The organism is SAR202 cluster bacterium, assembly GCA_016872355.1.
Taxonomy (GTDB): domain Bacteria; phylum Chloroflexota; class Dehalococcoidia; order Lucifugimonadales; family VGZY01; genus VGZY01.
Genome location: VGZY01000001.1, coordinates 1 through 115,343, shown reverse-complemented (window position 1 = coordinate 115,343; position 115,343 = coordinate 1). Strand labels below are relative to the sequence as shown.

The 115,343-nt window shown below is 62.8% G+C and carries 104 protein-coding genes, 1 tRNA gene, 1 other RNA gene and 6 pseudogenes (1 of these 112 running past the window's edge); 37 read left to right on the top strand and 75 right to left on the bottom strand.

Translation table 11 applies throughout. The features are described 5' to 3' along the window. On the bottom strand, positions 1–1,543 hold the 5' portion of the coding sequence (locus tag FJ319_00560; protein ID MBM3932794.1) for an ABC transporter ATP-binding protein. Its footprint begins 230 nt before the window's first position; 1,543 of the gene's 1,773 nt are visible here — the first part of the coding sequence; it begins with the start codon at positions 1,541–1,543; its stop codon lies off the left edge, out of view. A 300-nt stretch (positions 1,544–1,843) separates the two neighbouring features. Here FJ319_00560 and FJ319_00555 point away from each other — a divergent pair, with 300 nt between their 5' ends. Then, positions 1,844–2,470, top strand: a complete 627-nt coding sequence (locus FJ319_00555) for a type VI secretion system tube protein Hcp (GenBank protein ID MBM3932793.1) — start codon at positions 1,844–1,846, stop codon at positions 2,468–2,470. An 89-nt stretch (positions 2,471–2,559) separates the two neighbouring features. Here FJ319_00555 and FJ319_00550 read toward each other — a convergent pair whose 3' ends face one another. The 3 genes from FJ319_00550 to FJ319_00540 form a co-directional block, all read right to left on the bottom strand. Then, positions 2,560–3,204, bottom strand: coding sequence for a hypothetical protein (locus FJ319_00550; GenBank protein ID MBM3932792.1), 645 nt, complete (start codon positions 3,202–3,204; stop codon positions 2,560–2,562). Continuing rightward, on the bottom strand, positions 3,170–4,444 hold the full coding sequence (locus tag FJ319_00545) for a mandelate racemase/muconate lactonizing enzyme family protein (GenBank protein ID MBM3932791.1): 1,275 nt from the start codon (positions 4,442–4,444) through the stop codon (positions 3,170–3,172). The genes FJ319_00550 and FJ319_00545 overlap by 35 nt, the downstream gene beginning before the upstream one ends. A 143-nt stretch (positions 4,445–4,587) precedes the next feature. Next, positions 4,588–5,451 carry a fumarylacetoacetate hydrolase family protein gene (locus FJ319_00540; GenBank protein MBM3932790.1) on the bottom strand — a complete coding sequence of 288 codons (864 nt, stop codon included), beginning with the start codon at positions 5,449–5,451 and terminating at the stop codon, positions 4,588–4,590. Positions 5,452–5,608: 157 nt separating this feature from the next. On the opposite strand from FJ319_00540, the gene FJ319_00535 reads away from it, so the two are divergent. Together FJ319_00535 and FJ319_00530 are read left to right on the top strand one after the other, a co-directional pair. Further along, a complete protein-coding gene (locus FJ319_00535; GenBank protein MBM3932789.1) occupies positions 5,609–5,839 on the top strand; it encodes a DUF4160 domain-containing protein in 231 nt (76 codons plus the stop codon). A gap of 9 nt (positions 5,840–5,848) precedes the next feature. Further along, the gene (locus FJ319_00530) at positions 5,849–6,148 is read left to right on the top strand and encodes a DUF2442 domain-containing protein (protein ID MBM3932788.1); all 300 of its coding nucleotides are present in this window, start codon (positions 5,849–5,851) and stop codon (positions 6,146–6,148) included. Between the two features lie 158 nt (positions 6,149–6,306). Here the strand turns inward: FJ319_00530 and FJ319_00525 are convergent, their stop codons facing one another. From FJ319_00525 to FJ319_00460, 14 genes and pseudogenes are all read right to left on the bottom strand, one after another. Then, positions 6,307–7,176, bottom strand: a complete 870-nt coding sequence (locus tag FJ319_00525) for a hypothetical protein (protein MBM3932787.1) — start codon at positions 7,174–7,176, stop codon at positions 6,307–6,309. A 128-nt stretch (positions 7,177–7,304) separates the two neighbouring features. Further along, entirely contained in the window at positions 7,305–7,619 is a 315-nt protein-coding gene (locus tag FJ319_00520; protein ID MBM3932786.1) for a hypothetical protein, read from the bottom strand. Between the two features lie 252 nt (positions 7,620–7,871). Then, entirely contained in the window at positions 7,872–10,847 is a 2,976-nt protein-coding gene (locus FJ319_00515) for a DEAD/DEAH box helicase (protein ID MBM3932785.1), read from the bottom strand. A gap of 46 nt (positions 10,848–10,893) precedes the next feature. After that, positions 10,894–11,766, bottom strand: a complete 873-nt coding sequence (locus FJ319_00510) for an SMP-30/gluconolactonase/LRE family protein (GenBank protein MBM3932784.1) — start codon at positions 11,764–11,766, stop codon at positions 10,894–10,896. A 60-nt stretch (positions 11,767–11,826) separates the two neighbouring features. Continuing rightward, positions 11,827–12,261, bottom strand: coding sequence for a hypothetical protein (locus FJ319_00505; protein ID MBM3932783.1), 435 nt, complete (start codon positions 12,259–12,261; stop codon positions 11,827–11,829). Next, entirely contained in the window at positions 12,261–13,163 is a 903-nt protein-coding gene (gene ispE / locus FJ319_00500; GenBank protein ID MBM3932782.1) for a 4-(cytidine 5'-diphospho)-2-C-methyl-D-erythritol kinase, read from the bottom strand. Before ispE ends, FJ319_00505 begins: the two co-directional genes overlap by 1 nt. Next, entirely contained in the window at positions 13,124–14,098 is a 975-nt protein-coding gene (gene rsmA / locus FJ319_00495; GenBank protein MBM3932781.1) for a ribosomal RNA small subunit methyltransferase A, read from the bottom strand. The genes ispE and rsmA overlap by 40 nt, the downstream gene beginning before the upstream one ends. Then, positions 14,074–15,727 (bottom strand): annotated as a pseudogene (locus tag FJ319_00490) (response regulator). Before FJ319_00490 ends, rsmA begins: the two are co-directional and overlap by 25 nt. Positions 15,728–15,730: 3 nt before the next feature. Next, positions 15,731–16,195 (bottom strand): HAMP domain-containing histidine kinase, encoded by a 465-nt coding sequence (locus FJ319_00485; GenBank protein MBM3932780.1) that lies wholly within the window; start codon positions 16,193–16,195, stop codon positions 15,731–15,733. Further along, positions 16,196–17,476, bottom strand: coding sequence for a PAS domain-containing protein (locus tag FJ319_00480; GenBank protein MBM3932779.1), 1,281 nt, complete (start codon positions 17,474–17,476; stop codon positions 16,196–16,198). 48 nt (positions 17,477–17,524) lie between these two features. Continuing rightward, positions 17,525–17,788, bottom strand: an RNA gene (gene ffs, locus FJ319_00475) — signal recognition particle sRNA large type. A gap of 119 nt (positions 17,789–17,907) precedes the next feature. Beyond that, positions 17,908–19,767 carry an elongation factor 4 gene (gene lepA / locus FJ319_00470; GenBank protein ID MBM3932778.1) on the bottom strand — a complete coding sequence of 620 codons (1,860 nt, stop codon included), beginning with the start codon at positions 19,765–19,767 and terminating at the stop codon, positions 17,908–17,910. Positions 19,768–19,843: 76 nt separating this feature from the next. Further along, positions 19,844–20,629: a phospholipase gene (locus FJ319_00465; GenBank protein MBM3932777.1), complete on the bottom strand. Its 786-nt coding sequence runs from the start codon at positions 20,627–20,629 to the stop codon at positions 19,844–19,846. Positions 20,630–20,644: 15 nt separating this feature from the next. Next, a complete protein-coding gene (locus tag FJ319_00460) occupies positions 20,645–20,866 on the bottom strand; it encodes a hypothetical protein (protein MBM3932776.1) in 222 nt (73 codons plus the stop codon). Positions 20,867–21,207: 341 nt separating this feature from the next. On the opposite strand from FJ319_00460, the gene FJ319_00455 reads away from it, so the two are divergent. Continuing rightward, positions 21,208–22,188, top strand: a complete 981-nt coding sequence (locus FJ319_00455) for a hypothetical protein (protein MBM3932775.1) — start codon at positions 21,208–21,210, stop codon at positions 22,186–22,188. A gap of 21 nt (positions 22,189–22,209) precedes the next feature. Here FJ319_00455 and FJ319_00450 read toward each other — a convergent pair whose 3' ends face one another. Further along, positions 22,210–22,929, bottom strand: coding sequence for a hypothetical protein (locus tag FJ319_00450; GenBank protein MBM3932774.1), 720 nt, complete (start codon positions 22,927–22,929; stop codon positions 22,210–22,212). A gap of 210 nt (positions 22,930–23,139) precedes the next feature. On the opposite strand from FJ319_00450, the gene FJ319_00445 reads away from it, so the two are divergent. The 4 genes from FJ319_00445 to FJ319_00430 all read left to right on the top strand — a co-directional run bounded on the left by FJ319_00445 (position 23,140) and on the right by FJ319_00430 (position 27,791). Beyond that, positions 23,140–23,787, top strand: a complete 648-nt coding sequence (locus tag FJ319_00445) for a response regulator transcription factor (protein ID MBM3932773.1) — start codon at positions 23,140–23,142, stop codon at positions 23,785–23,787. Positions 23,788–24,423: 636 nt separating this feature from the next. Further along, the gene (locus FJ319_00440) at positions 24,424–25,224 is read left to right on the top strand and encodes a PDZ domain-containing protein (protein ID MBM3932772.1); all 801 of its coding nucleotides are present in this window, start codon (positions 24,424–24,426) and stop codon (positions 25,222–25,224) included. A gap of 115 nt (positions 25,225–25,339) precedes the next feature. Then, positions 25,340–25,966 (top strand): hypothetical protein, encoded by a 627-nt coding sequence (locus FJ319_00435; protein ID MBM3932771.1) that lies wholly within the window; start codon positions 25,340–25,342, stop codon positions 25,964–25,966. Positions 25,967–26,117: 151 nt separating this feature from the next. Continuing rightward, positions 26,118–27,791 carry an MFS transporter gene (locus FJ319_00430; GenBank protein ID MBM3932770.1) on the top strand — a complete coding sequence of 558 codons (1,674 nt, stop codon included), beginning with the start codon at positions 26,118–26,120 and terminating at the stop codon, positions 27,789–27,791. Positions 27,792–27,886: 95 nt separating this feature from the next. Here the strand turns inward: FJ319_00430 and FJ319_00425 are convergent, their stop codons facing one another. Then, positions 27,887–28,228, bottom strand: a complete 342-nt coding sequence (locus FJ319_00425) for a DUF2007 domain-containing protein (GenBank protein ID MBM3932769.1) — start codon at positions 28,226–28,228, stop codon at positions 27,887–27,889. A 1,741-nt stretch (positions 28,229–29,969) separates the two neighbouring features. Between FJ319_00425 and FJ319_00420 the strand changes: the two genes are divergently transcribed. Both FJ319_00420 and FJ319_00415 read left to right on the top strand, forming a co-directional pair. Beyond that, entirely contained in the window at positions 29,970–30,632 is a 663-nt protein-coding gene (locus tag FJ319_00420; protein MBM3932768.1) for a chromosome partitioning protein, read from the top strand. After that, positions 30,622–30,906: a hypothetical protein gene (locus FJ319_00415; protein ID MBM3932767.1), complete on the top strand. Its 285-nt coding sequence runs from the start codon at positions 30,622–30,624 to the stop codon at positions 30,904–30,906. The genes FJ319_00420 and FJ319_00415 overlap by 11 nt, the downstream gene beginning before the upstream one ends. Before the next feature lie 125 nt (positions 30,907–31,031). Here the strand turns inward: FJ319_00415 and rsgA are convergent, their stop codons facing one another. From rsgA to FJ319_00370, 9 genes are all read right to left on the bottom strand, one after another. Continuing rightward, a complete protein-coding gene (gene rsgA, locus FJ319_00410) occupies positions 31,032–32,312 on the bottom strand; it encodes a ribosome small subunit-dependent GTPase A (protein ID MBM3932766.1) in 1,281 nt (426 codons plus the stop codon). A 282-nt stretch (positions 32,313–32,594) separates the two neighbouring features. After that, complete coding sequence (locus tag FJ319_00405; protein ID MBM3932765.1) at positions 32,595–33,572, bottom strand: Fic family protein; 978 nt, start codon at positions 33,570–33,572, stop codon at positions 32,595–32,597. A 165-nt stretch (positions 33,573–33,737) separates the two neighbouring features. Next, positions 33,738–34,712 (bottom strand): DUF4392 domain-containing protein, encoded by a 975-nt coding sequence (locus FJ319_00400; protein MBM3932764.1) that lies wholly within the window; start codon positions 34,710–34,712, stop codon positions 33,738–33,740. A gap of 26 nt (positions 34,713–34,738) precedes the next feature. Then, positions 34,739–35,533 (bottom strand): putative hydro-lyase, encoded by a 795-nt coding sequence (locus FJ319_00395; GenBank protein ID MBM3932763.1) that lies wholly within the window; start codon positions 35,531–35,533, stop codon positions 34,739–34,741. A gap of 80 nt (positions 35,534–35,613) precedes the next feature. Beyond that, positions 35,614–36,585, bottom strand: a complete 972-nt coding sequence (locus FJ319_00390; GenBank protein MBM3932762.1) for an NAD(P)-dependent oxidoreductase — start codon at positions 36,583–36,585, stop codon at positions 35,614–35,616. A 94-nt stretch (positions 36,586–36,679) separates the two neighbouring features. After that, positions 36,680–37,204 (bottom strand): hypothetical protein, encoded by a 525-nt coding sequence (locus FJ319_00385; GenBank protein ID MBM3932761.1) that lies wholly within the window; start codon positions 37,202–37,204, stop codon positions 36,680–36,682. Then, positions 37,087–37,653, bottom strand: coding sequence for an NAD(P)-dependent oxidoreductase (locus tag FJ319_00380; GenBank protein MBM3932760.1), 567 nt, complete (start codon positions 37,651–37,653; stop codon positions 37,087–37,089). The genes FJ319_00385 and FJ319_00380 overlap by 118 nt, the downstream gene beginning before the upstream one ends. Positions 37,654–37,855: 202 nt before the next feature. Next, on the bottom strand, positions 37,856–38,947 hold the full coding sequence (locus tag FJ319_00375) for a LysR family transcriptional regulator (GenBank protein MBM3932759.1): 1,092 nt from the start codon (positions 38,945–38,947) through the stop codon (positions 37,856–37,858). 196 nt (positions 38,948–39,143) lie between these two features. Then, positions 39,144–39,554: a response regulator transcription factor gene (locus tag FJ319_00370; GenBank protein ID MBM3932758.1), complete on the bottom strand. Its 411-nt coding sequence runs from the start codon at positions 39,552–39,554 to the stop codon at positions 39,144–39,146. Positions 39,555–39,848: 294 nt separating this feature from the next. Here FJ319_00370 and FJ319_00365 point away from each other — a divergent pair, with 294 nt between their 5' ends. Next, positions 39,849–41,699, top strand: a complete 1,851-nt coding sequence (locus FJ319_00365) for an ATP-dependent metallopeptidase FtsH/Yme1/Tma family protein (GenBank protein ID MBM3932757.1) — start codon at positions 39,849–39,851, stop codon at positions 41,697–41,699. Positions 41,700–41,985: 286 nt separating this feature from the next. On the opposite strand, the gene lysS is transcribed toward FJ319_00365, so the two are convergent. Together lysS and greA are read right to left on the bottom strand one after the other, a co-directional pair. Continuing rightward, positions 41,986–43,494, bottom strand: a complete 1,509-nt coding sequence (gene lysS / locus FJ319_00360; GenBank protein ID MBM3932756.1) for a lysine--tRNA ligase — start codon at positions 43,492–43,494, stop codon at positions 41,986–41,988. A 152-nt stretch (positions 43,495–43,646) separates the two neighbouring features. After that, the gene (gene greA, locus FJ319_00355) at positions 43,647–44,117 is read right to left on the bottom strand and encodes a transcription elongation factor GreA (GenBank protein MBM3932755.1); all 471 of its coding nucleotides are present in this window, start codon (positions 44,115–44,117) and stop codon (positions 43,647–43,649) included. 275 nt (positions 44,118–44,392) lie between these two features. Between greA and rsmD the strand changes: the two genes are divergently transcribed. Genes rsmD through FJ319_00340 form a run of 3 tightly spaced genes read left to right on the top strand, consistent with a single transcriptional unit; the run spans position 44,393 to position 46,122 of the window. Further along, positions 44,393–44,947 (top strand): 16S rRNA (guanine(966)-N(2))-methyltransferase RsmD, encoded by a 555-nt coding sequence (gene rsmD / locus FJ319_00350; GenBank protein MBM3932754.1) that lies wholly within the window; start codon positions 44,393–44,395, stop codon positions 44,945–44,947. Beyond that, on the top strand, positions 44,948–45,433 hold the full coding sequence (coaD, locus tag FJ319_00345) for a pantetheine-phosphate adenylyltransferase (GenBank protein MBM3932753.1): 486 nt from the start codon (positions 44,948–44,950) through the stop codon (positions 45,431–45,433). A gap of 41 nt (positions 45,434–45,474) precedes the next feature. Beyond that, on the top strand, positions 45,475–46,122 hold the full coding sequence (locus FJ319_00340; GenBank protein ID MBM3932752.1) for a hypothetical protein: 648 nt from the start codon (positions 45,475–45,477) through the stop codon (positions 46,120–46,122). A gap of 84 nt (positions 46,123–46,206) precedes the next feature. Here FJ319_00340 and FJ319_00335 read toward each other — a convergent pair whose 3' ends face one another. Then, positions 46,207–46,584, bottom strand: a complete 378-nt coding sequence (locus FJ319_00335; protein MBM3932751.1) for a hypothetical protein — start codon at positions 46,582–46,584, stop codon at positions 46,207–46,209. A gap of 60 nt (positions 46,585–46,644) precedes the next feature. Further along, positions 46,645–47,805 (bottom strand): LLM class flavin-dependent oxidoreductase, encoded by a 1,161-nt coding sequence (locus tag FJ319_00330; protein MBM3932750.1) that lies wholly within the window; start codon positions 47,803–47,805, stop codon positions 46,645–46,647. 290 nt (positions 47,806–48,095) lie between these two features. Between FJ319_00330 and FJ319_00325 the strand changes: the two genes are divergently transcribed. The 4 genes from FJ319_00325 (at position 48,096) to FJ319_00310 (ending at position 51,292) form a co-directional block, all read left to right on the top strand. Continuing rightward, on the top strand, positions 48,096–48,632 hold the full coding sequence (locus FJ319_00325) for a sigma-70 family RNA polymerase sigma factor (protein MBM3932749.1): 537 nt from the start codon (positions 48,096–48,098) through the stop codon (positions 48,630–48,632). 143 nt (positions 48,633–48,775) lie between these two features. Continuing rightward, positions 48,776–48,955 carry a zf-HC2 domain-containing protein gene (locus FJ319_00320; GenBank protein MBM3932748.1) on the top strand — a complete coding sequence of 60 codons (180 nt, stop codon included), beginning with the start codon at positions 48,776–48,778 and terminating at the stop codon, positions 48,953–48,955. A gap of 177 nt (positions 48,956–49,132) precedes the next feature. Then, positions 49,133–50,167, top strand: a complete 1,035-nt coding sequence (locus FJ319_00315; protein MBM3932747.1) for a hypothetical protein — start codon at positions 49,133–49,135, stop codon at positions 50,165–50,167. Between the two features lie 60 nt (positions 50,168–50,227). Continuing rightward, the gene (locus FJ319_00310) at positions 50,228–51,292 is read left to right on the top strand and encodes an aryldialkylphosphatase (GenBank protein MBM3932746.1); all 1,065 of its coding nucleotides are present in this window, start codon (positions 50,228–50,230) and stop codon (positions 51,290–51,292) included. A 425-nt stretch (positions 51,293–51,717) separates the two neighbouring features. Here FJ319_00310 and FJ319_00305 read toward each other — a convergent pair whose 3' ends face one another. Then, the gene (locus tag FJ319_00305; protein ID MBM3932745.1) at positions 51,718–55,101 is read right to left on the bottom strand and encodes a hypothetical protein; all 3,384 of its coding nucleotides are present in this window, start codon (positions 55,099–55,101) and stop codon (positions 51,718–51,720) included. Further along, complete coding sequence (locus FJ319_00300) at positions 55,098–58,352, bottom strand: hypothetical protein (GenBank protein MBM3932744.1); 3,255 nt, start codon at positions 58,350–58,352, stop codon at positions 55,098–55,100. The genes FJ319_00305 and FJ319_00300 overlap by 4 nt, the downstream gene beginning before the upstream one ends. A 59-nt stretch (positions 58,353–58,411) precedes the next feature. On the opposite strand from FJ319_00300, the gene FJ319_00295 reads away from it, so the two are divergent. Beyond that, positions 58,412–58,798, top strand: coding sequence for a RidA family protein (locus tag FJ319_00295; protein MBM3932743.1), 387 nt, complete (start codon positions 58,412–58,414; stop codon positions 58,796–58,798). 62 nt (positions 58,799–58,860) lie between these two features. Next, positions 58,861–59,070 carry a hypothetical protein gene (locus FJ319_00290; protein MBM3932742.1) on the top strand — a complete coding sequence of 70 codons (210 nt, stop codon included), beginning with the start codon at positions 58,861–58,863 and terminating at the stop codon, positions 59,068–59,070. 9 nt (positions 59,071–59,079) lie between these two features. On the opposite strand, the gene FJ319_00285 is transcribed toward FJ319_00290, so the two are convergent. The 3 genes from FJ319_00285 to FJ319_00275 form a co-directional block, all read right to left on the bottom strand. Continuing rightward, positions 59,080–59,520 (bottom strand): DUF2283 domain-containing protein, encoded by a 441-nt coding sequence (locus FJ319_00285; GenBank protein ID MBM3932741.1) that lies wholly within the window; start codon positions 59,518–59,520, stop codon positions 59,080–59,082. Between the two features lie 13 nt (positions 59,521–59,533). Further along, positions 59,534–59,725 carry a hypothetical protein gene (locus tag FJ319_00280; protein MBM3932740.1) on the bottom strand — a complete coding sequence of 64 codons (192 nt, stop codon included), beginning with the start codon at positions 59,723–59,725 and terminating at the stop codon, positions 59,534–59,536. Between the two features lie 150 nt (positions 59,726–59,875). After that, positions 59,876–61,075, bottom strand: coding sequence for an aminotransferase class V-fold PLP-dependent enzyme (locus FJ319_00275; GenBank protein ID MBM3932739.1), 1,200 nt, complete (start codon positions 61,073–61,075; stop codon positions 59,876–59,878). 121 nt (positions 61,076–61,196) lie between these two features. Between FJ319_00275 and FJ319_00270 the strand changes: the two genes are divergently transcribed. Further along, positions 61,197–62,792, top strand: a complete 1,596-nt coding sequence (locus FJ319_00270; protein MBM3932738.1) for a hypothetical protein — start codon at positions 61,197–61,199, stop codon at positions 62,790–62,792. Here the strand turns inward: FJ319_00270 and FJ319_00265 are convergent. Together FJ319_00265 and FJ319_00260 are read right to left on the bottom strand one after the other, a co-directional pair. Beyond that, the gene (locus FJ319_00265; protein ID MBM3932737.1) at positions 62,789–63,124 is read right to left on the bottom strand and encodes an STAS domain-containing protein; all 336 of its coding nucleotides are present in this window, start codon (positions 63,122–63,124) and stop codon (positions 62,789–62,791) included. The genes FJ319_00270 and FJ319_00265 overlap by 4 nt on opposite strands. A 25-nt stretch (positions 63,125–63,149) precedes the next feature. Next, entirely contained in the window at positions 63,150–64,121 is a 972-nt protein-coding gene (locus tag FJ319_00260) for a response regulator (protein MBM3932736.1), read from the bottom strand. Between FJ319_00260 and FJ319_00255 the strand changes: the two genes are divergently transcribed. After that, positions 64,093–65,391, top strand: a complete 1,299-nt coding sequence (locus FJ319_00255) for a hypothetical protein (protein ID MBM3932735.1) — start codon at positions 64,093–64,095, stop codon at positions 65,389–65,391. The genes FJ319_00260 and FJ319_00255 overlap by 29 nt on opposite strands. Positions 65,392–65,451: 60 nt before the next feature. On the opposite strand, the pseudogene FJ319_00250 reads toward FJ319_00255, so the two are convergent. From FJ319_00250 to FJ319_00240, 3 genes and pseudogenes are all read right to left on the bottom strand, one after another. Continuing rightward, positions 65,452–66,603 (bottom strand): annotated as a pseudogene (locus FJ319_00250) (zinc-binding dehydrogenase). Positions 66,604–66,714: 111 nt separating this feature from the next. Further along, the gene (locus FJ319_00245) at positions 66,715–67,863 is read right to left on the bottom strand and encodes a hypothetical protein (GenBank protein ID MBM3932734.1); all 1,149 of its coding nucleotides are present in this window, start codon (positions 67,861–67,863) and stop codon (positions 66,715–66,717) included. A 3-nt stretch (positions 67,864–67,866) separates the two neighbouring features. Next, the gene (locus tag FJ319_00240) at positions 67,867–68,328 is read right to left on the bottom strand and encodes a hypothetical protein (protein ID MBM3932733.1); all 462 of its coding nucleotides are present in this window, start codon (positions 68,326–68,328) and stop codon (positions 67,867–67,869) included. Positions 68,329–68,426: 98 nt separating this feature from the next. Between FJ319_00240 and msrA the strand changes: the two genes are divergently transcribed. From msrA to FJ319_00215, 5 genes are all read left to right on the top strand, one after another. Next, on the top strand, positions 68,427–68,972 hold the full coding sequence (gene msrA / locus FJ319_00235) for a peptide-methionine (S)-S-oxide reductase MsrA (protein MBM3932732.1): 546 nt from the start codon (positions 68,427–68,429) through the stop codon (positions 68,970–68,972). Positions 68,973–69,042: 70 nt separating this feature from the next. Further along, a complete protein-coding gene (locus tag FJ319_00230; GenBank protein MBM3932731.1) occupies positions 69,043–70,110 on the top strand; it encodes a hypothetical protein in 1,068 nt (355 codons plus the stop codon). 244 nt (positions 70,111–70,354) lie between these two features. After that, the gene (locus tag FJ319_00225; GenBank protein MBM3932730.1) at positions 70,355–72,205 is read left to right on the top strand and encodes an ABC transporter ATP-binding protein; all 1,851 of its coding nucleotides are present in this window, start codon (positions 70,355–70,357) and stop codon (positions 72,203–72,205) included. 51 nt (positions 72,206–72,256) lie between these two features. After that, entirely contained in the window at positions 72,257–73,270 is a 1,014-nt protein-coding gene (locus FJ319_00220; protein ID MBM3932729.1) for an ABC transporter ATP-binding protein, read from the top strand. 83 nt (positions 73,271–73,353) lie between these two features. After that, positions 73,354–74,127, top strand: coding sequence for an ATP-binding cassette domain-containing protein (locus FJ319_00215; GenBank protein MBM3932728.1), 774 nt, complete (start codon positions 73,354–73,356; stop codon positions 74,125–74,127). 84 nt (positions 74,128–74,211) lie between these two features. Here the strand turns inward: FJ319_00215 and FJ319_00210 are convergent, their stop codons facing one another. Beyond that, the gene (locus FJ319_00210; protein MBM3932727.1) at positions 74,212–75,354 is read right to left on the bottom strand and encodes an exo-alpha-sialidase; all 1,143 of its coding nucleotides are present in this window, start codon (positions 75,352–75,354) and stop codon (positions 74,212–74,214) included. A gap of 18 nt (positions 75,355–75,372) precedes the next feature. Beyond that, positions 75,373–76,171: pseudogene (locus tag FJ319_00205) on the bottom strand (fumarylacetoacetate hydrolase). A gap of 701 nt (positions 76,172–76,872) precedes the next feature. On the opposite strand from FJ319_00205, the gene FJ319_00200 reads away from it, so the two are divergent. Beyond that, complete coding sequence (locus FJ319_00200) at positions 76,873–77,355, top strand: hypothetical protein (protein MBM3932726.1); 483 nt, start codon at positions 76,873–76,875, stop codon at positions 77,353–77,355. Between the two features lie 79 nt (positions 77,356–77,434). Here the strand turns inward: FJ319_00200 and FJ319_00195 are convergent, their stop codons facing one another. Further along, positions 77,435–77,644, bottom strand: coding sequence for a hypothetical protein (locus tag FJ319_00195; GenBank protein ID MBM3932725.1), 210 nt, complete (start codon positions 77,642–77,644; stop codon positions 77,435–77,437). Positions 77,645–77,815: 171 nt separating this feature from the next. Then, positions 77,816–78,598 carry an enoyl-ACP reductase gene (locus FJ319_00190; protein ID MBM3932724.1) on the bottom strand — a complete coding sequence of 261 codons (783 nt, stop codon included), beginning with the start codon at positions 78,596–78,598 and terminating at the stop codon, positions 77,816–77,818. A gap of 260 nt (positions 78,599–78,858) precedes the next feature. On the opposite strand from FJ319_00190, the gene FJ319_00185 reads away from it, so the two are divergent. Both FJ319_00185 and FJ319_00180 read left to right on the top strand, forming a co-directional pair. Next, a complete protein-coding gene (locus FJ319_00185) occupies positions 78,859–78,981 on the top strand; it encodes a DUF3008 domain-containing protein (GenBank protein MBM3932723.1) in 123 nt (40 codons plus the stop codon). Positions 78,982–79,249: 268 nt separating this feature from the next. Further along, positions 79,250–79,522 carry a hypothetical protein gene (locus tag FJ319_00180; protein MBM3932722.1) on the top strand — a complete coding sequence of 91 codons (273 nt, stop codon included), beginning with the start codon at positions 79,250–79,252 and terminating at the stop codon, positions 79,520–79,522. Positions 79,523–79,584: 62 nt separating this feature from the next. Here the strand turns inward: FJ319_00180 and FJ319_00175 are convergent, their stop codons facing one another. Then, entirely contained in the window at positions 79,585–80,418 is an 834-nt protein-coding gene (locus FJ319_00175) for an MBL fold metallo-hydrolase (protein ID MBM3932721.1), read from the bottom strand. 258 nt (positions 80,419–80,676) lie between these two features. Here FJ319_00175 and mscL point away from each other — a divergent pair. Continuing rightward, positions 80,677–81,103 (top strand): annotated as a pseudogene (gene mscL, locus FJ319_00170) (large conductance mechanosensitive channel protein MscL). 303 nt (positions 81,104–81,406) lie between these two features. Continuing rightward, positions 81,407–82,153 (top strand): enoyl-[acyl-carrier-protein] reductase FabL, encoded by a 747-nt coding sequence (fabL, locus tag FJ319_00165; protein ID MBM3932720.1) that lies wholly within the window; start codon positions 81,407–81,409, stop codon positions 82,151–82,153. Positions 82,154–82,211: 58 nt separating this feature from the next. Here the strand turns inward: fabL and FJ319_00160 are convergent, their stop codons facing one another. The 10 genes and pseudogenes from FJ319_00160 to FJ319_00115 form a co-directional block, all read right to left on the bottom strand. Continuing rightward, entirely contained in the window at positions 82,212–82,439 is a 228-nt protein-coding gene (locus FJ319_00160) for a hypothetical protein (protein ID MBM3932719.1), read from the bottom strand. After that, complete coding sequence (locus tag FJ319_00155; protein MBM3932718.1) at positions 82,436–82,678, bottom strand: hypothetical protein; 243 nt, start codon at positions 82,676–82,678, stop codon at positions 82,436–82,438. Before FJ319_00155 ends, FJ319_00160 begins: the two co-directional genes overlap by 4 nt. A gap of 39 nt (positions 82,679–82,717) precedes the next feature. Further along, positions 82,718–83,722 carry an aminomethyl transferase family protein gene (locus FJ319_00150; protein ID MBM3932717.1) on the bottom strand — a complete coding sequence of 335 codons (1,005 nt, stop codon included), beginning with the start codon at positions 83,720–83,722 and terminating at the stop codon, positions 82,718–82,720. A gap of 78 nt (positions 83,723–83,800) precedes the next feature. Continuing rightward, positions 83,801–84,127 carry an iron-sulfur cluster assembly accessory protein gene (locus tag FJ319_00145; GenBank protein ID MBM3932716.1) on the bottom strand — a complete coding sequence of 109 codons (327 nt, stop codon included), beginning with the start codon at positions 84,125–84,127 and terminating at the stop codon, positions 83,801–83,803. Between the two features lie 158 nt (positions 84,128–84,285). Then, the gene (locus FJ319_00140) at positions 84,286–84,675 is read right to left on the bottom strand and encodes a hypothetical protein (GenBank protein MBM3932715.1); all 390 of its coding nucleotides are present in this window, start codon (positions 84,673–84,675) and stop codon (positions 84,286–84,288) included. 189 nt (positions 84,676–84,864) lie between these two features. After that, positions 84,865–85,854, bottom strand: a pseudogene (locus FJ319_00135) (hypothetical protein). Positions 85,855–86,844: 990 nt separating this feature from the next. Continuing rightward, positions 86,845–88,380: a M23 family metallopeptidase gene (locus FJ319_00130; protein ID MBM3932714.1), complete on the bottom strand. Its 1,536-nt coding sequence runs from the start codon at positions 88,378–88,380 to the stop codon at positions 86,845–86,847. After that, entirely contained in the window at positions 88,355–89,338 is a 984-nt protein-coding gene (locus FJ319_00125; GenBank protein ID MBM3932713.1) for a fibronectin type III domain-containing protein, read from the bottom strand. Before FJ319_00125 ends, FJ319_00130 begins: the two co-directional genes overlap by 26 nt. A 277-nt stretch (positions 89,339–89,615) precedes the next feature. Continuing rightward, entirely contained in the window at positions 89,616–91,028 is a 1,413-nt protein-coding gene (locus FJ319_00120; protein ID MBM3932712.1) for an aldehyde dehydrogenase family protein, read from the bottom strand. Positions 91,029–91,247: 219 nt separating this feature from the next. Then, the gene (locus tag FJ319_00115) at positions 91,248–92,513 is read right to left on the bottom strand and encodes a M28 family peptidase (GenBank protein ID MBM3932711.1); all 1,266 of its coding nucleotides are present in this window, start codon (positions 92,511–92,513) and stop codon (positions 91,248–91,250) included. A gap of 207 nt (positions 92,514–92,720) precedes the next feature. Between FJ319_00115 and FJ319_00110 the strand changes: the two genes are divergently transcribed. Beyond that, positions 92,721–94,586: an RNB domain-containing ribonuclease gene (locus tag FJ319_00110; GenBank protein ID MBM3932710.1), complete on the top strand. Its 1,866-nt coding sequence runs from the start codon at positions 92,721–92,723 to the stop codon at positions 94,584–94,586. A gap of 154 nt (positions 94,587–94,740) precedes the next feature. On the opposite strand, the gene FJ319_00105 is transcribed toward FJ319_00110, so the two are convergent. The 6 genes from FJ319_00105 to FJ319_00080 form a co-directional block, all read right to left on the bottom strand. After that, positions 94,741–97,665, bottom strand: a complete 2,925-nt coding sequence (locus FJ319_00105) for a hypothetical protein (protein MBM3932709.1) — start codon at positions 97,663–97,665, stop codon at positions 94,741–94,743. A 54-nt stretch (positions 97,666–97,719) separates the two neighbouring features. Beyond that, positions 97,720–98,811 carry a hypothetical protein gene (locus tag FJ319_00100; protein ID MBM3932708.1) on the bottom strand — a complete coding sequence of 364 codons (1,092 nt, stop codon included), beginning with the start codon at positions 98,809–98,811 and terminating at the stop codon, positions 97,720–97,722. Positions 98,812–98,847: 36 nt separating this feature from the next. Further along, the gene (locus tag FJ319_00095; protein MBM3932707.1) at positions 98,848–100,842 is read right to left on the bottom strand and encodes a hypothetical protein; all 1,995 of its coding nucleotides are present in this window, start codon (positions 100,840–100,842) and stop codon (positions 98,848–98,850) included. 162 nt (positions 100,843–101,004) lie between these two features. Further along, positions 101,005–102,546, bottom strand: a complete 1,542-nt coding sequence (locus FJ319_00090) for a hypothetical protein (GenBank protein ID MBM3932706.1) — start codon at positions 102,544–102,546, stop codon at positions 101,005–101,007. Further along, positions 102,459–103,643: a hypothetical protein gene (locus tag FJ319_00085; GenBank protein MBM3932705.1), complete on the bottom strand. Its 1,185-nt coding sequence runs from the start codon at positions 103,641–103,643 to the stop codon at positions 102,459–102,461. Before FJ319_00085 ends, FJ319_00090 begins: the two co-directional genes overlap by 88 nt. A gap of 178 nt (positions 103,644–103,821) precedes the next feature. Beyond that, positions 103,822–103,898, bottom strand: a tRNA-Pro gene (locus FJ319_00080). 631 nt (positions 103,899–104,529) lie between these two features. Here FJ319_00080 and FJ319_00075 point away from each other — a divergent pair. The 4 genes from FJ319_00075 to FJ319_00060 all read left to right on the top strand — a co-directional run bounded on the left by FJ319_00075 (position 104,530) and on the right by FJ319_00060 (position 106,056). Next, on the top strand, positions 104,530–104,841 hold the full coding sequence (locus FJ319_00075; GenBank protein MBM3932704.1) for a ComF family protein: 312 nt from the start codon (positions 104,530–104,532) through the stop codon (positions 104,839–104,841). A gap of 87 nt (positions 104,842–104,928) precedes the next feature. After that, on the top strand, positions 104,929–105,264 hold the full coding sequence (locus tag FJ319_00070; protein ID MBM3932703.1) for a winged helix-turn-helix transcriptional regulator: 336 nt from the start codon (positions 104,929–104,931) through the stop codon (positions 105,262–105,264). Between the two features lie 16 nt (positions 105,265–105,280). Continuing rightward, a complete protein-coding gene (locus FJ319_00065; GenBank protein ID MBM3932702.1) occupies positions 105,281–105,700 on the top strand; it encodes a hypothetical protein in 420 nt (139 codons plus the stop codon). A 95-nt stretch (positions 105,701–105,795) separates the two neighbouring features. Next, the gene (locus tag FJ319_00060; protein ID MBM3932701.1) at positions 105,796–106,056 is read left to right on the top strand and encodes a hypothetical protein; all 261 of its coding nucleotides are present in this window, start codon (positions 105,796–105,798) and stop codon (positions 106,054–106,056) included. Here the strand turns inward: FJ319_00060 and FJ319_00055 are convergent. The 11 genes and pseudogenes from FJ319_00055 to FJ319_00005 form a co-directional block, all read right to left on the bottom strand. Further along, positions 106,049–106,414, bottom strand: coding sequence for a hypothetical protein (locus tag FJ319_00055; GenBank protein ID MBM3932700.1), 366 nt, complete (start codon positions 106,412–106,414; stop codon positions 106,049–106,051). The genes FJ319_00060 and FJ319_00055 overlap by 8 nt on opposite strands. 16 nt (positions 106,415–106,430) lie before the next feature. Next, positions 106,431–107,222 (bottom strand): hypothetical protein, encoded by a 792-nt coding sequence (locus FJ319_00050; GenBank protein ID MBM3932699.1) that lies wholly within the window; start codon positions 107,220–107,222, stop codon positions 106,431–106,433. A gap of 77 nt (positions 107,223–107,299) precedes the next feature. Next, positions 107,300–108,457, bottom strand: coding sequence for a hypothetical protein (locus FJ319_00045; protein MBM3932698.1), 1,158 nt, complete (start codon positions 108,455–108,457; stop codon positions 107,300–107,302). Between the two features lie 99 nt (positions 108,458–108,556). Further along, entirely contained in the window at positions 108,557–109,033 is a 477-nt protein-coding gene (locus FJ319_00040; GenBank protein MBM3932697.1) for a hypothetical protein, read from the bottom strand. 12 nt (positions 109,034–109,045) lie between these two features. Continuing rightward, positions 109,046–109,363 carry an MBL fold metallo-hydrolase gene (locus FJ319_00035; protein ID MBM3932696.1) on the bottom strand — a complete coding sequence of 106 codons (318 nt, stop codon included), beginning with the start codon at positions 109,361–109,363 and terminating at the stop codon, positions 109,046–109,048. A gap of 27 nt (positions 109,364–109,390) precedes the next feature. After that, positions 109,391–109,978 carry a hypothetical protein gene (locus FJ319_00030; protein ID MBM3932695.1) on the bottom strand — a complete coding sequence of 196 codons (588 nt, stop codon included), beginning with the start codon at positions 109,976–109,978 and terminating at the stop codon, positions 109,391–109,393. A gap of 71 nt (positions 109,979–110,049) precedes the next feature. Then, positions 110,050–111,024 (bottom strand): dihydrodipicolinate synthase family protein, encoded by a 975-nt coding sequence (locus FJ319_00025; protein ID MBM3932694.1) that lies wholly within the window; start codon positions 111,022–111,024, stop codon positions 110,050–110,052. 46 nt (positions 111,025–111,070) lie between these two features. Next, positions 111,071–111,430 carry a hypothetical protein gene (locus FJ319_00020; protein MBM3932693.1) on the bottom strand — a complete coding sequence of 120 codons (360 nt, stop codon included), beginning with the start codon at positions 111,428–111,430 and terminating at the stop codon, positions 111,071–111,073. Next, the gene (locus tag FJ319_00015; GenBank protein MBM3932692.1) at positions 111,351–111,620 is read right to left on the bottom strand and encodes a BrnT family toxin; all 270 of its coding nucleotides are present in this window, start codon (positions 111,618–111,620) and stop codon (positions 111,351–111,353) included. Before FJ319_00015 ends, FJ319_00020 begins: the two co-directional genes overlap by 80 nt. 160 nt (positions 111,621–111,780) lie before the next feature. Continuing rightward, positions 111,781–113,120, bottom strand: a pseudogene (locus tag FJ319_00010) (MBL fold metallo-hydrolase). Between the two features lie 181 nt (positions 113,121–113,301). Then, a complete protein-coding gene (locus tag FJ319_00005; GenBank protein ID MBM3932691.1) occupies positions 113,302–114,870 on the bottom strand; it encodes a hypothetical protein in 1,569 nt (522 codons plus the stop codon). Positions 114,871–115,343 lie beyond the last annotated feature (473 nt).

Genomic DNA, 115,343 nt, shown 5'->3' with positions numbered 1-115,343 from the left:
GTCGCGACGACGCCTCGTCCAGGATTACGACCCCGGCGTCACGCAGGAAGACGCGCGCAAACGCCAGCAATTGCCCTTCGCCTGCGGAAAGGCCGCTGCCGCCGCTGGAAAGCTCGGAGTCCAGCCCGTTCGGAAGGGACTCGTACCAGCGCGACAGGCCCAGGCTGTGGATGACCTCAATCATCCGCTCGTCAGGTATCGATGGGTCGAAGAAGGTCAGGTTGTCACGCACGGTCCCCTGGAAGAGTCGCACGTCCTGCGTCACCAGCTTCACCCGCTCCCGCAGCGCTCCCACCTTGAGCTCGCGCACGTCCCTGCCGCCCACGCGGACCGCGCCGGACGAAGGGTCGTACAGCCGCAGGAGCAGGCGCGTCATCGTCGTCTTGCCGCTGCCGGTGCGGCCCAGGAGGCCGAGGACCGTCCCGGGAGCGAGAGTGAAGCTGACATCGTGCAGGACAGCCTCGCCCTCGCCGTAGGAAAACGAGACGCGGTCAAATTCGACTGCGAGCGGCCCGGTCGATACGTCGGCCGACGGCCCGTCCGGCACCTTGCTTTGCGCCTGGGTGAGCTCCACAACGCGCGAGATGCTGGTGGTGGCGCGCTGGAAGCTATCGAGCTGCGAGGTGAGGCTGTTGATCGGCCACACGAGAAGGCTCGTGTAGTAGAGGAACAGGTAAACGGTGCCGATAGTAACATCGCCGTTGATGTACAGGTACGCTCCCACACCGAGCGACAGGGCGTTGCCGAAGATAAGCATCATGATTGTGGAGCCGAACATCATGCTGCCCATAAGATCGGACATGCGGTACTTGCGGTACCACGTGCGCATTAGCTCGTGGAAGCGGCGCATGACGTACGGTTTGGCGTTGTTGGTGCGGATATCCTCCGTGCCTGAAAGGCGCTCCTCAAGGAAGCCGAAGGTCTGGGCGCTCGCCTCGCGCTCCGCCTTCCAGTACGGAGTGGCAATGTTGCGAAGCGTGAACAGCACCGCCATGCATACGCCGGCGAAGAGCGTGAGCGCCAGTCCGGCCCGCCAGTCTTCCCTTGCTACGAGCACCAGCGCTCCGCCAAGCAGCAGCACGCTCCCGAGGATGTCGATCACGAAGCGGGAGAAGAAGCTTCCGAGCTGGGTAGGATCGCCGTCGATGCGCTCTATCATCTCGCCCGGCGTCCGGCTTTTGTGGAACGACATATCCAGCCGCAGGCAGTGTCGCGCAAGGTCGTTGCGCAGGTTGTTTGTCGCCGTCCACCCCACCTGGGCGCTCGTGTAGTCGGCGAACACGGATACGACCTGGGCGACGATTGTGATGCCGATGAACGCTGCGCCGGCGCTGAAGAGCGCGCTGTTCTCGCCGCCCGCGCGGGCGGTGTCGATGAAGTACCTGACGATCTGCGGCTGAATAAGGTACAGAGCCGTGCCGCCGAGCAGCAGCGCGCCCATCAGGGCCACCATGGCGGCCTGGGGCCGCATGTACCGCGAGACCAGGTCGGCGTAGTGCCTGGGCCGCACGATAACCTTATCGTTTGGTTTTTCGACAGCCATCCCGGCCATTTACCTGGTTACCTTGTTTGGCTTAACGCTCGTTCCCCTATTATGCGTCATGCATCGAGGCAAGTACGACCACGGCACGTAAGTACACTACCTACGCGCGGCTGCACATCCGCCTTACGGGGAATGGACCAGTCCGAAAAGACTATGCCATATAGGGTGAAACACTCATGCGCGACCCTCTGGACCCTGCATAGACTGTGGTGGTGTGGCTTATAGGGTTGATTTAGTACAAAAGGGGAGAGTATGCGTGTTTCTGTGCGGTTAGGAGTGGCGGCTATTTTGATGGCGGTTATGGCCGTGGCCGCGTTCGGCGGCGGCTATTTTTCAAGCGGTGTGCCGGAGGTCAGTGCGGCCCAGTTCGAAACACTTGCACGGGGCGTTGTGACCGAGCACGCGCAGGCGACCGGCGATGTCGACGGGTCCGACGGCAGCACCAGGGCGGCGGTGGACTACTTCCTGAAGATCGACGGCATTCCCGGCGAGTCTTCGGATGAGAAGCACAGGGGCGAGATCGAGCTGGAGTCCTGGAGCTGGGGCGAGACGAATATGGGCACGCACGCCGGCGGCGGCGGCGGTGGGGCCGGCAAGGTAAGTATGCAGGACTTCCACTTCACAATGAAGTCCAGCAAGGCATCCCCCATGCTCATGCTTGCATGCGCAACGGGCCAGCACATCAAGCAGGCGACCCTCTTCGTGCGCAAGTCCGGCGGCGACCAGCAGAAGTATATGAAGATCACGCTCTCGGACGTCCTTGTAAGCTCATTCCAGATCGGCGGCCAGGGCGGGGACATCCCGACCGACCAGATCAGCCTGAACTTCACGAAGATCGAGTTCGAGTACAAGCCGCAGAAGCCTGACGGCTCTCTCGACGCCCCCGTCAAGGCGGGCTACGACCTGAAGATGAACAAGAAGCTTTAGGACCCGAGTTAGGATAGGCTTTGAGAAAAAGGCGCCGGTATCATCCGGCGCCCTTTTCTTTTGACCTGCCTTTTGATTTGTAGCGACGGTCAGGACAGCGACCTCACCACCCCATCTGCCAGGGCGGCAATTCCTCGGCGGGCGACCGTAATGGGACGGTAGGCGCGGTAGGGAACGGTCTGCTTGTGCGGGATGGGGGTGGACGACCACACGACGATTATGTCTGCCCAGTTGGCGTTGGCGTCTGCCCGCTTCGTGTCCGTGTAGTCGCCAGCGAAGACGAACCGGGCCTCGACGGCCTGGGGGAGAAGCGAGGTGAGCTTCGTCTTCATCTCCGGTGTGCCGCCTATGATGATGAGGCGGCTCTTCCCTGCCCTGGCCATCGCCTCGGCCATCTCGCGAACGGCGCGGGCGTTCTCAGAGCCGCCGCAGACGGAGCAGAACTCCCGCGCGCCGACGACGATAGTCTTTGGCGCGCCCGCCTGTGATTGCCCCCACGCCGCCGCACCGGCCCGTAGCGCTGCCTCCGCCGCCTCGCGGCACTTGTCGCGCCCGCAAACAAGGACGAAGCGCTCCGAGAGCAGCGCCTCGATCTTCGGGGCTTTGGAAAGCTGAATGCGGCTCTTCCGTGGGTTGGTGAGGCTGGCTTCGATCATCGCGGCGAGGGCGGCCGCCGCGGCTTCACCGGTGAAGCCGTACTCAGCCAGCAGGGCGGTCGTTTCCTGGTCTTCCATGGAGGGCGCACTCCCGTCTTCCGCGTCCTGATTCACCCACTATAACGCGGCGAACGGGAATCCGATATGCCTCCCAGTTCGTGAACGCGCCGTCACTGCGGCGGAGGAGCGGAGGCCACCCGCCGGGCTCCGCGCGGCGCGACTCCGCGACCGCCATGTCGATGTCTACGCCCAAGCCGGGGGTGTCCTGGGCGAAGGCGTAGCCGTCCTTCCACCCCACCTGCACGGGGAAGAGGTCAAGGTCCAGCGTGCCGGGCTGCTTCGGCATCTCCTGCACGCCCACGTTCGTGGAGGCCATGCACAGCGTCACGCACGCCGCCGCGCTCACCGGGCCAAGCGGGTTGTGCGGAGCGATGTCGATGTAGTGCGTCTCGCAGGCGTGGGCGATCTTGAGCGACTCCGTGAGGCCGCCGACGTTGCACACGTCGATCCGGGCGTAGCTGATTAGCTCCTCTTCAATTACGGTGCGGAGCTGCCACTTGCTCGACCACTGTTCCCCCGCCGCGATCGGCAGGCGGACCTGGCGGGCTAGTGTGCGGTAGCTCTCCGGCCCCTCGGAACGAAGGGCGTCCTCTATAAAGAAGGGGTTGTACGGCTCCAGCAGGCGGAAGAGCGTCGCGGCGTGGGCGGTGTCCAGCCGCGTGTGGGCGTCGATGCATATCTGGATGTCCGGCCCCACGGCCTCGCGGACGTTCGCCGCCATGTCGCGGCAGAGCATGACTGCGCGCGCGGGGTCCAGCGTGCCCGGCCCGCCTGCGCCCAGGTTGCCGTCTGCGTTCGTCTCCGGCACATCAAACCTTACGAACTTCCAGCCGGCGTCCACCGCGCGCCTGCAGTTGTCCACGAGCGAGCGCATGTCCTTGCCCTGCGTGTGGGGGTAGCAGACGACCCTGTCGCGCACAGGGCCGCCGAGAAGCCTGTACACCGGCATTTTGAGCGCCTTGCCCTTGATGTCCCACAGGGCAATATCGATGGCGCTGATGGCGCAGCTATAGACGCCGTCCGCCGGGTTGAACGAGCCCCGGAACATGTGCTGCCACAGGCGCTCCGTGCTGAACGGGTCCTCGCCGACGAGAATCTCAGATAGCTGCGCCATCGCCTGCTCTATCGCCTTGCCCCATCTACCCTTCCCCACCTCACCGAGGCCGTATATGCCAGCGTCCGTGTCCACGCGCACCATAAATAGCTTCCGGCCGACATCGCTCTTGACGCACATGCTCGTCAGCTTCGTGATCTTCATTTCAGAAACTCCTCAATTCCGGCCCATGGGACGGATTATGGACGAAATCCCAGCTATGCGCCATAGGAAGATCACCCCACTTCAAACAAAGACCAGCCGGGCATCGATCGATGCCCGGCCGGTTGCCGACTACTGACTACTGACTACGACGCCTTCACGACCGGGTTCGTCAGCTTCCCAACTCCCTCGACGACGCCCTCGATGACGTCGCCGGGCTGGAGCATCTTCTCGCCCTCGCCGGCCTTCGCAAGCGCAACGCCGGTGGCGATAAGGTCGCCGGGTTCGAGCACGCACATTTTCGAGATGTACTCGATCTGGCGGCCGATGTCGAAGATCATGTTGCTGGTGCTGGAATCGATGCGGAGCTCGCCGTTGACGTAGGTCTTGAGCGAGAGCTTGTGGGGATCGGCGATCGAGGCCTTATCGACAACCCACGGGCCGACGGGGCAGTGGCCGTCCAGCCACTTGCCGTTCAGCCAGTCGAAGTAGTAGACGTTCTCCCTCTCCTTGGCGAAGTTAAGGCTGCGCGAGGAGACGTCGTTGATGATCGTGTAGCCGAAGACGTGGTCGAGCGCCTTCTCCTTCGAGATATTGCGTCCCGGCTTGCCGATGACGACGCCGAGCTCGATCTCCTGGATAAGGCTCGTTGTGACGGGGAAGTAGGATATGGCCTCGTCCGGGCCAACCATCGCGCTGGAGGGCTTGATGAAGAACTTGGGCGTATCCCTGTCCAGGTTTACTTCCTTGCGCTTGTCCGTGGGGTGGTAGTTGGCGGCGAGGCAGAGGATCTTGCCCGGCCTGCCCACGGGAGCGAGCAGCTTCACCTTCTTGAGGTCGTGGGTGACCGTCGCCGCGGATGCCACCTGCCGCAGGCCGGCCGTGTCCAGCAGCGTCAGCACGCCAAGGTCGCCGCCCGACCCCGGCACCTCGGAAATCTTGTCCCCGCGCACGATGATACCCACCGCGGGCGCCTTCGCCCCCGGCGCAAGATAACGAACGATTCGCATCGGACCCTCCTGCAAGTCAAGTACAGTCTGACGCAGTATCTTAAAGGGATTGGCATGGGGAGTCAAATTCAATAGCCAATATCGCCGCGCGCCCGATTCCTATAACATAGTGAGTGCAATGCCAGAGATAGCGCGCTTCTTCGGGATAATAATCAGGATGTACGCAGAGCCCGGCGGACAGCACCACGGTCCGCATCTGCATGCCTATTACCAGGAGAATGTTGGGATATATGCTATCGACTCCATTGGGCTTATCGGCGGCAGCCTGCCCAAACGCCAGCATCGTTTCGTAGAAGCATGGGCGGAGCTGCACCAGGACGAGTTGATGAAGAACTGGGAACGCCTGCAATCCGGCCGATTACCGATGAAGATTGAGCCGCTCAAGTAGGAGATCCGAATGTCGCATCCAATCCACAGGGTTACCGCCTTCGAGCATCTGGGCGCATACTCTCTCCTGGTGCGCTTCAGCGACGGCAGTTCGCAGGCCATAAATTTCCTGCCCGTCCTTGCCGGGGAGATTTACGGCGAGCTGCGTAACCCCGACCTGTTCGGCCAGGTCCGCATTGATCCCGAAGTCCACACGCTCGTGTGGCCCAATGGCGCCGACTTCGACCCGGCGACGCTTCATGACTGGCCGGAGCATTTGCCTGCCCTGAGGGCGATGGCCCAAAAGTGGGCTGCGCACAAGGCGGGTTGATCCTACAATTTGAATCGCGCCCGTTCACAGGACAGATGATTCTTCCCGGGGCGGCGGCGACGAGGGAGAGCATTAAGGTCAGAATTGGCAAAAACACAGGGAGGGCCGGATTTCCGGCCCTCCCTGTTGTTACAAACGGTCTAAGCTACGTCTCGCGCTCAGTATGCCAGCGCGGCTGGGACGTTGAGGATGCCCTCGCGAACGCCGTCGAAGGAGTAGCCGCCTGTGGGGGAGTTCAGGGGCGCGGTGCCCTTGCGCGAGGCGGTGGCCGTGATTGCTGTCCTGACCTGCGCGGGAGAGAGGCTGCCGCCCTTGTCGTCCGCCCGGTCCCACATCAGTGCGATTGCGCCGGCCACGTGAGGGGCCGCCATGCTTGTGCCGTACATCTTCACTGTGCCGCCGCCGCGGGCGAGCGACAGGATTCCGTCTGCTGTGATGGTGCAGCCCTTGAGGTCTTCCTTCGTCTCACCAGGGGCGGAAATGGCTACGGCCGTTCCGTCAGACGTGAAGAGGGATGCAGTGTCGGCCGCTATCGCGCCGTTGCACGCGCCCTTGCCGGGCGTGCCGGCCTCCGCTGTCGTGCTGCCCACGGCGATAGCCTCGGCGAACTTCGCGGGGACCTGGGCGTTGGCCTCCAGCGCTGCGTCGTTGCCGGCGGCGACGACGACCGTAATGCCTGCGGCATTCACCGCTGCCACTGCAGCCTGCATGGCGGAGTCATCGGACGAGGCCAGCCTACCCAGGCTCATATTGGCAACCCGGATGCGTGGCGTTACCTTGTTCTCGTTCGCCAGCACCCAGTCCAGGCCGGCGATCACCGCCGAGTCCGCACCGGAGCCCTTGTGGAGGACGCGGACTGAATACACGGTGGCGCCCGGCGCGACGCCGACCACGCCGGTCGTGTTGTTCATAGCAGCGGCTATTCCCGCAACGTGGGTGCCGTGGCCATTGTCGTCCTGGCAATAGGCCGACGTTGTGCCGTAGGCGGAGAAGCACGTGGAGGAGACACGAATGTCTGCGTTGCTCATGTCAATGCCGGTGTCGATGATTGCGATGCCGATCCCAGCGCCGGTATGGCTCAGCGTGCCGGGAGCTGCGCCGATGCGCTTGACGCCGGCGGGAACGACCTGGGACGAAGACGGGCCGCCCGAGCCCTTTACGGGTTTCCCGAGGATGGTGACTTCAAGGTCGGGAGTGACTGAAAGGACGCTGGGATCATTCTGAAGGGCCTTGACCCTTCCGGGGGGGGCACCTTCGCCGAGAAGCCGTTGAAAACGGCCTGGTAGCGGTGGCCGCGGTCAAGCTTGTGGGTCGCGGCGACCTTATCGGCCGAGGCGCCGGCCTTGAGGACGACGATATAACTGTCCAGGACGTGGTCGCCGGGAACGCCGGACGGCGGGTCCGCCGAAACGTTCGCAACGCCCAGAAGGGCAAATGAGAGGGCCAGGATACCGGCTATGATTCGCTTCATGTTCCCCCCAATCGAAATATGCGGACTTGTCCGCATCGCCGGCCACCTTCGCCAGCCCGACTCATAGAGCGTAACAGGCAAATATCCCCACCGCCCATCTATCTTTCTCTATATCGACAGTCAAGAAAGTCCCATTCGAACGCGAAGCTATGGGGTGTGGGTATATACCGTATTTATACGATACCCACAAACACTGGCGCAGACCAGCGCCTCAGATTGGCCATTACGTACGTGGTTTGTGCGAGGGGACCACTACCCTATCCACGCCCGGATCTCGCGGCCGAGGTCGGAAGCCTTGCAGGCGCGAAGCGTCGCCGGCGGGAGAGAGCGGATGAAGTCGCGGCCGTACTTCTTCGAGATGACCCGCTTGTCCAGGATGATTGCGACGCCCCTGTCCGTCTTGCGGCGGATGAGGCGGCCGAACCCCTGGCGGATGCGGAGGATCGCCTGCGGCATGGCGTACTCCATGAACGGGTTCTCGTAGAGCTCCGAGCGAGCGGAGAAGACGGGCTCCGTGGGAACCGAGAACGGCAGCTTGGCGACGATGAGCACCTTGAGCAGGTTGTCCGGGATGTCGACGCCCTCCCAGAAGCTGGCGGTGCCCAGGATGACCGACTTCGGGTTGTCTATGAATTTCTGGATGAGCTGGTGCGGCGTGCCGTCCGCTCCCTGCGCCAGCACGTCCACGCCCATCGTCTGCATGGGGCCGCGCAGGGCGGCCGCGGTGGACTGCAGCGCGGCGTGGGAGGTGAATAGCGCCATCGTGCGGCCGCTCGCCGCCGTGGCCGCATCTGTGACCGCCCTCTCCACCACCGACTGGTACGCCCACTCGGAGGGCTCCGGGATGTCCTGCGGCACGCACAGTAGCGCCGCGAGAGGGTAGTCGAACGGCGAGCCCAGCAGCACGTCTTTAGAGTCCAGGAAGCCCGTGCGCTCGCGGATGTGGTCGAACGTGCGGTTCGTGCTTAGCGTCGCGCTCGTGAAGATGACGGACTCCTTCTGGCTATACAGGAGCGTCTCGAGCTGCTCGCCCACGTGGAGCGGCGCGGCGTACAGGGTGATGTTGCTGTTCCTGCGATTCACGGTCACCCAGTAGATGCCGTCGTCCTCCGGCTTCGAGAAGTACTCCGCCAGGTGCAGCCTGATCTCCGCGGTGCGCTGGACGGCGTTCGCGACCTCGAAGGTCAGCGCCTCGTAGTCCACCAGCTTCGCCTGGTCCAGCCCCTCGAGAGTCTTCCCCAGCGACTGCAGCTCTTTGTCCAGTTGCGAGAGGTACACGTCCGCGTTCTCCCACATCGTCGAGAGCCGCATCCACTCCGGCTTGCCGCGCGTGGATGGGGTGACGCGCAGGTCCTGCCCGGACTCGCCGCCGGTGGCCTCGCCGATGACGGAGTGCATGGCGGAGAACATCGCGGCCTGGGACTCGCGTATGCCCGGGAGGAGCGCGCCGATATTGCTTGCCGCCTCTTCCACCGACTTGCGCCTCGTCTCCGCCGCCTTCGAGCCTCTGAAGGCCGTCACCGCCTGGTTGATGAGGCCCTTGTCGCCGCCGAGCGTCTGCAGGTGGTCGTCGATCGCCTGCTGGCCCACCTCGAAGCCCAGGTGCTTCGTCGCCTCCTCCTCCAGGTGCTGCGCCTCGTCGACGATCAGGATGTCGTACTCCGGGATCAGCGCGCTGCCGGCGATGAGGTCCGTCATGAGGAGCGCGTGGTTCACGACGGTGATATGCGCGCCCGCGGCCCGCTCTCGCGCGGCGCGGAGGAAGCACACGCCGTTCATGCCGTTGCAATCGCGCGCGCCCTGGGCTGACAGCCTCTCCCACGGCATAGACGCGTTGCGGTGGCCCAGGTTCAGCTCATTGCGGTCGCCGGTCTGCGTCGTTCGGAGCCACATCAGCACCTTCGCCATCATGCGGGCCTCATCGTCAGCAAGGCTGTCTGCGCCGCGCATGTGCGCCCACTTCTTGAGGCACAGGTAGTTGGAGCGGCCCTTGAGGAGCGTGTAGTGGAACTCCGACTCCGAGAAGCCGTCCACGCCGGAGAGCGCCTTCACGAGCGTGGGAATGTCCTTGTTGAGAAGCTGCTCCTGCAGGTTGATCGTGTTGGTGGAGATAACCACGCGCTTGTTGTTGGCCACGGCGTACATCGCCGCCGGGAGGAGATATGCGAGCGACTTTCCGGTGCCTGTGCCGGCCTCCACGATCAGGCGCTCACTGTCGTTGATTGCCTTTGCGACCGCGCGGGCCATGACGATCTGCTCCTGCCGCTCCTCGAACGCCGGCATCTCCTGCGCCATGGGGCCGCGGCTGCTGAGCGCCCACTCCACCTGCTCGATGTCGATGGGCTTCATCTCGGAGTTCGCCTTGAGCGCCTTGAGGTGCTTGATCCGGTCCTTGATATCGCGGATATCGTAGCCCGTCACACCGATGTAGGAGGGGGGCTCCTGCTTGTCCGCTCCGCCCGTCCCTTCTTTCCTCTCCCTCAGGGAGAGGCCTTCGGCGCTCCGGCCGAAGGGTGAGGGTGTGGTTCGTGCCATGCGGCGGATGAAGTGGGATAGCACCCAGTTGGACTTCGCCGCCAGCCGCTCCATCTCCGCCAGCGTGAAGGGGTCCAGTCCGCATGCTATGTCCGCCAGCTTGAGGAAGAGTTGCCGCGCCGCGTCTGCGTCCGCCACCGCCCTGTGGGCGCGTCCGGTATCCAAGCCAAAGTAGGCGGCCAGCTTGCCAAGCGAGTACTCGCGCTGGCCCGGCAGGAGCATGTACGCCATGTCCCAGGTATCGCAGCGGGTGTTGGAGAAGCGCAGCCCCTTTTGGTTGAGGAAGCCCAGGTCGAACTGCACGTTGTGGCCCAGGAGGGGGTTGTTGCCGACGAACACGGCCAGGTCGCGGGCCACCTGCTGGAAGAGCGGCGCGCCGTCCACCTCCGCCTGCGTGATGCCGGTGAAGCTCCGGATGAACGGCGGGAGCTGCCGGCGCGGGTTCACGAGCGACTGGAAGGTGTCGAGCACCTCGCTCCCCCGGAACTTGACCGCGCCGACCTCGATGATCTCGTCGCTCTCGGACTCCAGGCCGGTCGTTTCCAGGTCTATGGCCACCCACACGTCATCGAGGGGGGATGTCTGCTGTGGGGGAAAGAGGGTCATGCGCGGTCCTGGGCGGAGGTTCTCCTTCGAATGATACCTGCCTTCAGGGCGCCCCTTCAAGCATAAATGTTCGATGGGCGGACACATCAGACCAGTCCGACACGTCAGACCTCTCGGACTGGTCTGACATGCCCTACTTCTTCGCCCTGGGTATCTTCAGCCCCGCGACGTGCATGCGGAGGGAGTAGACGGAGGTCATTGCGGCGACGTAGAGGGTCTTGTTATCGGCGTCGCCCCAGCCCATGTTGATGGACTGCTCAGGCAGCTTGATCACGCCGATGACGTTGCCGTTGGGCTCGATGACGTGGATGCCGCCGGGGCCGGTGCAGTAGATGCGGCCGTCCTGGTCCAGCTTCATGCCGTCCGGGAAGCCGGGCTCGCCCGTCTCCTTGAAGGTGTGGAAGCGGCGCTGGTTGGTCAGCGAGCCGTCCTTCTGCACGTCGAACGCGTCGATGTGCATAGATGGACGCGTGTTGATGAGGTAGAAGGTCTTCTCGTCCGGCGAGAAGGCGAGGCCGTTAGGGTCCACGAACGGGTATACGGCCGGCTGCACATCGCCGTTGGGGGCGATGCGGTAGACGCCGTTTTGAGGGATGTCCGTCTGCTCCGGCGGGTACGATCCCGCCCCGCGGTTGGTGAAGTACAGGCTGCCGTCCGAGATGCCCACAACGTCGTTGGGGCGGTTCAGCCGCTTGCCCTCGCAGTGGGTGGCGATGCCCACCACCGTGCCGTCCTTCTCCTGGCGGGAGACGCGGCGGTTAAGCTGCTCGCAGGCAATCACCCTGCCCTGCAGGTCCAGCGTGAGGCCTGTGGCGCGGCCGGTGCCGGAGCGCCATAGCTCCTTTTCCTTGCCGGGCGCGACCTTCCAGATGAAGTGCGGCTCCTTGTCTATCTGCGTGAAGAGGACGTACCCGTCCGGGTGCCAAACAGGCCCCTCGGTGAAGCCGAAGCCCGTTGCGATCTGTTTCGGCTCGCCGGCAACAAGGTCCTTCAAAGTAACTGCCATTGGAAGCCTCCTGGTAACGTAATCGAAGGTAGTTTACTACAGGGAAGGCACCCAGCACCCCTACGCCCCCCTGCGCGCCAGCGCATCCGCGGCGAGGGGGAGGAGCCAGCCGTAGGCGGCGGCCCAGCCAGCGGCGAGGGCGAGGATGCCGGGGGCGACGCGGCGGAGGAGCACGGCGAAGGGCGCCATGAGGGCAACGCCGACGGCGGCGATGGCGAGCGTAAAGAAGAGGTTGGGGCTGCCCATCCCGGCGCCGGGGATATGCCGGGCGCTCTCCCGGTACAGCAGGCCCATCGCCATGCCGAAGACGACGAACGTTGGGTATGCGAAGAGCACGAGCGCGAGCACCAGGAAGCGCGGCGGCAGCCTCGCGAGGAGCGGCCTGACGATCGGCACGGGGTTGCGCGCCAGTGCAAAGACCACAAGCGGCGCAACGCCCATGAAGACGATTGTCATTGCCAGCCCGCCCAGCGCGCCGGCCACGATGTATTGCATTAGCGGGTGCCCTCCGGGCGCCAGGCGGAGACGAGGTGCGCTTCCCAGCCGTGGCGGTGCTTGAGCATGAGCTGGAGGGCGGTGCCGAGCTCCTTGCGGGAGACCGGCGCGAACAGCGACGGTCCCGCGCCCGCAAGGTGTATCTCCCGCGCGCCGAGCGCGTAGAAGGCGTCCCAGTACTCCTTCAGCCCGGGGAACGCCTCCTTCGCCACGCCGTCAAATGCGTTGTACAGCAGCTGCGGCGGGACGTCGCCGTGGTGGTCGCGGATGCGCGCCTCCAGCTTGCGCGTCAGGTGTCCCGGCGTATAGTCCGCCGGCGTAATGCGCCTGTAGAGCGCCGCCGTCTTGTTGGGAAGCTCGATCTTCGGGCACAGGATGACGAACCACTCCAGGCTGATCGGCGGCAGCGGGCGTATGCGCTCGCCGCGACCCTGCGCCATCGCCGTCCCGCCGTGGATAAAGAACGGCACGTCCGACCCCAGCTCCGCCCCGATCGCGCGCAGCTCGTCTTCGGAAAGGCGCAGCCCCCAGAGGGTGTTCAGCCCTTTCAGCGCGGCCGCGGCGTCCGAGCTGCCCCCGCCGAGGCCCGCTGCGACGGGTATGCGCTTCTCCAGGCGGATCAGCGCGCCACCGGGGTGGCTGGCGCGCTCACGCAGCAATCTTGCTGCCTTGATAGCCAGATTGCTCTCGTCTCCCAGGTCCGGCCTGTCGCACTCCAGCGATATCTCCGGCGCGGCCTCCAGCGTGAGCGTGTCGTGCAGGCTTACGGTCTGCATGACGGTCACGACCTCGTGGTAGCCGTCCGGCCGCTTCCCGAGGATTTCGAGCGAGAGGTTGATCTTGGCGTAGGCGTTGATGGAGATCATTGGGCGGACCGCACCGCATCGTATAGCTTGCCCCATTCGTCCATGGACAGCGTCTCGGCGCGGCGTTTGGGATCGATGACGGCCTTTGCCAGCACGGCGTCCGCCTCCTCGGGGGAGATATCGAGCCCCTTGCGCAGGTTGTTGTGTATCTGCTTGCGGGGCGCGACGAAGCCGGCCTTAACGACGCGGAAGAAGCTCTCGGGCGTATCGAACGGCACGGCGGGGCTGTCGTAGACCTCGATTTTGACGACGGCGGAGGTGACGTTCGGCGACGGGCGGAACGAGCCGGGCGGCACGTACGTCACGATCTTCGGCGTGCCGTAGACCTGCGTTGCGACGGAGAGGACGCCCATCTCCCCGGGCTGTGCGCACATCTCCCTTGCGACCTCGCGCTGGACCATGACGACCATCACAGCCGGCTTGTGCGCCGCCTCCAGGAAGCGGCGGATGATAGGCGATGCGGCGTAGTAAGGGAGATTGGCGACCATTTTGTACGGCGTGTGGCGGTCGATGATGGAGTCGATGTCCACCTCGCGGGCGTCTGCTACTACGACGCGGAACGCCGGGTTGTCGGCGTACTTCTCAGTGATGGACGCGGCAAGGGCGTCGTCCAGCTCCACGGCCACCACTTTGCCGGCGGCCTGCGCCAGCGCCTCGGTGAGGAAGCCGCGCCCGGGGCCGATCTCAAGGACGGTGTCGTCCTTCGTCAGCGCAGCGGCGTCCACGATTTTCCGGAGCACGCCGCGGTCGACCAGGAAGTTCTGGCCGAGGGATTTTTTGGCGGGGGTGAAACGCCGCTCTGGGGCGGATTGGCTCACGTGCGCGCCTGGGTGCGAGGATGCATCAATCGTAAGGACACGCGACGGGGAAGGCAAGCGCGGGGATTCCCCTTCCGGTCCCCCTCTCTCTGAAGTCGGAGAGAGGGGGTCAGGGGGAGAGAGGTCCCCTACACCGTTGCGAGGTATTGCCAGAAGAGGGAGACGGCCGCGCCGCCGTCGCCGGAGGCCGCGGCGACGCCGTGCTTGGTGCCGTTGCGCACATCTCCCGCGGCGAAGATGCCGGGGACGCTCGTCTCCAGCAGCAGCGGATCGCGCTTGAGGGGCCAGCCCGCCGGGCGCTTGCCGTCCCTCAACAGGTCCAGCCCCGTGAGGATATGGCCGCTCGGGGAGAGCATGACGACGCCTTCAAGGAAGTCGCTCTGCGGTTTCTGGCCAATGAAGATAAATACGGCGGAGGCGGGGCAGTTGTCCGCGGCGCCGCTCTTGTGCCTGACGGTAATCTGCCGCACTGCCTCGTCTCCCTGCACGTCCACCAGCTCCGTTTCGAAGCGCAGCTCGATGTTCTCCTTCGATCTAATGGCGACGTCCAGGTAGCGCGACCACGTGGGCTCCGTGCCGCGTATGAGGACGGAGACCTTGCGCGCGTACCGACTGAGGAAGACCATGCCCTGTGCGGCGGCGTTGCCCGCGCCGACGACGAACACGTCCTGCCCCTGGTAGTTTGCGGCCTCCGTGTGGGCCGCGCCGTAGTAGATGCCAGCGCCGTTCCACCTCTCGGTCCCGGGGATATCGAGCGTGCGAAACCACGCGCCGGTGGCGATCAGGAGGACCTTCGACGAGACCTCTGTGCCGTCCGAGAGCGTGACGATCTTCGCCGCGCCCTCTACCCGGACGCCCGAGACGGACTGTGCCGTGAGTATCTCCGCGCCGAAGCGGCGGGCCTGGGTGACAGCGCGGCGGGTGAGCTCGCTACCCGAGATGCCGGCGGGGAAGCCGAGGAAGTTCTCGATCTTGGGGCTGTTGCCTGCTTGCCCGCCGGGGGCGTGGCGCTCGATCATGAGCACCTTGAGGCCGTCCGCCGTGGCGGTGACCGCCGCAGAGAGGCCGGCGGGACCGCAGCCGATCACGATCACATTGTAGAAGGGCCGCTCCGCCTTGATGCGCAGGCCTGTGCGGCCCGCGATTTGCTGCAGGGTGGGCTGGACGAGCACACCGCCGTCAGGGAACGCCAGCACGGGGATGCGGGGCTCGCCTGGGGCGAGCGACTGCAGAAGCGACCGCGCCTGCTCGTCCCGGTCGATGTCGAGCCGCTGGTACGGAACGGAGCTGCGCGCGAGGAAGTCCTTCACCTCGTGGGAGGCAGGCGACAACATTGCGCCGATTTACGCGCACGCCCTCGAACGGGACCTGGGCGTTGCGCTTCCACTCGTCCAGGAGCGTATCCAGCACCGGGTAGAAGTTGTCCTCCGGCGGGTGCCAGGGCTTGGTCATGTAGTAGTCGAGGCCGACCTTGTTGATCGCGTTGATCGCCGCCTCGGTGTCGGCATAGGCGGTCAAAGGGACCTTGCGCGCCTCCGGGTACGCCTTCGCCGCTTCCTCCAGAAACTCCAGGCCGCTCATTTTCGGCATGCGCTGGTCAACGACGAACAGGGCGACGGACTCCTCGCGCTGCCTGAGCTGCCGGACGACGTCGATGGCGGCCGCCCCGGATGTCGCCTTGATTATTCGAAAGTCCCTGCCGTACTTCTGGCGCAGGTCGCGCTCGACCGAGTCCAGCACGGTCTGGTCATCGTCTACCGCGAGTATGTTTGTCCTTGGCATAGGTTAACTCGCCCTGCTTTCCATTAGCTCCCGCCTGTCCAGCGGAAGGCGGACCCAGAACCTGGTGTTGCCCGGCGCGGACTGGAAGCCTATCTCACCGAAGCACCTTTCTGCGACTATCCTGCGCGCCGTGTCCAGCCCCAGGCCCGTGCCCTTGCCGACATCATTGGTCGTGAAGAAGGGCTCGAAGGTGCGCTGCTGCAGGTGCTCCGGAATTCCCGGTCCGTTATCGATGACCTCTACTACCAGCATACCCGGCTCGCCGCGAGTTCGCACGGTGACCGTGCCGGAATCCCCCGCGGCATCGACGGCGTTGTCCACAAGGTTGGTCCAGACCTGGTTAAGCTCGCCGCCGAGGGTGAAGATTTTGGGCAGTGAGCGGTCGTACTCCCGCTCAAGGCGCGTGCCCTTCTTGAACTTGTGAGAGAGGATGCGCAGCGTGCTTTCGATACCGTCGTGGACATCTATCTACTGTTCCGGCGCGCGGTCCATGTAGGAGTAGCTCTTCACCGCGCTCACAAGCTCGGACATGCTGCCCGTGCTCGTGGAGACCGTCTCGATCAGCTCCAGGACCGCCATTGTCTTGCCTGCCCATGCGAGCGCGTCGGCCAGCGCGTCCGGGTTTACCGATCCGGCGAGGCCGTCGAGACGCGTCACGCCCAGCGCGGCGAGCTGGGGAGCGAGCATCCAGGGCTCGGGGACGCTGCGCGACTCCAGCCACATCGTCACTGCCTCCTCGCGGTCAGCGCGGTCCAGAGGTCCCATGTCTCTCAGCTTCGGGGCGTTAGCGGCGAGCTCGTCCCTGAGCTCCCTGAGCAGTGCGTACTCGCCTTCAGTGAATCCCGCGATGCCCAGCCGCAGGGAGAGGCGCTCCACCTCCGCCAGGCGCTCCGCCAGCTGAGCCGCGGCGCGCTTGGCCGCTGCGGCGGGGTTGTTGAGCTCGTGCGCGAGGCCGGCGGAGAGTTTCCCAAGGGCCGCCAGCTTCTCTGACTGGCGGAGCGCCTTTTGCGCCTCCTTGAGCTCCGTTATCTCGGCGCCGTAGACGAATACCAGGGTGGACTGGACGTCGTGGCGGTGGCGGAATACGTAGTCCCGGTCCCCTACCCTCGCTTCCACGGCAACCATGTCCGGCGACTCCTGCACATGCTTCCAGCCTTCCTCGCCCATGCCGGGGCAGGTGTCCGGCCAGCACTTGCCGAGGAGGCCATTGCCGAAGACCGAGAGGGCGGCGCGGTTGGCCATGAGGATATACCCATCCTTGTCGACGCGCATGACGGGACCGGGGTTCATGTCCGGAAAGCGGGCCAGCTCGGAGAAGCGTTGCTCGGACTGTTTCAGCGCCTGCTGCGTCTCCTTGAGCTCGGAGATGTCTGCGCCGTAAACGAAGACGAGGTTGGACTCCAGGTCGCGGCGGTGGCGGAACACGTAGTCGCGGCCGCCTGTGCGGGCCTCCACGGCCACCATTTCGGGGGAGTTGCAGATGCCTTGCCAGAGCTCCTCGCCCATGCCGGGGCAGGTCTGGGGCCACCGGTTGCCGAAGAGGTTCGCGCCGAAGGCCTGGAGGGCGGTGCGGTTCGCCATGAGAATGGTCCCCTCATGAGTTACGCGCATGACGGGGCCGGGGTTCATCTCCGGGAAGCGGGCAAGCTCTGCCAGCCTGGCGGCGGTCTCGTCCAACTGCGATGGCCGGGCTGGGGGGGCATCTGGGCCGGCCGGTGCTGGCCGCCCTTCGTCAGGATTGCCGTTCACGCGGTGCGCTCCGCAGGTCCGAGGGGGAATCAGGGGAAACGGGACAGGTCGTGCACCTCTAAGTCGTTCGCGCCCGAAGACGTACCAGTGGACCCGACTCGAGCCAGGCTGACCCACGGCCCCCGGAAAGGTCCGCTTACCGTTGCTTCCTTCCGGACCTGGCGGGGTTCACGGGTTTCCGCTGCGCAGGACCCAACTCTCAACACCGGAACCCATTGGCAGTGGCCCCCGGTACGCGGCCTCATAGAGGAATTCAGCCTCGCTAGAGCGGATTGCGAGTACAGGACACCGCTAACTCCCCGCTTAGCACGACCCGGTTTCATTATAGCAGCAGTGGGCAGTGAGTAGTGAGCAGTGGGTAAGACATGGAGAGCCCCGATGCATCGGGGCCACTACGGCTGCTAGCCCACTGCTCACTGCTCACTGCTGCTCTACTTGTTTTCCACTCTCAAAATGCTCAGGAAGGCTTCCTGGGGGATTTCTACGCGGCCGACGCGCTTCATGCGCTTCTTGCCTTCCGCCTGCTTTTCCAGGAGCTTGCGCTTGCGGGTGATGTCGCCGCCGTAGCACTTGGCCAGCACGTCCTTGCGCATGGCGCGGATGGTCTCTCGGGCGACTACCTTGCCGCCGATGGCGGCCTGGATGGGCACCTCGAAGAGCTGCCTGGGGATGAGGTCCTTGAGCTTGGATGCCAGGATGCGCCCCCGATCGTGCGCGCTGTCGCGGTGGACGATTGTGGAGAGGGCGTCCACGGGGTCGCCGTTTACCAGGATGTCCAGCTTCACCAGCTTCTCGGAGCGGTAGCCGGCCACGGCGTAGTCCATGGACGCGTAGCCCTGCGTGCGCGACTTCAACTGGTCATAGAAGTCGAAGAGCATCTCGGAGAGCGGCATCGTGAACTCCATCATGACGCGCGTCTTGGAGACGTTCTGCCCGATGGTCGTCATCGCGGCGGCGTTCTCTTCTACGAGGCCGTACTGGATGTACTCCATCTTCTTGAACTCTCCGCGCTTGCCGGTGACCAGCTCCATGATGGTGCCGATGAAATTGGCCGGGGAGATGACCGTGAGTTCCACCCACGGCTCCTGGATCTCCTCGATGCGGTCCGGGGGAGGGAGCTTGGAGGGGTTGTCCACCTCCACCAGCTCGCCGCCGGTGATGATGACCTTGTACTCCACGCTCGGAGAGGTGGCCAGGAGGTTGATGTTGTACTCGCGCTCCAGGCGCTCCTGCACCACGTCCATGTGGAGCAGTCCCAGGAAGCCGCAGCGGAAGCCGGTGCCGAGAGCGAGCGACGACTCGGGCTGGAAAGAGAGCGAGGCGTCGTTGAGGCGCAGCTTCTCCAGCGCCTCGCGGAGGTTGCCGAAGTCCTCGCCATCCGAAGGGTACAGGCCCGCGAAGACCATCGGCTTGAGCGGCTTGTACGTTGCCAGGGGCTCCTTCGCGCCGCCCTCGGCGAGAGTGATCGTGTCGCCTACCGGGGCGTCTCCCACGGTCTTGAAGCCGGTGGCGATGTAGCCTACCTGTCCGGCGCTGAGCCTATCGACCTTTTTGAGGTCCGGGACGAAGCAGCCGATTTCGAGGATGTCGGCCACCTTGCTGTTCGTCATCATCTTGACGCGGGAGGTGGGCAGGACCTGCCCATCCACAAGGCGGCAATATGCAACCACGCCCTTGTAGGCGTCGTACTTGGAGTCGAATATGAGCGCGCGCAGGGGGGCGCTTTCGTCGCCCTGCGGGTTCGGGATTCGCTGGACAATCGCCTCCAGCACCAGGTCCACGCCCTTGCCGGTCTTTCCGGAGGCGAAGAGGATCTCGTCCCTCTTGAAGCCGAAGCTCTTCATAACCTCTTCGGCCACGCGCTCAGGCTCCGAGGCCTCCAGGTCGATTTTGTTGATGATCGGGATGATCTCGAGGTTGTTCTCCATCGCCAGGTGCACGTTCGCGAGCGTCTGCGCCTGTATGCCCTGCGTGGCGTCCACTACAAGCAGAGCGCCTTCGCAGGCGGCGAGGCTGCGGGAGACTTCATAGGAGAAGTCTACGTGGCCCGGAGTGTCGATGAGGTTGAGCTCGTACTTCGTGCCATCCTTCGCCGGGTACTTGAGGCGCACGGCCTTGGCCTTGATCGTGATGCCGCGCTCGCGCTCCAGGTCCATGGCGTCCATGCGCTGCTCAAACATCTCGCGCGGGTCGATCGCGTGCGTCATTTCGAGCAGGCGGTCCGCGAGAGTCGATTTGCCGTGGTCGATGTGGGCGATGATGCAGAAGTTGCGTATGTGGCTGGCAGTCATAGTAACTGATGGTAGCATGGAAGGCAGTCGGCAGTCAGTAGTTAGTAGTTGGTCAATCCCCGAACTGGTGAGTTCTTTACGGGGATGATCTCCACGTCCTTACGTACTCCTCGAAGTCCCAGTCCTTGAGGAACGACCTTGCGGCGGCCCGGCCGGAGTCCAGCAGCGTGTTCTTCTGGAATTCGGTGAGGTTGAAGTTGGTACTGCCGATGCCCTTCGCGTCTATCGCGATGGTGCGGGCCCAGTGGCGCTTGCTGATGTATCGCTGGTCTGAGTACGAGAAGGTGGCGTCCCAGAGGGCGGTGACCAGGCCGATGGGGCTGGTGATGGCGTGCGGCGCGTGGCGGAACGGGTCGGCGGGGCCATCGGGCTGGGGCTCGTAGAGGTTGAAGCCGAAGGTGGGCCACTCCGGCGACTGGCCGGGAGGGACGTCGAAGAGCCAGACGGGGTAGTTGCTGAGGATGCCGCCGTCCACGATCACGTGCGTAAGCTTCGTCTTCGGGTTGTAGAGTCGCGCAGGCTCGAAGAAGAACGGGATGCTCATGCTCATCCGGAGGGCGAAGGCGATCGACAGCTCGTCGGGATCGATGCCGAACTCCGCGATGTCGTCGGGCAGTATGAGCATGCGGCCGGCGGTGACGTCCGACGCGATGACGCGCAGCTTGTAGCGGTACTTCGGGTCCGCCTCCAGCCCGGGGATGATAAGGTCGCCGAACACCTTCTCGCCCTTCTTTGCGAGGTATTTGCCGATCGCCTCCTGGAAGCGGTTGCCCTCGTATATCCCGAAGTCCTTGAGGATGCTGGGGAGGTACTGCGCGAGCTTGCCGAAGCGCGGGATGAGGCGCAGGGGGAAGAGGCCGATCTCGCCGAGCCTGTCCTACCACCCCTTGTCCATGAGCTGCGCGAAATCGAACGACCAGATGATCTCTCGGACCTCATGGCCGGTGTAGCCGCAGGCGACGAGCGCCGCGATGATCGAGCCGGCGGATGTGCCCGCGACGTTTTCCCACGTGTAGCTGGCGGCCTCCGCCTCCAATAGCGCGCTGGCGTGTGCGATGCCGCGGACTCCTCCACCTTCGAAGACGGCGTCGGCCTGCATAGGCACCTCCGGTGCCGGGTACGGGGTACAGCCCCGATTCGCAGACTCATCGGGGTTCAGAGCAAGGTACGGGGTACGGTGACAGACAGGGACAGGGTAAGGGGTGAAGGGTGAGGGGTAAAGTGGGGGAAACGCGTACGGGTGGGTGGATGGCGTGGTGGCGCACTGCGTGCGCTCCGTCGGGGTAACCCACGTGATTGGTGACCACCGGAGAGCGCACGCAGTGCGCCACTACAGTGGGTTAGTGCGTTGGCGTATAGCAATGATTTCGTTCTTGTGTTCGCTCCGTCATAAACCTTACCCTTTACCCCAGACCCTTTACCCCGCTTTGGAGATGTCACTTGTTACTGCCAATTGATCAGCCGCTGGACCTTGTCTCTACACTTTTGAGCGGCCAGGCGTTCCGGTGGCGGATAGGAGACGCTACCTCATTCTCCTCTCCCGGTCCGCCGCGGCGGACGGGAGAGGATGTCGCGTCTTCGCGACAGGTGAGGGAAGAGCCGTGGTACCACGGCGTCATTTATCGCAACATCGTGAAGCTGAGGATTGTGCCGGGCGGGATCGAGTTCTACTCGGCGCCGGACGATGAGCGGGTGGTTGCGCCGCTGCTGATGGACTACCTGGGCCTGAACGTGGACATCAATGAGGTCTACCGGAACATTGGGACGGACGACAGGCTGCGGGCTTCGATAGCGCACTACCCCGGCATGCGGATACTGCGGCAGGAGCCGTGGGAGTGCCTCGTATCGTTCCTGTGCGCTCAAGCCTCCAACATCCCCCGCATCACGAAGAACATCGAGGACATGGCGACGGCGTTCGGCAGGCCGCTGGAGCTGGACGCTCCGGCCGGGTCCGGAGTCCGCGGGATGGTCCGCCGCAGCTCCTTCCCTACCCCGCAGGAGCTGGCCACGGCGACGCGGCAGCAGCTTTGGGACCTGCGGCTGGGCTACCGCGCCGACTACATCTACGAGACGACGCAGCTGGTAGCTGAGGGAAAGGTCGACCTGGCGGCGATGCGCGAGATGGACTATGACAGGACGCTTGCGGCAATGATGGAGATCCCCGGCGTAGGCGACAAGGTGGCCAACTGCATCATGCTATTCTCGCTCGACAGGCTGGACGCCTTTCCTGTGGACGTGTGGATAGACCGGGCGATGCACGAGTGGTACTTCACCCCGCAGGGCAAGAAGCTGAACCGCAAGCAGCTCCGCCTCTGGGCCATGCAGCAGTGGGGCCGCCACGCTGGCTACGCGAACCACTACCTCTTCCACGGGCGGAGGTTGATGGGGAAGGAAGATCAGAGAGAGGGATCTGTTGCGTAGTTCCGGCGGCTAGACTCTGGCCTAACGGCCCAACCGCTTCTTGGCAGTTGGGAAGACCCTGCAAATAGCAACCTTCGCCGATTCGAAGTCCCGTTCGAAGGATTCCCTGTGAGTATTCATCACCTGTCGCGCAGGCAAACCCATACTTATAATTGCGGTTGTCGGTGCAGGTGTCCAGTATCTCTCCAGTAGAAGAGCGGCCTTTTTGCCCAAGACGACAATGAGCCTAGGATCTGCGACCTCGAGCCATTCGGCGAGGAAACAGTCGATCGAGAATTTGAATAGGCCATCGTCTACTTCATGCGGTCTGACGCCATCTGGCGTATTCGCAAGCAGCACATTTGAGTAGGCCAACTCTTCGATCTTGAGGCCAAAGCAAATCGGGAAGTCGATGTTCCTGAAAATATCCCATGTTGGCATTGCAGTTGCTAGATAGTCATTTAGAGCTACAAAGTGGTCGACAACAGGGCGCTTCATGAGTTGAGGGAGCAGAGTCTTAAATAGCGGTTCGTCTCTGTCAAACCTGCCATTGGCCCCTTTCCCGGGTCCGGGATTGGTTCCCAGGAATACGACTCGCGACTTGGAGTAATGTTTGCCAATGTACCCGGGAAGGGGCAATCTAGTGTACCCGTTGCGTTCGATGGTGGGGGCCACCTGTCCGGGCCAATTCCCTGTCGCAGTCTGCCACGACCGAGGATCAGATATCCTTGCCGCCAAGTTTGCCAACTCTTGTTCGTCCATCTGAAGTCCCTCGGTCGAATGATGCGCTAGACGCTACAGGCTTGATTTATGTTAGTCAACTCTTTTGTCTGACGATTTGTAGAGTGTCTCTTACGGGTCGATAAGACTCCAAGACGCTCTACTTCATACCCATATCCCCCCTCCCCTTTCGGCCAGTGGCCCAGCGCGGCGCAACCGGCGTACGATTATCCGTATGGGGGTAGTGCCGCTATGCCGCCTGCGGGTGATACCGATGTCAGGGTGCTGGTGATTGCCGACGACCACCTGGCGCGGGCCGGGCTGGCTGCGCTGCTGGCCGAGATGGCGGGCGTGCGGGTGATTGGCCAGCTCTCGGGCGCGGAGTACGTGACGGTGAAAACCGACGTGTTCGCGGCGGACGCGTCGGTGTGGGACCTGGGATGGAGCACCCCATCCGGCGTCGAGAGTCTCGCGGCGGCCTCGGGCAGGTCGCTGCCGGTGGTGGCGCCCCTCCCGGACGATACGCACGCCGCCGATGCGTGGCACCCGGGCGCGCGCGGCCTGCTGCTGCGCGACGCGGACTCCCCTACCCTGCTGCGCGCTATCACTGCCGTTGCGCAGGGACTCGCAGTCTTCGACCTTGCCCTGTCTCCGGCCTTTTCTTCTTCCACTCGCTCCGACGACCGCTCCGGGCCCGTCGCGGTGGACCTCACTCCCCGCGAGAAGCAGGTGCTCCTCCTCATGGCCGAAGGCCTCTCCAACAAGGCCATTGCCTCGCGCATCTCCATCAGCGAGCACACGGTCAAGTTCCACATCAACGCTATTCTCAGCAAGCTGTCCGCGCAAAGCCGCACCGAGGCGGTCACCCTGGCCACTCGGATGGGCCTCATTACCCTGTGAGGCCCGCACCCTGACCGGTTGGGCAGGTGGACTGGAATAACGGGCGATGTTGGGGGTCTGTTGCCGGGCATAGACTGGGTGTGTGGGAGATGGGAGCGGAGCGCTGGCCCGCCCATGAATGGACCTGCCGTTGGGGAGGTCCTCGGACATCCCCCTGGCCCCCTTCAATCGCTTCGCTCTGAAGGGGGAATAACGAAGAATGCAACGGGACTTCGTCCCGTACCCTACCGAGGGCTTCGCCCTCTGGACTCCCAAGACTTTGGGGCTTCGCCCCAAACCCCGGCGAGGGCTTGGCACTCTGCACACCCGAGGACATTCGAACGGGGTCCTGACATGCCTCGGGTTTGTCACTCTCGGACACCCTAGGACATTCGAACGGGGTCCTGACATGCCTGGGGGGTGCCCTCTCAGACCCCCGAGGACATCAGGTCTTTGTCCTGACCTGCCAGAGAACGAACCGGCGCCGATCGGTCCCAGTGGGGCAAACATAGGCCCACATAAGGTAATGCGTAGACAGGTTCCTCGGGAATATGGAGGCGGAATATATCGGAGTTTTTGACGCGGATATCGAATGACCTTTATGACGTTGTGGCGGCCGCTGGCCGGAGCGTGGTGCGGGTGGATGGGCGCGACAGGATGGGCGCAAGCGGGTTCGTGTGGTCGGCGGACGGCGTGATCGTCACGGCCCACCACGTGCTTGAGCGCGACGAGAATGTCTCGGTGGGCCTGCCGGACGGCAGCTCGGTGGACGCGAAGCTGGTGGGCCGCGATCCTTCCACGGACCTCGCCGTGCTGCGCGTGCAGGGAGGCCTGGCGGCGCCGGGTCTGATTGAGCCGGAGGGGTTGAAGGTGGGGAATATTGTGCTCGCGCTCGGGCGGCCGGGGAAGACGGTGCAGGCGACGCTCGGGGTCGTGAGCGCTCTTGGGCAGGGCTGGAGCACCCGCGCCGGCGGGAAGATCGACCGGTACCTCCAGACGGACGTTGTGATGTACCCGGGCTTCTCCGGCGGGCCGCTGGTGGAAGCATCCGGCCGCATTGCGGGGCTGAACTCCTCGTCGCTCTCGCGCGGGGTGACGGTGTCGGTCCCTGTGCCTACCATCCGGCGTGTCGTCGAGACGCTGCTGGCGCACGGGAGGGTGCGCAGGGCGTACCTGGGCGTCGGCGCGCAGATAGCGCGACTGCCGGTGGCGCTGGAGAAGAAGACGGGCCAGGAGACCGGCCTGCTCGTGCTCACGGTTGAGCCGGGCAGCGGCGCGGAAAAGGCCGGCCTGATGATGGGCGATACGATTCTGGCGCTGAACGGCCGCCCCCTGCGCAATCTTGATGACCTGCTATCCCAGCTTACGGGCGAGTCCGTGGGCTCGACGGTCCCGGTCAAAGTCGTCCGCGGCGGCGACCTCCGCGAGGTGAAGGTGACGGTGGGAGAGAGGCAGTAAGGCGATGCGAAACAGCCGCAGTAGGTAGTAGGTAGTCGGTAGTTGGCCAACAGCCAAGAACAAGGTCGGATCTCCCTCCTACCAACTCCCTACTACTGTACTCCGGGAGGTACGCATGCAGACGTTACTTGAGGCACTCAGCGGGGATATGGCCGGTGTTGTTGCGGGGGTGCGGCGGAGCCTGGTCCACGTGCGGAACGGGGTCCGGGGCGCCGGCGCGGGCAGCATCTGGCACGCCGACGGCCTGATAGTTACCAACGCGCACGTTGTGCAGTCCAGGGACATCGCCGTGATTCTCCCCGACGGCCGCGAGGTGCCCGCCGTTGTGGCGGCCTACGACCGGCGGCTGGACCTCGCCGCGCTGACGGTGCGCGAGAGCGGGCTCCCGGTGGTGGACCTTGGAGACTCCAGGCAGATCCACCCCGGCCAGATCGTTATGTCCATGGGGCACCCGTGGGGCGTCGCCGGCGCGGTGAGTGCCGGGGTAGTAATCGGCTTGGAGTCGCAGGAGTGGCATGGGCCGGAAGGCCCGCGCGAGTGGATAGTGGCGAACCTGCCCCTTCGGCCCGGCCACTCCGGCGGGCCAATGCTGGACGCCCACGGCAGGCTGGTCGGCATCAACACGATGATCACCGGCCCGGAGGTAGCCATGGCCGTTCCGGTCCACGTCGCGAAGGGCTTTCTGAGCGACGCCCTGAATGCGCGAGGAGCTGCGGGAGGAACCAATCGGCCGTTTGTATAGTTGTTGCTCACAACTATTAAGAGTATGATAAGTAAATTGTCCGGGCATGTAGCCGGACGATTGAATATCCGGCTGGCAAGTCGCTGACCGAGGGGCCACCCGATCAGGGTGGCTCTTCTTCGTGACTGGGCCAGCCGGGCCAGGAGCATACATGAAGGAGCAAGCGGCAGGGGCCCCGGCGGGCGAGGGCGGCGCGGGGCGGCCGGCGGGTCCCGGGGCGACGGCGGAGTTCGTTTCACTGCCCAGGAGGCAGGTCCTCCTGACAATGGGCGGCCTGATGCTGGCCCTGTTCCTCGCGGCGCTGGACCAGACGGTGGTGGGCACGGCGATGCCGAGAATCGTTGGCGACCTTGGCGGCTTCGACAAGTTCACGTGGATCACAAGCGCCTATATCGTCGCCTCGACGACCGTCGTGCCGATCGTCGGCCGCCTGTCCGACCTGTACGGCCGGAAGCTCTTCTACATCCTTGCGATAGTCATATTCCTGGTGACATCGGTGCTGGCCGGGTTCAGTCAAACGATGAACCAGCTTATCTTCTTCCGCGCGCTGCAGGGTATCGGCGGCGGCGCAATCATGGCGCTCGCATTTGTGTCGATCGGCGACCTCTTCCCCCCTGCCGAGCGCGGCAAGTACCAGGGAATCATCTCCGCCGTATTCGGCCTTTCGTCAGTCATCGGCCCCACGCTGGGCGGCTTCATCACAGACAACATCTCGTGGCACTGGGTCTTCTTCATCAACCTGCCGCTAGGCATCCCGATAGTCGCTCTCTTCGTGAAGTACTTCCCGTCGTCTCACATTTCGGCGCGCAAGGCCCCGCTGGACATCCCTGGGGTGGTCCTGCTCATTCTTTCGATAGTGCCGGTAATGCTTGGCCTGTCGATGGGCGGCGTGCAGTACGAGTGGAGCTCGCCGATAGTGATCGGCCTCGTGGCCATTTCCGCGGTTGCGGTAGTGCTCTTCATAATCGTCGAGTCCAGGGCCAAAGACCCGATCATGCCGCTGGGCATCTACAAGAACCCCGTTGTGAGCCTGTCGCTGCTGATAATGTTCTGCGTCGGATTCGGTATGTTCGGCGGCATCGTGTTCGTGCCGCTGTATTTCCAGGGCGTCCTGGGCGCATCTGCCACCAGCAGCGGCAGCTTCCTTACGCCGATGATGCTTGGCGTGGTGTTCGGCGCCGCGCTCTCCGGGCAGGCCCTCTCCCGCTTCGGCGGGCGGTACCGCCTCCAGGGTCTCGTGGGCCTCTCGATAATGGCCACCGGCATCTTCCTGCTCTCCAGGATGACCCCGGACACGAGCTATGGCCTGGCAGTGCTCAATATCATTCTGATGGGGTTTGGGATGGGCACGACCTTCCCCACGTTCACGATCGCCGTGCAGAACGCGGTGCCGCACAGCTTCCTTGGCGTGGCGACTTCAGCTACCCAGTTCTACCGGTCAATCGGCGGATCGCTGGGGCTGGCGATTCTTGGCGCGTACATGACCAACCGCTTTACGGCGCACCTGGCCGATACGCTCTCTCCGGCGGTAAGGGAGGCGGTCCCGGCCGAGCAGATAAGCGAGATTGCGGGCAACCCGCAGGCGATGGTGGGCGGCAACGCGCTGGCGGCCCTGCAGGAGCGGTTCGCCGGTGCAGGCCCGCAAGGGGCAGAGCTTGCGCAGCAGATGCTCACCGGCCTGCGACTCGGCCTCTCTCACGCCATCTCGGACGTGTTCACGGTGAGCCTTGCGACAGTGGTGGTAGGTCTCTTCCTCACGTACTTCATCAAAGAGGTCCCATTGCGAGGCCGCGGCCCGGTCTCCGGCGGCCACGCCGAGATTTAGGGCCAGGCAAAGCAGGATAGCGGACACAACTTCGCCCCGGTCGATGGGAGCCCTCCCATACCCGACCGGGGCGACCTGTTTCCAGCGGCAAAGGCCTACGGCCGCGTGACGAACTGGGAGATAATAAGCACAAGGACTATCACCTCAACCAGTCCCCAAATGTAGAGGCTGAGTGGGCTCCTGTGTGGGGAGGCAAAGGAGGTATCGGAGGGGGCAGGAGAGCCCTCGGAAGGCAGGCCAAGCAGATGACTCGCCTCTTCCATATCCGTCTCCTGGACCATGAGCTTGATTCCGCCAACGGCCTGCGCGTAGTTAAGGGTCGCCATATGCTCGTCAGCGACGAACGCGGGGATGCCCTCCGCATCCAGCCTGCTCTTTGCCAGGTTGGCCTCGGCGACGTATGAGAACCGGGCTAGTGTGACCAGCTTGTCGGGCATCTCACCTCTGTCGTGCCACGGGACGTTTGATAGAACATCGCTATTGTATCGAAAACGCCCCGGCGAATGCGCGCCTGCACCTATCCTGGATCGCAAGCAATCAAGATCGCACGATAGCCACGAGCATCCGCTATCACACAAGCCCCTGCGGTTCTATTGCATGATGCATTGCAAGCAAGATACCTATGAGTCGCGGATGCGTTGATTGGGTGATGGCAAACTACCGGGAGGCCTGTGCGCCATACGGACAGACCGGGAGCGCAGCAATCATGCAATCATACTATCTCTCAAGCTAGTTATCTTTAAGGCCGGCACAGGGCTCAGAGGATAGCTCGCTAGCAGATCTATAGGGATGACTTGATGACCTGAAGAGCAGACAGCGAGCTATCTCACTATCAGTGCGTTGAGGCTGGCAAGCTAGCTGCGTAGCAAGATGGCGTGCGATCCGTCCGCCGCCCTTGGCGCATTCGTCGGAGCGTAGGGCCACAGCAGAGAGAGAATCCGGCGTGATAGCACGATAGTAAGATAGTCCGTTATCAGAAACCGCCAGGCTCCGGCTCCTGCAGATGTCAGGCCGTTCTGCGGCGCGGGAAGATAGCGCGATAGCATGATGCTCTGATGCACCGCTAGCATGGCAGCTAGATAACTGGACAGCATGATAGCAAGGCAGCAGTCCAAGCCGCCGGCCCTGGGCCGGTCCTTCGCCGTGGCGCCGGGTCCCTATCACGATAGCTTGCACGCAAGCCAGCTAGATAGCGTGCTAGCAATTCCGCAGCTGGTCGGTCGGCGGTTCGGCGAGGACCCGCTGCTGACGTGCGCACGGAAGCGACTCGGAATTCGGTAACCAGGGCATCGGCGCACTTGGAGATAGCTGAATATCAAGATAGCAGAATGGCCGCTCCATATAACGCTCTATGGGGCCTGCCCGGCGCTTATGGCAATGAAATGCCTGTCCTGGACTGGTTTCTTCGCTGTGCGGGCATTCTGGAGAGATTGCCGTGCGTTATGTAGAGTATCGGTCCGGAGTCCCTGTTGGTCGATAGTGTCAGGGCTTCAGATCGCCCGGTGGGTATTTTTTGTGTCACCGGCACACCTCATCAGATAACAAGTCATACAGATGGCGTGCTAGCGAGCTATCGAGGTCCTACGGCATGGACCGTGGTCCTGGTCGCGCCTCACACTTGATCACCAGTTGAAGCCATCACGATGACTTGTTTGCAAAGTAGCAAGATAGCTGGATGGCCAGACAGCAAGACAGCGAGTCATCCGCAGGCGATGGCAGCGGATATCTTGACGGCGGAATAACTAGATCGCGAGATGGCTCGATACTGGGATAGCAAGGTAGCAGGATGACAAGACAGCAAGCAAGCAAGAAAGCGAGCTACGAGGTGTACCCGGATAACTTGATGACTCCGCGAATTGGCGACCTGGTAACTTTGCGCCATCGAAATGAGGCAGGTCCGCAGCGTCTGCCGGCGATCTCTCCATCTCGATGAGAAGATAGCCTGACGTCATGATGCCAATATAGCTGGATGGCAAGTATCCACGCGTATCTCGATAGCTTGCATGCGCCGCATCTTGATGACTGGGAGGCAAGCGATCCTTAATATTTCGCCTAAACGTTGTCAAAAATCTCATTGACCGCGCCGAGGCCGTTACCTTATCTATATAGCTGTGCATCAAGATCGACTGCTAGATAGGAATCTTGATTGCAAGATATTCTCAGCAATGGTGGGCAGCCATGATAGTTGCAGTGATTGGAGAGAAGGGCGGAACGGGAAAGACCACGTTCTCTACCAACCTGGCCGGGCTCAGGGCGGTGGCCGGCAGGGACGTGCTGGTGGTGGACGCGGACAGGCAGGGCAGCGCCAGCTACTGGGCGGAAGCCAGGGGAGGGAAGGGGCTCAAGCCGGTGACATGCGTCCAGAAGTTCGGTGAGGGCCTCGCACGGGCGGTCCGAGACATGTCCCGCCGTTACGAGGACATAGTCATAGATATTGGCGCGGGCGATAGCAAGGAGATCGAAGGCGCCCTGCGCGTGGCCGACCGCGCGATCATCCCCGTGCAGCCCACCGGACTGGACGTGTGGACGCTCGGCCTGCTGGACGACCGCATCGCCGAGGCAAAGGTGGCCAACGACGGCCTCAAGGCATGGGTGGTCATCAACAGGGCCTCGTCGAACCCCAAGGACGGCGATACAAAGCAGGCGCATACCGCAATCTCACAGTGCGAGAACATAAAGGTCGCGGACTTCGTAGTGCGCGACAGGGTCTCCTTCAAGCGCGCGGTCCCGGAGGGTATGGTCGTAAGCGAGTACCGGCCCGCGGACAACAAGGCAGTGGAGGAGATGGACAAACTCTACAAGATCGTCTTCGGAGAGGAGAACGGCTCACATGGAAGTTAGGCCAGGGAAACGTTTCGAGCCCATTAAACCTATCAATACCCGGGGGAGCGGCCCGGCAGCAAAGTTGCGCCGCGCCAACGACCTGGGTCCGCGCAAGGCGGTGATCCTCCGAATGCCGGAGGACGTAGCTCACAAGCTCAAGATCGTCTCCGCGCACGAGGACATGACGGCCCAGGACTTCTGCATGCAGGCGATCATGCCGCACATCCAGCGGGCGATGCGCAAGCACGGGCTGGATACGCTAAAGGCGGACGATAGCGCGGCGGCAGGGTAGGGCAGGAGCCTGCAGGCGCGGTTCGGACCGGATTGCAGTATATGCAAGATTGCCTGATTGCACGATAGCCAAGTCAAGGACCCCGACAATTGTCGGGGTCCTTGACTTGGTGACGCAGGAACTACCTACAATGGCAGCGCGGCATAGATGAGAGTGTAGCTGTGGTAACGGCTCCGGGCGATGGCGCCGGACGCCACTGCCGCCTGCACGCCGCAGTCCGGCTCAGCCATGTGCGCGCAGTCCGCGAACCGGCACACGGTCGCGCGGGCAAACTCAGGAAAGTACCCGCCAAGCTCTCGCCTGGTCAGACCGGCGATCCCGAACTCGCGAATACCGGGCGTGTCGACTACCGCCCCGCAGTTCGCGAGCCTGAATAGTGCCGCCTGGGTGGTCGTGTGACGTCCCTCTCCGCTCTGAGCGCGCACCTCGGACGTTCGTATCGTTAACCCCGGCTGGACCGCGGTTACGAGGGACGATTTCCCCGCGCCGGACATCCCGACAAGTACGGTCACCTTGCCCTCCAGGGTTTGGCGCAACGACTCTATGCCCTGTCCGGTCCGGGCGCTCGCCTTGATGACCTCAAACCCCAGCTCTCGGTAAGGCTGCATCGCGCCGTCGACCTCTGCGAGACTCTCCGCAAGGTCTACCTTGTTGACGCAGACGACTGCGCCAAGCCCGCTGCGCCTGGCCGCGATCAGGTAGCGGTCGATGAGCTCCAGCCAGATAACCGGCTCGCGCCAGGACGCGACAATCAATACCTGGTCCGCGTTGGCTACGACCACCTGCCTGAGGTGCTTCAGGAACACATCCTGCCTTGTGAGCGCGGACCTCCTGGGCAGCACCTGCTCGATTATTCCGGCGCCCGCCACACCTGGTGTGTAGATTACTTCGTCTCCGGCTGCGACCGCGTTCGTGAACCCTGTCTCGGCCGCCGTGATCGAGCTACGGATGGTGCAGGGCAGGGGAGATCCATCGCCGGTTTCCACCGTGCACAGGCCGCTGTTGACCGTCAGAACAGTGCCCCGGACTGCCGTCTCCGGGTGGTCTGTGCCTGGCATCGACGTCCCGAGCTCCGTCTCCCTGGGCGGCGCAAACACTGCCCTTGCCAGGTCCTTGCGGCGGTCATTCTCATCGATGGGCATTATGCGCTCGTTGGCGTCCAGCCCCATGTCGTCCCACGCCTCTTCGCCCAGAGCGTCCCAACCCTTTTTGCGGGGTCCTTTAGGCTCCAGATTGCGTCTGACCGCCTTCTTGCGGGCCGACTCGATCTGCCCGCGACGCTCCTGCCTGGATGCTCCGCGCAGATAGCGGTCGACGGTCTCGGGGTGCTTCGAAAAATCTTGCTTTGACAATTGGACACCGCCTCCATGCAGCAAAACGAAAGGCCATGAATCCTGTGGACTCATGGCCGCGTAGATGAGCTTGAACTATTCCTGCGGGCGATTCCTGGCCCGAGAAACAAAAACGGCCATGGTCGGGCAGTCGTGCTGCCGGCCCATGGCCTGCGAGGCTTGCTGTATGGCGCGGTAACTAGGCGCGGACCCCCGCCGGGGCCGGGCAAGCAGCGACTGCGTGTGTAGTGGGGATGTTTATTTCAGACATCTAGCCAGCCTCCTTTGTGGGGTGAATGCGCCGCCATTTGTGGCGCATGGATCGATTATAGGCGAATACGTTGTACTCCGCAACAGCTATCTCTTGGGACGGTACACTCTGGACTTCGTCTTCCCCTCGTACGTGAGCAGCCCTTTATCAACCAGCTTTGCGAGGTCCCGCGTGGCGGCCAGCTCGCTCATCCCGGTGAGGTCCATGTACTCCGAGCGGGTTATCTGTCCCGTTCCCATCGCGTAAAGGTGTCCATCTACTAGCCGGGAAGGGAGCCCCATCTCCGCGTCGTCCTTGCCAAGGTCCAGCGATAGCCTGTGCCAGTTGTTGAGCCGGTTGACCAGGTCCTGCGCAGCGATGCTTACGGCGGCGGTGTAGAACTCCAGCCAGCGCGTTGCGTCGTATCCGTTGGAAAACTCTGCGCCAAGGGTTGTCGTGACCGTCGATATGTAACGGTCCCTTACATGGGCGAGAGTGAGCTCCAGGTTCAGCATCTTGCGAAAAGAGAATTGCGACTTCTGTAGAAACAGGCCGCTGACGGCCCGGGTGGTGCTGCCGTTCCCTGTGGTGAAGGGGTGTATGGCCAGAAGCTGGATGTGGGCGATGCCTGCCTTGAGCACCGTATGCGTCTGCGTGTCCCCAGCGAGCCACGCTGTGAGTTCGCGGACGAGCACAGGAATGTCCGCTTCCCCCGCCGGCCGGTACCCTGCCGGCCGCGCCGCCTCCTTGCGGTAATGGCCAGGCGTGGACCCACGGCGCCCGATGGTTAGCTGCCTATGCACCTCACGCAGCACGAACTCCTGGACCTGCGCATCAGGCATTTCGCTGACGAAGTCGATGAACTCATATGCCCGCAGGGCATTCGCCTCGTCTGCAGACTTCGCTGCAGCGTGCTGACAATTTTCCAGCGCAGCCGTCGCCGCGGCGCGACGCTGTCGCTCCGATCTGACCAGCCACCCTTCGTGCCGCGGCGCAAAGATCTGGCTGGCGACCAGCCACTTGAGGCGGTCCAGGTCCGCAAGTGAGTACTTCATGGAGTCCGTAACGGCGAATGTGGGCAGCATGATAGTAAGAATAATATCAGGAAGATAGTAACAATAATATCCAGACGGCGTCTTCGTTGTCAACGAACATCCTCATGCTCATTTGCCGGCCAACACGCAGGGGCGTTCATAGAACGCCCCTACAATAACGTGCAACAATGCCCGTTGAATCAGACTACCGCGCTCTCAAAATCTGCGTAATCTGCGGATAGATCCGTGGCCGCTATACCGGATTCCTTCCTTCGTCAGGAGCTCGTGAAGGCGTTTGACGGTGAGGCTGTTCTCCTCCAGTGTGAATCCGTCCACCTGGTTCACGCGCGTGGCGCCCGGCCCGTCTACTGCGCCCAGCTCAACGCACTTCTTGACCAGGTCTTCTTCGTCTTTCAAGGAGATGAGAAGGTTCTTCTTCTTTAACCGCGATATCGCCGTCACGAGGCCGTACCCTCCCCAGTTGGAGACGCTCGTGACGATGAGCTTCGAGACCTTCGTCACGCAGGGGCTGGAGGGCATGAAAGGGTACCCGGGGATCTCTTTTGCCAGGTTGCCCATGCCTATCTCGTTGCCGCCGTCGCCGATGCCGACCGAGTGAGGGAAGTCGGAGAAGAGGTAATCGATCTTGGCGTTGAACTCGGAGATGTCCCGCCCGCGCATGTTCAGGAACACGCCGTCCTTCGTGAGACCGCACCGCTCAATGGAGATGAGTATCGAGGGCTTCAGGTCCTTCACGACCTTCGCCGCGAACTTCTTGCTCTCCTCGTGGCCGGCAATCGGGAACTCGATGACCTCCGCCTTCTTGCCCAGCAGGCCGGTCATAAGCGCGTGCGAGTGCTTGTCCGTGACGTAGACGACCTTGTAGCCGAGCGATTGCAGAGCGTTGCCGATGGCGATAGCCCCCGGCGGGCCGTCCGTCTCCGGCGCCTGCGCGGTCAGGATGTAGAAGCCGGTCACGATCACCGCCGTGCCGGGATGGTCCAGAATGAGCTTCGCCGCCTCCTCAGTGTAGCCATTCGGCAGGTGAGCTCTCAGAGGCGCGACGCCGCGCTTGTCGCGGTCCAGGATGATGTCTTCGATCGTATTGAGGGTCATAGTTGGCTCCGTAAACTGAATTTGGCGGACTGGATGTAACAAAGAGGGTCCCGATCCATCGGGGCCCAGATGCATTTCCGACTGGATAGAGTCTGGCAGCGCTAAAGGACCGAGACGTCTTCGTCCTTCAGGTCCGTGATGAACATGTATCCGGGCGAATGCGTGATCATGAGCGGCGGCTTGGACTTCATAGCCACCGCTTGCGGTGTTACGCCGCACGCCCAGAAGACGGGAACTTCTCCATCGCGGATTTCGATAGAATCGCCCAGGTCAGACTTCGTAACGTCCTTGATGCCGATCGCCGCCGGGTCACCGATATGTATGGGGGCGCCGTGCACGCCCGGGAAGCGGCTCGTCACCTGAACGGCCTTTACAATCTTGTCCCTCGGAATCGGCCGCATCGTAACTACCATCGGGCCGGAGAAAACCCCGGCCGGCACGGTCTGAATGTTCGTGTAGAACATCGCGACGTTCTTGTTCTGCTCCACATGGCGTAGTGAAATGCCTGCATTGATGAGCGCGTTCTCGAACGAGAAGCTGCACCCCAGCAGAAACGAAACGAGGTCATCGCGCCAGTAGTCCGACAGGTCTGTGACCTCTTCAACCAGCTTTCCGTGCCGGAATATCCTGTACTTGGCGGTGTCCGTCCGCAGGTCTGCCCCCGGGGCGGTCTGCTTCGGCTCGGTATTCCCGGCCTCGACAACCTCTATCAGTGGACAGGGCTTGGGATTGCGTTGGCAAAAGAGAAGGAAGTCGAAAGCCAGGTCCTTCGGGAGTATCGCAAGGTTGGTCTGGACATGGCCCGGCGCAATTCCGGAGGTCGGCTGCACGAGCTCGCCCTTGCGGATAAGCGCGCGAACCTCTCTGGCGTGTTTGGGTAGGGAAGATACTTGCATGAAGGTTCCTTGTATCGTTTTCGGCGCATGCGCCGAGATTAGCGTAGTGCCGGGCGGATGGCGCGTCAAGTTGAGCGCCTCTACACCGGTATGACGCCGATACTCTGGCCCTTGTTGTACGCGATGTCCTCGTCGATCATCCTGCGCGCGTCGTGTTGCGGCTTGAAGCCCAGGATGGTGCGCGCCTTCGTAAGGTCGAACTCGTAGTAAGTAGGCGTTGTCTTGATCGACGCCGAAACGTACGGCATCTCGATGCGCTTCGAGATGTAGGGGACTATGTCGTCCCAGGAGAACGCCGACGGCGCGCCGATCTGGAAGAGCTCGCCTGCCGCAGCCGTTTTGCCGAGCACGCACATACATCCGTGGATGATGTCGGGCACGCTCGCCATGTGCTTCTTCCATGGCCGCCCGTTCTCGTCCGAAATGATAAGAAGCTTCTCCTTGCCGTCCCACAGGTGCGCGGCCTCGGGCCGCGCCTTGTAGCTGCTCAGGTAGAATGAGCCGAACTTCAGGAACTCGCCCGGCCCAACGGTGTACGGGAAGCGCAGCACAGTCGTCGGTGTCTTGTATGTCCGGAAATAGCCGATGACCATCTCCTCAACCATTGCCTTGGAGAGGCCGTACCAGCCGGTGAGCGTCTTGGCCGTGCTCTCCGTGACCGGTCCCTTCATCCCGCCGGGCGGGTACTTGGCCAGCACCGCGTCCGTGCTGGCGACGACGAAGTGCTTCAGGTTTGCGATGGGGCGCACGGCCTCCAGCATGTTGAAGGTGCCGCGGACGTTGATATCGAAGTACTCCTCCACGGTGAACGGACCGCCGCCCTGGAACGCCGCCGCGAGGTGGTAGACGGCGTCCACGCCGTCTACAGAGCGCTTGCAGTCCTCCGGGCTGGTGATCGTCCCTTCCAGCAGCTCCAGTCCAAGCGGCCTGAGCTTCTCCGTGCGGGGGTCGCGCGGCCATACAAGGCCGCGCACCTGGTGACCTTCCTGAACAAGCGCGGCGGCAAGGTTAGACCCTATGCGGCCTGTGACGCCGGTGACAAGTATGCGCATTTAAGACTCCGTTATTCTGGCTGCTGCGGCGTTACTGTACCCCGTACCCTGTACCCCGCACCCCGGCGGAGGCTGCGTCGGGAGTGGGCCCAACCTACGTCGGCACGACGCCTATGTCCTGGCCCTTCGAGAATGCCAGCGCATCGTCGATCATTCGGACGCCGTCGTATTGAAGCTTGAAGCCGATCAGGGTGCGCGCCTTTGTCAGGTCGAACTCGTAGCAGGAAGGGGTGCCCTTGAAGGCCACGGTCACGTACGGGATGCCGGTCCGCTTCGAAAGGTGCGGCACCACCTCGTCCCAGGTGAACGCCTTCGGTCCGCCAAGCTGGATGATCTGACCGAACGCCGGCTCCTTCCCGAGCGCGCATACGAGGCCGTGCACAACGTCGCGCACGTCCCCCATGTGCTTCTTCCAGGGACGGCCATTCTCGTCGGTGATGAGCACCAGCTTCTCTTTGCCATCCCACAGCGGGGTTATCTCCGGCCGGGTCTTGTAGGAGCTCATGTAGAAGCCGGCGAACTTGAGAAATTCTCCTGCGCCGACGGTGTTGGGGAAGCGGATGACTGTCGCAGGCATTTTGCTTGCGTTGTGGTAACCCACGACCATGTTCTCGCCCATGATTTTTGAAAGGCCGTACCAGCCACCCAACGACTTCGGGGTGCGGTCCTGTGCACCAGCTCCGACATGCCGCCCGGCGCGCTCTTGGCGTAGACGGAGTCAGTGCTGGCCATGATGAAGTGCTTGAGCTTCGGATTCGCCTTTGCGGCCTCCAGCATGTTGAAGACACCGCGAACGTTGATCTCGAAGTACTCTTCGGTGGTAAACGGCCCGCCGCCCTGGAAGGCCGCAGCAAGATGATACACCGCATCCACGCCGTCTACGGCTCGCTTGACATCTTCAACGTTCGTTACGGTCCCGTTGACAAGCTCAAAGTTGAGCGGTCTGAGCTTCTCCACGCGAGGGTCCCGCTGCCAAACGAGACCGCGCACTGAATGGCCCTCCTTTACAAGGGCAGCAGCAAGATTAGCGCCAATGCTCCCGGTAACGCCTGTAACCAGTACGCGCATGTGGCCTCCCTGGACCGATATCCGTCTCGCGGCGGATTCTAGGCAGCGGAGGCAGGGGTGTCAAGGGGACGGCAGTCAGCAGTTGGCAGTTAGCAGTCGGCCAATCCAAGACCCGGAAGACTGACTGCCAATACGCAGGCCCCGGCGGCGGCAGTTCCCCCGAATGCCACCGCCGAAGCCCGCCAGGAGAGGGTAGGGATGTCTAGTTGAGGACCTTCACAGCCGGCTCCCGCCGGATCACGTCCAGGTATCGCTGGCTCTCGACCGAACCGGCGTCGAAGGCGATCAGACGCGGTTTCGTTTCCGGCAGTACGCCGCGCGAGGATATCAAGGCCAGGAAAGCGCTCTGGAGAAGGGTGAGGCGCTTCTGCTTGTGGTAGATGATATGCAGGTCCATGGGTTCCGAAAGCTGCGCCCCGGATACAATCGACAGCAAGCCCAGGCGCACCTCAGTGGTTGTTGAGGCTCTGGAGACGAAGCCGAGTCCGTGGCCCGACATGGCTACCTGTTTGACCGCCTCAAGGCTGCCGAGCTCCATGGAGACGTCGCCGCTGATGTACAGCCTGTTCAAGAGGGCGTCTGTGGCCGCGCGCGTGGCAGACCCTGCCTCTCGGATGATTAGCGGCTCGCCGTTCAACTCGGCGGGTTCTACCAGGCTCTCGAAAGCAAACGGATGCCCCTTGCCGCAGACTATTACCAGCTCGTCGCCTGTAACATGCTGTCCCACCACATCGGCCCGCGAGCTGGTCCTGGCGATGAACCCCATGTCGACCGATCGGTCAACGACCATCTTCTCGATAAGGTCCGAATTGGCGATCTGGACCGTCACCTCAATGTGCGGGTACTCTCTTTTAAAGCGCTCCAGCGCCCTGGGCAGGTGGTACTGCCACACGACGCTCGCCCCGAGCACCAGACGGCCCGTGGTAATGCCGCGAAGTTTCTCCATGGTGGACCGCAGGTCGTCCGCGACGCTCAGCAGCTCTTGCGCCTTGTCGTAAAGCACTTCTCCGGCGCCGTTTACAACTGACTTGCGCCCGACCTTGTTGAACAGCGCCACGCCAAGGCCGTCTTCAAGGGCTTTGATGTGGGCGGAAATGGCAGGCTGCGTAATGTATAGCCTCTCGCTCGCCTTCGCCATCGTCCCTTCGTTCACAACTGTGTGGAAGACGAGCAGCCGGTAAAGGTCAAGCTGGTCCACGTTAATTGAGCGCTCGACTGTAGACAGCGGCTTCCGCAGACGGCTTGCTTGCATACCCGCCCTCCTTTCGGCCTTGCGCAGATGGTTTCGCCTCATCTAAAACGTTACCAGAGGGAGGTGAAGCGGGCCACGATACAGTTACCAATGGCGCTGTTGTAGGCCATACGCAACGCGGAACGGTGCTGGCACCCATGGAGTAGGGGGTTGCTCGTAAGTGGCCTGGGGAAGCCCACTTGCCTCGGGCGCGAACTGTGCGGACATTCGGATGAAATGTGATTGTGAGTGGAGACTGCTATCTGAGTGCGACGAACAGCCCGTTCTTGCTCTGGGAAACGAGGGTCGCGAAATCGCTGCTTGCGATGGGGCGGCTGAGAGATATGAACGAGCCTGCGCTGAGCGCGTCGCGAATGTCCATTTCGGTCACGTGCGAGGCCATAACCATAACGCTGCATCCCGGCGCCATGCTCTTTGCAGCCTTTATCGTCCTGTGCCAGCTCATTCCCTCGAACGGCTGCGTCAGCACCATCACATGGTGGCCGCCCTTCCCCACATGGGCCGGCATGAGTTTGATGTCATCGATCTGGGTGACCCGGTAGCCGTTGTCGGAAAGGACTGCGATGAGCTCAGTGGATAGCTCCGGAGAATCGCAGACGAGCAAAGCCGACCTGCCTGATGCCGCTGGTTTTGCCATAGTCTTTGCCATGCCTGTCGTAGTGTGGGTCGAGCGCCGGCTCGTGTACCCGTCTCCGGCCAATTATATCTCCACGACTCAAGGGTCTATCTTCGTGCCGCGAGAGGGTTGACTGGTCCCATCAGCCGACAGAATAACGCCCGCTCGGCAAGGATTGAATTAGAGGCTGCATCAGTCTGCGTAGGTACCTGCTTGTACTTCGAAACTATCGCTTTGTTCTTTGCTTTGGTGTATAGATTAAGGTAAGATTGTGTTAGTAGTGTCGGGGAGTCCCTGTCACTAGAGTGGTATTGCCCCGGAGGTGGAATGAACTCCAGATGGATGCGTAATGGCTTCATATACCTTTTGATCGTGGTAGCCGTTATCGCAACATGCTTCACTCTCTTTTCGGACGTCGGCGGGTCCGAGGAGATCGCCATTAACCAGGTCATAGCAATGGCCCGGAACGGCGAGATATCGTCCATTGAAGTGCGTGGCGACAAGCTGACTATCACCACGACCAGGCAGGACAAGCTTACTTCGCGCAAGGAACAGGGTTCAAGCGTCCTCGAGACTCTTCAGAGGGCGAACGTTGACCCGGCTGCCAGCAACATCGAAATTGCTGTGAAGGGCTCCAGCGGCCTCGGCAGCGTCTTTACCATTCTCCTGAATTTCCTGCCCCTGATATTCTTTGGCGCTGTGCTCCTTTTCATGATGCGCCAGGCCCAGGGGAACACCAGCCAGACCTTTAGCTTCGGGCGCAGCCGCGCCAGGATGCTCGTCGGCAACCAGCCGGCCGTCAGCTTCAACGACGTGGCCGGCGCGGATGAGGCCAAGGAAGAGCTTGAAGAGGTGGTGGAGTTCCTGAAGTTCCCGGAGCGGTTCCTTACGCTGGGCGCGCGCATTCCCCGCGGCGTCCTGCTCGTCGGCCCGCCCGGCACCGGCAAGACCCTCCTGGCCCGCGCGGTGGCCGGGGAGGCTGGCGTGCCCTTCTTCTCTATCAGCGGCTCCGAGTTCGTCGAAATGTTCGTCGGCGTCGGCGCCTCCCGCGTGCGCGACCTATTTGACCAGGCCAAGCGCAACGCGCCCTGCATCGTGTTCGTGGACGAGATCGACGCGGTCGGACGCCACCGCGGCGCCGGCCTCGGCGGCGGCCACGATGAGCGCGAGCAGACGCTCAACCAGATACTGGTGGAGATGGACGGGTTTGACACCAGCACGAACGTAATAGTGATGGCCGCCACCAACCGGCCGGACATCCTGGACCCCGCGCTGCTGCGCCCCGGCCGCTTCGACCGGAGGGTAGTGCTGGACAACCCGGACGTAAAGGGGCGTGAGGCAATCCTGAAGGTACATTCCAAGGGCAAGCCCCTCGACGCCGGAGTGGACATGTCGCGCATCGCAAAGCAGACGCCTGGCTTTAGCGGCGCGGATCTGGCGAATCTGGTAAATGAGGCCGCCATTCTGGCCGCGCGCAAGAAGCGCACCGTGGTGATGTTTGAGGACTTCGCGGAGTCTATCGATCGCGTCGAGGCGGGACCGGCGAGGAAGTCCAGGGTAATAACGCCACGGGAAAAGGAAATGACTGCTTACCATGAGGCGGGACACGCCCTGGTGGGGCATTTGCTCCCCCACGCCGCGCCCGTGGTCAAAGTCTCCATTGTCGCCCGCGGCTCTATGGGCGGGTATACCAAGTCTATTCCTGACGAAGAGACACACCTGCTGACTCTGAACCAGGTTAAGGACCGCCTCTCAGTATCTATGGGCGGCAGAGTTGCCGAGGAGACGGTCTTCGGCGAGATAACAACCGGCGCAGGCAGCGACATTGAGAACGCTACCGGTCTTGCCCGCACGGCCGTCACCAGGTGGGGCATGAGCGCCAAGCTCGGCCCGCTCACTTTCGGAAAGCGCGAGGAGCTGGTCTTCCTTGGCCGCGAGATTTCGGAGCAAGCCAACTATAGCGACAAGATTGCCGAGACGATTGACGAGGAGGTACACGCGCTCATTCAAGCGGCGTATGAGACCGCCAAAAACATCGTCATTACCCACAAAGGCAAATTGGCGCAGATAGCCAAGTACCTCGTGGAGCACGAGACTGTCGAAGGAGAGGCGCTGGACAAGCTCTTTTCCTCACCGGTCCCGGACATACCGTCTGCCCAGGCCGCCCCCGCGGACTAGTAGGCGGCGCAAGGACAAAACAAAAGAGGGTCCCGAACAATCGGGGTCCTCTGTGTTTGTACCTGAAATAGGCATTCGGGTGAAGCCCATCACTCCGCCATTGGCCTGATTTCTCCCCTTGCCACCGTGAGCCTTTCCCTTGCCACCCTGAGTGCTAGCGCAGGGTGGCAATGAGGGCGGTCAGGGGGCAATGATGGCGCTCAGCTGGCAATGATGGCCCAGGGTGGTAGTGGGAGGCTCAGGGTGGCAACACAGCGTCCATAGTCCCGCACGAGGGCTCCTTTGTCTATCTGTTCCGCATCTGCGGGAACAGCACCACCTCGCGGATAGACCTGTGGCCGGAGAAAACCATCACCATCCGGTCGATGCCGAGCCCGAGGCCGCCTGTGGGCGGCATTCCGTGCTCGATCGCCACCAGGAAGTCCTCGTCCAGCCTGTCCATGTCCTCGTCCTTGAACACATTCCGCAGCGCCTCCTGCTGCTCGAACCGCCGCCGCTGGTCCACCGGATCGTTAAGCTCGCTGAAAGCGTTGCAAATCTCCATGCCGACCACGAACCCCTCGAACCGCTCCACTAGCGCGGGATTGTCTTTCCTGCGCTTGGCAAGCGGCGATGTCTGGACGGGGTAGTTGACCAGGAAGGACGGCTGCACAAGGTGCGCCTCCACGTCCTGGGAAATGAGCTTGTCCACCATGCCGGCCCAGCTCATCTGCTTTTTGACGTCGTATCCCTTCTCCTGCATCGCGGCCTTGAGGCCTTCAACCTCGGCAAGCTGAGGCGAGAGGATGTCTATACCGCTACGCTTCAGGATCTCGCTGCAAAGGTCTATGCGCGGCCAGGGCGGAGTGAAGTTGATGGTGTGGCCGTCGATCTCCACGGTCGGCTTCCCCAGCACTTCCATTGCCAGGGTGTAGTAGAGGTCCTCGACCATCTTCATCACGTCGTTGTAGTCCGCGAAGGCCTCGTAAGACTCCATCGTCGTGAACTCTGGATTGTGCGTGAGGTCCAGCCCCTCGTTGCGGAAGAGGCGGCCGATCTCGTACACCTTCTCCAGCCCTCCAACAATGAGCCGCTTGAGGTATAGCTCCGTCGCAATGCGCAGATAGAGGTCGCTGTCCAGCGCGTTGTAGTGCGTCACGAACGGCTTGGCCGTGCCGCCCGTAGGCACGTTCACCAGCACCGGCGTCTCAACCTCCATGAAGCCGCGCCCGTCCATATAGCGGCGCAGGGCGGAGATCGTCTTGCTACGCAGGACGGCTACCCGGCGCGCCTCTTCGTTGGAGATGAGGTCCAGGTAGCGCTGGCGGAAGCGCTGCTCGGTGTCGGTCAGTCCGTGCCACTTCTCCGGCAAAGGTCGCACCGACTTCGACAACACCAACCACGACTTCACTTCGATCGTCGCCTCGCCGGTCTTGGTCCGCATGGCCGGGCCGGTGATGCCCATCCAGTCGCCTATATCCAGGTCCTTGAGCGTGTCATAAGAGTCAGGTAGGTTATCCTGCCGCATCAGCGCCTGGATTTTGCCCGACGCGTCCAGGATGTCGATGAAGGTCGCCTTCCCCATCTTCCGGTAGCGCACGATACGCCCTGCGATGGAGACGTCCGCAGTCTTGATTGGGGCAGGCGCCGGTGTATCGTTTGTCGGAGCGATGCCCCTGGGGCCATCCTCGATTTCGGCGCGCTTCAGAAGCTCTATGGCTTGCTGTGTTGTGTGTGAGCGGTCGTACCGGGTAGGGTAGGGTTCGATGCCCTTCTCTCGAAGGCTCTGCAACTTCTGGAGCCTATCGCCTATCAGCTTGCTTTCTGCTTCCGACAATTTGCGACCTCGCTTCGTTTCGCCTTGGCCGGAATGGCCGTCAGAATTATATGCTCTTGCCGGAGCCCTGACAAAAAACTGAGGCCCCGGCGCGCCGGGGCCTCATCGGAAACAGCGCCTCGAGCGGCGGGCTACTCAACCTTCGTTATCTTCAGCTTGTTAACGCCCTTCGGCGTGCGCACCTCAACGGTGTCGCCCACCTTGCGGCCGAGCAGCGCCTGTCCAACTGGGGAGTCCAGCGAAATCTTGCCCTCCAGCGGCACCGCTTCCGCGCTGCCCACAAGCGTATATGTCCGCTTTGAGCCGTCCTGGCCGGAAACGACGACGGAAGAGCCGAACTTCACGACGTTCCCCCCGCCATCCTCCGATGCAACGACAACGGCATTGGACAGGATCTCCTCCAGGTCGGCGATGCGGCCTTCAACGAACGCCTGCTCGTTCTTGGCGTCCTCGTACTCGGCGTTGTCCACGTTGCCGCCGCCCTCGTGGGCGGTACGGATGCGCTCAGCAACCTCGCGCCGGCGAACGCTCTTGAGGTTCTCCAGCTCCTGTTCGAGGTTTTGCTTGCCTTCCAGCGTCAGGTAGGTCTCGCGCTTTGCCATACCCCCATGCCTCCAATAAGCAAAAAGACTGAGGGGTCCCGGCTAGCGGGACTCTCGTCTCAGCCTGTGAGGCTATTGTACCTTTCAGGTTATGGAATGTAAATCTTCGTACCTGTAACGTGCCTTGTGCAAGGCAAATGATTAAACTTTGTCAAAAACAACGTCAAAAATCTGCTTTACCGTCTGTTTTGCCCATGCTAGCATCGGACACTACATATGAATGAAAGGTTGATCGCAACGGCTTCACGGCGGTCTCGGAACGCAGGAGTTGCCCAATGACGACGCGGATCAGCGGGGGCAACGAAAAGGGCCGGAAGCTGAGGGTCTCGAAGAGCGACGGCCTGAGGCCAACCTCAGAGCGTGTTCGCGCTGCGGTCTTCTCGATAGTCGGCAATGGCGCGGTTGAAGGCAAACGCGTCCTCGATCTCTACGCGGGTACCGGCGCGCTGGGGATTGAGGCGCTAAGCCGGGGGGCTGCGCAGGCCGATTTCGTGGAGTCGCACGCGGGCAGGTGCGAGGCGCTGAGCCAAAGCCTGAGAGACCTGCGGCTCGCTGACCGCGCTAAAGTACACAAGGCCAAAGCGGAGCGGGCGGTGGAGTCCCTGGAAGGGAAATACGGCCTTGTATTCGCAGACCCGCCTTACGAGCTCGATCCGTGGGAGGCGGTCCTTGGAAGCCTGGGCTCCGGCAGGCTGCTGGACGACGATGCGATTGTCGTCGCGGAGCACCGTCACAATCGCGAGCTTGCCGAAAGATACGGCAGGCTGACGAGGACAACCAGCCGGCGCTACGGCGACACCTCGGTATCAATCTACAGGCTGGAGCAATAGATGGCCACGGCGGTCTATCCGGGCAGGTTCGACCCCGTTCACAACGGGCACGTCGACATTGCGACGAGAGCATCGAAGCTGTTCGACAAGCTGACCATTAGCGTCTACGATCTCCCGCCGCAGAGGTCGATGTTTTCAACGGAAGAGAGGCTTTCGTTCTTCAGGCAATCGGTGGCGGCGCTGCCGAACGTTGAAGTGATCGCCTTCACCGGCCTGGCAACCGACTTCGCAAGCAAGAAGGGCGCAACGTTCATAGTCAGGGGCCTCAGGGCCGGAAATGACTTTGAAACGGAGTCGGAGATGGCGCTTATGTGGCGCACGCTGAATCCGAATGTGGATGTGGTCTGCATACTCAGCTCTCTGCAGAACCAGTTCGTCCATTCCAGCCGGATCAAGGAGGTGGCCCAGCTCGGGGGGGACGTTAAGAGCCTGGTGCCGCCTCAGGTTTACAGGGAGCTCAAAGCAAGGTTCAAAACAGCCCAGTAATGCTGGGACTGTGAAAGGGGGACGCCATTAATATCTCAGTTGTGATAGACGAGCTTGAAGCGATTGCCAGCACTTCTTCCCGGATGCCCGGCCTGCGAAAGAAGCTGATGGTTGACGGTGACCGGTTCATCAAGGCCGTTCAGGGTCTGCGCGACGCCCTTCCCTCGGACATAATGGAGGCGCGCGAGATGATCAAGCAGAAGGACAGCCTTCTGAGCGGGGTCCAGATGGAAGCCCGCCGCATCCGCGAGTCCGCCGAGGAAGAGGCGCACGACATCAAGGCTGTTGCCCACAAGGAGCGCGCCTCACAGGTGGATAGCACCGAGGTAGTGCGCGCCGCCCAGGCCAAGGCAGATGAGATCAAGCAGCAGGCCCTCATGGAGGCCAAACAGATCACCCAGGAGGCCCAGAAGCAGGCCTACCGGATGCTGGATGAGGCAGAGGCCACGGCCGCCATCCGCCGCCAGGGCGCGGACCAGTACGCCCGCGAAACGCTGTTCGATCTGGAAGAGCGCATCGCCGGCCTTCTCAGCCAAATCCGCCGCGGCATCGACTCGCTCGGCAACGAGCCCACGCCCGCCCCGGCGCCCGTGGGCCACACCAACGGCCACGCCCGCAACGGCCACGACAACCTGGACGTCGCAGTCGGCGCCGCCAACGGCTCAGTAAACGGCAACGGCCACAGATAACGTTCCAAGGTCAATTTGACAAGAGATGAGCCCTCCGGCGCAACGCCGGAGGGCTTTTCCCCTGTTGTCAATTCTGGCGACAGCCTACTTCAGCGCGGCCTTGAGGTCTTCCTTCTTGCTGCCGATGACCAGCCTGCGGCCGACCTGCACCATGGGCCGGCGGATGAGGCGCGGCTCCTGGAGCATCAGCTTCATCATCCGCGGCTCGTCTGCAGAAAGCTCCTCCCGCGTTACGCCAAGCTCCTTGAATGATGGGCTGTTCCACGAGAACACGTTCGCCAGCGGCCGCTTCCCCACGAGCTTCCGAAGCTCCTTCTCCGTGAACGGCTCCTTGAAAAAGTCGCGCTGGTCGAACTCGACCCCCTCCTCCTTCAGCCACAGCCTGTAGTCCCTGCACGTCGTGCACTTGTTCCAGTCGTAAAGCTTGAGCGTGGCCATTTCTATTCCCTGTATCGTTCCCATGAGGATCGGCTGTTCGTCCCTACGGCTGCTGGCTAACTGCTCACTGCCCACTGCCCACTGCTAACTCCCCTTATACTCCTGCTTCGCCTTGTTGATGGCGCGGTCCTTGAGTGCCTTCATCTCGTCCTTCTTGCTCGCCGCCCAATCGCGCGAGGCGACGATGTTCTCTAGCGAACCCTGGAACTGCGGCATCACGTGGCGGGCGATGAGCTCGTAGCTGCGGCGCACCTGCTCGCGCGTGCCCCACTCCGTCGCCTGGATGAGCAGCGCGCCGAAGCCGCCGCTCTCCGCGTCCAGCCGCTTGATCGCCGCCACCATATCGTCGGGCGTGCCGACAACCCACTCGCCGCGCTCCACCTTGGCGTCGATGATTTTGTCCGCCGGCCCGTCTATGTAGGCGTCCTGGCCCATCACCTGCTCGAAGTAGCCGCGCTGGTAGGCACCGGCGGCCACGCGCGCCTGCTCGACCGCCTCCTTGCGGGTCTCGGCTATGTGGGCGTGGGTGACCAGACGCCAGTCCGCGCGGTTCATCTTCTTGCCGCTCTTCGCCGCCGTCTCCTCAGCTATCGCCCAGAACTCGGAGAGCTTCGTTTTGATACGGTCGCCGGAATTGGCGGCGATGGAGAGCACGCCCGCGCCGTGCTTGCCGGCGACGATCATCCCGGACGGCGAAGCGACGGCCGCGACAGCGATGGGGAAGTGCGGCTGCGTGTACGGCCGCAGGTGGAGGCGTCCCTCGACCAGCGTGAACCACTCCGACCGGCAGGTCACGGGATCCGGGCTTGTCAGGAGCTGCATGATCACGCCGAGCGACTCGTCCATCCTCGCTCGCTGCGTGGGAGGGTCTATACCGAGCATGTACGCGTCCGACACCAGCGCGCCCGGGCCGACGCCCATCATCACGCGGCCGCGGGCAAGGTGGTCCAGCAGCACCATGCGGTTGGCGACCATCAGCGGGTGGTGGTAGGGGAGGCTGACCACGCCCGTGCCGAGCCTGATGTTCCGCGTGCGCTCCGCCACGAAGGCCAGGAAGAGCTCCGGCGAGGCGATGGTCTCCCACCCGCCGCTGTGGTGCTCTCCCACCCACGCCTCGTCGTACCCCAACTGGTCCAGCCACTGGATGAGCTCAAGGTCGCGCTCCAGCGCAAGGGTGGGGTTCTCTCCCACCGTGTGAAAGGGGGCCATGAAGATGCCGAACCGCATACGTGCAGGCAGCGCCATTGTTAATGCACCCTCCGGGGGAGTCTATCCACCCCGACAGGACTCGGGGCTCCTCCCAAAATGTTAACAGGGGCTCCGTATTCCATCGGAGCAGATTACGCAGATTTTTTGAGCAGCCGACGCTGTCGCCTGCATTCTTGGCCAAGAATACGTGGTTATTCTCTCCAAGGCAACCCGCCTGCCAGTGTCCGAAAAGATCTGCGTAATCTGCGTAATCTGCGGATAACATCTTGTCACTGTTTGATTCTCCCGTTCGTCTCCCCTGTTGGAGCTGCTTATCAAGGCGGTCTATGAAGCAAGAGGCAATGGACAACGGCCTCGCCGGCGACGCGGCGTTCGTCTCGCTGATCGAGACCTACGAAGCGCGCGTGCTGCGCTACGTCACCCGCCTGGTGCCGGACGTCGAGGACGCGCGTGACCTCACGCATGAGGTCTTCCTGCGCGCCTACCGCCGCAAGGTCACGCTCCGCTCGCACGGCTCGGTCGCGAGCTGGCTCTTCGCCATCGCCTCGAACATCGTGCGTGACTACCACCGCCGCCGCCGCCGTGTGCTCTCGTTCGTCCCGTTCTCGGCGTGGCGCGAGGCCGGCGAGGCCGCTGCGGACGGCGCGCCGGCGGACGACGGGGCGGACACCGTCGCCAGGGTGATGGCGCGGATGCCGGGCGAGATGGTCCAGTGCCTGGTGCTCCACGAGGTGGAGGGATTCACCTCGATTGAGATCGCGGCCGTGCTAGGCATCAGGCCGGAGGCCGTGCGCCAGCGGATAGTCCGGGCGCGAAAGCGGTTCAGGGAGCTTTACGTAGAGATGGGCGGCGGCCCCACGTAGAGACGACCCTCCGGGGCGTCTCGGTGGTTTGGGTAACCCGTCACGTGTGCATTCCGGATTGTGCCCTTTCGTAGAGACGTCCGCCGCGGCGGACGTCTCTACGAGGGGAGAAGAGGCCGCGGACGCGGCCCGGAGGACTCGTTATGCCTCACAAGCACTACCAGAAACTGATTGAGCAGGCGATGGACGGCCGGCTGGAGCCGGCAGACCGCATCGCGCTGGAGACCCACCTGGCCTTCTGCGACGACTGCCGCGCATTCGCGCCGTTGACTGGACAGGAGCGCGCCGGGCTGGCGGCGTGGTACCGCGCGCCGGCGGCGTAGAGCGTAGGCGCGGCGCAGGCGCTGGCCCGTCATAATCGAGCGCGCCGTGCACGCCGGCAGGTCCATATTCCTCTCTCCACCCGGCTCGTTGCTGCGCCACTTCTGGCGGTTATAGCAATGCTGGCCGTGATAGCTCTGCGGCCATGGGACGGGACTCCCTTGTCGGCGTCTGCCGCTGTGGCGCTCGCGTTCAACGAGATGGCCACCGTTAAGAACGTCCATGTCAGGGAGGAGACCCGATACGTTTGGAAGCCGGAACTGTTAGCGCAAAGCTCCCGGTGGTACCAGGCTACCTCGCTGGCAGATGACAATGCGACCTCAGCGAACTTTCCTGAGGTCATTCGACTCAGAATGTCATCTCCAGCGATTTCCACTCCTGTGCTGATAGACGGCGTCAATATCAGGCTCCAGTATTCAACAAGCCCAACCGGTCCGTGGACTGATGTCGTTTCCGGTGACGGACTCCAATTCAGGCTGCAGAGTACGAACGCGGCGGCCGATCTTCCGTCAGAGAGCCTGACAGTAGTCGAAGGGGACTTTGTATTCCCAGACAGCTTCTACGTCTCCGATGCGTTTGGCCCGGCAGGGCAGACAGGAAGAGCGATTACCCTCTCATTCGCCGGGAAGATCTATGCCAGGGTGGATGGCACCCTTTGGCAACAAGTCTACGCTGGACAGGACCAGTCCAAATCATTCTGGGGCCTCTTTTCCACCGAACTTGACGCTATGGCGAACCTGGAATCGCATTTTGACACCGTAAGCCAGATGAGTGACCAGGTTGTGGATGGCCAACGGGCGCGACATTACATGGCAAGCACGGGCGACTTTACCCGCGGCGATTTCACAATGCTGGAGGTATGGGTCGCCAAAGAAACCGGCTATCCTGTGAAAATCGTTCACACCAGGCGAACCCCCGATGGAACAGGCGAAGAGAAGAAGTACAATTTCAGCCGGTTTAATGAGGACTTTGATCCCCCACCGGTTTCGTCATCCGGCGGGGCAGTCATGCTGCCGGCTTCCCAGTGCGTGCAGGCCGTGGCCGGTAGCTGCGTTGTCAGGGGAAGCACGAACACATTCATAGTCCCAGTCCAGAGCTTTCTCAGGACCGACGACATGATTATTCGCAATGTTCCCGCGACACCAACGCCTCCAAAGGTCCGCCTGCCTGACGGTACGTGGGCATATCCCACACCAACGCCAGCGCCCCAATGACAAATCCCTCGCGTTGGAGCACAATAGCGCCACCAACACCAGCGCGAGGGACCTTCTTCTATGGCCAAGTTCGACCTGACCGGGCTCGTCCAGACCGTCACCGGCGCCATCACCCCCGACAAGATGGGGATGACCTCAACTCACGAGCACCTGCTCGTGGACATCACGGAGCTGCGCCCGCCGCCGCGCGAGGCGAGCGCGCGCGAGATGTTCTACGGCCCCGTCACCCAGGAGTCGCTAGCCTATGCCCGACACTACGACACACTCATAGCCGAGAATATCCGCCTGCGCAGCATCGAGACTGCGGTCTACGAGCTCAAGCTGCTCAAGCAGCACGGCGGCGGGACGGTTGTGGAGGCGACGACTATCGGTATAGGCCGCGACCCGGTGGGGCTGGCGCGCATCGCCCGCGAGGTGGGCTTCAACATCGTCATGGGCGCGTCGTATTACGTCGGCCTCATGCATCCCGCGGACATGGATAAGAAGACCGAGGACGATATCCTCAACGAGATCGTGAGCGATATCACCGTCGGCGTCGGGCGCACGGGCATCAAGGCGGGCGTTATCGGAGAGGTGGGTTGCTCGTGGCCGCTGACGCCGAACGAGCGCAAGGTGCTGCGGGCGTCCGGCCGCGCCCAGAAGGCCACCGGCGCAGGCCTCCTTATCCACCCCGGCCGCAACGTCGCCGCTTGCATGGAGGTCGTCGGCATCCTGCGCGAAGTGGGTGCGGACCTGAACCGCACGATCATCGCCCACATGGACCGCAACTACGCAGACCGCGAGAGCATGAGGAAGCTTGCGGAGACGGGCGTTTACCTTGAGTGGGACCTGTTCGGCCGCGAGGTCTCATACTACGACCAGAACCCGGCGTTCGACATGCCGAGCGACGCCCGCCGCATGAACGACATCAAGTACCTCGTGGACGAGGGCTTCGGCGAGCGCGTTGTCATCGCCCACGACATCTACACCAAGGACCGCCTGGTCTCATACGGCGGCCACGGCTACATGTACATTGTGAAGAACATCGTCCCGCGCCTCCGCCAGCGCGGCTTCACTGGCGACCAGGTGAACAAGATCATGGTGGAGAACCCGGCCAGGGTGCTGACCTTCGTGAAGCCGGGGTAAGGGTACGGGGGACAGGGTAGGGGGTACGGTGAATAGCCGTGGGAAGGCGCTTCGGATTTGGCAGCGCAAGCAGCTCGCCGTAAGTCTCCCCTGGCCGCCGCAGCGTTGGGTCTGCCGGATACTGGGTGGGTAAGGGCGCTGGCGAGCGGGTAGGGGAGGGCCGTAAAGGCGGCAGCGTCCCGTTACACTGGGAACTACACGTCACCCCCTTTTTGCTACCCTGAGCGACAGCGAAGGGTCTAAAAACCCAAATCTACAGTCTGGACCGCCATACGCAGGCAACGCCATTAGACCCGCCGTCCCGATGGAATCGGGACTCAGGGTGGCAAGGGTAGGGACCGAGGTCTCGTCATTGTAATGGCGCACAGCGCCCGCCCTCACCGTCCCGCGGCCCGCGTCTCCCGCCGACCAACGCCATTCGCGCCCTACCCAACGCTCGTCGCCGATGCGCCGCCCAGGCACGCCTTCGCACCCGCTTCCGCCTCGGCGGCCAGCGCGTCGATGTCCGTCAGGGATACCTCACCGTTGCGCAGGTGGAGGAAGAGGAAGACCACTTCCTTGACGGGCATGCCCGTGACCTGCCTCAGTGCCAGCGCGTATGCGCCCGCCTGGAGGCGGTAGCGGGACTGCACGAGCGATTGGGCGCTCTGCACATCTTGAACCCAGTCCGTCTTGTAGTCGACGACGATGAGGCAGCCGTCTTCCTCGAACAGCAGGTCGATGAAGCCCTCCAGGACGCCGCCGCCAACCGGCGCGGCGACGGGGGCCTCCCGCCAGGTGCGGCTTGAGGCGACGGCGCGGCGGACGGCCTCGCTCTCCAGCGCGGCGCGGGCGAGCAGCGCGATCTCGCCGCGGCGGTGCGGCACCCCTTCGGCGGTGGCCTGTGCGGCTACGGCGGCATCGAGGCCCTCGCCGGTGGCGAGGTCAACGGTCTGGAGTACGGCGTGCACCGCACGGCCAATATTAGTCCCCGCGCGGCCTCGCCTCCACGGCTGCTCGGGATCGTCCGGCCGGTCGGCGCGGGCCTCTTGCGCGAGCGTCGTGGCGGCAACCGCAAGCGGCCTGCTGCGCGCCGCGATGAGCGCCTCGTGGGCGGTTAGCCACGCAGCGCGGTCGGAGAGCGTTGTATGGGACGTCACGGTCCCCGCCTCCTCTACGGGCTGGCCCAGCAAGGCCTGCGGCCAGGCGCTGGCCGGCGACAGGCACTCTACGGGTACGGGCCGCCACAAGGCGGGAGCGTCCTTGAACTTACTTGCGATGGTCGCCGCGGCGGACTTCTCATCGCCGGCCTTGCGGTGCACGGAGACCACAAGGTGGTCGCGCGCCCGCGTAGCGGCGACGTACATGAGCCGGACGAACTCCAGGTCCTCCATGCGCTTCTCGAGTTCCGCCAGTATCTTGAAGCCTGCCGTTTCGAACGCCGTGTCCTTTTCGCCGATGCAGACCTCCAACCCTCCTCCCGCCCTGTCCGCCAGCACCGGCTCAACACGCGATTTCCTGTCCGCGTTCAGTGCGGTAAGGATTACGACCGGGAACTCCAGTCCCTTGGACGCGTGAACGGTCATTATCCGCACCGCGTCCTCGTCGCTCTCCGGCACCGGCGTCTCCGTCACGCGCGCGCCCTCCTCCATGCGGCGGTCTATCCACTGCAGGAAGGCGCGCAGCGATGTCCCACCGGCGGACACGAAGGCGCGCGCCTGCTCCACCAGGAATCGGTAGCGCCGCCACTGCTCACGCGGCCGCGCCTGGGACATGGACGCTTCAAGCAGCCTCCTGTCGCGAACGAAGGCATCGATCAGAGCGGGGATGGTGGTCCACATGCGCCGCTCGTGGTAGCCCCGCAGCGCGAGCAACGCCTCGGCGACTGTTGCGGGCGCGCCGGGCTGCGGCGGCGACAGGTAGTCGAGCGCGCTGCCGGAGTCCACGTGCGCGAGCAGGTCCACGTCCGAGCAGGCGAAGGCAGGCGACCGCAGCGCGCCCACGAGCGCAATCCTGTCCGTTGGGTCGTCGATGGCGCGCAGGCAGCTCAGGATGTCGCGCACCACCTGCGTGTTGAATATGAGCGACGCCCCCTCCAGACGGAACGGCACCCGGGCGTCCTCCAGCGCCAACTCCAGAGTCCGCAGCCCCGTGCGCGTCGGTATCAGGATGCAGATGTCACGGTACGCCGCCGGCCGGTATACCGCCTCTTCGACAGAGGAGTCCTTGTCCAGCACCGGCCATCCCTCGGAGCGGACGGTGCGAATGAGCGCGGCGATCTCTTCAGCCTCCTGCCTGCGCACGGCGTCAACCGTCTTGAGGTCGGACTCGCCTCCCAGCGCCCACACGGCGGCCGAGCGGGGGTGGGCCGGGTCCGGCTCCCAGCGGTGAACCAGAGGCACGTACGTCGCCTGACCGTCGCCCGTTGTCATCCACTGCCCGAACAGGTGGTTGACCCATTCCGTCGCCGGCCGCTGAGAGCGGAAGTTCTGCTTCAGCTCCAACTTGCGTCCGCCCATGCGCGCCTGTATGGCCGAAAGCTGCGTCACGTCCGCCCGGCGGAAACGGTATATCGACTGCTTGGGGTCCCCCACAACGAAGAGCTTCCCCGGCGCCGGCGTCACGCTTGTCCAGTCCCGCGGGCGGCTGTCCGGCGCGGCCCCGGGAGCTTCTTCAGCGATGAAGAATGCGATCTCCGCCTGGATGGTGTCGGTATCCTGGGCCTCGTCGATGAGCAGGTGGGAGAAGTGCGAGCGGAAGTGGTCGCGCGCGTCCAGGCTGTCGCGAAGAAGGTCGCGGGCCCACACCAGAAGGTCATGGAACTCCGCGCGGCCCGCCTGCCTCCGCTCCGATGCGTGCTGCAGCACGAAGCCCTGCAGGGCCCGCAGCAGCGGCATGAGCGCGGCCCGCCGTGCGGCCTCAATCTCTTGCCTCACCGCTTCGTCCAGATCTGCCAGCAGCGCTTTGAGCGCCTTGCACGCATTCTGCCCGGTTAACCGGTCGGTCTCGAACTCCTTCTGATTGCCCTTCTTGGCGGCGGCAAAAGGCAAGGTGCGGTTGAGCAGCCTCAGCGCCGCAGGCTGCGAAGGCGACATGCCGGCGAGGCGGCGGGCGGATGCAAGCACGCCAGCGCAGTGCGCGACCAGCGGGTCGGCGTCCCCCTTGAGCGCGAATCTGCAGAGGCGCTCGATCTCGCCGGCCTCGGCAAGCAGGCGAGGGACCGCGGCCGGCGTGGGGGCGGCGGCCGGCGCGAATTCCGATGCCGCCAGCCTGTCGTATTCCCGGTGGAAGCCGCGCGCGATGGTGTGAAGGTGCTCAAGCGTGATGTCCAGGGAGAGCGCGGCGGCGAGCGCGGGTTCGAGGGCAGGGTCGTCCAGTGCGTCCTCCAGCCACTCCGCCCACCGCTCCTCAAAGTCGATGTCCGCCTCGATCTCGTCCAGCTTGTCAAACGATGGCGGCAGGCCGGCTTCGAGCGGGCGCTCCGAAAGCAGCGCCGCCGCGAAGCTGTGCAGGGTCTGGATGGATGCGCGGTCCAGGTCCAGCACACCCTGGCGGCACCGTGCGCGCTCCCGTTCAGGCTTCGTATCGTCCTTCGTGGCCCTCTCCAGCCGCTCCCGGACCCGGTCGCGCAGCTCCGCCGCGGCGGCGTCCGTGAAGGTGATCGCTGCCACGCGGTCGATCGTCGCTTTCCCCGATGATACGAGCGCCGCCAGGCGCTCGACCAGGCTGCTCGTCTTGCCGGTGCCTGCGCCCGCCTCGACGAAGAGCGTATCGTCCAGGCAGTCCCTGATCGCATCTCGCGCGTCCTGGTCGGCCGGTCTGAACGTCATGCGGCGTCCCCTTCCGGCTCCGCCATTGCGGCGTAGCCCGCCAGCCTGGGGTCCCCGGCCTTCTTGCGCTGCCAGGCAACGTCGCGGCGGGACTGGCACACGCTGGTGAACTCGCAGAACGTGCAGTTCTCGAAGCCGCCGTTAAGCATTTTGCCGGGGTTGGCCGGGAACAGCCCCTGGCGGATGCCGGAGACGATCTCCGCGGCGGCCGATTGGAAACCCGGCAGGAGAGTTTCCAGCCCCGCCGGCTCCCCAGGTATCAGAGTGAACTTGCCGCCGGCGCTGACGAACCAGTAAGCCGCCCGCACCTGTACGTCATCGCCGAGCGCGGCCCGAAGCGCAAGCGCGTAGATGGGTAGCTGCAGCCGTTTGCCGCGGTCTATCGGGTGCTTCTTCATGCCGCTGAACGGGTTGGGGCTCCCCGTCTTGTAGTCGATCACAATGGCGGTGCGGGATGCCGCATCAAAGTCCACCCGGTCTATCACGCCCCGGAACCGGACCTTGCCCACGCCGGGTATCTCCACCGCGACCGGCGGCCAGGACTCGCCGCTGTCGGAAGCGACGCCGAACGCCGCCTCAACCGCATAATTATCCATGCCGAAGCGCTCCCGGAAACCGTCGTCCTCCTCCAGGAATGTCAGCAGGTCGGTCAGGATGTCGCCCCTTGCCAGCTGCCACAGGAGCCGCTTGCCGGTTACGCCTCGCGCCTCGGCGTCTGTAAACGCCTCCTCGGCCATGGCGTGGAGCGCCCGGCGGTGCTCGTCAGTCCAGCGACTGCCCGGGCGCGGCCCGCCAGCCTTCCGTGCCTCTCCGACGAAGCGCTCCAGCACGCCGTGGACCAGGGAGCCCTTCTCCATGGGCGAAATGGTGTTGGCCTCTTCAGGCCGTTCTATCTCGCCGACCCCCAGAACGCGGGAGAGGAAATAGCTGTAAGGGCACTTGGCCCACTTCTCGAGCGAGGTTGGCGAGAGGACGCGGCGGCCCACGGGGTCCAGCCGCTTGGAGGCTGCGGCGAGCGCGGAGAGGTCGCCGTCCCACTCGGTGAGGGCGCGCGAGCGGCGGTGTCCGTCGAGCGCAAGTGAGCGCGAGAGCAGGCCGCCGGCCGCCAGCGGGTGCGCCGTCATTGGAAGGTCGGCCGCTCGCCAGCGCCAGAGCGACTCCATATCGTAGTCATGCGCGTCGGCCGGCGTCTCCGTCCGAACAGACGCCAGGGCGTGCTCCGCGGAGGCAATGACCGTCAACCAGGGGCGGTCCCTGAGCGCCCGCAGCGTGGAGGAGTAGACGGCGGCGCCTTCCAGCCCGGATGCTGCCTCAAGGAGCCAGTGGGATGCGAACTGGCCGCGCTGGCCGGAGGCGGCGGGGTAGGAGAGCACTGCGCTTCCGGCGGCTGCCAGCGCGGCCAGGTAGCTGTACCGCTCGTCCTCCAGAGAGGCCTCGGCAAGCGGAAGGCCTGCCGCCGGACCGCCGGCGGCCCTTCGGTCGCGGTCCGGGACGAGGGGGTCCTCCTTCGGTCGCGGTGGTAGCGCGCCCTCAGCCATGCCGACGATGTGGACGAGATCGAACTCCATGCCGGCCGCCGCGCCGATCGGCGCGACAAACACGCCCTGGCCCGAGCGCCCAGTATGGCCGAGCGGGGCCGCCAGGGCCTCCTCGAAGGTCGCTACGAACTTCGCGAGGGTCGGCCGGGAGTCGATGGCGTCCAGCCCCTCAACCTCGGACAGTGCTTCCGCGATCTTTTCCATCGCCGAGGTTTCCTGGGCGGGCGCCGCTCCGGTATCGACATAGCTCGCCACCAGCCCTGCCAGCCAGCGGGACAGGGCTTCCCATGATGGAGACTGGGGTGGGGCGACCGCGGTATTCAGGCTGGCGATGAACGTCGCGAGCGTCCTAGCGGAGGCCGCTTCCTCAAGATTTGCCTGCGCGGTCTCCTCGGGCATTTCGCCGAGCTCCACGCCTCGTGCCGCGGAGCCCTCGAGCCCGGCGGCGTAGCGGTCCAGCCGCTCGCGCCACTGCTCCGGGCCACGGACGATGCCCGCGCGGCGTGACACGGAGTCCCATCGCGACGGGCTGAACGCGGCGGTGACGCCGCCCGGGGCCTTCACAGGAGAGCCGGTAAGCCACTCCATCACCTCGTCCCTGTGCAGGTCGGAGCCCGCCATGCGCAGGAGGCCCATAACGGAGCGCGCCACGGCCGAGTCGCCAACGGTGGCGGCGGCCGGGCCTGTCGTGGGAATGCCGGCCATGGCCATCTCGTCGTGGATGAGCGTCGCGTACGGGTCGTCCTGTCTGAAGAGGAGGGCCATGCGGTGGAGCGGCGTGCCCTCTCCGGCGGCCCGAACGATGCGGCGGGCGGCCCACCGCACCTCCTGCTGGGGGTCGGGCGCAACAAGGATGCGCGTGAGGCGGCCTGTCGCGGTCGGAGGCGTCTCGTCGCAGCCAAAATCGTCAGAGAGGCGGCCAACAAGGGCACGGGACTGGGCGTCTGCCGTTTCGTCTCCGGTGAGGCCGAGCATTACTGCGCAGGGGCCGCCGGCCGGAGGAGCGGCAAAGGCCGCAATGAGGGCAGTCTCGCCGGTCGTGAGCCTTCGCGGGAGGTAGAATACAATGGCGCCCAGGTCCTTCAGCGCAGGCGCCTTGCCGTTAGCGACGGCCGCCGCAGCAGATGCCGCCAGGTCCTCACGGTCATAGTACCTGGTGGTTAGCTCGCGGTACCGGTGGAGCAGGCGCACGACCTCGCGCCGGACCGGCCCCGCCGCCTCAAGCGCAGAGACTGCCTCCGGCGTGGCGTGGCGCAGGCGTCGGAAGGTGTGCCGGAGGCTGCGGTGGAGGGCGGGGTTGTGGCCAAGCGCGCCGAGGGGGCCGGACGCGCCCTCGGCCACGGCGCGGACGATTGCGCCCTCAATCAGCGGCGTCAGGGGGACGCGACCGGAGGCGGCCAGGGCCGGAGCGCCAAGGATCTCCGCCAGCCGGGGAAGCACGATGGTCCTCACGTTGGCGCTGCCGGAGAGGCCGAGCGCGTGGCGCAGGGAGAGGTTGGCATAGTTGGACGGCCCGACCACTGTCACAGGCGCCAGGGGGTTGCCGCCCTTCAGGCCGGCAACGAGCTCGCGCAGGCTGTGGCGCGCTTCGGAAAGCGGGATGAGACGCAGCTCCCGGCGTGCGGTGGTCTGGCCTTGCATGGTACGTCCTGCTGCGAACGCCCGGGGCACGGAGCGCCTGCGCGGGCCGGTTGGCATTGTCGCACCCGGCATGGTATGAAATCCATTAGAATTAGGCAACCCGTTGGAGCAACAATTCAAGGAGGTCTGCGATGAAGTTCCTGAGGAGCAAAGAGGGCTTTCCGTTCAGCTCGGCTGTCATCCACAGCGGAAAAGTACTGGAGACGGTGCTGACCGGCATGCCGCCCGGGCAGTCGAAGCCGGTTGAGGGCGGCCCCGCGGCGGAGATGAAGGAGATCTTCAAACAGCTGACCGAGGTCCTTGCGGAGGCGGGGCTGAACAAGCACAACGTGTGCTCGGCGCGCATCTACCTGCAGCACGTGAACAGGGACGTGAAGGAGATCAACGCGGTGTGGGCGGAGTACTTCGCGGGCCACCCGGTGAACCGCCGGTGCTACGGCGTGGGCCTGCAGAGCAACATGCTGGTGGAGGCGGCTTTCGTGGCCGAGTTCCCCGAGGAGACGGCCAAGAAGAAGTAGGGTTTTAGGTGTTAGGTGTTAGGTTCGAACCAGCACCCAGCACCCAGCACCCCTGTGTTACCATGGAGCAAGTTTGCGAGAAGGCAGGGAGCTATTGGGAACCGGGAAACGAGTGGGCATCATCCTGGCGATGTTCTTTTTTCCCTCTCGTCGCCGTCTGGCTGACCTACAACATAGACAGCGACCTCAAGCGCTTCCTGCCTTTCGTGATCAGCGGCATCGTGCTGTGGGCCGTCGTGATGTTCACTCTCAAGGGCCGCCGGCGGTTCTAATGGCGCGCGCTACGCCGGGGCTTTGAAGGCGAACTTGTTGCGCTTTCGTTTGGCAACGCCCTGAGGCCCGCGAAGGCCCGGGCGTACCTCGGCTGGCAACGGCACGAGCCAATCACGCCCAACCCTCTCCGCGCCTTCCACCCTGCCTTGCTGAAGCAACGCCTGCAGACGGCGTACCGATATCCCCATTTCCCGCGCGGCTACACTGGTAGTTACCTTCCGCTTCGAGGCGACTATGGACGACAGTTTCAGGTCGAAAGGTGCTTCGCCCATTGCCGACACGCCGCGCACCATGACCCCAACTACACGGCCATCGGAGTCGATGCGGACCATGACATGCTCGTTTGATGTGGGATATGTGACTGCTGCCTTCCCTGGGACAAGGAATTCGAGCATGTCGCCGTCCGGATCGTATGAAAGCTCGAACTGCGCCTCTTCCGTCTCTACCATGCAGCAATCTCCTTCATCTCACTCGATCAGTCAGCCACGCAGTTAACACCCATGCGTCGGTTGCGGTCATCTTGGCCATCACAACGAGGTACTTCGGACCTTTGGGCGTTACATCGAACCACCTGTAAAACCTGTAGACCTCCAGAGCCAGGTCCGGTGTCACGATGTCTGGGCCGGCCAGAACGCTGCCTATGTCGTCCAGCATCTCATTAACTTCCGGGTGCTTTAGGGCGATATGAGAAACGCGCTCATCAGTTAGCCGGACAAGACGTCCATTCCGGTCCGTGAAAGTCCGCATGAAGCTCCCGCCGTCAGGCTATACTATACGGCTAAACGCCTAGTTAACGCAACTCCGCTACCCCTTCCCCATCACCTCGCGCAGGCGGCGCGCCACCGCCTCAACGCGCTCGTCGCTGAGGTTCATTGGGTGGATGACCAGGGTGTCCTTTTCCAGCATCCCCTCGTTCGGGAACACGCCGGGGGCGCCGCGCTTCAGGTCGCGGCATACCTCAAAAGCAGTGCGTCCGATCTTCTTCGTGTCCAGAACAAGGTGGAGCATGGGGAAGCCTTCGCCTTTGGCGGGCATGACGCGAGGCTCCACCGGCAGCCCGCTTACACCGTCCGCAATCGCTTCCAAATAGCGGCGGTATGTCTCCATATCCACCTTATAAACCCCGTGGGTGAAGAGGTCCAGAGCTGTCATGATGCCGGCGATGCCCTCCTTCGCCACTTTGAACCCTCGGCCAATGCCGTGCCTGGGTATGCCGATGAGCTTGTCCTTCGGTATCAGGTCCGCCGGCGGCTCCCAGATGTCAAAGTGCTCGTCCATGTCCAGGTGCTGCAGCGCCACCGATGCGATCAGGTCCTTGCGCCCCGCGAGGATGCCCGTGGACTGCGGCCCGCGAATCGCCTTGCCGCCGCTGAAGGCAACCAGGTCCGCGCCCATGTCGATGAACCTGCGCAGGTTGACCGCCGGAGGAAGCTGCGCGGCGGCGTCCACCAGCACCGGCAGCTTGTACTTGTGGGCGACTTCGATCACTCTCGGCAAGGGCGGTTGGCTGTCCGGCAGCGCAACGTATGCGATGCCCGCCGTACGCTCCGTTATCGCTGCCTCGTACTCCCATGCCTCGGTGCGGCGCACTCCCGCGCCCGCCACCTGCTCGTTCATGCCAACGTCAATCAGCCTCGCGCCCGCAAGGCGTATCGAGTGGTCATAGCCGTTGCGGTGCTCGCGGGAGATTATGAATTCATTCTTCATCCCTGTCGTATCCGGCAGCCGCTCCATTTTCGCCGGGTCCAGCCCGGCCATGATCGCCGCCGCGCCCAGTGTCAGCCCCGCCGCCGCGCCGGAGGTGACGTACCCGGCCTCCGCGCCGGTCGCCTGCTTGATCCGCCTGCTCGCCGCAGCTTGTAGCTCGGTCATTGATACCGACTCCAGCGCGGCCAGCGACATGGCCTCAACGACCTTCTGCGGCATCAGCGCTCCGCCCACACGTGTGGAAGATCCGGAGACGTTGATGATCGCGCGCGCGCCGAGGGACTCGTAGATGGTCATGGTGTGCTCCTCCAGAGTTCGTTGACCGGACTAAGTTATCACAATCGCGGCGCGGGCCGTTTGTCGCGGTCGCGTTCACCTGCTACCATGCTCCCGTCAACGCCACTCCGGAGCTATGCCAATGACTACACGAATGCGCTACCCACGCCTGGTCTACTACAACGACGCCCACCACTTTCACGCCAAGCGCCTGGACCCGCCCGTAAGCCTCCGCAAGCTCCACCAGCCCGTCGACGAGGTGCTCGGCACCGGCGTAGAGCTCCTGGTTCTGGGACTGGGTTACGGCGACGTATACTTCCACCAGAGCAAGGTAGGTCGAGTCACGGGGCAGGGCCAGGAGGTGTGGCGGGACATCATAGACTGGCGAATCATGCGCATGGTCAAGGATGCCGCGGCGATGGGCACCGACCAGGTGCGGGAGGTCATAAAGAGAGGGAAGGAGAAAGGGCTCCCCGTTTTCCCAAGCCTGAAGCTGCAGGACCCTGCGGACGACTCGCCAGTATGGCTGGACCGCTACGGCAAGCTCAAAATGCAGCACGGCAAGTCCGTCTGCCTCAACGAGGTAGAAGAGAGCCTGCGCGATACCGATTGGTGCTATGACTACTCGCTCGACATCGTCCGCGAGGAGAAGCTGGCGATGGTCCGCGAGATGCTCGTGGACTACCAGGCGGACGGCATTGAGCTGGACTTCGTATTCCGGCCTCGCTACTTCCGCAAGGCAGAGGTCGAGAAGAACACCCCGCTCATGAGCCGTTTCGTCGCACAGGTGAAGGCGATCGCGAACGAGGTCGGCGCGAAACAGGGCAGGGCGGTGCCGGTCTGCGCCCGCGTATTCCATCGCCGCGATGAGAACCTCAAGTGGGGTATGGACGCGGAGACGTGGCTCAAGGAGGGCAGCGTCGACTACATCGTCGGGAACACGCCATATTCCGTATTCGATACAGGCATCAAGGAAGGGCAGTGGCTGGCGGATGCCGCCAACGCCGCCGGCGCCGCCGCATACCTGCGCCCGCCGCGCCGGGCCTACGACGAGCGCTCGCTCATCCCGCACATAGAGATGTTCCGCGCCCTCAGCCAGACCCTGGCGTGGCAGGGCTTCGCCGGGCTGTACCTCGGCTACCTGCCGTGGCCGCTCGCAGAGGCGGAGTATGCTGTGCTGCGCGAGATGGCCCATCCGGACGCGCAGGCGTGGAAGGCCAAGCGTTACGTACTGCCCCCGGACGAAACTCCCACCTACGCCGCCGGGCCGACGGACAGGCAACTGCCGGTTACGCTGGAGGTCGGCAAGCGCCGCAAGCTCTCCATCTGGGTGGCGGACGATATTGCGGATGCGAAGGCGAACGGCGAGATGCGGCGCCCGGTGCTGACGATCTGGTTCGTGGACTACTGCGCGGACGATAAGGTTGAGGTGGTCTTCAACGGTCGCAACCTCAGGTGGGAAGACGCCGAGATAGTCAATGAGGGCGCGGCGCGCATCCCGGGCACCTTCCCTGCGAAGCTGAAGGACAAGCCCGGCTACAACGCGCACTGGTTCCAGTACAAGCTGGAGATGGACGACCTGAAGCGTGGAGAGAATAGCCTCGAGGTGGAGCTCAAATACCACGAGCCCACGTCCGGGTGGACCTCACGCATCAACCAGGTGGAGATACAGACCCGTTACAGGGATTTTGAGCGCATACCGAGCTTCGGCGTAGAGAGGGTCCCGGGAACAAACTAGAATCCGGCGAGAGCCGTTTCGACAGATTCATGGGGCTTCAGCACGCGGTGAAGGCTGGTGAGCTCCAGGACGGATTTCGCCTGGTCGCCCGGCCGCGCAATGCGGAGATCGCCACCCTTTAGTCTCGCCGCTTTGAGCCCGGCGATGAGCGCGCCGAGCCCGGAGCTGTCCACGAAGGAGATACTGCCCAGGTCAATCAGGAGCCGGAAGTTGCCGGCGGCTATCTCGGTGGAGAGTCGCTGCTTCAGTTCCGGCGCGGTCATCAGGTCCAGCCTGCCGGTTGGCGCCACCACGGCCACGCCCCCTGCTCGGGGCGTCACGTCGATCTTCATTGACACTCTCCAGAGACCCGGCCTTCTATCCTCTCAGCACGAGCACAGTCATGTCATCCGGCGGATCGCCATCCCGTCTGGGAAGGCCCACCAGCCGCTCCACCATCTCCTGGGCGGACGCCGCTCCCTCAAGCGCCTCGGACATTATCTCGGGCGTCAGGTCTTCATAAGCGCTTGCGCCCACGAGCCCGTCCGAGTACGTCACCAGCGCGTCGCCGCCTGCCAGAGTGAAAGCGCCTTGCTCGTAACGCTCCTCCGGCATTACTCCCAGCGGGAATCCCCTCGGCTCAAGCAGCTCAACGTTGCCGCCAGCGCGCCGTATGAACGCGTATCGATGGCCCGCATCCACGAACGATACCTGGCGTTTGCGCGGGTCCACATGGGCGCAGAAGAGGGTAACGAAGCTCTCCGAGCGCTCGAAGTCATCGTGCAGCGCCTGCTCTGCGATGTCTATAGCGGTCGCCGGGGGGTGCGCCGGCGTGACTCCGCGGGGGGTGGCGCGCACCGTCGCCATGAGCAGCGCGGCGGACATCCCCTTGCCTGACACGTCTCCCAGCGCAATCGCGGTAGTGCCCCTGTAGGCCTCTTGCCAGTCGAAGAGGTCTCCGCCAACCTCTCGCGCAGGTATGCAGCGGGCAGCCACCTCGAAGCCGGGTATCGCCGGCAGCTCGCACGGCAGGAGCTTTGACTGGACGGACGCGGCCTTCGCAATCTCTGCCTCAAGCTGTATCCGCTTCTGGTCGAGCTGCTGCTGCAGGAAGGCGTTCTGGCGGGACAGATCCAGGCGGCGGACGGCGCGCAGGAGAACGGCGTTGAACTCGTGCGGCTCAAACGGCTTCCTCAGGTAGTCGTCCGCGCCCAGTCTCAGAGTATCTATCGCCACCTGCCCTGAGCCGAATGCCGTGGTCATTATGATTGCCGCGTCAACCCCGCGGGCGCGCGCCTTCTCAAGCGCCTCCAGCCCGCCCATGACCGGCATGGAGACATCCAGGAACACGAGGTCGGGCCGGGTCTGCTCCAGCTTGTCCAGCCCTTCGAGCCCGTTCGCGGCTGTCTCAACGATTGCCGATCGCTATTTGCACGTGAAGACGCGCGACGGCACATACCACCGCATGGTCTACAAGGTCACGACGGACAACGGTATCGTGGGCTGGGGCGACTACGACTGGGGCGGGCTGCCCCCGCCGCGCGACAGGCTGGAGCCGCACATAGGGAAGGACCCATTCGACTACCTGAACACGAACGTGGAGGAGGGCCTCGGCATGGCCCTCTACGACATCATGGGCAAGTACCTGGACAAGCCCGTCCACGCGCTGCTGGGGCAAAAGGTGCGCGATGGCGCGCAGGTGGCGGCGTGGTCCTGGGGCGGCCCCACCGCAAAGGAGTTCCAGGCGGACGTGGCGCGCGCGGTGAAGCAGGGGTACATGATCTTCAAGATCCATACGAACGCGCTTGAGGACCTGTTCGAGTGGACGAAGGCCGCCGAGGAGGTGACGCCTCCCGGCTTCAAGCTGCACTACGATTTCACCGGCCGCCCTCGCCGCCCCAAGACGCTGGCCGCCCTGTTGCCGATTATCAACGAGCTGGAGCGCAAGCACCCCATCGTGCAGTGGCTGGAAGACCCCATGGACAAGACCGACGTCACGAGCTGGCGGGAGTTGCGCAACCGGACGAAGCTGACGGTCGTGCACGGCGGCGGCGCTGCAATGGGTGGCATGCAGGAGGTAATCCACGGGATGGCGGATGCCTACATGATCGGCGGGCCGGTTGGGACGATGATGTCGGAAGGCCACGCCTACGGCCGCGCGAACATCCAGGTGCTCATCCAGTTCTGCGGCGGCACGCTCGCCAAAGCGATGGCGCTGCACGTGGCGGCGGTCCTGCCGACGGCCTCCGGCCACATGATCAACCTGGACGACCAGTGCGACGTGGATATTACGACGAAGCGCATACCGGTGCACGAGGGCTTCTCGCCGGTGCCTGACGGGCCGGGACTGGGCTTCGAGGTGGACGAGAAGGCCCTGGCCCGCATCTCGGCGAACAAACCGCGCGAGGCACCGCGGTATGTTGGCGTCCTGAAGCTGGCGGGAGGCCACACCGTCTACAGCCTTGGCCAGACGAACATCGTCGGCATCGCGGGCAATGAAGTGAACGGCGTAATCGGCCAGAAGTACTCGCGCTGGATAGACGACGGCTCGCCTGAGTTCGAAAAGGCATACGACCGCGTGAAAAACGACGGGTACTTCATAGAGGTGACGAAGGTGTAATTGGCGATTACCGGCAGGGGCCCCGAGGCATCAGGGCCCCTGCCGGACCGGTGGTGTGAGCTACGGGTGCAGGATCACCTTTGTGTAGCCGTCCTCACGGCGGTCGAACTTGCGATAGGCCTCGGGCGCGCTGTCCAGCGGCACCTCGTGGGAGACGACGAAGCGGGGCTTGGCGCGGCCGGCGATAATCATGTCTCGCAGGTACGAGTTGTATGTCTTTACGTTGCACTGGCCCGTGCCGAGCTTCAGCCCCTTTTCGAACAGCTTGCCGAAGTTCATCGCCAGCGAGCCCTTCTTCGCGCCCTCGTTCACGCCGCCGGGGTCGGACGGCACATACAGGCCCGGTATGCCCAGAACGCCGGTGGGCGTCACCACGTCGATGAGCTGGTTGAGGACGATGTTCGGCACCTCGTCCTGCTCTCCTCCGGCGGCGGAGGAGCCCGCCTTCACGGCCTGGTAGCCCACGGCGTCGATGCCCTTGTCTGTCCCCTTGCCGCCGCGCTTGTCCTTGATCTGCTGTACGGGGTCCGCCTTGCTGAAGTCTATCGGTATCGCGCCGATGGACTTCGCCTTGTCCAGGCGCTCCTTGACGTGGTCCACGACGTAAGTCTCTGCCGCGCCCTTGATGACGCAGCTATAAGCCGCCATGAGGCCCACCGGGCCGGCGCCGAAGACCGCCACGCTCTCGCCCGGCTTCACGCCCGCAAGCTCCGCGCCGTGGTAGCCGGTGGGGAAGATGTCCGAGAGCAGCGCGAAGTCGGCCTCGTGCTCCTTGCCCTGCGGCAGCGGCAGGCAGTTGAAGTCGGCGTACGGCACCTTCAGGTACTCCGCCTGGCCTCCCGTCCACGGCCCCATCGCCACGTAGCCGTACGCGCCGCCGGCGAAGCCGGGGTTGACCGTGGTGCAGAAGCCGGTGAAGCCTCAGATGCAGTTGTGGCAGAAGCCGCACGCCACATTGAACGGCAGGACGACGCGGTCGCCCTTCTTGCGCTGGGACACTCCGGCGCCCGTCTCCACGATCACTCCCATGTTCTCGTGTCCGAACACGATGCCGGGCTTGGCGGCGGTGCGCCCCTCGTACATGTGCAGGTCGGAGCCGCAGATGCACGACGAGGTGATCTTCACGATGACGTCGTTGGGGTGCTCGATCTTCGGGTCCGGGACGTTCTTGACCGCGACCTTGAACGGGGCCTCGTATACGACAGCCTTCATGCGCGCACACTCCCTTGCGTAATAATGTCAGGGTAGACCGACCGCGACTTGGGAATCTTAGCATTGTGAGAGGCGCACCGGAAGAGTCCGTTTATGTGAGACGTGCGGCCCTCACCCCCGAGCCTTGACGACGCCCATCGAGCCGCGCGGGTCTGAGCCTACGTCCAGCTGGCCGTCCGGGTGCATGACGACGACGTGCGCCTTGGCGAAGCGGCGGCCGAGGGACATGTAGTCCTTCACGACGGTGTGGCCGCGGGCACGGAGTTCGTCGAGCGTGTCCGAGCGGGAGCGCGACTCGCACCAGATCGTCGAGCCCTCCGCGTGGATGCGAGGCGAAAGGACCGCCTCGCCGGCGGTCATGTCGAACTCCACGATATTCAGGAAGGTCTGCGAGAGTGCGCTCAGGATGCCGTTCCCGCCAGGCGCGCCCAGCACCATGTACGGCGAGTCGCCGTCGAATATTATCGTCGGCATCATCAGGTGCAGCCGGGCCTTGCGCGGCGCGAGCGAGCTGGGCCGCCCGGGGCGCGCGTCGAAGCGGTTCATCCCGTCGTTATGCACAAACCCCAGCCCCGGAGTTACGACCCCAGAGTGCGCGCCAAGCGTGTGCGTGATCGACGCTATGTTGCCGTGCCCGTCCACGACGGTCATGTGCGTGGTGTCCGGTGACTCCTTCCGCGGTGCGATTCCGACCACCACGCCCGCGAGCACGGCTTTGCGAAGGACTGCTGCTCGCTCCCCGGAACGTAGCACATTCCCCGGCCCCTCGCCAATGGCCTCCGGGTCTCCCAGGTAGTCGCGCCGGTCCTGGTTCACAAGCTGCATCGTCGATGCAAGCCGCGCCAGGTACTCAGCGCCGTTGTGCTCCAGAGAGCCCATATCGAGGCCGTCCAGCACGTTCAGCGCCTCCTGCAGCAGCGCCCCTGCGCCGGGAGGGTTGTTGGAGTACACGGCGTACCGGCCGTAGTACGTGTTACTCGGCGCGTACGTCGTCGTGCGGTACTCGCGGAGGTCGTCCAGCGTCACAAACGCGCCGTTCTTCGCAAGGTCGTCTGCAATGTCCCGCGCCAGGCTGCCGGTGTAGAAGTCCTGAGGGCCGTATCGCGCCAGCCGTTCGAATGTTTCCGCGTGGTGAGGGTTTTTGAGGATGTGCCCCTCCGGCAGAGGCCCGCCGTCCGGCCGGAGGAAAAGGCGCGCCGCCTCCGCCGTCGCCTTGATGCGCTCTATCCCTCCGGGCTCGTACGGCCCCACTGAGGGCAGGTACTAGCGAAGGAAGTCGTCCGTGAGCGCGTACCCGTCGCGGGCGAGGCGCGCTGCCGGCTGCAGCAGCTCCGGCCACGGCATTGTGCCGAAGCGGCGGTGCATGTCCGCCAGCGCGGCGACGGAGCCGGGCGTGCAGATGGAGGTGTAACCCATCGTGCTCCGGTAGTCCGCAAACAGGCTCTCGCCTATGTAGTCGGACTCGCCCAGGTAGTCCTTCGCCCACATGACCGGCGTGACCCTGGACCCCGCGCGCATGTTGCCGTCGATCGCCACTCGCTCGCGGTTGAGAGCGGAGTAGAGAATGGCGGTCATGCCGCCGCCCACGCCGCAGGAGAAGGGGAGGATCGCCATCTGGCAGAACGCGGTCGTCACTGCGGCGTCGAAGGCGTCGCCGCCGGCCTCCAGCACCTTCGCTCCCTCCTCGGCAGGCCTTTGGTGAACGCAGACGACGATTCCGCCCATTGGTGCACACTCCGCATTAGTGTTAATGTGAACCTGAACTACCCCGCATGGTATCAAATAATCGCGATAGTTTGAGACTTCAAGGAGGGCGAAGGGCCATGACCACGCAAACGAGAGAGCAGGCTACCCTTGGCGGCGGCTGTTTCTGGTGCCTGGAGGCGGTGTACGAGCAGCTCAAGGGAGTGGAGAAGGTGGTGTCCGGCTACACCGGCGGCCACGTCGAGAACCCGAGCTACAAGGCGGTGTGCACCGGCAAGACCGGCCACGTGGAGGTTGTTCAGGTGACGTTCGACCCCGCCGTAGTCTCGTTCAAGGAGATCCTCGAGGTCTTCTTCACAATACACGACCCCACGACGAAGGACCGGCAGGGGAACGACATCGGTCCGCAGTACCGGTCGGCCGTCTTCTACCATAGCCCGGAGCAGAAGGCCACCGCCGACGACGTGATCTACGACTTCACCCGCCGCAAGGTCTGGAACCGCCCCATCATAACCGACGTGCGGGAGAGCGAGGTCTTCTACCCCGCCGAGGAGTACCACCAGCAATACTTCCGACGCAACCCGGACCAGGGATACTGCGCATACATTATCGCGCCCAAGGTGGCGAAGTTCCGCAAGGAGTACCTGGCGAAGCTGAAGGCGTAACGCGCGAGCGCAAGGCTATTTACTGTATAACGTAAGATATGTTACGGTATAGCGGAAGGAGGTGACCGCTATGCCTGAGGACCTTTTGCTAAACGTCCCACTGTTGCGTCGCCGTGTCCCGAATCTCACGTCCGCCGCCCGCTCCGTTGGCCTGCGCCCTGCAACCGTCTCCGACCTTTGCACCGGCAAGATACCGATTGGGAGGGCAGAGGTCCGCACCCTCGCGGCACTGGCCTCTCTCGCCGGGTGCACCCTCGATGAGCTCCTTGTGAAGACCGGGGCCGCCGGGATGGTTGAGACCGGCATCAAGGTAATCGACCTGTTTGCGCCGCTCGTCCGCGGCGGCATCGCCGGGGCGATCTCCAGGCCCGGCCTGGGACAGGTCGTCCTGCTCCAGGAACTGGTCCGCACTCTCAAGAGCCACCGCGGCTTTGAGACAGTGCTCTGGCTTCCTGAGGAAGAGCGTCGTTTCACCGACGCTCTGGCCGCCGATGCCGGCATGACCGTCTCCACGCTCGACGAAGCCGCCGCGCTGCTGGGGTCATCCGGCGTTGAGCACGACATTTTCGTCGTGACCGACCGCGAGAAGGTGCTGTCGGGCGAGCTGACGACAATCCGGGAAAGGGCAAGGGAGGCGGGCGCGCGGCCCGTCACTTTCGCCCTCTACGACCTGACCGGGCAGACGCCCGATATCGAAGGCGCGCCCTTCGGCCCCCTGGAGACGGTCTGGCGCTTCGAGCAGCACCTCGCGACGCGCGTCCTGTACCCCGCTATTGACCCAATACCGTCGACGTCTACCCTGCTGGACGGCGCGCAGATCGAGGCATCCCATTTCGCGACTGTCGCGAACGCCAGGCTTGTGCTGAGGCGTTACCAGGAGCTACGCCTGCTGGTAAGCATGAGGAGCGCAGACGCCATTCCGGAGCCCGACCGTTCCGTCTATCGTGCGGGAGAGCGTCTGGAAGCGTTCATGACTCAGCCGTTCTTCTCCGCGGAGGCCCACACGAAGCGCCCCGGCGCGTGGGTGCCCCTGTCCGAGGCGCTGGACGGCGTGCGGCGGATACTGGACGGCGCTGTGGACGGCGTGCCTGTGGAAAAGTTGATGTTCCTCGGCAGCCTGCCGCGGGATTTGAAATAACGGGACACGAATTGAACACAAAAGGGCCAACCGGAAGCTCTCCGATTGGCCCTTTGTTTGTAATTACACTAAACGAATTACACCATAAATCCCCGTTTGTTTCAATTCTTGTTCTGTTTCCTGAGACGTGTTACTACTAGCGGTGCTTCACTATCCGCCGAACATAAGTAGTTGACGTCCCATTAGAAAGCGTCCATAATGGCGTGCGTGTCAATCCTCACTGGCTGAACAGGGGAGTGAATGCATGGTTGCTGCGACTGCATCAGCAAAGCCGTCTTTGACCGTCCGAGGGCGCATTTCAGCGTCTCTGGAATTGGCCAGGTTCGTTTGGGAGTCTCTGGTCATCCCATGGCCATGGTACTCACTCTTTGCGGCCGTGGCCGTCGTCCTGGGCGGCATTGCGCCCGTCGTTCTCGTCAAGGCGACAGTAGGGCTGATTGACGCTTTGCAGGCTAGCGCTTCGCGCGCGGGCCTCCCGCTGATAGAAGCACTCCGGCCTTTCCTCCCCTGGCTGGCTCTCTTCGTCGGCGTGAAAGTCCTGACCTCCCTGCTACTAAGCGACACCATCCAGAACTATCTTACGGCGCAGCTCTCCGAGCGAGTGACGGCCCGGTACGAGGCGCTGATGTACAGCAAGGCCTTCGGAATGAGCCTCGACCGCTTCGAAAGCCCCGATTTCTTCGAGTCCTTCAACCGCGCGAAGTGGGCAATGCAGGAGAGGGTGATCAGCATAGATCTGCCAAAACACCAGGCATTCCTCACTACCGTGGTCGGAGGCATGGGCTTGATGATCGTCGCCGCCAGCGTTCACTGGAGTATTCCATTCCTCATGCTTGTCGGCGGTGCGGCAATGGCCCAGCGCAGCGTCAGGGAAATCAAGGCGAATAACGAGGTGTGGGGCAAACAGGCAAAAGCGAAACGAAGGTTGGAGTACTGGCGCGGCCTGGTATCCGAACGGGAGGCCGCGGCCGAGGTGCGCCTTTTCGGCCTTGGCGCGCATGTCAGGGACTCCTGGAAGACGCTTAACGATTCTCGAATGCGCGAAGTGTCTTTGGTGCGCCGGTCGCTGATCCCCAAGGCGGTGCCGCCAATAGCCCTGAACCTTGCCATACTCGGCGGCACGATAGCCCTGCTGCTGTACCAGGCCTCGAGCGGCGCCATATCCGCGGGCACGGTCGTGGCGATGATCACTGTTACCCAGATGTACCTGTCGTACGTCAACGGCTTCGGCGGCGGCCTCCTTGGAGTTGGAGAATTTCTCGGCCTTATGGACCATGCCTCCAGGTTCCTCAAACTTGCGGGGGATGAGAAGGCGACAGCGGTGGAAGCGCCGTCGACCCTGAAACAAGGAATTGAGTTCAAATCGGTCACCTACAAGCACACCGGCGGGAAGAAGACCGCCCTGGATCGCGTGGACTTCCGAATCCGCCCCGGCGAGCGTGTCGCGCTCGTGGGGGAAAACGGCGCGGGGAAGACGACACTGACGAAGCTGCTGCTCGGTCTGTACACGCCCACCGAAGGGGCGATAACGGTGGGCGGTGTAGACCTGAGAGAGATCGATCAGAAGTCATGGCGGGACCGGACGGGAGTCGTATTCCAGGAGTTTGTGAAGTTCGCCTTTACGGTTGAGGAGAACATCGGGTTAGGGCGGACGGAAAGGATGAACAACAGGGCGGCCGTCGAAGCCGCGGCGGCGATGAGCGGCTCACTGCAGGATATCAGGAAGCTGCCGAAGGGCTTTGAAACGCCATTGGGTAAAGAGTTTGAGGGTGGAATGGAGCTTTCCAGAGGGCAGTGGCAGAAGCTGGCAATCGCGCGCGTGTATCTGAGGAATGCGGAGATTCTCGTTCTAGACGAACCCACGTCCGCTCTGGACGCGCTCGCGGATTTGGAGGTGTACCGCCAGTTCCTTGACCTTTCAAAGGGCAAGACCGTCTTGATCATCTCGCACCGACTGGGCTCCGCGCGCCTGGCCGATAGGATCGTGTTCATGGAAACGGGGCGCATTGTTCAGGAAGGGTCGCACGACGAGCTTGTAGCGAGAGGGGGTCCATACGCGGAGCTGTACAAGCTCCAGGCCGAGTGGTACCGGTGAAGAGGGCAGTGGCCGGCAAATGGTCGGCAAGCAGCCGAAAGGCGGGAGAAAATGATTAGGCAGTCGCAATGGTCACGCGATAGGCAACGCCTGAGATCCAGGGACCAGGCCATATACTTCTGGCGCTACATGAAGCTCATGTGGGAGATCGGCCGTCGCGAAATGCTGATCGCGGCGTTCATGATCCTGATCACAGGGCTTGCGCCCATTCTAATGACCGTATTCCTTCGTGGCCTCATCGACGGCGCCGTCGGCATTCTCAAGGGCGATTCGAATCTGACCACTGCTACGATATGGCTCGTAGCGTTTCTGGCGGCCAACCTTGTGCAGGCATTGTCCGGCATATTCGTCCACCGCTGGCTGATTCCGGACATTATGGAGATCTTCCAGGCCGGCGTGAACGAGCGCCTGATGATAAAGGCGAGCCGGTTGCCGCTGGAGGCATTCGAGCAGGCCGAATACTACGACCTGCTTCACCACGCCCAGTTCGGTGTGGACCGGCTGTGGGTGCCGATTCAGTGGATGCTTCGAATACCTTCGGACGCAATCACCGCCATAGGGCTTCTTATCTATCTGGGCTCCGTGAACATATGGTTCCCAGTCATTTTGCTGATCGGCATCACCCCGTCGCACGTAATCGGCGAGCGCATCTTTGAAAGGATCAGGGTGCTGAAGTCGAAGCACAGCCCGACACTTCGATATATCGACTACCTGGGCAAGCTGATGGCGGATAGACCCGCGGCCGCTGAGGTGCGCTTGTTTGGCCTTGGTGACTTCCTGCTCGGCAGGCGAAAGAAGCTCGTCGCGGAGCTGCGCAACGACCGGCTGTCTCTTGCCAGGGAGCGGGTTCGCGGTGCGGTGGCCAGGACCTTCTTCGAGCATTTTACGTATGCGCTGGTGATCACCTGGTCAGTAGTCCTTATCGTGACGGGCCGTCTCACGCTCGGACTATTCGCTGCTTTCCTTACGGCGGCCCAGCAGTTCATGAGCTCGGCATCCATGGCCCTTGGCGGGTACCGGTCTGTTACAGGCTCGATTTCATACATGAAGGACGTCCTGGACTAACTCAAGGCCGAGGAGGAGTGGACGCCCTTCCCCGCAGCCGCTACGGCCACTAACGGCATCGGGAAAATGGCGCACACGATAAGCTGCCATTGGCCGCGGATGTCCCGGCGGTACGGTTCGAGCAGGTGACCTTTATATACCCCGGTGCCACGAAGCCCGTGCTGGACCGCATCGACCTGGTGCTGGAGCCCGGCAAGAGCATCGCGCTCGTCGGCGAGAACGGCGCGGGGAAGTCGACACTCGCGAAGCTGCTGCTCGGACTCTACAAGCCGACATCGGGCCGCATCACGGTGGATGGCGAGGACCTGGCCTTGATAGTGCCGTCTGAGTGGCGGAGGCGGGTAGCGCCGGTATTTCAGGACTACGTGAAATACGCCGCCTCCGCGCGAGAGAACATCGGCTTCGGCGAGCTACGCCGTATCGAGGACACCGACGCAATCGCCGTTGCTGCGTCAAAGAGCGGAGCGGACGAGGTAATATCAGCCCTTCCTGCCAAATACGAGACGATGCTGGGCAAGACCTATGACGACAAGGGGCAGGACCTCTCATCTGGCCAATGGCAGAAGGTGGCGATTGCTCGGGCCTATATTCGAGATGCGTCAGTTCTCGTGCTCGATGAGCCCACCGCAGCCCTGGACGCCAAGATGGAGGTGGAGGTATACCGCCACTTCCGCGATATCGCCCGGGGCCGCTCCGTCCTGCTCATCTCCCACCGCCTCGGCTCGGCACGGCTAGCGGACCGCATCGTGTTTCTGGACGGCGGCAAGATCGTGGAGGACGGCTCTCATCCGGAGCTAATGGAGCGTGGCGGGCGCTACGCGGAGATGTACCGCATACAGTCTGGGTGGTACGTGTGAATAGTGAATTTAGAATAGTGAATAGTGGATTGAACAGCCGGATCGTTCCCGTCCGATAATTCACTATTCACTATTCTAAATTCACTATTTCCCCCACAGCCACTCCACCGGCACTGCCCTGAGTTTCACCGCATCGTGCAGCTTCGTCTGCTTGCCGTTTACGTATCTGTAACGGCGGTGCGTGTAGGCGACGTAGAGCGTGCCGTCGATGACCTTTGCGCGGGGGGCGCGGTTCATGTGAAACTCAGGGGCGACCATTTCCTGCTCAGTGGGGACCGCGCCGGGGACGGGCGTGTAGACGGGAGTGCCGGCGGGCTGGATGCGGGCAACCTCCTCCATTCCCGGCGAAGCTGCGACCGTCCGGAAGCTCTCCCAGGTCACGCCGCCGTTGCGGGAGATCGCAGACGTGAGGCGGGCGCGGTAGTAGCCTTTCGCCACCTCTTCGGCAGTCGCCTGGTTCCAGATGCAATAGATGTCGCTGCTGCCGGGAACGCGATCGAGGAATATCTCCGCGCAGCTTGATACGAGGCCGTTCAGACGCATCGGACTCCAGGCGTGACCGCCGTCCGCGCTGTGGCTCTCCCCCATGCGCTGGTACCGTGTGCGCGCAAGCATCAGCATCCCGCCGGAGGGCGTCTCCGTGGCCGTGGGAATCTCGCAATAGTCCAGCACCGTGCCGTCGTCGTTCTGCAGCCATATTGCGTCGCGCGACTCCTGCCACGTGCGCCCGCCGTCGACGGAATTGAACGAGGTGCATATGGCGAACTTGGGCCTTTTATCTTCACCCGGTTGCGAGTACGCGTACTCGTTTGGAAGGACGAGCCGCCCGTCCGCCATCTCCACTACCCATGACGTGTGCGATGGCGTGCCGGTCGGCGTGATCTGCACCGGCGCGGACCAGGTCTGCCCTTCGTCCGCCGACCTCGTGAAGTACGACGTGCTGCGAGGCGACCCGCCCAGATCGTAACGCGAGTGGCCGACATCGTACTTCACTGCGATCTCCCCTGTCTTGAGTCGCAGGATGTGGACGACGTAGCCGTTGGACTTGCCGGAGCCCTCCAGCACGCGTCCGGATGCGTCGCGCAGGGGGCCGGAGTCCCGCCACGTCCTGCCGCTGTCGGTGGAGACCATCCCGTGAAGGGTCTTCCAGTCCAGCCCCAAGAGCGTGCCGTCCCTGAGCTTCACGGGCTCTACGAACGTGCGAATAACATCGACTTCGAAGTCCATTGGCGGCTCCTGTACCACTTAAACCACCGTGACGTAGTTCTCCAGCGTGCCTATGTTCTCGATCGTCATCACCACCACGTCGTCTTCCTTGAGCGTGATATCGGGTGGCGGAACTTTGGCCGTGCCTGTCAGCACGGCAGTCATATTCGGCACATCATTGCTGGCGAATAGCCAGTCCGCCAGCTCCTCGCACGTGCGGGCCATCAGGGATGTGGACGTTCGGCCCCTGAAGATCTCTTCAGCCGTGCGCAAGATTGAGTATTCCACGGACAGGTTGCGCGGGTTGCCTACCGTTTCAGGTGTGACGAACGCAGGGCCAATCGCGCAACACCGGGAGTACATCTTCGCCTGCGGCAGGTAGAGCGGGTTCTCGCCCTCTATGGTGCGGCTGCTCATGTCGTTACCGATCGTATACCCGATGATCAGCCCATTGTACAGCACGAACGCCAGCTCCGGCTCCGGAACGTTCCATTTCGAGTCCTCGCGGATGCCGACGGCCTCAAAAGGCCCTACGCACCTGTCCGGTGTGGCCTTGAAAAAGAGCTCCGGCCGCTTTGCCGTGTAGACCCGCGAGTAGATGTCCGGCGTCTGGCTCTCGCGCCGCCGCTTCCATCTCGCTCGTCTTGTAGGTTACGCCGGCCGCCCATACCTCGGGCGGGTCGAGCGGCCTGTCCAGCCACACGTCCCCCCGCGCCGTTTCGCGAGTCTGTGACCACGTCCTCCAGATCGTATTCGACTTCGTAGCCCTTCGAAAGGATGTTCCGGGCCACGTCGTCAATCGACGCGCCGGAGAGGGACGCCGTAAGGGCCAGGTCATTTACGCCGGTGAGGTCGTCGTCAATGGACGTCAGATCGGCAAGCGTGCCGTCCTGTACTTCTACCGCAAGCCGGTGTCCGCCATCTGTGCTCATCAGCCTGTAATAACGCAAGCCGGTCCTCCTGCCGCTCAGCCTGCGGCAGCGGCATTGTTCAGCATCGGGTAGCCGGAGCGCCCAATCGCAGCGAACAGGGGCTCACGGGGGTCAGAGTATTCCTGACAATAGCATTCGGCCCGCGTTTTTATGTTCAGACACTGGCATTAGCGCTAATCGGTGTCCGGGAACGGCTGCAGTGTCTCGGTGAGTGGGTTACCCGATGAGGAGGCGTAAGATGCGCAAACTTGAATACTCAACCGGTAATGTCGGCGCGGCGAGTGGCAATCTCTGCCCCGAGTGCAACAGCCGGATATACCTGGTAGTGTCCTATCCGAAGGGAATGGATAGTGAAACAAGGGTGAGAACGCTCCGGTGCACAAGCGCCGTCTGCTCGTGGGAGTATGCCCGTCCGGAGTCCAATTTGCACTGGCGCGGTATACTCGTATAGAGGGGGCTTTCGCACGCTGGCGCTGGGCTGGAAAACGCAGAGGGGGGGAATCTGTAAGGGGAATGCCGTTTTCGGCGCAATGGCTCGCGGGGCAGTGGTTTCAGCAGCGGGGGTACTGGCGGTCACGTTGACTTCGACGGCGGGGGGCCGAAGGCGGTGGCCACCGGCGGCTTGCGTAGCGTGAACGCCATAGCCGGCAAGGTGGTCATTGTTGCTGACAATGGCACCAAGCTGGAGCTGAAGGTCACTCCGGCCTCGAAGATCCTTGCACTGGGCGTTCTGGGCGGCACCACGGCGCTGGCGGCGCAGATCGGCGGCCCTGCAATGGTGGAGTACGACACAGAATCGCGGGCGCTGCTTGCCATCGACACCCGCCAGGAGGGGCCCGCTCGAGGGGTCGCGGATACTGTTTCCAACGCCACGCTTGCGGGGACGCTCAAGGGCGTAGATACCGTCTCCGGCACGGTCACGGTGGTGGCCGAAGACGGTGCCGAAATCGTCCTCAGGGCCACGTCCACCTCGACGGTTATGATCGGCGGAATGGCAACGGGACACGGCGTTCTGGCGGTAAAGCTAGGGTCGCGGGTTGTGGTGGATTACGATGCGCGGACAAACACCCTGGTGCGAATCAGCGCCTGAGCTAAAAGCGATGAAAAGCAGAGAGGGCCGCCCTGATGGAATCGGGGCGGCCCTCTCTGCTTGCTTGCACTTGTCGGGACTATTCCCCGGTGAGCGGCACGAAGACGTTGATCCTGGCGCGCTCCGGAAACCTTGCTCTGACTGAAGTGAAGGCAAGAAGCTTTCCCTCGTTCACCCGGCGCTTCTCGTGCTCTTCCGGTGGCGGGGCCGCGGTCCAGTCCGGCGTCGATGACTGTCTTTGCTCTATCCGTGTCTGAGGAGAGATTTGAGAGTCTCTTTCCTGCAACATTGGGGCATCCTCCGCAAGGTGTTGTCTTTTGGGCCAGATTAGCCTTACGGGTAATATGTTACGGATGGACTATACCCATCGTACTCTACCAACGAGTTATTCTTTACTAGGGCCATTCGACTAGTCCACATAGCGCAGGCGCAGCGCGGTCTATCGCCCGGATTGCAGTCTTCAGATACCCATAACGTTGTAGCCGGTGTCCACGTGGACAATCTCCCCGGTGATGCCGCTGGAAAGATCGCTCAACAGGAACAGGGCGGTTTTGGCAACCTCTTCCTGCGTGATGTTTCGCCGCATCGGCGAGCGCTCCGCGTGGGCCTTCTTCATATCCCGGTAGTGGCTGATGACGCGCGAAGAGAGCGTGTCCAGCGGCCCTGCTGAGATCGAGTTGACGCGGATGTTATCCGGCCCAAGGTCTGACGCGAGCTGCTTGGTTGCGTTCTCCAGCGCCGCCTTGGCGGTGCCCATGACGTTATAACCCGGGAAGACCCGCTCTGCCGCCTGGAAGGTCATAGAGACGATCGCGCCGCCGCCATTGGCCTTCATTATTGGGGCCGTGTACCGCGCAACCGGGATGAGGGAGTACGCGCTGACATCAAGCGCAACCCGGAAGCCTTCGCGGGGAGTCTCCATATACAGGCCGCCCAGGTCGTCCTTGTTGGCGAAGGCGATGCTGTGAACGACCATATCGATTCGCCCGCCGAGCGCCTTCGCAGCTTCGTTCACTGCTTTTTCAACATTCTCATCCTTGCTCACGTCGCACTCGATGACCGGAGAGTCCTTCCAGTCCGTGACCAGTCCTGCCACCGAGTCCTTGACGCGCTCGTTCTGGTAAGTCACTGCCAGCCTGGCGCCGGCCTGGTGGAGCACCTGCGCTATGGACCACGCGATACTCCTGTGGTTAGCTACGCCGAAAATTATGCCGGTCTTGCCGCTGAGGTCTATCGGGTACATCAATCCCCCTTCTAATGCTTGCTGGCTCCCTGCCGCCTCCTCCGCGCCGCCTGCCATTGTATTGGGACTGGGAGCAACGGGCAAGTGATGGATAAGACCGGGGTTGTAACTCCTGCCGGTTTAGAAATAACCCGGTTTCGACTAGCGCGCCGGCCGGTACAGGCGCTAGATTATTTGTATAAGGCACTCTAGTATTGCCCTACGCCGGGAGGTCTTCCCGAGCGTTGATGAGGCTCCGGCGGGGCTGGGAGGAGGAGCGAATGCCCGCCAAGACCGAGAAGCAGCGGAAATTCATGGGGGCGGAGCTGGCCCGCAAGAGGGCCGGCAAGAAGACGAAGACAAAGATGTCCGAAAAGAAGCTCCGCGAGTTTGCAAAGAAGTAGAATCCCCGCCAGGGGAAGCGCATCCAAATTATTGACGGGTCACGTATCATCCGAGAAGCGATTAACAAGAAGATAGGCCATAGCTATTTAAGTTGTGGCAGCGTTGTATAAGCTACCAGGGCTGATGCAGTTGGTTGGAAAGCAGCCCAGTTCCCGGTAAGGACAAATCCCTCTGGGGCGCCGGGATACCAAGGAGGATGCGCTGGACCGATGCGGCTGGGGGCTCAAGGAGCCTGCCCGAGGCTATCTCTCAAGGAGGTGTCAGGAGATGAGCGCAACAATATCCGTTGACCCCGGAGAACTGATGGCCGAACATACCGTCGCCCTCAGGACGTACGCCAGAATGGTGTTGATGTCCGGTGAGGCTTTGACTGAGGCGGAGGAGGCCGACAGGAAGAAGAGGATGGAGGAGCTGCTGGAGATCGGGCGGGGGTTCAACCTGACCGATAACGAGATGGTAGGGCAGCTATACAGGGATGTCCTGCGAGTCAAGCCAGGCTGTGGCTGTGCCAACTGCCGCATGCGGGCCGGCAGGAAGTAACCGATTGGAAAACGAGAGGCGCCCGATCGGGCGCCTCTCGCAGTATCATGGTGATTTGCCGACTAGAGCGGCTGCCACGTGAGCCTGGAGTCACGCCGCACGACACGCCCGATGCCTGGGCCGGGAAAGTGCCCGACCAGCGCAATTGCTCCCTCCAGGACCAGCTGTTGGACAATGTTCGCCCTCGTCTCGCGCGCCTCCACCTGCTTTTCGTCCCCTCTCGGGCTCCACTCCGGATGGTCTATCTGCGCCGGGTGGTGGAGCACATCCCCAGTAATTATTCCTCGCTCACCTTTCGAAGAGATTACGAAGCTCGTATGGCCGGGCGTGTGGCCGGGGGTGGGCAGGGAAGAGACCTCGTTCGTGAAGTGCTGCTCCCCTGAGATGAAGTCCACTACTCCAATGTCCTTCAGGGGCAGGACCTGCTTTTCCAGGTATGAAAAGAGGTGCAGGTCTGCCTTGGTGGAGTAAACGTCGAAGTCGATTTTCGGCATCCAGTATCGCGCCTTCGTGAAGGTAGGCCGGAATCGGTCGCCGTCCCAGATGATATTCCAGCCTACGTGGTCGCGGTGCAGGTGTGTGAGTAGCACCATGTCGACCTCATCAGGGTCGACGCCATTGTCGGAAAGGGCCGTAAGCAACTTCCCTGCGGAGGCCTCCCACAGGTCGGTCGAACCCTTCCCGACGCCGGTGTCCACGAGTATCACTTTCCCCTGTGAGCGGAGAACGTAGCAGCCGGAGTTGAAGACCAGCTTGCCCTCGGGCATCGTCTCCTCGTAACGGTTCCAGGCATCGTGCGGCACTGTTGGAAAGAAGTTGCCGGGCCGGAACTTCATCCACCCGTCGGACACGGGGATGACCTCCACGTTGCCAATGTAAATCGGGTTGTCGCTCATGGCTCTCCTCCCTGGCACGATCGGCACATATGGTAACACCTGCGGCGCGTGGTTTCGAGGTAATTCCACATACAAGTTTTCCCAAATCTGCTATCAAGATTATTCCATTGACAGCGTTGCAGGGCGAATGCTAAGTTTTGCCTGCCGCCGCGCCAAGCCCGCAAACAGGTGCGGATAGGCACCAGGAGAGACCAAATGGCAACGAAAGTGGGCAAGAACGTCAGCTCCGTGGACCCGAAGGCCCTCAACCCGATGAACATGAGCCTGCTCAAGGAGTTTCGTGCGTTTCTGGTCCGCGGCAACGTCATTGACCTCGCTGTAGCGGTCGTAATCGGTACGGCGTTCGGCGCCGCAGTGAAGGCGGTGGTGGAAGGGATCTTCACCCCCCCTCATCGCGGCGGTCATAGGGGAACCTGACTTTTCGGAGCTTGTCTTCATCGTAAACGGCAGCGTCTTCAAGTACGGGCTAGTGATAAATGCCCTTATCACTTTCGTGGTAGTCGCCGCGGTCATATTCTTCTTCGTCGTCAAGCCCATGAACATGATGCTGGCCCGCTCCAAGGCCCAGCAGGCAGCGGCTGCGACGCCCAAGGAGCCCACGACGAAGGCGTGCCCGGAGTGCCTGAGCATGATCCCCCTGAAGGCGCGCCGTTGCGCGCACTGCACGTCGGCCGTGCCGGTTTAGGCGCCCGGACAACCTCTTTGTCGGTAACTGATGCGAGCCTGGTAGCACTCGTGGACAGGTTGGGGAGAGGCCGGTAGATCTCCTCGCAATCCAGCGGGCCGGCTACTGGGTTCGCTGTGCTTCAGAGGATGCCACTTGTTGACGGTCAACACGGCAGGGGCGGATACTCTGTGAGCCTGTGCCTCCATTGTAGTCGCGCGATTCATCGCGCCTGTCTTGCTCGCCGATAAATAACGGCATGCAACGCGGGCGCGATGAATCGCTCAGGCTACAGGTTCGAATTTCGTTCACGGTGGACCTCATATGCCCTTCAGCAACAAAGTAGTCCTCATTACCGGCGGCTCTCGCGGCATCGGCCGCGCCATCGCCCTCGAGTTCGCCCGGCGCGGAGCGCACATTGCTTTCAACTATTACCGCAATCACGAGGCGGCGAATGAGACGCAGGCGGAGATAGAGGCGCTCGGCGTCCGGTGCCTCAAGATCAAGGCGCACCTGGGCGACGCGGCGAAGATCAAGGAGCTGTTCGGGGAGGTTGCATCGACCTTCGGCCGGCTGGACGTCCTGGTCAATAACGCCGCCACCGGCGTGCAGCGCAAGGCGGTGGATCTGGAGGAGAAGCACTGGGAGTGGACGATGGGCGTAAACGCGAAGGCGCCGTGGCTGTGTGCGGTGGAGGCGACCAGGCTGATGAAGGACGGGGGCCACATCGTGAACATCACCAGCGAGGGCTCACGCCGTGTGCTGCCGAACTACTTCTCAGTGGGCACGTCCAAGGCCGCGCTCGAGGCGATCACGCGCTATCTTGCTATCGAGCTTGCACCGCAGGGGATTTCGGTCAACGCGGTCTCCGGCGGGTATGTCGATACCGGCGCGCTGGACCACTTTCCGAACAAGGAAGAGATGCTTGCAGAGGGCCAGATGACGCCTGTGGGGAGAATGGTTACAGTGGATGACATTGCGAAGGTGGTGGCGTTCCTGTGCACGCCGGACGCCGCAATGGTCCGCGGCCAGGTGATCATCGTGGACGGCGGCGCAACGCTGAAGGCGTGAGGAGCGATTATCCGAAGAAATCGCAGGCGCTCGCCAGATACTGATAATGTGGCCGGATTCACGCGGCCTCGAGGACAGCCTTCTCAACAGCTTCCGGCAAGTTTGCGAACACAAAGTACGACTCAGGGTACAGGTAGTCCTCTCCGGACTCGTCGATGATGCGAAGCATGCCTTCCTGTTTGGCCACAGTGTCTTCGATCGCTTTGTAAATCTTGAATCGCTCAAGCGACGCGGAGTAACCGTCGTTTCTGATGCAAACGGCCAGGCCGGCCAGTCCCGTGATCATACCTGCCTCCCGAAATACCTCTTGATATTGAATTCTTTACGTCCTATGCCGGCCGCCTCGTACCAGTGAAGCTCCGCCTTTACAATCGAGCCACTCGGCAAACAAACGTTCGCGACTCCCTTGCGTTTGCGCCACCTCGCTCTGCCGTAGACACGCCTGAGTCTCTGGAGCTCGCGTATATCCCTGCCTGTTGCAAAGGTCTCAATATCTTCAATCGGACCCACAATCTCGAAGTGCACCCGATCTCCACACGACTTGTTGGTGCCTCATTCTAACACTTATTGCCGAAAACTTGAGATCACCTCCACCGCCGCCCCTCCCGGCCCCTCCAGCTTCGTCCCCGCCTCAGCCTGTGCTTTCCGCACGTACCCCAGCCCGATTCCCGTCCCACTGCCCGGCAGCCTTGCCGCCGACGTGACCACACCCGCCTTCTTCCCGTCCATCATCAGCGGCGCGCCCGCCTGAACGTCCGCAGCGCCGTCCCATCGCAGTGCGACAAGCTGCTTCTGGACTTTCTGGTAGGTGTTGAGCCGGGTGACGACCTCCTGGCCGATGTAGCAGCCCTTTGTGAAGCTCACCAGGCCTATCAGCCCGGCCTCGAGGGGGTTGTAGTCCTCGCCCAGCTCCTTGCCGTACGCCGGGACGCCGCGCTCAATGCGCACGATCTCCACTGCCTCCTGGGTCGCAGCGGCGATGCCGAGCGGTTCCCCAGCGGATAGCAGGGTGTTCCGGAGCGCCTCCGCATGTGCGGCGGGCGCAATGATGTCAAACCCCGGCAGGCCGGTGAAGTCGGTGCGGGCGACCATCGCCTCCACATCTCCGAGCCCGGTGTAAACGTGCTCGTAGGGCGCGAGCGCCGAGGCGGACATGCAGGACATGGCGTCCAGCACTTCGCCTGCCCTGGGTCCCGATAGCGAGAGCATCGCGGTGTCCAGAGTCACGTCCTTGACCGCAACGTCCTCGGTGAAGGTGTAGAAGTCCATCCACTCAGCGACCTTTTGCCGCGTTGCCGGGGATGTGAGGACCAGCAGGCGGTCGTCCTGGCGCAGCACGGTCAGGACGTCCACTATGCGGCCCTTGTTGGAGGTGAGGACGGTCTGCATCCCTCTGCCGGGCGCAAGGTCAAGCAGCGCGTTGGTGGACAGCCTGCTGAGCAGGTCCAGGGCGTCCTTGCCCTTCACGGCAAGCCTTCCCAGGGCGGACCTGTCCACCAGCGCCACCCCGGACTTCAGCGCCCCGTGTTGCTCAGCCGACGTGTTTTCCGTCTTCAACTCACTATTCATAATTCACTATTCACTATTCAAAAAAAGCGCCGCCCCATATTTCAGGGGCGGCGATGGGACTTTAGGAATCGAGCAAGGCTAGACGCCGAAGGAAGTCCCGCATCCACAAGTCGTCTTTGCGTTGGGGTTGTTGAATACAAACCCCTTGCCGTTTAGCCCGCCCGAGTATTCGAGTATTGTGCCGGCCAGGAAGACGTAGGACTTCTTGTCCACATACAGCTTCAGGCCGTGGTCCTCGATCACCTTGTCATTCTCGTTCGGGGCTTCAACAAGGTCGAGGACGTACGTCAGGCCGGAGCATCCTCCCCCTTTCACACCCACGCGCAGGCTGGCGTTCGGCTTCCCGGACTGCGCTGCAAACTTCCGGACATGCTCGGCGGCGTCCGGAGATATGGAGATCGTCAATGGCTTTCGCGGCTCGGTCGTTGTCGTCAACCCTTTCCTCCGTGCGCCCACACCTCGTAAAGCGGCGCACTACACCTTCATTCTATGAAGATGTGCTTGCAAAGTCAATTAATTGCACGGTGCAGTGAATTCGATGGCCCAGCCTTACTTGCGTTTCGTTAGTTTGACCAGGAGGGCTCAAAGGTACCGCCCACGACCGTGACAGGAACCCTGTCAGTGCCGTTCACATTGATTGTGAATATATGCGACTCGTCGCCGACCTTGCTTGTGAAAGCGAGTCTGGCCCCTTGCATTGACCATGCGGGCGCTTCACCGCCCACTGTATTTGGGATAGTAACGGCGGCTGCACCAGTTCCATCGGTGGTGACTATCCAAATCTGAGGAATGCCACCCTCAGTGGAACGGAAGGCGATCTTGAGCCCGTCTGGCGACCAAGTTGGCCCTCCTTCGGAGGAGGTAGTGGTCGCCACGGGGAATGGATTTGTTCCGTCGGCATTGATCACAAAGATCCGTAGAGCACCCTCACTATTTTTGCCCGTGTAAGCGATACTTGCGCCGTCTGGAGACCACGCCGCTCACTCCTTGTGAAGACCGTTAGCTGAAAGTTTGTCCTCACTAGAACAAGGGACGGTCGAGGAAATCCTGTAAATATCCTTAGTCCCGTCGCGAGTAGAGTCAAATACGATCATTGAGCCGTTCGGAGACCATGCAGGGTTCCAGTCAGGAGCTGAATTGCAGGTCAGCCGAACGGGATTAGACCCATCTGCGTTCATCGTGTATATCTCAAGGCACGCCTCCTGCGGGCATGTGCTGTGCCTATCGGATTCGAAGACGATCTTAGTACCATCGGGCGAAAGCGCTGGGCGGGTGTCTCTGTGTGAGTCCCGTTCCGAATTCAGGTTACCGGTGAGCCTCTTCTCCCCAGTCCCATCGGCGCACATGATATAGATTTCATTGGCGCGGTGAAACGCGATGTGGCCGACTGTGCAAGGCGGAGGCGGGACAGGACTCTGCTCGTCCGATGAGCAAAAGTCGATCGGAACTCCGGTTATCACCTTTAAGAGTACGATAGCGTCCAAAACGTTAATTTTGCCGTCACTGTTTGTGTCACCGAGGACCAACTTGTCTTCGGTGGCCTCAATTCGACCTACAGCTATTTGCAAGAGTGAGATCGCGTCAATAGCGTTCAGGCTTCCGTCGCCGTTAATGTCTCCACAGGGGACGGTGGTGAAGGACCAGAGCGGGCCGGTTTCGATACCGCCTTCCCCGGCGACCCGGACTCTCGAATAGTAATCTGTTCCGGGTTTTAGGCTTGATACTTGGAATGTCTCACCCGCACCTTGGGCGATACGTGGGCCAACCGTATCCATGGACATTGAAGAAGGGTCTTCACCAAGATAGACATCGTAAGACAGCAGGTTGCCGTGGTCTGCGGAGCCTGCCTGCCATGAAAGCAGTGGATTCAGGCCGATAGCCTTAGACTCACTCACGGGCCACAGATTCTGTGGCTCTTGAGGAACGGCTAACTCCGCGGTGGACTCAAAACCCCCGTCTCCGTCAGCATCTATCTCGTGGATGGCGATGGACTGTCCAAGGCTAATTTGTATTTGGTGGATTTCACCCGAAACAATAGGAACATCGGTTTTCGAGGTTCGGCGCAACTCTCCATCCTTCACGGACGCCACTTCTAGGCCATAAGTCCCAACAGCCGCGCCGCGCACGATCATGCTATGGGGATTTTGAGGCCCGAGTACTAAGACGGCCCCGTCAATCAACATAGAATTAGGGATTTCCATCGTTGTCTGGCCGGCGTTGGTACCCGTGGTCCGGTTTAAGCTGTCTACCAGCCGCAGCTCACCCGGACTTGCGGTGCGAACGATTTCCAAGTCAGGCAGTCTGGGAGTAACTTCGAAGACTGTGGGGCTATCGGACTCAAATGCAGCAATTGCCGGCCAGGTGTTGGCGAGCAAATCTGCAAGCAGTTCGTCCACCGGGTCAAGCCAGCCAACGCCAAAATAAACTCTGCCCTTTGCAAAACCGCCGAAGCTTAATGTCATTACATCGTCAGCGTGGACGATGATGTTAGGCGAGAACGTCCTGACTTCGCTCGCATCTTGTGAAAAGTCCAGCTTCAGCCATTTTGCTGTCCACGGTGCCGGGGGAATTGGTGGCTGATAATCGCTTCGGTCGTAAATTCCGAACTCGGTGGCACCTCCCGCTATACCTTCACCATCGAGCCGTACCTCATGCACCAAGAATGAATCAATACCTAGCTTGCGATACTTCACAGTCGCCTTTACAAAAGGTGCTTCGGTTGAAGACGTGGATTTTACTGGCTTGACGAACGTTTTTACATACGGTATTTCTTGAGAAAAATGTGCTATAACTGACCGGTTTCGATCCATGGTGACTTGGCATGGACCGCCGCCATCGCAATCACCACTCCAGCCGACGAAGTACCATCCCGAAGCAGGTAAGCCGGAAATTGTCACAAGGAGAACTTCACTGAATGGAAAGGTTCCGCCCAGTGTACTCATGGACGGTTGATCGAGGCTAAAACCTCCAGAGTCTGGCGGCTCTGGCATCAACGTCAGTGTGTTCTGAGTGTCGACCGGATTGGCATTGATGACCTGCCTTGGATCTCTAAGGCCGTCGTAAACCATGGTTTGAGCATTCAAGTAATATCCGTTGTAGTTGCCATCATGGGGGAATTTGGCCTAGTTTTCGGGATCTCCTACCAGACTCCAGTTTCTTGAGTGAATTTGGTCTGGATGGCGAATCTCCAAATGAAGGTGGGACCCAAGCAAAGTCGCAATGGAGGCAAACGCATCGCCTTGATTGACGCACTGACCTTCTATTAGCCCGGTTCCTGGCGTTACGTGTATGTAAACAGAGTAAAACGTATTCACGTTCTCTTGAGAATAATGAACGGACTGGCCGTGAGTGGTCGTGGCATAGTCAGGGAACAAGAAAGATCCGGTATGTTCGATAGCGATGAGGTGTCCGAGGGCCCCTAGTGGAGAGATCTTTGCGATTCTACCTTTGGCAATCGGGTAGACTGATTGTCCCGGGTCCGCTGACCAGTCTTCTCCCCCGTGGAACCCTTGATATACTTTGCCGTTGTAATCTGGGAGAAACAATGCGAATGCTTGTGTAGGGTCCTTTAAATTATTGGCAATAGGCATCTGAAAACCAAGTGCTTCTCCACAGACTGAGGGAGTTTCTTCGACCGTTACTGTCCACGCTATGTCACCGTCAATTCCAGAGGTATCTAAGTACGTAACCGTAACCGTGAGGGTGCCCACATCAGTAAAGGTGCGGGGCAGGCTATCCTGCCGAGAGCCAATCGCTTCGAACCTGAAGGCGGATACCAGCTCACCGTTGATTCGCCATGCCACTCCACTCAGGTTCCCGTCATGCGCGGTGACTTGCGCGATGAACGTTATGCTTTCGCCGACATTCAAAGAAATGGTGTCGGAGGGTGGAGATACACGGCTTACAATCGGAGCACTACAAACTTGTAGCGAATTGCTTCTTGAAGCCACTGTCACATTCTGGGCCTTCTTAAAACCGACGAGCGTTGCGATCGCAGGCCGTTCGAGTGACGGCACCTGTTGCGATGAAAGAGGTACGCACGATTCGCTGGCCGTCGCCCTTATTAGGTTCCGCGACGGGCTAGGGTACCGATGCAAGAGATTGTCGGCAATGAAAGATTGCTGCTTCCATGCGCCAAACTGGACCCAGTAATCTCCAGCTGCCTCAGGCACGTGATCCCATATGAGAGTTCTTTCTTCGATAGGCGCCATGGAGCCTGTCTGAGCAGAATATGAGGCGACTTCCACGCCTGCGTCGTCGAAGATAGTCAGCCCGCCGGTGAAATTCCACGGGGTGTTTCCGGTGTTCCGAATCGTCACTGATAAAGATACGCTTGTTCCGATCGGCTTGGTGGCGAGGTTAGCTGGTGCGTAGCTAACGACCTGGGCAGCAATGACGGGAGTGGCAGTGACCTTCGATGAGAAGAAGGCGGTCCTGGTCTGGCTCGTAGTGATGGTGTCGTTCCAGGTTCGTGATGTGAAGCCAACGGCGGAGATCGCAAACTGCCAGGTCCCCGGAGCGCCTGTCAGGGTCACGTAACCGCTGCTGTTTGCGGACTGGTTGAACGGCGCGCCATTGCCGGTAGTGCCGGTGACCTGCGCCCCGGGCACAACCGGATCAGCGATGCTCAACTCACGCACGTACAGCGTCAGTGTCACTGCCGCCGCCTGGGGGGGTAGCGATTGCCTCGTTGGAGAACGCGCTTTCTCCTGCGCTGTTGACGGCAGTTACCTTGTAGTAGTAGGTAGTGCCGTTGGTGACATTGGCGATGTCCTGGTAGGTGGTACCATCCACGTTTGAATAGAATGATGCACCGTCTGAGGAAGTGCCCCTGTAGAGTCTGTATCCGGTGACCGCCGAACCGCCGTTGTTGGAGGGAGCGTTCCAGGAGAGGTTGACCGACCCATCCTCCGCAGTTGCCTGAAGGTTCAGCGGAGCTGATGGTGCGGTGAGGGGCGTAACCGTCACCTTGACGGGGGAGGCTTCGGGAGCCCAGCTGCCGGCGTTGTCCACTGCGTGCACTCCGTACCAGTAGGAGCCTGACAACGAAGGCGTGTCAGTGAACGAGCTGGAGCTGCTGGTTCCAGAGATGGATACCCTCTTGACCTCCACCCAGCCTGTTGGGCTACCAGCACTATCGCCCGCCCGCCAGAGCTCTACACGGTTCAGATTCGAGCCCCCCGAGTCCGAGACGCTGTAAGCGATGTGGAAAGACCCTCCCAATGTTACCGAACCGGGAGTGACGGAGAAGGAGTTAACTGTTGGAACGGTGGAATCCGTCAATGGAATCTCTGAGGCAGTTGCAGGGCAAATCTGTCGCGCTTTCAGAGCGTTGAGCAGGACCGTATTCTGCCCTATGCTACCAGTGTAGGAGGAAGCTGCTCCGAGGCCCAGCGTCTGGAATATCTGGCCCCGATTAGCAAGGCTCGGCAACGGTTTACCACACGCCAAGTAGTATTCTGACAGGGTAGTTGCGGTTTCACCGGGGAACGCTTGTGCGTCTCCAACCCTGGTTGCGATTGCCAAGGATACAAGCAGTACGCTCATCACCAAAATACCGGCACCAGGAACATGCCATGTATCTCTACCCTTGAGCTTCAGCATAGTGCCTCCCATATCTGGGACTGCTTGTACTGCTCTTAAGTTTTAGCGCTTCGATTGCTTCGCAATTAGGGCATTGATATTTCTATGAGGTTGGGGTGGGGGCCTGTAACACATGAACATAGTACTTTACACATCGTATCCACTATAGTGTTAACACGTGGAAAGACTAACTATTCGAGCGGTTCAAGTTCATGGGTAAGCATGGTGGCAAAGACAGAACGGCCGCTGACTTCTAAGTGAGGGCCGTTCTGTCTTTGTCACCCTATGTTGTCTCTGACGGATGTCCCGCTTACGGGTGGATGACGACCATCTTCAGCTCGGTCATTTCGTTCACCGCGTGGTGCGGGCCTTCCTTGCCCATGCCGCTGTCCTTGAGGCCGCCGTACGGCATCAGGTCGGCGCGCCACTGGGGGCCCCAGTTGATATGCAGGTTGCCGGAGTCCACTTCCTTCGCGAACTTCATCGCCCAGTCGATGTTCTGGGTGAATATGCCCGCGCTCAGGCCGTAAGGTGAGTCGTTCGCCAGCCTGATCGCGTCCTCGATGTTATCGAAGGGCGTCACTGCCACGGCCGGGCCGAAGAGCTCCTCGCATGAGATGCGCATCTCGGGCTTAACGTCCGCGACGACCGTCGGTTGGTGCAGGGCGCCCTGGTAGTCTCCGCCGGTCGTGACCCTCGCGCCGCTCGCGACGGCCTCATTGATCCACGCGTTGACGCGCTTGGCGTCCGCATCGCGGACCATCGGACCCATCTTGGTCTTCTCATCGAGCTGGTTGCCGACCGTCAGCGCCTTCACGCCCGCGGTGAGCCTGTCCACGAACTCGCCGTAGATCTTGCGGTTCGCGATTACGCGCTGTGTGGATATGCAGACCTGGCCGGCGTTCGAGAAGCCGGTCGAGACGGTTGCCCGGACTACTTTCTCCATATCGGCATCCGCCATGACGATGAGTGGGGAGTTGGAGCCCAGCTCCATTGTGACCTTCTTGAGGCCCGCGATCTTGCAGATACGCTCGCCTATCTCCTTGGAGCCGGTGAACGTGATCTTGCGGACGCGCGTATCCGCCACCAGCGGGTCGCCAATGGTGCTGCCGGAGCCGGTGATGCACTGGATGGCCTCCGCGGGCAGTCCTGCCTCCAGGAGGATCTTGGTGAGCTTGAGCGAAGACAGCGGCGTGTCCGACGCTGGCTTCAGGATGACGGAGTTGCCCGCCGCGATGGCCGGGCCGACCTTATGACAGACGAGGTTCAGCGGGAAGTTGAACGGCGCAATGGCCGCGACGACTCCGACCGGAACGCGGATAGTGAAGCCGAGCTGGCCTGTCCAGTTGGCAGCGCCGTCCAGGGGGATAACCTCGCTGTAGAGCCTCTTTGCCTCCTCGGCGGAGAGCTCCATCGTCTGGTACGACCGGTTGGCCTCCAGGCGGCCCTCGCCGATGATCTTGCCCTCTTCCATGGAGATAGTGCGGGCCAGGTCCTCGGACTGCGCCTTCATGAGGTCGGCGGCCTTCCGAAGGATCTCGAAGCGCTTGTAGGCCGAGAGCTTCTTCATCTCAGCCGCGCCACGCACTGCGCTGGCGATCGCGGTCTCAACGTCTTCCCTGGTAGCCTTTGGCACGGTGTCCACTACCGAGCCGTCGAAGGGATTGTCGACGGTGATCTTCTGGTCCCTGTCGACCCACTGGCCGCCGATGTACATCTTCATTACGCGCTAACCTCCATTGAAGACCTTGTTTCTCTTGCCGTCCTTGCAGTCCCGGTTGCGGCAGAACCAGAATACGTTGGGCATCGGCGGCTCTCGCACGCCGTCTTTCTCCCGTCGCATCGGCTGGCTCCATACCGGGCAGATTGCGGGCGTTGGTATTTCCGGATTCAGCATCAGTCTTTCACCCCCGGTAAATGATAGCACTTGTGGTGAGAGTCTTCACCCCGCCGTGCTCCTCAGCCTCACTCTTACGTCCTCCTGCACTTCCCGCAGCCACCGGCGGACCTGCGTGTCGCCTCGCTTCGACACGCTTCCGGCCGCCTCTGTTATGAGCTCCACGCCGCCCAGGAAGTCCGAGACGTTGATATACTCGGCGCCCACTCCGCCATCCGGGTCCGGGATCTTCGTGGTCGCGTTGTGGTAGTTGCCCAGGGGAAAGGCGATGCCCGTCACGCTGTACCCGAATGCGGCGAACGCCGTCGCCTCGCATGTGCCGCCGGACATAAGCTGGCGCTGGCATTTGAACTCTTTATTCCGCTGTCGAATGGCGTCCCTGGCTACGATCAGCACCTGCTCCGCATCGGCAACGAATGTGGAGGCGGCGTCGCCCGTGCGGATAACCGGTCCGGCGCCCTGTGCCACACCGGGAATCGCCGGGCTGGACTCCACGGAGACAACAATCGTCTCTTTCGGGAGTGTGCCGTCCTGCGCCATAAGCCGCGCCCCGAAGAGCCCGCCCTCCTCCGCCCGCGTGAACACGCCGTACACGTCACCGTCCGCTCCGCCGCCGGCCAGGCGCTCCAGCATCGCCGTGATAGCGGCGCAGCCGGCCAGGTCGTCCATCGCGCGCATCCTGATCGTGTCGCCATCGAGCACAAAGTCCGGCAGGTCGAAGACCACCGGTGCAGGGGACGCAATATCGACGGGCTCCGACGGCTCTATGCGGACCAGGCGGTCGTCTCCGTTTGCCCGCGCATGCGGATTCGCCGTAGCCTTGACCCTCCGGCCGTCCGGCATGATCACAAGGACGGGTGTGGGCTTGTGGTACGAGGCAGGTGGCACTCCGCCCATCGCCCTCGCGACAGTCAGGCCGGGGCCTGCCTCAATGGTCTCGTACCCGGGATGGTCCATGTGCGCCACGAATGCGATGGGTGGCGCTCCGGCTGTATTGCCGCGGACACGGGCGACGATGTTCCCGTACTCGTCGCGACGGACGTCCATGCCGAGCGGCTTCAGCACTTTCATGATGTGCCGCGCCACCTTTTCCTCGTGGAACGGCGTCGCCGGGCAGCCGCCGAGCCCCTTCAAAATGTCCACCGCGCGCTGGTTGAGTGAGTCCATGCTTTGCCTCGCGTGAAGATGGTTACAGGGTAAAGGGTGAGGCAGGAAGGGTAAAGGGTCTGGGGCGAAGGGTAAAGTGGAAGAGGAGTCTGCCCGGCATGGCCTTCCAGGCACAGCTTTAAGCGGTAAGATAGATATGCACATTCAACCACTGGAAAGACTACAGTCATGCAGCCTGGAGAGATAATTGTCGCCCGCCTCGGGAAGGGCGCCGGCCTTGTCCGTGTCATCGAACAGAGCAAGTCGCGCGTGAGCGTATCGGTCGGCCGCAACAAGGAGGCCAAACTCCCGGCCGACCGTGTCCTGCTGTCCACTGGCATCGTCTCGACCGACTTCGAGAAGGTGGAGGCCATGCGCGAGAAGGCGCAGGAGGAGGCGGCGAAGATCGACCTGGCCGAGGCCTGGGAGGTCCTGCGGGACGAGCCGCGCGCGATTTCTCCCAGCGACCTTGCGGAGCTTTACTGGGGCGGCAATGTAGAAGTCACCAGACTCATCGCCCTTGTGCTGCACCTGGAAGAGGGCACCGACTTTTTCACGGCGGACGGCACGGGATACATGCCACGAACGTTGGAAGCCGTGGAGGAGATCCGTACGCGGCGCAGGCGGGAGACAGAGAACGCTGAGGCTGCTCAGTCGCTCATGCTCGCCCTGTCCGCCGGCAAGCTGCCCGACCCCTTCACGAAGGCGCACGCAACGCTGTTGCAGCACCTTCGAGGCTTTGCTGTACATGGCGACGAGTACCCGCGTAGCCACGCAGCGCACAGCCTGTTGCACATCGTGGATGCCGGCGCCCGCGATCTCCAGCGCCGCGCCTTCGAGCTGCTTGTGGCGGCGGGCGTCTTTTCGCCCGATGAGCCGCTTGAGCTGCTGCGCACGGAAATAACCGACAAGTTCCCGCCGGAGGCCCTGGCTGAGGCCGAGGCCATCTCGGTAGAGCAGTCCCTTGAAGGAGGGCAGTGGCGAGACCTGACGGCGCTGGAGGTGGTTACGATCGACGACGTGACCACGCTGGACCGCGACGATGCCCTCTCGCTGGAGTTCCCGGAAGGGGGAGACCCAAAGCGGGCGTACCGCATCGGAATACACATTGCCGATGCGGGCGCGCTCATTCCGCCCGGGGGGGCCGTGGACCTCGAGGCTGACAGGCGCATGGCGACCCTTTACATGCCGGAGCGCCACATAGAGATGCTGCCGGTTGTCTTCACGCGCAACGCTGGCAGCCTGGACCCCGGCCAGACCCGCCTGGCCATGAGCCTGATGGTGGACTGCGACGCCGAATGGTCGATCACCGGCTACGAGATCGTTCCTTCGATTATTCGAAGCCGCGCGGCAGTGCCCTACGCCGAGGTGGACGTTGCTCTCAAGGACGACACCCATCCATGGCACTGGATGCTGGACAAGCTGAACGACGCGGCGCGCGCCTTCAGAAAGAAGCGGGAAGAGGCTGGGGCCATCATGCTCGACCGCTCCGAGATGGACATCAAGGTGGATGGCGAAGGGAAGATCACGGTAAAAGTCTTCCAGCCGTCCCAGTCGCGCGAAATGGTGGCCGAGATGATGATCCTCTGCAACTCCATGCTCGCGCAGTTCTGCAAGGAGAAAGGCATTCCGGCTACATACCGCGCCCAGACGGCGCCCGATATCTCGGACATCAAACTAACGCGTGAAGACGGGTCGCCACTCCCGCACGGCCCGCTCCTGAGGTACCCGATAGCGCGGCGCTTTCTACCCGCCGAAATTACGACCGTCCCGGCGCGCCACGGCGGCCTGGGGGTGGATGCCTACATACAGGCCACCTCTCCCCTCAGGCGGTACCCGGACCTGGTCATGCAACGCCAGATCAGCCGTTTCCTGAGCACGGGTCAGCCGTTCTACCCACAGGATGCGATTGCGTCGGTTGTGGGCAGGGCGGAGGTGCAGCTACGAGAGCTCAACCAGGTGGAGAACGAGCGCGAGCGGTACTGGTTCCTCAAGCATCTCAAGCTCACGCGACTGGAGGAGTCCGGCGCGCCCGCCGCGGCTTCGCTGTTCGCTGCGGTCGTGCTGGAAAACGAGCCGCGACGTCCGGCCATGCTGGAGCTGGAGGAGTTTCCCTTCCGTGTGCGCACGGAGCTTCCGCGCGGCGTGAATCCGGGCGACCGGGTGGTCCTGCGCCTCGCGGGGGTAGACCTGTGGCGCAAGCAGGGCCACTTCGTTTACATCGGCGCGGCCAGATAAGTGCAGACCACCCTGTATACAATCCCTTAGTGGCGCACTGCGTGCGCTCTTCGGTGGTTGTCTACGTAATAGGCTAGGCCATGAAGCGCACGCAGTGCGCCACTAAGGGAAACCGGGCACAGGTGGCATGGCATTGAGCTGATCACACAGGCCCTCACACCAGTGGACCCGCGGCGTGGAAGCGCATGCGCACCCCTGCCAGGAGGGCGACTCCGAACAGGAGCACGATGAGCCCAAACGGCGAGGCGAGCGGGACCGGCGGCGGCGGCGGGTCGTTTTCTTGGATGGTCACCGCCCCGGCGGCGTTCGGGGCGACCGACGCCCCCGCGACCGATGTCAGGCGCACGCTGAAGTTCTCCGGCTCTTTCTCGTAGCGCGAATCGTCCCGGACCAGGATGGCCACCGTTGTAGAGGTAGCCCCTGCAGGTATCGTGCCAGACCCGGCGGTTGCCTTGTAGTCCAGCGGCGCAACGGCCGTGCCATCCACCGTTTCATAATTGAATGTCACGTCCAACCCAGAGGGGGCGTCCAGCGCGACCGTCACCAGGGCGTTCCCGACGGATTCCATAACCGCCAGGTTGAGAACGGATATCGCCGGCTGGGGGTCGTCGTCGTGGATCACAATCCTTGCTGTCCCGGTCGACGCGGCCGCGGCCGATTGCGTGGCGGTGTCCGCGCCAGTCGGCGTCACTGCAACGTCGATGTCCTCGTCTGTTTCGTGGAGGGAGTCATCCACAATCGGCACAACGATCCTCGCCGAAGTTTCGCCCGCGGGTAAGGTGACGCTCCCGGCGCCGCCGTCGTAGTCGCCGGGGGCCACCGCGCCGTTGTTCAGCGTTGCATAGTTGAACGTGATCGGCTGCTCAGATGGCTCTTGCATGACGATGCGGACCACTGCCTCACCGTCCGATTCGATTATGGTCTCCCCGGTAACTGAATAGCCAGGGACGCTGTCGTTGTCGGCAATGACGATTTCCGCCTGTGCGCCGCTCGGGGCCAGGGTTGCGCCGACGGGGGAGAGTAGTTCGACAACAAACACTTCATCGAACTCGTAAACTGCGTCATCCGTGATCGGGATGGTCACAACCGCCGACGTCTCTCCCGCGCGGACCGTAATCGTGCCGCTCACGGCAGTGTGGTCCCGGCCCGCCACCGCTGTGCCATTGATCGTGCGATACTGCACGGCAACGTCGCGCCCTGCCGCCCTGCTGAGGCTTATTACCGCGATCGCCGCCCCGACGGACTTGCTGTATGTTCCGCCGGAGACGGATATCGCCGGTTCACCATCGTCATCGACGATGTCCACCCGGACCGAGATTGCCGTGGGAGCGAGCGTGGCGCGCGATGGATTGTAAAAGCTGACGGTGAAATACTCCGGCGCCTCGCTGAGCGTTTCGTTGACAAGCTGGATGACGACCGTAGTGGAGGTCGCGCCCGCAGGGATTGTCGCCGTCCCGTTCCGGGCGAGGTAGTCAGTGAGATGTTGGGCGGTCTCGCCCGAGGTTGCGAACCCCACCGTGACATCCCACCTTGCGGCGAAGCTCTGGACCAGGCGCAGTACCGCCGTGCCGGCGTCCTCGCTGACGACAATTGCCGGCGCAGTGATAACGGGCAGGGCGTCGTCGTTCTTGATAGTCACGGTCACGCTCTGCACGCCAAGAGTGGCGTTCTGCACGTTCGAGAATGCTACGGTGAACGACTCATCCGGCTCATCGATCTCATCGTCGATGACCTGGAGCGTGATCGCCGTGGACGTTGCCCCCGCCGGTATGGTCGCCGTTCCGCTGGACGCCGTGTAGTCCTGCCCCGCGAGCGCAGCGCCATTCGCTGTGGCGAACTGGAGCGATGTCGCGCGGCCCGAAACTGCGCTCTGGGCGATCCTCACCGAGGCGCTTCCAGCCCTCTCCTCAACCGTCACCGGGGCAACCGAGAGTGACGGCGCCGGATCGTCGTTCGTGATCGTGACGGTGGCGGTAGCGCTACCGCCGATGACTGCGTTCACCGGCTGGGAGATCGCAAAGCTGAACGTCTCGTTCGTCTCATAGAGGGCGTCGTTCGTGATCGGCACGCTTATCGCCTTCGAAAGCGTGCCCGGGGCGAACACCGCCGTGCCGGATGTGGCCGCAAAGTCCTGCCCCGCCGTCGCCGTGCCGATCGACGTGGAGTAGCCCACGCGCACCTCGCGGTCGGAAGCGCCGCTGAGCGTGATTGTCACCGCCGCAGCGCCCGCACTCTCGGCGACGGACAGGTTGGCGACGGCCAGAGATGGCGTGGGGTCGTCGTCGGTGATCGTCACTGATGCCGTGCCAGTCTGGATTGAGGCGCCGGATGCGTTCGAAATGGTGACCGTGAACGTCTCGTCCAGCTCGTCTACCGCGTCATTGATGATGGGCACATGGACGACCGTGGACATCGCGCCCGCCGTTATGGTCGCCGTGCCGGACGTGCTGCCGTAGTCGCTACCCGCCTGGGCCATCCCGTTCGAAGTGGCGTAGCTGACCGTCACCGGTGACCCTGAGGGCTGGTCCAGCAAAGAGATGGTTACCGCGGCGTTTCCTGCAGACTCGGACACCGTTGTGCCGGAGACTGCGACCCTTGCTGGGGAGCCGAGATTCAGCAGCCCGGCGCCGAAGACGCTGTCTTTGCCCACGGCCCCTTTGTCCGTGGCGCGGGCTTCCAGCCATGCCTGTACCTGGGCGGGCGTAAATGTTGGGTTCGCTTGCAGGGCCACCGCCGCCGCCCCGGCGACCACGGGCGAAGAGAACGACGTGCCGCTGATGGACACATTGCCTGTGCCGCTACTCGCCCTGGCGGTGAATCCGGAAGGCCCGGTGATATCCGGCTTGACGCGGCCGTCCACCGTCGGCTCCTGGCTGCTATACGATGCGACGGCGCTGGTGTTCGACCAGGTGTAGGCCCCGACGGTGATGGCAGCGGACGAGTCCGCGGGCGTGACTATGCTTCCCGCAGGGTTGGGGTACTCGAACGCCCCCGTCGGCCCGAGCAGCCACAGGTCGAAAGTGAAGTCCGTGCGCGATGCGTTGACGCGGCGGATGAAAGCTCCCGGTGTGGACGGCACCGCCACAGGCACGGTCAGGAAGTCGCCCGGGCCGTGCCACCACTGGCCGCTCTGCTAGTCCACGGAGCAATCGAGCTGCCCGGTACTCTGGCTCAGGCAGACCTGGAAGTCGTTCCCGGGGGCGGTGTGGGCGTCGTTCCACCGGAGCATCAGCGTCACGCCCCCGGACGCCATATTGAAGTTGTTCGTCTCGTCCGACCCGCTGAACTCCATAATGCCGTCGTTGTCGGCGTCTCGCCACGTGCCTCGCCAGTGGAGCATCGCGTGGTTGCCGGCGGAGTTTACCCATGTAATGCCTGCGTCCCGCGCCTGCTGCACCTTCTGGCTGATGACGTCGCTACCGTCGCCGTAGTGGCCGAACCAGACGAGCGACATGTTCGCCACTCTTACGTTCTGGGAGATCAGGTAGTCCACAGCGTTCAGGAACCCCGTTACCGTTCCGGGATTCACGAAATAATACTGCGCGCCCGGAGCGATATCGTACATTGACTGGGCCACGTAGACGCCATGGTCGGTGTTGCCGTTAATGCCACGGGATGCGTCACCGAAGAAGGTGCCGTTGATCGTGACGCTCTGGGGCAGCTCCGAGCCAAGCAGGTTCTGATAGCCCTGGAACCCCGAGTCGACAACCGCCACCTTCACACCCGCGCCGTTGTACCCGGCCGCGGCCCATGCGGGCGCGTTAATCTGATTGTAACCCTCGCCTATGACCTCAGGGTAGATGATCGGCGTGGCGGCGATGGCCTTGATAGACGGCTCGTCGTTCAGGATGAGCAGGATGGGGACGGGGACCCAGGCCGCGAACAGGTCTGCAGGCGCATGCGCGTCCGTCACCTCGGAGCCCCACCGCGTCGTGGCGGCGATTGCCTCTTGCAGCCGTCCGGGCTGGGCGTAAATCTCGATGAGCACCTGGTTGTCGCGCGTCCGAATCCACGGGTCGAGGGTGAGGGGGCTATCGCCGGCGCCGTTGGGGTATCCGTCCGGCAGGAGCTGGGGGGCGAGCGGGAAGAGGCTCGAGTCGAGCTTCAGAGCGTCGTCTGCCGACTGCGCCGAGGCAGACGACGCCGCGGTGAGCACCGCCAGCGCCGTGAGTGCCACGGCCAGGGGCGTAAGAAGGCGGGTCTTTCGAGCTGTTAATCTCTTCATTGCGCTCCTGGAGCCAGCGCAAGCGATGGAGAGGGACTACAGGGATTTCGACCCCGGCCGGCGGGTGCGGACTGCAGCTAGCGTCGCGAGTGCCGCGGCGGCTATCGCAAGCCCCCAGGCGGAGGCCGAGGGCACCACGGGCGGCTCTGCGCTCGTCGCCGCGCTCCCCGCCGCCAGGCCGTCGATCCTGCCTGCTCCGAAGACGTAGTCTGTGCCGGGCTCGCCGAGGTCTACTGCCGACCCCACGATGACCGCACGGAGCGCCGCCCGCTCCGCCGCCGGGTCCTCGCCCTGCCCCCCGGCCATCAGGTCCGGCCGCTTCTGCAGGACCAGCGCCGCCATTGCCGCCCCGTGCGGCGCGGCCGCCGATGTGCCGCAGAAGTTGCTGCCGAAGCCGCCGGAGCCAGTGACCTGCACGCAGTCTATTGCCGTTGCATCCGGCTTCTGCGCGCCGTTGTTCGCAGGGCCCCAGCTACTGTACGGGGCAATAGTGTCTGTCCCAATGTCGGAAGAGTTGATCGCGCCCACCGAAATCACCCCTCCACCAGCATCGCTTTGCGCGGGAACACTTCCTTTCCTGGTATTGAAGTTCAGCCTGTTGCCGTCCGCTTGCTGAACGCCTCCAAGGACGAACAGATCCATGTTTCGTGCGGGATAGGAGTCGGTATTGGTGATCCGAATCCGGTACCAGCGGTCCGAGCCGCTCAAGTTCACAAAGCTGATCTGCTCCGTGGGGTTGCCGCCGATGTTGTCCGCCTGGCTGGAGGCCACCACGGAGAGGGTCGTTTCATCGACCAGGTAGAGATTGTAGTTGCTGGTTGCGGCCCCATACGTCTCAGACCACGACAGATAGATAGTTGCGGACTGGTTCCTGAGTATCCTGATCCTGTTGAACGGCTGCCCGCCAAGGCCCTGGAAGTCAGTTGTGTCCGCGCTCGGCGTAAATTGCTGGCACGTTGTGAACGCGTCCGTGTGGCACGTCCCGCCCGATTCGAACATCCCCTCCCAGTGCCGCTGCGCGTAGTTGCCTGCCGATGTGAAGTACGCCCTCACCCTGTTTCCCGGCCTGTTCAGCTCCGTTGCGGTGTTCACCGAAACGTGGCTCGACTGGTCGTACGCAATGCCGAAGAAGCTGATGTCGTCCACCACCACGTCCGCGTTCGCCGCCAGCCAGTCGACCGCCGCGTTAAACTCGCTCGCCGTCTGGAAGTTGGCGAACATGAGCTGCGCCCCTGGAGCGATGTCGTGGATGATCTCCAGCATCGCCGTCCCTTCAGCGCCGGTCGTCGCGCCACCGAGGCCCCCCTCCAGGTTCCGGTCGGAACGGAACGACCGCCCTATCACGCCGCCCGTCGTCGTCGCCACCCTCCCCTGGGCGTTCCGTATCTCCTGCGTGGCCGGCAGGTCCCCGAGCAGTATCGAGCTCTGTAGCCCGTTGATGCCGTCGGATATGACGCCCACCGTCACGCCCGTCCCGTTCACCCCAAGCGCGGCGCGCATGTCGTCCAGGTTGAGCAGGGCGTCGCCCTGCGTCGTCTTCGACCCGGCATTCACATGTCCGTAAACCGGGGTTTCGATCGACGTCACCGCATCCAGGGTGGCTATTGAAGGTATTATGGCGGGGTCAACACTAGTCTGAATAGATTTATCGCTTCGGTCTATGCGCTCAATTTTTCCGCCCAGAGCTTCAATCGCGGCGATGGTGGTTTCCGTCTCGCAGCCCGCCCGCACCACCAGCTGGACCCTGTTCGCTGCGTCCATATCAACGACGCCGTCCCGCACCAGCGCCGCCGCCTGGGGGCGAAGCTCTGTCGAGGACGCGCCGACGACGGCCCGGCTGACACGCAAGGGGCCGGTATCTTCCAGGAAGTACGAAAGCTCGTGGGCGATCTTCGCCCGCGACTGCGCTTCGGAGGGCGATCCGGCCTCGTTGAGCGGCGCAGGCACGTCGGCGAATGCCGTCTGCCCAGTCACGACGGCGAGGAGAGTCACGGCTACCACGGCAAGGGCCGCGAGAGGAGCGAATCGCATTTTGCGGTATTTCCTGAAGGGCGAAGACTGTGCGTTGTGCGGCGTAATATAGCGGCGCAAGTGACCTTAATCAACGCCTTTACGATGCGGCGGAAGGGCAGCCCGCGCTTGAAGAGAAGACTAGTCCGTTAGTGTAACGAATCGGACCAGTGTAGCGGTACCTTAGCGGCGTCGCTTCACGTAGACCGCCGCTGCCAGCGATGCAGTAATAATTGCCAGCGCCCACGCTGAGGCGGACGGAACACTTGGGGCCTGAGTGACGATGAGAGTGAACGGCAGGGACTGTGTTCCGGCCTCGTGGTCATTGCTGATGTCCGTGATAAGCGCCTCGTGGGTGGTCGTGGCGACCTTCGTATTGCAGCGAGTGAACACGTTAACGGTCTGCGACTCGCCCGGCCCAAGCGTTCCGGACGACGGGTGGAAGCACATCCAGGGCGCGATTCCGGGGCCGGCGTCCAGCACGCCGAAGAGGGTATCCGGCGCTGTGTCCAGGACAGTCGTTGTCCCGGCGGGGCCGGCTTCGACGATGAAGTGCATCGCGCCGTCGTCGTTGCCGATGTACTCCAACTCCCAGTCGGCTATGGCCGTGTTGCCCTCGAGAATGAGCGGTATGACTAACCCCTCCATCGTCTGGTCGTAGAACACAGACTCCTCTGCCGCCCCGTCGAAATAGAGGAGATACTCCCAGCCGATGTCTCCCTTTGGTGTTCCGGTCCGGAAGTCCTGGTCAATATCCAGGTACATTGCCGCCGCTATTTCTTGCACAGGCGTAGAGGTCGCAAACGTCAGTCGCATGGTCAGGTACCCGTCTGCCGCAATGCCGTCCACGCGCAGGATATCCACCGGCGCGCCGGTGTAGTCGCCTGCGGGGTCGTTTGCCAGGACCTTGAGCCCTCCCTGCCGCCAACCCTCCGCGCGCCCTTCGAGCCGGTACTTCAGGTCTCCGCTGCCGTTGTTGGCTACCTCAACAGTGTCGTAGGACCATCCCACATGAATAATGCTGCGCTCAATCGGCGCGCCCTCGATTGAGATCTCCGGCGCCTTGAATAGCCTGTACATGTACGGGACCGTTATGGTGCCGCCCGTGAAGGTGGCCGTGATGCGGCCCTCGTACGTCCCTTCCGCATCGTCCGGCCCCGTGTCGAGTGATAGCTGGAACGTCGCATTCCCTCCCGCCGGTATGGTCACCGATGCCGGCGCGGCGGGGCCTGTAACGGACGAGCCGTTGCGTGTGGTGGCCGTCGCAAGGTTAACCGAAATGGATTCTTCGCACGTGCATGACAGCGTTATCGTCCGCGATGGGTCCGACCCCGCGGCCACCCGCCCGAAGCTGACGCTCGGTTCGGTCGCCACCACCTTCGCGTTCATCGAATTCACGGCCCTTATCCGGCCCGCCCCCTGGTCGGTCAGGGCAAGGTTAATCAGCGGGAGGGCGTTGTTCATGATCGCCGCTTTCACAAATTCCGGCGACCGGTCCGGGTACTTCTGCCGCAGGAGCGCCGCCAGCCCCGCCACGTGTGGCGCGGCCATGGAGGTGCCGGACATAACGGCGGTCCCGCTCGCGCTGTCGTGCGCGGCAGCGTGTATCGTCGTCCCCGGCGCCGTCACGTCCGGCTTCAGCCGCAGGTCCGCCGTCGGCCCCCGGCTGGAGAAGGACGCTTTGTATCTATCAGAGACTTCGCGCCGACGGTGATCGCGTCCCACGCCACGCCGGGCGTGCCGAGCGTGGAGGCGTTCGGCCCCCGGTTGCCGGCGGAGACCACGACAACACGCCCCGCCGCTACCGCCGCGTCCACGGCCGCGGCCAGCGGGTCGCGGCCGTCCGTGTTGACGGGATTGCCGAGGCTCATGTTGATCACGTCCGCCTCGTCGCCCGTGTTAGCTTCCATGTCCGGCCCCAGAGCCGCATAGTCCAGCCCCGCCAGTATCCACGAAGTCAGACCGACACCGCTGGAGCCCCCGAGGACCTTGATACTCCACAAATACGCCTGCGGGGCGACTCCCGTCTTACCTGTGCCCGCGCCGGTGCCTGCAGCGGTAGACGCCACGTGCGTGCCGTGCCCCTGTATGTCGTCGGGGGTCGTGTCCGTGAAGTCCAGGGACTCCAGCACCTTGGGGTCGGTCGTCGCAGGGTTGTCGTCAAGGTCGTCAAGGAAGTCGTGCGCGGAGTTAATGCCCGTGTCCAGAACGGCGATGATTGTGCCTTCTCCCCGGTACCCGTTCGCCCAAACCAGGTTCGCGCCGATGTGCGGCACGGACACGGAGAGGTCGGCGCGCGCGGTGGCGTCCAGCCAGAGACCGCTCGCGGCCGGCGTGGCTGCGATCGCGCCTGCAGACTGGGCGACGCCTGCCAGCGGAAGCTCTACGGCGACGGCGGGAATGAGGCGCGACACATACGTCACGCGGCCACCTGTGGCCGCAGCCAGCGCAGCCAGCGCCGGCAGCGATTGCCGGTCGGGTGCGGTAAGCACAACCGGGAGATAGCTCAGCTTGTGGTAACCGTTGTCGATGAGGTAGTCGATATCGAAGAAGAGACCGTCGATCTCTGCGGAATGGCCGCCGCCGATCGAATTGGATGCGACGCCGGAGGAGGGTTGGCTCGGCATCGACCGAGACGGTCTGCTGTACACCTTCGTACCGTCCGTCCGGACGGTAACCGTCACCGCTTCGCCGGTAATCAGGGTGACATGCACGGTCTCTTCGGCGGCGCGGGCAGGTGAGGGCCGGGAGAGGAGGGCAAGGCAAATGAGCCCGGCGAGAAGCCCGGCCAGCGCTATCCTGAGATTGCGCCTCATAGCCATACCCCCGACTAAAGAAGAAGCCGACCCTTCGCTACAGCGGCGGGGCCGGCTTGCAGTGCCGATGAGAATTCACTTTATCAGGATGCCGGAAGGGGGTAAATGCCTGAAGCGCCGCTCGCATCTGAAAAGAGAGGGCGGGGCATCGTTTATGACCGTCGTTTCGTCTTCGCGCGGAAGGTGGTCGGGGTGCCGGGATTTGAACCCGGGACCTCCTGGTCCCAAACCAGGCGCGCTGCCCAACTGCGCTACACCCCGGCGACCACCAACATAAAGATGATACGGGCAACCCCCCCAACTTACAAGTTCCGCCGGCACGGCGTCGGTTGCTTCAGAATTGTCGGACTGGTCGGACGAGTCGGACCAGTCCGACAATTCCCGCGTCCCCCGGGGACAAAAGGCGGCAACCACCTGCTATGACCGCCTATGGCAGCCTCTACCCGGAGGACATAAACTACGCTGCGGACCGGTCCCATTACGCCGGGTAACCTGAGGTGTTCCTTGCGCATCGCCGAACGCGTGCCGAAGGCAGTCTCGTCAACCCTGGACATCCTCTTCCCGCTCTCCTGCGTAAGCTGCAAGCGAGAGGGCGTCTTCCTCTGCGCCGCGTGCCGTCCTGCCTTGCCCGTCCTGAAGGAGCCTTTCTGCCGCGTGTGCGCCGAGCCCGGGCCGCTCGTTTGCCAGAAGTGCCTGGCGGAACCGCCGAAGTTCGACGGCGTGCGGGCGCCATACCGCATGGAGGGCACCGTACGCGAGATGGTCTACGGCCTGAAGTACCGCAACCTGCGGTCCTACGCCCCCCCACATCGGCGCGCTCCTCGCGGAGCACCTGGCGGAGCAGCCCATCCCGGCGGACGTCATCCTACCCATCCCGTTGCACCCTTCGCGCTTGCGCCACCGCGGCTACAACCAGGCCGAGCTGATGTCGAAGGAACTGTCGAAGGTCACCGGCACGCCAGTGAACGCCGCGCTCCTTTCCCGCGTCAAAAACACGGCGCCGCAGGTGAGCCTCGAGACAGACAAGGACCGCCGCGAAAACATCCGCGGCGCTTTTGCCTGCAATGGGGACGCCCGCGGCCTGCGCGTCCTCCTGGTCGACGACGTCGTCACCACGGGCTCAACCATGAGCTCCGCCGCCGGCGCGCTCAAGAAGGCCGGCGCGGCCTCCGTCTGGGGCCTCGCCCTCGCGCGGAGGCCGTGAAGAACCATCCGGGCGAAGATTGTGTTACCGCAAACCCGAAGATAACGTTAGTTGACGCTTACGTAAGCGTGTGCTAACATACGGGCCATGATCGAGCTCGCCCTGAAGGCAATCTCAGACCCCCGGCGCATGGAGATCCTGCGACTTCTCCGCGATGAGGAGATGGCGGCGGGGGACATCTCTTCCAACTTCCCGGACGTTACCCGCCCGGCGATATCGCAGCACCTCCAGGTGCTTGCCGAGGCGCGCCTGGTGACTGTCCGCCGCGAGGGCACGAAGCGCATCTACCGTACGCGACCCGAGGGGATGCAAGAGATCAGGGCTTACCTGGAAAGCTACTGGAGCGATAATCTCCAGCTTCTGAAGCTGGAAGCCGAGGCCGACGAAGGGAGACTGCGCAAGCGTGCAAAGACAGGCGAGTAACGTCGTTGAGCAGGTCGTGAGAATCGACGCGCGGCCGGAGACCATCTTCCCGTTCTTCACGGACCCCGTGAAGTTGATGCGATGGAAGGGGACCGAGGCGACGATGGACCCTCGCCCCGGCGGCGCCTACAGGGTGAACGTCACGGGACGCGATATCGTCCGCGGTGAGTACGTTGAGGTCACGCCTTTCACGAAGATCGTGTTCACATGGGGGTGGGAGGACGAAGGGAGCCCGATCCCTCCGGGCTCGAGCACGGTGGAGGTCACGCTGACGCCGGACTGCGGCGGGACGATCTTGCGCCTGCGCCACACCGGCCTGCCAGCCGCCGCCGCCGATCGCCACCTCCAGGGCTGGGTGCACTACACAGGCCGCCTGAAGGCGGCATTGGAAGGCAACGGACCCGGCCCCGACCCGTGGGTGAGCAGGCCGATGTAGACGTAAGGCCCCACTTTTCCTCAGCAGCCACTGGCCCCGGAGCGGCGGGAAACCGTCCCCGGTCCCGTGAGTAATTCGCTCAAGGAGACGCGTCTATGCCCAACTTTATGGACCACCACCAGATGCGCGCGCAGATGCCCGCCGAGTTGGCAGGGCAGATCAAATCTAACCTGCAGGCCGGCAAGAAGGACCAGTTCGGCGTCAAGCCCATCAACGTGCTGATGGGCGAAGGTGAGGGCTGGTGCCTTACGGACGCCCCTAACGCTCAGGCTGTGATCGATTCCCACGGCGCCATGGGGATCAAGGTGGCAAAGGCTGAGGTGAAGCAGATCACGCCCGTGGTCGCGTTCAAGTAGGCAGAATATCCGCCTTGTTGAGCCGTATCACGTACGGCTCGCCCCATTGCCGTGGGCTCGATACGTCCCACGGTTCGTTGCTGCCTTCAGGACGGAGGCGCACGCCCCAGTCGCCGCCGTAGACCAGGTGCGCCTCCGCCGCGCCGGAGTCCATGATCGGCGCGTACATGGCGGGGCAGGGCGTGCCGCCGCGCTCGGAGCTCCAGCCCGTCACCTCGTACACCCCGAACGGGTGGCCGGGGTCCTCGATGCGAACGCGCCGCACCGGCACGGCCTCCAGGTGGGGGTCGTAAACCTGCATCGGCATGTAGTCGCAGTTGGGGTTCTGCTCTATTTCGAGGTAGATCAGCTCAGGCAAGTGCGAGCACGCTCCGTCAGTCTATCGCGTACAGGGTGTTCTTGCACTTGTCTATCCAGGCGTTCTCGGAATAGTGGTTGACCGATACGCCGGGCGCGATGGGCGTGGGCCGGTTGACAATGAACTCCGCCCAATCGGACTTGTTGTACGCGATGAACGCCAGGTAGAAGCCCTGCGCGGTCCTCGTTACCGGCTTGCTGAAGTCCGGGAACAGGACGGGGCCCGTGTCTGTCTGGAATGCCGTGTGCTCCTCGCTCACGTTCAACGTCTTGACGGGGTACTCCAGCAATATCTTGTAGCCGTCCTTCTCGAACTCGGTGCGGGCGAAGACGGGGCGGCCGTCGTCGGACGCCTTGATGATCGCCGGAGCATCCTCCAGCAGATCGGCCTCGCGGTGCTTGATGACGAAGCAGTACTTCCAGAACGCGTCCTTCGTGATGACCGACTGCCGCTCCGTCTGCGGCCCAAGGGACGGAGGCTGCAGCATGACGCCCTTGTCGTTCTTGTCCCAGCTCTTGATGAAGATCGAATCTTCCGTGGACATCACGGGCCGGAAGTCCGCGTTCGGCTGCGTGAATAGCCCAACGTCCTTCCCGACGCCCACGCGCTCGGTCTTGCACGACTCTCCCAGGTAGTACTCGCGGGTAACGCCCTTCGCGTCCGTAATACGGCACAGGCTGTCGATCTTGATGCGCGCCCGGTTGTGCGCCTGCTGCCTCAGGTCCGACACCGTCTTGGGCGGGAATTTCACAAAGTGGCTTTCAAAGACAATAAACGACCGCTCGTAGTCGAGTAGCTTGACCTTCATATGTTGCTATGCCTTCCAGTTGACGTTAGACGACAGGCTAAATGGTATTTGAAACGCCGTTGGTCCTGCAAACGCGGCTACTTCCCCGCCCACAGGTCCCTGGTGGCTCCCACCCACTCCAGTTCCTCCTTGCGGAGCAGCCCGTAGTTGTAGATGTGGAAACCCTGTATGCCAACGTCGATGCAGTCCGATAGCACTTTCGCGAAATCGGCTTTTGACTTGTGTTGCGAAGGGTCCATCGCAAGGTACGGCGTCCAGCGCGTGAGCTTCGACTGCGAGCGGACGTTGTCCGCCCCGGGCTGCACGGTGGGGCGGCTGTTCAGAGGGTCAATGCGGGCAGGGGAGAGGCCTGTCACAGGCACATTCGCCTCGGTGTAGAGCGTGCTCCTCACCTCTGCCTTGCCGTTCTTCACGATCTTCGCGACCTCTTCATAAAGCGACGACGCCACGTGTGTACGTGCGTCAATGAACTTCTTGAGCCTGCCTCCAAACGCGTTGCCGATGCGCTCCGGGGTTACAGCGGCGGCCATCTGCTGTTCCGTGGGCAGCTGCTGCAGCTCCCGGCGCAGGGCAGCCGCCACTTCTGCGCGAAACGCGGGGCCGTCCATCCCGCGCTTCGTGGCAAGGGTGGTGCAGTGCTCGCACATGCACAGCCCCAGCAGGAAGCGGTGCCACGGCGTGAGCGCGTTGATCTTGGGGTTCAGCAGCCCGTACTCGAACTCGCGGTAGCTGAGCGTCTCCAGGACAACGCACTCCGGCGTGAACTTCTCCATCATCTCGGTCGTGAGAGTGAGGAAGTAGCTCCGCACATTCGGGTTGCCGACGCATAGCTGTGACAGGTACGGGTTGCCCAGCGCGTCCTTCTTTGCGCAGTCGCGGAACGTGCGCGCCAGGTGGTGGTTGTAGGCGTAGACCATCCACGCCGTCAACGTCATCCCGCGCTCGCGGATGCGGTCCGTCTGCCGCTTCAGGAAGTCGGGGCCGTCCACCACCTCGCTGATGCGCGGCTTTATGCGGCCGGAGTAGCGCTTCATATCCGGCTGGAACAGCAGCATCCCGTCCTCGCCGTAGTAAAGCTGTCGTTTCGGGTTGCGCGGCAGCATGTACGTGGCGATGTGGTAGCTGATCGCTAGGGTTAGGTCGTTCATCCCCGCCACCTGCTGGATACTGTCCAGGGCGTTATCAATGCCCTCATCCGCCACGTCCCATGGATACGTGCACATCGATGCTTTCACAGTCTTGTACTCCGAACGTATTTGTAGTCGCGCGATTCATCGCGCATGCGTTTTCTACTGGCTGGCTGGCGAACAATCCGGGCGCGATAAATCGCGCGACTACACTGATCCAGTCCCAATCTCCATCACCATGCCCTCTTCTGTGAAGAAGGCGCGCTCGCCCATGATCGCCTTTGCCTTCCGTAGCTCGCCCGCGCGGTCGGCCATTACGGCGCGACCGTGGTGCAGGTAGCCGAGCCGCGCTCCCTTTGGTAGCACGCGCGCCGCGTACTGCCCCACGGCCTCTACGGTGTGGTGGCCGGTCTCCATTAGAAGCAGGTCGCAGCCCTGCGCCACCAGCGGGTCCACATCCTCCGGGTGCGCCACGTCGCCCGAGTATACCACTGCGTGGCCGTCCGCCTCGAAGCGGTAGGAGAACGACTCCCATGGCTGTCCTGGCTTCGGCGCGCCGACGTGCATGTTGTGGTGCGCGGTGACGCGGAAGCCGTTCTCGTCGAACACGACACCGTCCTTCGGGCGCTCCACGTCGAAGGCCGCGACGACCGGCTCAAGTCCCGTGCTGCCCTCCAGCAGCAGCTTCGTCGCGTCTTAGATGTGCGGGACGGGCAGTATGAGCCGGAAGTGCTTGTTGCTGATCCTGCCTGCCGGGTCTTTCGACGTGTTGTTCAGCTTGCGGATGTTCCAGACGAGCATCGGCAGCCCGCCGGTGTGGTCGGTGTGGCGGTGCGTGATGAAGATGGCCCGCGTCGCCATGATGTCGATGCCGGCCAGGTACCCGTGGTAAGCGCAGGCCTCGCCGGTATCGAACCAGTAGACCGCGCCACGGTACTCGACAGCAAAAGAGCTGTGTCGCTTGCCGGCCATCGGTTCGGTGCCCGCGGATGTGCCTATGAACGTGATCTTCATGTATCTGCCTTTTGCGATTGCATCTGTCTACAGGAAGAGGCTCATCCCCTCGGTGGCGTAGAAGGCGCGCTCGCCCAGTATCGCCTTACCCTTGCGGAGCTCCCCCGGAGGGGCGGCGACAACCGCCCGGCCGTGGTGGAGCAGGGCCATGCGCGACTTCCTGTCCAGCGTCCGCTTGCCGTACTCGCAGACCTCCTCCACGGAGTGGTGGCCGCACTCCATCAGGAGCATGTCGCACCCTTGCTCGATGAGCGGCGTGACATCCTCCGGCCGGCCGATGTCGCCGGAGTAGACGATCGACTGCCCGTCGGCCTCGAAGCGATAGGAGAACGACTCCCACGGCTGCCCAGGCCTCGGCGCGCCGACGTGCGTATTGTGGTGCGCAGTCACCCGGAAGCCGTCCTCCTCGAACACCACGCCGTCGATAGGCCGGCGCATCCTGAACGCGTCCACGACCTCCTGCATCCGGGAGTTGCCCTCCAGCAGGAGCTTCGTCGCCTCCCAGATATGCGGCACCGGCAGGAGAAGGTCGATCTGCTTGCCGGCGATAGGCGGCGGCGACATTGCGCCCTGCCAGGTGAGCTGCGGCGCGTCCAGCGGGATGTTCTTACCCATCGACTGCCTCCTGAGGGACGTATTCAACAAAAAGGGCCCCGAAGACCGGGGCCCCCAATCGCGGGCGATTCTTACTTGATCCAGCCCATGCCCTTGAGGACCTTCTTCAGGTCCGCAACCTCTTCCTCGCTGCAGGGGAGCGTCGGCGGGCGAGGGTCGCCTGCCGGCTTCCCGATGGCCCTCATGAGGCCCTTTATCTGCCGGTAGCCGCCGGACTTCGCCGAGGCCTTCTTGGCCCACTCCGACCACGGGGTGCGGTACTTGTCCAGCATGGCCTGGGCCTCGTCGTACTTCTTGGCCTCCAGCAGCTTCCAGACCTCGAGGTCGAACTTCGGGTAGGCCGCGATCGTGGCGCTGATGTAGCCGCGCCCGCCGTTCTTGTGGGCGCGCACTGCCTGGCCGGAGTTGTCGATGACGTTGAATATACCCGAGAACTTTGTCATGTCGTCGTAGTTCTTGCCCTGGGGGGCGGACCACTTGATCGCGGTGACGTGCTCGGCATCCTTGAGGCGCAGGATGGTGTCGGGTTCGAGGTGCTCGCATCCGAACCACCATGTGTTATAGATCATGATTCCGATATCGATCTTGTCGGAGATATCCGTGAAGTAGCGGACGTAGTCATCCTGGTTGGAGTGGTGAAAGATCGGCAGGTCTATCTGCAGTCCGATGGCCCCCAGGTCCGCTGCGCGCTTGGCGTCCTCGATAGTGTGCAGCGTATTCTTCGTCTTTAGTGCGCAGATGACCTTCGTGCCGCGCGGGGCGGCATTGACCACCGTCCGGAGAATGGCTGGCCACTCCTCGTCGTTCAGGTCGGGGCCCTCGCCCATCGCGGCAGAGGTCTTGATCGGCGCGACGTCCGTTCCGAGGCCCTGCTCCACCCACCACTTGGTGAGGTCGGTCAGCTTCGCGTAGTCGACCTGGTATTTGTCGTCAAACGGCGTGGGCACCGTCGCGGGCGTGCCGCGTATCAGCTTCTTGATCTCCTCGCGATTCACGTGAGTCTCCTTTGGAGGTGATGTTCGCGAGGATTTTACAGCACGCGGCAGGCGTTATCCAGTCCCGAGGGCGCGACGGGGATCACTCCGCCTGGGTCTATGCGGACTTGCGAACAGTCTTCTTCTTAGCCACGGCACGCTTTTCGCGCTCTATCTGCGCTGAAACATAGGACCTCAGCACGGCGTTGATGCGCGTCTGGTAGCCGCGGCCGCCGCGCCGGAACCAGTCCACCACATCGGCGTCCAGGCGAAGGGAGACCGGCCTCTTTGGATCGGGGAGTATGACTTCGAATCCGCTTTCCCAGAAAGCATGGTCTATGGGAGCCGCGTCCGGATCCGAAGCAACCGCAGCGGCGATCTCCTCGTCGGTCAGCCGCTTAATCCTTTCCCAATCGGTCGTATCGCTTTGCTTCGCCTCGTCCGACCGCATCCTGGTAACGTTGTCTTTCATCCCCATGGGCCTTTCTGGCAGATATGATTCGGCAGATATCTCCGCGCATTGTATAGACCACCGCAAGAATGGCCGTGCCGGCTGCCCCCGTGGCGACATATCTCTTCTCACCGTAGTCCAATCGGTTGTCGACGCGGCGCGTGATGGGGCCGTCGAAGATCGCTGCGGCGCCCGCAAAATCGACGCCGTGCTTTATCTGGTTCGTGGCTCTTTTCTGCTCGTCCCACTCAAAGTCCGATGTATGTACCTATTGTATATACAATTGCCTGGCCGTTCAACCCGACGGCTCAGTCCAGCGGCGCGCTCTCACCGTACGCCGGGACCGCCACCGGCCATCCGAACCGCTGACGCACGGCTTAGGCGAACGCCTCTCCGGCGGAGCGCTCTCCGTGAGTGATGAACACCCGCTTCGGCAGCGCGGAAAACCCGGCCAACCACCCCGCAGCAGCTCATCCCGGTCGGCGTGCGCAGAGAACCCCTGGAGGGCTATTATCCTCGCCCGCACCGGGTACATGTTGCCCAGGACGCGCACTTCCGGGTTTCCGTCCAGTATCTGCCTTCCAAGCGTCCCCTCCGCCTGGTACCCGACGAACATAATGGTGCTCTCGGGCCTCGAGATGTTCGTCGTCAGGTGGTGCTTGATCCTTCCTCCGGTGCACATGCCCGCCCCCGCGATGATCACCACGCTGCCCCTGATCTTGTTTATGGACTTCGATGTCTCCGGGTTCCTCACGGTAACAAGCCCAGGGAAATCGAAAGGCGAGCCGCCATCGCTGAACAGCTCCCTCACATCTTCGTCCAGGTACTCCGGATGGTCCTCGAATACCTCGGTGATCCGCGCGGCCATTGGGCTGTCCAGGAACACCATCATTTCGGGTATCCGCTTCTCCGCGAGCAGCCGCTTCATGCGGAAAATCAGGTCCTGCGTCCTCTCCAGCGCGAAGCTGGGGATCAGAAGATTGCCTCCCTTCTCGACCGTTGAGTTGATGACCTCCACGAGGGCCGCATTTAGGTCCCGCGCCTCATTATGCAGCCGGTCTCCGTACGTGGACTCCACGACGATGTAGTCCGCTGGCCCCGGCGCCGAAGGGTCTGCAAGCACGGGCTTGTCAAAGCGTCCCACGTCGCCTGAGAAGACTATGGACCGGCGGCTGCCCTTCGTCCCGACCTCCAGGCGGACGAACGCGCAGCCCAGCACGTGGCCTGCGTCGTACAACACCGCCTCGATACCGGGGGCTACGCTGGTCCACAAGCCGTAGTGCGACGGCTCGAACAGCTTGTAGCTGTCCAGCGCGTCCCGCCGGGTGTACAGCGGTATCTCAGGGTAGGGGCCGGTCCGCCCTTCGCGCTGGTGGCGGCGCTTTTTGTACGCCGCGTCCTCCTCCTGCACTTCGGCGGAGTCAAGCAGCATGATCTTTGCGATCTCGGCAGTCGCCGGCGTGCAGAATATCCTGCCCTTGAAGCCGTCCCGCACAAGCTTCGGAATCAGCCCACTATGGTCTATGTGAGAATGGGTGAGCACGATAGCGTCGATTGTGCCAGGCGGCACTGGAAAGGGGTCCCAGTTCCTGGATCTCAGCTCGCGCTCCTGGTACATGCCGCAGTCAACCAGAACGCGGCTGCCGTTGGTCTCCACTAGGTAGCATGAGCCGGTGACGTTTTGCGCCGCTCCCAGGAACCGGACCGTTGGGGCCATCTCATCCTCCGTCAACCATCATGGTTAAAAGTAATCTTGGAGGTGTTGGGGCCAAAAGAAAAGGGGCCGCGAATACTCGTGGCCCCTCTTGGATGCTGTTAACCGGAACTACGCGGCTCGCTTCCTGCCCCTTAGCCTTACAAATGCCAGCGCTCCAATGCCGGCCGCCATTACGCCCGTATTACCCGGACTTCGGCGCCACGCGGTGCATGTCGAACGCTTCCGGTCGCACGAAGTCTTTGAAGCGGGTAAGTATCTCCACGCCGATAAGGCTGCGTGTGAAACCGGCGCGCTTGTCGGTCTTCTTGACCTGCACTTCGATGCGGTTGCTGCCGGTCTTCACATCGTCCAGCTCCAGCTTCCACCGGAACCAGTGGGCGGAAAACCCGAGCGGCGCCTGGACGCTCATGCCGCCTGCGAGCTGCACCGGGATCTGGAGAGCGCGCTCGTCCGTGATCTCCGCGTCAGCCTTCTTGAGCGGACGTCCGTTGATCCTGACCTCGATGTCGTCCTCAATGCAATAGAACGCATACCTCAGGGTCAGGACGGGCTTGCGCATTTCGCCGTCACGGCGCGCCGAGGCGAAATCGTCCGATACGGTCAGGTCCACACAGACCGTTTCGCCTTCCTTCAATACTGCCGGCACCTGCCGGTGTGGCGTTGTGGTCGGCTTGCCGGCCTCGCCCTCTTTGGGCTGGGTGGTGAACGCCTTGTCCCTGCGGGCGAACATCTCAGGGTAGGCGAGCTCGCGAAGGATCTGGTACTCGCGCTCGGCGAACGGCCACGGCAGGTAGCCGTGGTACTGGCCTGAATAGCCCTGCGCCTTGAGGTTCGCGCCCAGAGCGCGATAGTGTTCGATGGCCGGCAGCCCGACGCGCTCGTCGTAGACGCGGCGGGGAGGGCGGAAGTACGCTGCGCCGCCGTGAGCGTTGGCGATGTCCGGCAGCCATTTGGCCTGCACGCCGGGGTCGGTCAGCACTGCGCGGTCCTGGCCTACGACCCAATCGATGCTGCCCTGCTTGAACCATGCCTCTACGTCGATGCCCTTGGCGAGGTTGTTCTCGCGGTCGGCTTCTATGCGGGCCATAAGCTTGATTTCGCGCTTCTGCTTCTTGCCGATCTCTTTCGCAAGCTTGCGGAACTGCGCGACGTAGTCGTTCATAAGCCCGGTGTTCTTGACTGCTTCGGATGGCTTGAACAGCGCTCCGCCGAACTCAAAATCGAGCTCAAGGCCGTCCGCGCCGTAGTCTTCAAGAACCTCGCGCGCAATGGCCAGCTTGTCGTCGCGTACATCCTGGCGGGCGAAGTCGTAGTTCCACTGCAGCTTGCCCTCGCCGATGCAGACCTCAGCGCCCTTGTTCCACTTCAGCCAGCCGCACCGCTCGTCTCCCTGCTTCGCGCTGTCCTGGAGCTTGAGGCTGGGGAACACCGTAATGCCGAGATCCCGCCCGTGCTTGATGACCTCACGGAGCTGGTCCGTGCCCAGCTTCTTGCCCTCCTCGACCATGCGCATGATGCGCCAGTCGATGTAGTTCTCCCAGACTTCCTTCTTGTCGCCGACGACGCGCCCCGCCTTGCTGTTGTGGAAATAGACGTCGCCGTAGCCCAGTCCGAGCACCAGCAGGTCCACGCCTGTGCCTGCCACCTCATCTGCCGGCCACTGGAGCATGTGGATGCTCGCGGGCGGCTCGATGCGCTTTGCATGGAAGTGGTGGCCGTCGGTGTAGTAGATGAGTCGAGGTTTTTGCACGTTGTTTCTCCTGTTGGGACAGTGGAGCCCTGAAGAATATTTTGCGCGCCATGAATGTTTTGAGGAGTCATCGGCGGTCGGGGGAAGTATATTACGGTTTGCAAAGGAAGGGTAGGGGCCAAAAGGAACAGGCCAGGGAAGCAGCGGGTGGCGGCCGCGACGGACGCGAAAAAGGTGGGGGAATCCATGACCATTATTGCCAATCTAAGGCCGTTCCCTGACAGCAGCGAGCGCTTCCGCAGGCAAGGTTCTTGGACCCTTCGCTGCCGCTCAGGGTGGCAAGGGTAGTGTTGCGTGGTAACATGCGTGACTGAACGCAACGCCCTGGATTTCTCCTTCCGGAGCGTCGAAATGGGCATATTTGCAGAAAATGTGTGATCCTATGGACTGGCAACGGCTTTGTAAGGCGGCTACCATGGTTTTGAAAAATCATCAAGTTTTTGAGGAGTGCCCATGGCCCCCAAAAACGGTGT

Excerpts from the sequence above, each read along its gene's own strand:
- FJ319_00505 (MBM3932783.1), bottom strand. The coding sequence starts at position 12,261 with ATGCAATACATCGTGGCCGGCGCGCTGGGCGGGCTGGCAATGACAATC.
- FJ319_00150 (MBM3932717.1), bottom strand. The coding sequence starts at position 83,722 with ATGAATAGTGAGTTGAAGACGGAAAACACGTCGGCTGAGCAACACGGG.
- FJ319_00380 (MBM3932760.1), bottom strand. The coding sequence starts at position 37,653 with ATGCGCGTACTGGTTACAGGCGTTACCGGGAGCATTGGCGCTAATCTT.
- FJ319_00405 (MBM3932765.1), bottom strand. The coding sequence starts at position 33,572 with ATGCTGCCCACATTCGCCGTTACGGACTCCATGAAGTACTCACTTGCG.
- FJ319_00330 (MBM3932750.1), bottom strand. The coding sequence starts at position 47,805 with ATGGCGCTGCCTGCACGTATGCGGTTCGGCATCTTCATGGCCCCCTTT.
- FJ319_00420 (MBM3932768.1), top strand. The coding sequence starts at position 29,970 with ATGATAGTTGCAGTGATTGGAGAGAAGGGCGGAACGGGAAAGACCACG.
- FJ319_00545 (MBM3932791.1), bottom strand. The coding sequence starts at position 4,444 with ATGAAGATCACGAAGCTGACGAGCATGTGCGTCAAGAGCGATGTCGGC.
- FJ319_00520 (MBM3932786.1), bottom strand. The coding sequence starts at position 7,619 with ATGAAGCGAATCATAGCCGGTATCCTGGCCCTCTCATTTGCCCTTCTG.
- FJ319_00095 (MBM3932707.1), bottom strand. The coding sequence starts at position 100,842 with ATGCGATTCGCTCCTCTCGCGGCCCTTGCCGTGGTAGCCGTGACTCTC.
- FJ319_00020 (MBM3932693.1), bottom strand. The coding sequence starts at position 111,430 with ATGGGGATGAAAGACAACGTTACCAGGATGCGGTCGGACGAGGCGAAG.
- FJ319_00030 (MBM3932695.1), bottom strand. The coding sequence starts at position 109,978 with ATGGGTAAGAACATCCCGCTGGACGCGCCGCAGCTCACCTGGCAGGGC.
- FJ319_00525 (MBM3932787.1), bottom strand. The coding sequence starts at position 7,176 with ATGAGCAACGCAGACATTCGTGTCTCCTCCACGTGCTTCTCCGCCTAC.
- FJ319_00440 (MBM3932772.1), top strand. The coding sequence starts at position 24,424 with ATGGGCGCAAGCGGGTTCGTGTGGTCGGCGGACGGCGTGATCGTCACG.
- FJ319_00555 (MBM3932793.1), top strand. The coding sequence starts at position 1,844 with ATGGCCGTGGCCGCGTTCGGCGGCGGCTATTTTTCAAGCGGTGTGCCG.
- FJ319_00270 (MBM3932738.1), top strand. The coding sequence starts at position 61,197 with ATGACTACACGAATGCGCTACCCACGCCTGGTCTACTACAACGACGCC.
- fabL (MBM3932720.1), top strand. The coding sequence starts at position 81,407 with ATGCCCTTCAGCAACAAAGTAGTCCTCATTACCGGCGGCTCTCGCGGC.
- FJ319_00190 (MBM3932724.1), bottom strand. The coding sequence starts at position 78,598 with ATGTACCCGATAGACCTCAGCGGCAAGACCGGCATAATTTTCGGCGTA.
- FJ319_00175 (MBM3932721.1), bottom strand. The coding sequence starts at position 80,418 with ATGAGCGACAACCCGATTTACATTGGCAACGTGGAGGTCATCCCCGTG.
- FJ319_00385 (MBM3932761.1), bottom strand. The coding sequence starts at position 37,204 with ATGGGCGAGAACATGGTCGTGGGTTACCACAACGCAAGCAAAATGCCT.
- FJ319_00255 (MBM3932735.1), top strand. The coding sequence starts at position 64,093 with ATGACCGGCATGGAGACATCCAGGAACACGAGGTCGGGCCGGGTCTGC.
- FJ319_00115 (MBM3932711.1), bottom strand. The coding sequence starts at position 92,513 with ATGTGCATATCTATCTTACCGCTTAAAGCTGTGCCTGGAAGGCCATGC.
- FJ319_00160 (MBM3932719.1), bottom strand. The coding sequence starts at position 82,439 with ATGATCACGGGACTGGCCGGCCTGGCCGTTTGCATCAGAAACGACGGT.
- FJ319_00210 (MBM3932727.1), bottom strand. The coding sequence starts at position 75,354 with ATGGACTTCGAAGTCGATGTTATTCGCACGTTCGTAGAGCCCGTGAAG.
- FJ319_00325 (MBM3932749.1), top strand. The coding sequence starts at position 48,096 with ATGAAGCAAGAGGCAATGGACAACGGCCTCGCCGGCGACGCGGCGTTC.
- FJ319_00430 (MBM3932770.1), top strand. The coding sequence starts at position 26,118 with ATGAAGGAGCAAGCGGCAGGGGCCCCGGCGGGCGAGGGCGGCGCGGGG.
- FJ319_00540 (MBM3932790.1), bottom strand. The coding sequence starts at position 5,451 with ATGCGAATCGTTCGTTATCTTGCGCCGGGGGCGAAGGCGCCCGCGGTG.
- FJ319_00300 (MBM3932744.1), bottom strand. The coding sequence starts at position 58,352 with ATGCCGGGTGCGACAATGCCAACCGGCCCGCGCAGGCGCTCCGTGCCC.
- rsgA (MBM3932766.1), bottom strand. The coding sequence starts at position 32,312 with ATGAGTCCACAGGATTCATGGCCTTTCGTTTTGCTGCATGGAGGCGGT.
- FJ319_00535 (MBM3932789.1), top strand. The coding sequence starts at position 5,609 with ATGTACGCAGAGCCCGGCGGACAGCACCACGGTCCGCATCTGCATGCC.
- FJ319_00415 (MBM3932767.1), top strand. The coding sequence starts at position 30,622 with ATGGAAGTTAGGCCAGGGAAACGTTTCGAGCCCATTAAACCTATCAAT.
- FJ319_00530 (MBM3932788.1), top strand. The coding sequence starts at position 5,849 with ATGTCGCATCCAATCCACAGGGTTACCGCCTTCGAGCATCTGGGCGCA.
- FJ319_00070 (MBM3932703.1), top strand. The coding sequence starts at position 104,929 with ATGATCGAGCTCGCCCTGAAGGCAATCTCAGACCCCCGGCGCATGGAG.
- FJ319_00265 (MBM3932737.1), bottom strand. The coding sequence starts at position 63,124 with ATGAAGATCGACGTGACGCCCCGAGCAGGGGGCGTGGCCGTGGTGGCG.
- FJ319_00450 (MBM3932774.1), bottom strand. The coding sequence starts at position 22,929 with ATGGACGAACAAGAGTTGGCAAACTTGGCGGCAAGGATATCTGATCCT.
- FJ319_00515 (MBM3932785.1), bottom strand. The coding sequence starts at position 10,847 with ATGTGTCCGCCCATCGAACATTTATGCTTGAAGGGGCGCCCTGAAGGC.
- lepA (MBM3932778.1), bottom strand. The coding sequence starts at position 19,767 with ATGACTGCCAGCCACATACGCAACTTCTGCATCATCGCCCACATCGAC.
- FJ319_00285 (MBM3932741.1), bottom strand. The coding sequence starts at position 59,520 with ATGGTAGAGACGGAAGAGGCGCAGTTCGAGCTTTCATACGATCCGGAC.
- FJ319_00110 (MBM3932710.1), top strand. The coding sequence starts at position 92,721 with ATGCGCGAGAAGGCGCAGGAGGAGGCGGCGAAGATCGACCTGGCCGAG.
- FJ319_00445 (MBM3932773.1), top strand. The coding sequence starts at position 23,140 with ATGCCGCCTGCGGGTGATACCGATGTCAGGGTGCTGGTGATTGCCGAC.
- FJ319_00400 (MBM3932764.1), bottom strand. The coding sequence starts at position 34,712 with ATGCATCTGGGCCCCGATGGATCGGGACCCTCTTTGTTACATCCAGTC.
- FJ319_00375 (MBM3932759.1), bottom strand. The coding sequence starts at position 38,947 with ATGAGGCGAAACCATCTGCGCAAGGCCGAAAGGAGGGCGGGTATGCAA.
- rsmD (MBM3932754.1), top strand. The coding sequence starts at position 44,393 with ATGACGACGCGGATCAGCGGGGGCAACGAAAAGGGCCGGAAGCTGAGG.
- FJ319_00395 (MBM3932763.1), bottom strand. The coding sequence starts at position 35,533 with ATGCAAGTATCTTCCCTACCCAAACACGCCAGAGAGGTTCGCGCGCTT.
- FJ319_00425 (MBM3932769.1), bottom strand. The coding sequence starts at position 28,228 with ATGCCCGACAAGCTGGTCACACTAGCCCGGTTCTCATACGTCGCCGAG.
- FJ319_00100 (MBM3932708.1), bottom strand. The coding sequence starts at position 98,811 with ATGAAGAGATTAACAGCTCGAAAGACCCGCCTTCTTACGCCCCTGGCC.
- FJ319_00275 (MBM3932739.1), bottom strand. The coding sequence starts at position 61,075 with ATGACCATCTACGAGTCCCTCGGCGCGCGCGCGATCATCAACGTCTCC.
- FJ319_00295 (MBM3932743.1), top strand. The coding sequence starts at position 58,412 with ATGAAGTTCCTGAGGAGCAAAGAGGGCTTTCCGTTCAGCTCGGCTGTC.
- ispE (MBM3932782.1), bottom strand. The coding sequence starts at position 13,163 with ATGGGGCAAGCTATACGATGCGGTGCGGTCCGCCCAATGATCTCCATC.
- FJ319_00125 (MBM3932713.1), bottom strand. The coding sequence starts at position 89,338 with ATGGGAGGCACTATGCTGAAGCTCAAGGGTAGAGATACATGGCATGTT.
- FJ319_00460 (MBM3932776.1), bottom strand. The coding sequence starts at position 20,866 with ATGCAGGCCGACGCCGTCTTCGAAGGTGGAGGAGTCCGCGGCATCGCA.
- FJ319_00365 (MBM3932757.1), top strand. The coding sequence starts at position 39,849 with ATGAACTCCAGATGGATGCGTAATGGCTTCATATACCTTTTGATCGTG.
- greA (MBM3932755.1), bottom strand. The coding sequence starts at position 44,117 with ATGGCAAAGCGCGAGACCTACCTGACGCTGGAAGGCAAGCAAAACCTC.
- FJ319_00390 (MBM3932762.1), bottom strand. The coding sequence starts at position 36,585 with ATGCGCATACTTGTCACCGGCGTCACAGGCCGCATAGGGTCTAACCTT.
- FJ319_00050 (MBM3932699.1), bottom strand. The coding sequence starts at position 107,222 with ATGAAGGTCAAGCTACTCGACTACGAGCGGTCGTTTATTGTCTTTGAA.
- FJ319_00180 (MBM3932722.1), top strand. The coding sequence starts at position 79,250 with ATGAGCGCAACAATATCCGTTGACCCCGGAGAACTGATGGCCGAACAT.
- FJ319_00060 (MBM3932701.1), top strand. The coding sequence starts at position 105,796 with ATGCCCAACTTTATGGACCACCACCAGATGCGCGCGCAGATGCCCGCC.
- FJ319_00310 (MBM3932746.1), top strand. The coding sequence starts at position 50,228 with ATGGCCAAGTTCGACCTGACCGGGCTCGTCCAGACCGTCACCGGCGCC.
- FJ319_00220 (MBM3932729.1), top strand. The coding sequence starts at position 72,257 with ATGATTAGGCAGTCGCAATGGTCACGCGATAGGCAACGCCTGAGATCC.
- FJ319_00195 (MBM3932725.1), bottom strand. The coding sequence starts at position 77,644 with ATGTTGCAGGAAAGAGACTCTCAAATCTCTCCTCAGACACGGATAGAG.
- msrA (MBM3932732.1), top strand. The coding sequence starts at position 68,427 with ATGACCACGCAAACGAGAGAGCAGGCTACCCTTGGCGGCGGCTGTTTC.
- FJ319_00225 (MBM3932730.1), top strand. The coding sequence starts at position 70,355 with ATGGTTGCTGCGACTGCATCAGCAAAGCCGTCTTTGACCGTCCGAGGG.
- FJ319_00435 (MBM3932771.1), top strand. The coding sequence starts at position 25,340 with ATGCAGACGTTACTTGAGGCACTCAGCGGGGATATGGCCGGTGTTGTT.
- FJ319_00370 (MBM3932758.1), bottom strand. The coding sequence starts at position 39,554 with ATGGCAAAGACTATGGCAAAACCAGCGGCATCAGGCAGGTCGGCTTTG.
- FJ319_00185 (MBM3932723.1), top strand. The coding sequence starts at position 78,859 with ATGCCCGCCAAGACCGAGAAGCAGCGGAAATTCATGGGGGCGGAGCTG.
- FJ319_00290 (MBM3932742.1), top strand. The coding sequence starts at position 58,861 with ATGGAGCAAGTTTGCGAGAAGGCAGGGAGCTATTGGGAACCGGGAAAC.
- FJ319_00230 (MBM3932731.1), top strand. The coding sequence starts at position 69,043 with ATGCCTGAGGACCTTTTGCTAAACGTCCCACTGTTGCGTCGCCGTGTC.
- FJ319_00305 (MBM3932745.1), bottom strand. The coding sequence starts at position 55,101 with ATGACGTTCAGACCGGCCGACCAGGACGCGCGAGATGCGATCAGGGAC.
- FJ319_00510 (MBM3932784.1), bottom strand. The coding sequence starts at position 11,766 with ATGGCAGTTACTTTGAAGGACCTTGTTGCCGGCGAGCCGAAACAGATC.
- FJ319_00035 (MBM3932696.1), bottom strand. The coding sequence starts at position 109,363 with ATGAAGATCACGTTCATAGGCACATCCGCGGGCACCGAACCGATGGCC.
- FJ319_00085 (MBM3932705.1), bottom strand. The coding sequence starts at position 103,643 with ATGGCTATGAGGCGCAATCTCAGGATAGCGCTGGCCGGGCTTCTCGCC.
- FJ319_00550 (MBM3932792.1), bottom strand. The coding sequence starts at position 3,204 with ATGGAAGACCAGGAAACGACCGCCCTGCTGGCTGAGTACGGCTTCACC.
- FJ319_00320 (MBM3932748.1), top strand. The coding sequence starts at position 48,776 with ATGCCTCACAAGCACTACCAGAAACTGATTGAGCAGGCGATGGACGGC.
- FJ319_00240 (MBM3932733.1), bottom strand. The coding sequence starts at position 68,328 with ATGGGCGGAATCGTCGTCTGCGTTCACCAAAGGCCTGCCGAGGAGGGA.
- FJ319_00280 (MBM3932740.1), bottom strand. The coding sequence starts at position 59,725 with ATGCTGGACGACATAGGCAGCGTTCTGGCCGGCCCAGACATCGTGACA.
- FJ319_00335 (MBM3932751.1), bottom strand. The coding sequence starts at position 46,584 with ATGGGAACGATACAGGGAATAGAAATGGCCACGCTCAAGCTTTACGAC.
- FJ319_00120 (MBM3932712.1), bottom strand. The coding sequence starts at position 91,028 with ATGAAGATGTACATCGGCGGCCAGTGGGTCGACAGGGACCAGAAGATC.
- coaD (MBM3932753.1), top strand. The coding sequence starts at position 44,948 with ATGGCCACGGCGGTCTATCCGGGCAGGTTCGACCCCGTTCACAACGGG.